Genomic DNA, 115,343 nt, shown 5'->3' with positions numbered 1-115,343 from the left:
TTATGTTGCCGAGTATCACGTAGAACGTATGATGCGAGATTCAAAAATAACTCAGATTTATGAAGGAACTTCAGAAATTCAACGTATTGTGATTTCAAGAGGTTTGGTTTCCTAGAAAGAAAATAAGAATAAAAATACACCATTAAGGGATAAGGCAAATTAAGGTATAAGATCTTAATGGAACTTATTTTCTTAATGGTGTTTTGTTTTGAAAAAATACTATATTTACTCCTATGTACGACGAATTAAAATATTGGTACCTTAGGGATCACAAGTTGTTTTGGACATTGAGTATGTCACAAATTAAGCAGTTGTGCATTATTACCGGTTTTAAAAAAGCCAAAAAAGGGGACATTATTTACTTTTCTTCTTCGGATGTACCTCGAGTTTTTTTGCTCAAAAAAGGAAATATCAAAATTGTTGCAGTCGATGAAGACGGAAATGAAACCATCAAAGACATTATTCAAAAAGGAGATTTGTTTGGCGAATTGACTTTAGAAAGTGATGCCAATTCCAATGAGTATGCAAAAGCACTGACTGACGAAATTATTATTTGTAGTTTCTTACTATCCGATTTTGAAGACTTATTACTCCAAAACCCAAGTTTGGCCTTGTCGTATACCAAGTTTGTAGGATTGAAAATGAAACGGATTAAAAACAGTTACTCCAATTTGATTTCTAAAGATGCCAAAACGAGGCTCTATCAATTCCTGAAAGATTGGGCCGATAAAGAAGGTAAACGCATCGGAAATAAAGTCGTTATTGAAAATTATCTTACCCAAAATGATATGGCTCAAGTGATTTGTACTTCCAGACAAACCGCCACTCAATTACTAAATGAAATGGAATCCAACGGCTTATTACATTACAATCGAAAAGAAATAATTATTGAAGATATTACTAAATTGTAGTTTATCTAACTTTTTCTTTTGTTGTTAAGTAGTGGGTTTTATTTTGAGGAAGGAAAATTGTCCATCACCTTGCGTTTTTTGTCCATTTTATAACTTTTAAAGCTGTCGCATCTTTGTAATGTCAATATCGACAAGCAATTTTAAAGAAAAATAAAATGACAACTACAACATTTTCAGTTCCAACAAGAGAACAAGTTTCAGAAAACAATCAAGTAATTTTTGATAATTTACAAAAAGCATTAGGATTTGTTCCAAATTTATATGCAACAATTGCCTATTCAAAAAATGGGTTGGAAAGATATTTAGCCTATCAAAATGCTAAAACTTCTTTATCCAATAAAGAAAAAGAAGCAGTAAATTTAATCGTAAGCCAAGTTAATAATTGTATTTATTGCCAAAGTGCTCATACGGTTATTGGGAAAATGAATGGTTTTACAGATGAACAATTATTAGACATCAGAAGAGGAAAAGCTACGGATGCCAAACTGAATTCTTTGGTACAATTGGCTGCTGAAATTACCAAAACAAGAGGAAATGCTAATCCAGAATTGGTCGCAGCTCTCTTTGCTCAAGGTTTTACGAATGAAAATTTGGTAGATTTAATTCTTCAGGTAAGTGATAAAACAGCGATGAACTATTTGCATAATTTAACTCAAGTGCCAGTTGATTTTCCTTTGGCACCAACTTTATAATTTATTTTTTAAAATTCAAAAAGTGCAAACTAATTCCATTGGAGTTGGTTTGCATTCTATTTAAACAAACTTAATTATCATGGAACAAAGACATCCACTTCCACCTTTTAACATGGAAACCGCTTTGCAAAAAGTGCAACTTGCCGAAGATGCTTGGAACAGCAAAGACCCAGAACGCATTGCTTTGGCCTACACCATTGACACCGAATGGCGGAACAGAACCGATTTTATCAATGGTCGCGAAGCCGTTAAAGAATTCCTGAAAGGAAAATGGGAGAAAGAGCTCGATTATAAACTCAAAAAAGAGTTATGGGGTTTCCGCGAAAACCGAATAGCAGTTCGTTTTGAATACGAATACCATAATGCCGAAGGTCAATGGTTCCGAGCCTACGGAAACGAAAACTGGGAATTTGACGAAAATGGTTTGATGCGTCAGCGTTTTGCCAGTATCAATGATTTGCCAATAGACGAGAATGACAGAAAATTTAAATAATTTCTCATGGCTAAAAATTTTGCAGCAATAGCATTTTCGGATGCTGTCAAAGCGCTACAAGAAAAGCATGGCAGTCGAAAAAGCTATGAACGAATGGAAAAATTCAATATCATTGACGGTTTATCCGAAAATGAAATGGGTTTTATTAGCAATCGAGATAGTTTCTATTTAGCATCAATTGGCGTAAAAAAGTTCCCTTACATTCAACATCGTGGTGGCCCCAAAGGCTTTGTAAAAGTCTTGGATGAAAATACAATTGGTTTTATCGATTTTTCAGGAAACAAACAATACATCTCCGTTGGGAATTTTGCAACCAATACCAATGTAGCCCTGATCATGATGGATTATCCCGCAAGAGCAAGATTGAAAATTTTTGCTAGAGCGGAGATTGTTGAATTAAAAGACAATCCAGAATTATTAAACAAACTCGATTTAGCAGAATATCAATACCGACCGGAACGCATGATTCTTTTTCATATTGAAGCGTACGATTGGAACTGTCCGCAACACATCACGCCGCGCTTTTCAGTAGAAGAAATTCAAATCGCTTTTAAACCACAACTCGATTTTATTTCAAAACTAGAAGCAGAAAATAAAATGCTGAAAGACAAACTAGAAAATGCTGGTTTAAGCTAAATTTGTTTAAAACTAAATAGTATGATTGATTCCTCCACTTTTACTTTAGTCAATCCTCAAAATGGAAATTTGGCTTTCAAACTTTTTTCTTTTCAAAATAATTCTTGTTTTGATCACATTCAGCGATTGAATTATTATTCTTTGATTTGGGTTCAAAAAGGGAGTGGCAAAGTAAAAGTTGATTTTTCAGAATATGATTTTTCAGAAAATCAATTATTGGCTTTTGCGCCTTATCAGCCTTTTATGCTGTCGTCTGATGGGTTTATAGAAGGTAAAGTGATTCATTTTCATCCTGACTTTTTCTGCATTATGAAACACCATGATGAAGTAGCTTGCAATGGGGTTTTGTTCAATAATATTTATGAACCACCGTATGTGTTGATTGATGAAGCGGCTAAAGCTACATTCAATATGGTTTTGGAACAAATGAAGATGGAAATACAAAATCCTGCTTTGGCACAATATGAATTATTAATATCCTATTTGAAAATTTTCCTCATTACTGCTTCTCGATTAAAAAAAGAACAACAGCCAAAAGAACTTGTACCAATAGAAGAAAATACGGCGCCATTTATTCTTCAAAACTTAAAAAATTTCATTGAACAAAATTTCAAAACCAAACATTCTGCCAGTGATTATGCTGATTTACTGAATATTTCACCAAAAGCTTTAGCCAAAATTACCAAAAATCACTTCAATAAAACATTGACCAATTTAATTGCAGAACGCATTATCATCGAAGCCAAAAGGGAGTTATATTTAACGAATAAACCGGTAAAAGAAATTGCCTATGAACTCGGCTATGACGATGAGCATTATTTTAGTCGTTTCTTTAAAACCAATGCGGATGTTTCTCCTCAGATGTATCGCGACAGGGTTGGTTTTGCCAAGGCAGTCAATTGATTTAGAAAAACTTTGCCTCCAATGTAAACTACCTGACATTTTGCTCTTTTTTACTGCTTTACATTTGTAATGTCAAAATAGATAAACAAAAAAAAGCTATAATGAAAAGAGTAATTATAATGTTGTTGATTGCCGTTACCTCTTCGCCATCATTTGCACAAAGTGTGAGCAAAAAATTATCCGAATATAATTTGGCGAATAAAGTCGCCATTCAAGGTTACGACCCCGTTTCTTATTTTAAACAAGGCAAAGCTATTAAAGGCAGAAAAGAAGTTTTAGCTTCATACGATGGAGTGGTATATCAATTTTCTTCGGCAACAAACAAAGAAATTTTCTTAAAAACCCCCTCTAACTTTGAGCCTCAATACGGGGGTTGGTGCGCTTATGCGATGGGTAGCGCAGCTGAAAAAGTTGAAATTAATCCCGAAACATTCAAAATTATTGACGGGAAATTGTATTTGTTTTATAATGCGTTTTTCAACAATACTTTAAAAAGCTGGAATAAAGACGAAGCTAGTCTGAAAGCAAAAGCAGATGCTAATTGGAAGAAAATAATTAAATAAAAACAGTATGAAAACATCAATCTTTATGTGGGTTTTGCGTTTAACTGCAGCCATAATTTTATTGCAAACACTGTATTTTAAATTTACAGGAGCCGAGGAAAGTGTTTATATTTTCTCGACCTTGGGAATAGAACCGTATGGAAGAATTGGCTCCGGAATAGCCGAGTTAATTGCTGCTATTTTAATCCTAATTCCCAGAACTACTTTGTTAGGTTCACTGATGGGAGCAGGAGTAATGCTTGGCGCTATTTTTTCGCATCTTTTTGTATTGGGAATCGAAGTGAAAAAGGATGGCGGGGAGTTATTTATTTTAGCAATAATTACCTTTCTTTGTTGTATTGCATTAATTTATTGGAATAAAAGTAAAATTGTCAACTACTTAAAATTGAAATTATAATATGCTAATTCCATCCATAAATAATAGTCTGGACGAATTGACTGAATTGCTTAGTCAATTGTCTGATGAGGAATATTCAGAAGTTTGTTTTGAATTGAGTGGCTCTAGTATTGGGGAACATACGCGGCATATTGTTGAAATGTTTCAGTGTTTGAACCGAAATTATGATTCAGGAATCGTGAATTATGATAAAAGAGATCGAAATAAACAGATTCAAACTGATACCCATTTTGCTATTCTAATGATTTTGGATGTCAAAAATAATATCTCGAAAGAAAACAAAAATATAGAATTACAACAGCTAATTGATGGCGAATCAATTCAAATACAAAGCAATTATTACCGAGAATTGCTATATAATTTGGAACATTGTATTCATCATCAGGCACTGATTAAAGTGGCAATTTTAAAATCTGAAAAAATAACCGTTGGTTCCAATTTTGGAGTGGCACGTTCTACAATTGAATATAGAAAACAATGTGTACAGTAAGTTTTGTTTGTGCCAATGATACAATTATCATAACCTCCAATCGTGATGAAAAAATAATCCGACCGAGTGCTATTCCTCCCAAAAATTACACATTGAACGAAAAAAACATCATTTATCCAAAAGACCCTAAAGCTGGGGGAAGTTGGTATGTGGTAGATGAAAACAGGACGGTTTTGGTTTTGCTTAATGGAGCAGATGAAAAGCACGAAGTACATTTACCCTATCGTAAAAGTCGAGGGTTGATTGTGCTTGAAATGATTAGTAGCATTTCGCCAAAGGAATTTTGGAATGAAATTGGTTTAGAAAACATCGAGCCTTTTACATTAGTTTTGTTTCAGGAAAAACACCTTTTTCAATTGCGTTGGAATGGAGTTGAAAAATCAACTATAGCTTTAGATGCGGATAAAAATTATGTTTGGTCATCATCAACTCTTTATTCAAAAGACATTCGAGAGCAACGTTCGAATTGGTTTTATTCTTTTTTAGATGCCAATCCTGAAATTACCGAAGAAAAAATGCTGTATTTTCATCGCTATACAGAAACGGATAACAACGAACATGGCTTGGTGATTAATCGAAACAATGAACTGAAAACCTTGAGTATTACACAAGCTGTAATCGAGAAAAACAAAGTGGTTCTAAAACATCTTGACTTGATTGCTAATAAGGAGTATTCCAAAACATTTATATCTATTTAATAGCTTTGTCAAAGTTTTAAACTTTGACAAAGCTCACAAACAAGCAGCAAATTGAAACTATTCATTCATAAATTGACCCACTGGGAATACTGGCCTTTCCAAATTGTTTATATCCCAATTTATTTTCTATGGGCCTATTATTCGATCAAGGCTAGATCTATTTTCTTTTTTAATGCTTCCAATCCAACCATCAAAAATGGTGGTTTTATGATGGAAAGCAAAAAACAGATTTATAATTTAATTCCACAAAATTATTACCCGAAAACTGAATTGGTAAAAGCTAGAACTTCTATTGATGCAATAAATAATGTAATAGAAAATGCTGGGATTCGATATCCTTTTATAGCCAAACCCGATATTGGATTACGCGGTTCAGCCGTAAAAAAAATTGAGACCGAAACAGATTTAAAACAGTATTCCGAAAAAGCCAATTTTGATTTTATTGTACAAGATTTGATTCCGTATGAGAAGGAAATAGGTGTTTTTTATGTACGCTATCCGCACGAAAAGGAAGGGAGAATTACAGGTATAGTCGCCAAAGAATTTCTAATCATTACTGGAAATGGAGTGGCAACAATTGAAGAATTAATAAAAGAAAATCCCAGATACGAATTGCAGTTAAAAGTACTCAAACAAGAATATGGAAGTAAATTGCAGACGGTTTTGCCTGTAGGCGAAAAAATAAATCTTGTGCCTTATGGGAATCATGCTCGTGGAGCCAAATTTATAGACGGAAGTCATTGGATAACACCAAAACTTACCGACACTTTTAACGAAATGTGTGTACAAATTCCTGGTTTTCATTTTGGAAGGTTGGATATAATGTACAACACTTTTGAGGAATTAGAACAAGGGAAAAATTTTTCGGTTGTCGAGTTAAATGGAGCAGCAAGCGAGCCAACTCATATTTATGATCCCAAACATTCCTTGATTTTTGCATGGAAAGAACTTGCACGTCATATCACGTTTATGTATGAAATAAGCGTCGCCAATTGTAAATTGGGTTTTCCGTATCTTGCACATAAAATCGGAATGAAAGAATTCAATTTACATCAAGAGCAGAACAAAAAAATCATCAATTTCTAATAAATGAAAGCCGTCAAAAATATAATAGTTGGATTTATCGTAAGCTTTGTGGGTTCACTTCCTCTTGGGTATTTGAATATTATTGGAGTTGAGGTTTTGTCAAAATTAGGGATAAACTCCTTAGTTTCTTATTTATTGGGCGTGATTGTTGTTGAAGCTGTTGTTGTTTATTTTACCGTTATTTTTTCAAACCAATTGGCAGAAAATAAAAAATTGATGAAAAGCATTGATTTCTTTGCGGTCTTTTTTCTATTATTGATTGCTTTTGCTTTTTATACTTATTCGAATCAAACGACTCAAGAACATAATTTTTTAGAAGATTATATTCAATATTCTCCCTTTTTGATAGGAATGGTTTTGTGCGGATTAAATTTTCTGCAAATTCCTTTTTGGATGGGCTGGAATTTATATTTGATGAATGCCAAATACATAACTTTATCCAAGAAACTTAAATTTCATTATATCTTAGGTACCTTGTTAGGAACCTTTTCGGGTATGCTGTCCGTAATCGTTTTGTTGGATTCGTTATCTCAAAAAATATTGGATTATTCCAAAATTATTATACCAATTGTAATTCCACTCTTTTTTATTGGTTTGGCTTGTTTTCAGGCTCGCAAAGTCTATAAAAAATATTTAAAGAAAACTATCCGATAGCCGGTTGACTCATATCATATCCCAAAATAAAATAGTTATTATTGTTGAATTCAAAATCGCCAATAACAGCCCATTTCAGTTTTTCAATATGTGCTTTTTGAGAAGGCATATTGGTTTTGTTAATGAAAGTTATACTTACTGGAAAACGTTTCATTAGGTGGATTCTCATAAAATCAAAGAAAGGATTGATCAAACCTTTTCCTCGGTATTTTTTGTCAATACAAATTGGGCCATACTGAAAAGTATTGCGGTCTGTCATCTTAAAATCCTTGAAAGAAAGACTAGGCAGCATTGGAGTCATGTGGTTAAAAATAGCCCACTGACTGAAATAATCCCAGCTTGCAGCAAAAATATAAGCAATAATTTTGTTGTTGTCTTTGGCAATAAACAAACCTTCTTGTCGGATAACTTCTTGCAATTGTTCTATCGAAAACGGAGTAGTTACAAACCCTGAAGCCTTTTCTTCTTCGGTCATATTCGAAACTAAATAAATACTTTGTAAGGCCAATACGCCTTCAATATCTGAGTTTTTTGCTACTTCAAATTGTATGTTTTCAATCATTTTAAGAATTCTAATTGGATTTGTTTTGCAAAAATATATAAAATTAAAGCGATATTTTTCAAACAAGGAATTAATATGGCAATTTGTTTTTTTGCATTTGTAAAAGTTTGTGAATATTTTTTCACTGTTTTGACTATTTTTGCCCTATGAAATCGGCGTGATTCCAAAAATAAATTAGAAGTAAAAAATAATGATAACTCTCGATAGCTATCGGGATCCATAAAAACATATATTATCCTCGAATGAAAAATATTATTATTACAGGAACTAGCAGGGGAATTGGTTTGGAGTTGGCTTTACAATTTGCCGATGCGGGACATCAGGTGCTTGCTTTGTCTAGAAAAATAAACCAACAATTACTTGCGAATAAAAATATCACCTGTCTTTCGGTTGATTTGTCCAATGAAGAAGAGTTGCAACAAGTTACTGATTTTTTGTCGGGAACTTGGAAGAACATTGATGCTATTGTTCATAATGCAGGAAGCTTATTATTAAGACCTTTTTCAGAAACAACCCAAGAGGATTTCGAAAATATTTATAGAGTTAATGTTTTTGGCGTGGCCAATCTGACGCGTATTTGTTTGCCTTTTTTACAAAAAGGGAGTCATGTTGTAACCATAAGTTCAATGGGAGGCGTGCAAGGAAGTCTTAAATTTGCAGGATTAGCTGCTTACAGTTCGAGCAAAGGAGCTGTAATTACCTTGTCTGAATTATTGGCTGAAGAGTATAAAGAACAAGGAATTTCATTTAATGTTTTGGCATTGGGTTCTGTCCAAACCGAAATGCTAAATGAAGCATTTCCAGGTTATCAAGCACCACTTTCTGCCAGTGAAATGGCCAATTATATTTTTGATTTTACGCTTACTGGAAATAAATATTTTAATGGTAAAGTATTGCCCGTTTCTTCTACGAATCCTTAATTCCTCACTACCTTAATTTTTTTTGTTTCATACAGCATATTATTTTTTATTTTTTTAAATCTAACCAAACCTACCATGAATGTAACAATGCGTGTATTTAAAATTGTATTATTTTGTTTTTTTGTATCAATACCCTTAAATGCTCAATCCTATAAAAGTGATTATCAGACTTTTTATAGTTTCGGTTTTCCTGAAAAGTATATTACAAATGAGTATCAATCTTTTTGCGTGAATTTAGATTTGTCAGCTCAGCCAACTAAAGTTATTATTGATGGTGAAGCTATGCAATCAAGATCTAGATTAGAATATAATACTTTTTTTAGAGAAGACCAGTTGATGAATGGATTATCTTCACTCGTCAATTTGCGTTATGAAAAAGATTGTAATAAAATAGAAGGTAAATTTATTGCTGAAGTAAAGATAAAAGATATTAGCTATTATGGAGAAATAAAACAAAGCAATGGTGCAGAAATGCCTTATTATTATGAAGTTTTTTATGGGTATAATGTAGTTTGCCAATTGAAAAACAGCTTGACAAATCAAATTTTTTTGGAGAAAACAATTAATGTGAAAAATGTGCATTCATCGCCTGGGGGTGATACAAATGCAGATGGAACGCGTAGAATTTATAATTTCAAAACTAAAGCTGAAGTAATAAGCTATCTAAATAAATACATAGAGGAAAATTTAATTGCTAATGAGTTAATTCATTCAATCCAAAATACAGTTGCCCCCGCATTATCTTCTTGGTTAGATGTTCAGTATTTTTCAAATACCTATTTCTTTTCTAGGATGTCTAAAGAAGATAAAAACCCATTTTATAAAAAAATTAATGAAGAGATTGATCTTTTTAAAAATTGGAAAAAAGCTAATTCAGAGAATCAAACCAATTTATTGACATTAGAAGAAAATTCAGAATTTGTAAAAAATCATAATTTGCAGATTAAAGGAGATAATGTTAATGCATTTGAAAGTAGTAAGGCTAAAGAAAGTTATAATTATGTTGTTGCAAGTAAAAATTTCTTAGGAAATTTTATTTTAAAGATGGAAGCATATTCGAAAGAATTTGATGTAAATGATAAAAAACAAAAAGAGGCGATATGGGTTTGTTATATGAATATAGCTTCTAGTTTTTTGTTTTTGAATGATTTTAAAAGTAGTTTGGAGTATGTAGAAAAATCCAAAGGATTAGATATTAGTAAGTCTAAAGTTAGAGAAATAGAAGAAAAAAATTTAAGACTTCAAAAAGATTACAATAATTTTTTTGATGCTGATGGAAATTTGAAAAAGGATTTAAATAATGGGTATTTAAAATATTTTAATATTTAAAAATTGGAATAAGTTTAAAATTCAAGCTTGCTCTAATAATTGTTGATCTATATTCAGTTTAAAAATTATCACTTGTCAAAATCTCATATAATTGTCTGATACACTTTTAAAATACCTTCCAGAACATGCCGTGAAACCAGTTTTTGAACTGATTGTTACACATCAAGTGCATCTCAAAATTGTCAATGAGAGGCAAACTCGGCATGGTGATTATCGAAAGGGTTTGAATGGTAAACATGAAATTACAGTAAATTCTAGCCTTAATAAATACAAGTTTTTGATAACGTTGATTCATGAAATTTCACATTTAGTGGCGTTTGAAAAATTTGGTAGAAATATAAAACCACACGGAGAGGAGTGGAAGCATTCTTTTCAAAGGTTGATGGTGCCTTATATTCGGCCAGAGATTTTTCCGAATCATTTATTGCCATTGTTGGCTAGGCATTTTCGCAATCCCACTGCGAGTAGTGATACAGATACTACATTGGCATTAGCCTTAAAACAGTATGATAAACCAAATGATAAAAGCTATATCTTTGACATTCCTTACGGTAGTGTTTTTAGAATATCAAATGGAAAGATATTTAAAAAGATTGCTGTACGTACCAAACGATATGAATGTTTGGAAATCAGTTCTGGACGGTTGTATTTATTTAACCCAAATGCTGAGGTGGAGTTGTTACCGGGGTAGTTAAATATAAATGAAGTTTTGCTTCAAAAGCAAACATAAAAAGCATAAAATGAATAAAAATTATTACGCAATATTAATGGCTGGTGGAATTGGTTCTCGATTTTGGCCAGTAAGTACAAGAGAATTTCCGAAGCAGTTTCATGATATGTTGGGTTCAGGAGAGACTTTAATTCAGAAAACATTTAGTAGGCTTTCTCAAATTATTCCAAAAGAGAATATTTTGATTCTAACCCACGAAAGCTACAATGATTTGATTTTGGAGCAGTTGCCAATGGTAACCCAAGAACAAATTGTATTGGAACCTGCCATGCGAAATACCGCTCCCTGTATTTTGTACGCTTCTTTGAAAATAAAAAAAATAAACCCAAATGCCGTAATGGTTGTGGCACCAAGCGACCACTGGATTGAAGATGAAATGCAGTTTGTGGCCAATTTGCAACGTTCTTTCGATTTATGCGAAAGAGAAGAATCATTGATGACTTTGGGAATTTTACCAACAGCTCCCAATACAGGTTATGGTTATATTGAATTTGATAAATTGGATAGTCGTTCGATAAAAAAAGTAATACAATTTAGAGAAAAACCAGATTCAAAAACAGCTAGACTATTTATTCAAAGCAGAAATTATTTGTGGAATGCAGGGATTTTTATTTGGAGTGTGCGTTCTATTTTGAAAGCTTTTGAAGAATTTCAACCTGAGATGTTTGCACTTTTTATGAAGGGGTATGAAGTTTACAATACCGAGAAAGAAAGTGCTTTTATACTAGAAAATTATCCTAATGCAGAAAATATTTCCATTGATTATGCAATTATGGAAAATGCGAAAAATGTATATGTACTTCCAGCTACTTTTGATTGGAATGACCTTGGTACTTGGGGTTCACTGCATGAAAAATTACCAAAAGATGACAATAACAATGCAGTAGTTAATGCCGTTGTTTTGTTGCAAAATGCTTCGAATAATATCATTAGAACTGCCGTAGGTAAACAAGTAATTGTGGATGGACTTGATGATTATATAATAGTAGATAAAGATTCTGTCTTGTTGATTTACCCTAAAAGCAAGGAACAGGAAATTAAAGGAATCGTTTCTCAGTTGAAATAGTTTAGCTTGTAAATAGAAAAGGCTAGAAATAATTTATACAATTTATTTCTAGCCTTTTTTTATTTTATTTAGTATGTTATCCTTTTAGATACGCTTCTCGTACTTTTTTGAATAATTCAGATGAATAAACAAATTCGACTATAGCCTCATTTTCGGTTAGGAAAATTTCTTCTTTGGTTCCTTCCCAAGCTTTTAAGCCATTTTTTAGGAATAAAATATGATCCCCAATTTCCATTACGGAATTCATATCATGCGTATTTACAACCGTTGTAATATTGTATTCTACTGTGATTTCCTTGATTAGATTATCAATCAAAATAGCAGTATTTGGATCTAGTCCGGAGTTGGGCTCATCACAAAACAAATATTTGGGATTGTTTACAATGGCTCTTGCAATAGCAACCCTTTTTTGCATTCCTCCCGAAATTTCAGAAGGTAGTTTTTTGTGGGCGCCTACGAGGTTTACCCTTTCTAATACAAAATCAACTCTTTTTTGAATTTTGGCATTGCTATCGTTTGTAAACATTTTTAAAGGGAACCCAACGTTTTCCGAAACAGTCATGCTGTCAAAAAGAGCACTTCCTTGAAAAAGCATGCCAATTTCGGTTCGGATTTCTCTTTTTTCATCCGAATTAAGGTTGGAATATATTCTCCCATCAAAAGAAATGGTTCCTACTTCTGGAGTATGAATTCCCAATAATGACTTTAATAAAACGGTTTTCCCAGATCCACTTTGTCCAATAATCAAATTCGTTTTTCCTGCCTCAAAAACACAAGAAATTCCTTTAAGAATTTTGACACCGCCAAATGATTTTTCTATATTTTTTATTTCTATCATTTTGTTAAAAGTAATTGGGTAATAATATAATTGAGCAAGATGATGGTAACCGATGTCCAAACAAACGAAACGGTACTTGCTTTTCCAACTTCTAGTGCTCCACCTTTCATATAATAACCGTGGAATGAAGGAATGGTTGCTAATAACATTCCAAAAATAAACGTTTTGGTGAAAGCATAAACTATGTGAAATGGAATAAAATCTCTTTGAATACCTTCGATAAAATCAATATTTGCTCCAAAACCACCATAAACCGTTGCTATATAACCACCAGTAATCCCTAGAAACATTCCAATGCCAATAAGGAAAGGGTATAAAAGTAATGCGATTATTTTGGGGAAAACCAAATAATTAAGGGAATTGACTCCCATAACTTCCAGTGCGTCGATTTGTTCGGTAACGCGCATCGATCCTATGCTTGATGTTATAAAAGAACCCATTTTTCCTGCCATAATGATAGACATGAATGTTGGAGCAAATTCTAAAATCACCGATTGACGCGTAGCATATCCGATAAGATATTTAGGTATAAATGAATTCGTTAGATTCAAAGCAGTTTGCATAGAAACCACTCCGCCAACGAAGAATGAAATAAAAGCAACTATTCCCAATGATCCAACAATTAAATCATCGACTTCCTTGAAAATAAGTCCTTTCATTACAGACCACTTTGTAGGTTTTTTAAAAATTTCAACCCACATCAATAAATATTTTCCAATCTGGGTGGTATAGCGAATGAGCATCATTTTTTAAGTATTCAGTTTACAGTTTACAGTATTCAGTAAAGAATACAAGAACGCAAAAATACTGTATTTTGTTGGAATTTCAGATTTTGTTTTTAATTTCAGAAGAGTAAAACATTAAAACAATTTATCTTTCATTTTTTGTAAACGATAATTTTGAATAAAGCGGGCTTGTTCTTTGGTTACTAATAATGGTGTTTTGGCCTTTTTAGCTTTCCAAAAACCTTTGATGTAATCTAAAAATAAAAGTGGTTTCTTTTTCATTACAGCCAATTTTATTGAGGCTATTGCTGTTATCCAGAAACCATATCCCAGTGTATAAAAAGCTTCTCCTTGCTTATAACGTGCTGTTTTACTGTAATTAGCTCCAGTTGGTTTGAGGTGTTTTACGTGTAAAGAAGCATCTGTGACTACTTTCCAATTGTAGTATTTGCAAAGCAATTCGTCAACGGTGTCCCAGCCCATTGCAGGTTTTAAACCTCCAATTTGTTGAAAGGTTTCTTTTCGATAGGCTTTTAATGCGCCTCGAATATGATCTTTGTCGGTTAGGTTTTCTAAAATCCAATCACCATTTTTTTCGATGTAACAAAATCCACCGGCCATTCCAATTGTTGAATCGGATTGAAAATGTTTAATTATGGTTTCAAAATAATTGGAAGGAAAAATTAAATCGGCATCAATTTTTACGATTAAATCGTAATCTTCGTCCAAAGTTTCGAATCCTTTCTGAAAAGCTTGAATCACTTTACTTCCGGGTAAATGAATTGCGCTGGAAGTTTTGTTTACCAAAGTAATGAACGGATTGTCTTTGGCGAAAGCTAGAACAATTTCGGCAGTTTTATCGGTAGAATTATCATTGACAACCACTACTTTTTTGGGCAAAACAGTTTGCGAAATCAAGGATTGCAAGGTCAATGCGATAAAAGCTTCTTCGTTGTAAGTCGGAATTACGATGTAATAAGCCCCCCAGCCCTCGATGGGGGAGTTTGTACTACTATTGGTGTTTTGTTGTAACTTCATAGAAATGATTCTTAATGCTGTATTTGCAGATTTGTCTATTAAAAACTAATACTAATTGTTTAGTCTTTAATTCCCCCTTCGGGGGTTAGGGGGCTTTTTTCTGCGTACACAATATAATATCTTGGAGTAAAAAATCGCAATAAAGGGCGAAAACCAATTTTTTTAACGGGATGTGTAAATTTTTGGCTGTCGATGATTTTCCATCCTGTTTTTTCCAATAACCAGTCCAATTGCCAGTCTTCAAATTCATGGTAATGTCTGTCCCACATGTCTGTTTTACTGCGATAGGCAGAAGAGAACCACAATCGCAATGGAATTGATATTACTAATTTATCCGATTTTATTTCGTTTAAAATAGTGTATGGATTGAGTAAGTGTTCGAAAATTTCAAAAGCGGTTACTACATCTTGTTTTCCTTCTGAAAAAACAGTTTGGTTTTTATCTAAATCTTCTCCAGTTGTATTTTTTACAGTGTAACCTTCTTCTTTCATGATTTTTGAAAAAGGATTTTCAACCCCTAAATCTAAAATGGTATGTGAAGTAGAGATGTGTTTTCTTAAAAATTCTAAAGTATGTTTGAATCTTTTATTGGGAAACGTTTTTTCGTACATGTTTTTACTATTTAACTATCGCTTTTGCTTTTGAGTTTGCAAATATAAAGATTCTGATTCGTATACCGTTTGTAATGGGGTTTGTAATTTAAAATTTGTTCAAACTTGTTTCATTGACTTTTCTTTAAGGCCAGTTTTGTCATTCCATCGAAGTAGGAATCGCACTCGTGTTTCGCATAATGTGATTTCTCCCTTTGGTCGAAATGACAAATGATGTGGTTTTTAGCAGTGTGAATTTTTAAGGAAAGGAGATTGAATTTTGTTTCTAAAAAGAAAGCCCACTGCACTAAATAGAAGTGAGTGGACTTGAAATAAATAAGCGTACAGCTTAGTTTAATAGCGATAGACAAAAGCATTGATGTTCATTCCAGCTCCTACAGAAGCAAAAATGACTACATCTCCTTTGTTGATTTCTTGGTCTTCGATTTGTCCTCTTATCAGTAAGTCAAAAAGGGTAGGGACAGTTGCAACACTGCTATTTCCTAGTTCATGTATGCTCATAGGCATAATGTTTTTTGGAGGCGTTTGACCATATAATTTGTAAAAACGGTGAATAATAGCTTCGTCCATTTTTTCGTTGGCTTGGTGGATGAGAATTTTTTTAACATCATCAATCCCTAAACCACTTTGATCCAGACAGCTTTTCATAGCAGCAGGAACCTTACTTAATGCAAATTCGTAAATTTTACGACCATACATTTTGATGTATTTGGTATCTGGGTCTAATTCTGGATTGTATGATTTCCCGAAGTACAGAAAGTTGGCTTCTTCAGCGGCATAAGTAGCGCTTTCATAGGATAACATTCCACTTTCATCGTCTGAGGCTTCAATAATCGAAGCTCCAGCGCCGTCAGAGTAGATCATGGAATCTCTGTCATGGGCATCGACAACTCTTGATAATGTTTCGCCGCCTATAACGAGGCATCTTTTTGCCATACCTGATTTTATGAATGCATTGGCTTGCAATACGCCTTCAATCCAACCTGGGCAACCAAAAAGAATGTCATAAGCGACACATTTAGGATTTTTTATTTGCAATTTATGTTTGACTCTAGTGGCCAAACTTGGAATAATATCCGATTGAGATGTTCCAAATTTTACATCTCCAAAATTATGAGCAAAAATAATATAGTCTAAAGTTTCTGGATCGATTCCAGCATTTTCAATGGCTTTTTCGGCTGCAAAAAACGCTAAGTCTGAAGCTGTATATTGATCCTCGGCATACCTTCTTTTTTCGATACCCGTAATGCCTTTGAATTTATTAATTACGACTTCGTTAGGATAAGCAAAAGGAGAACCATCCTCATTTAAGAAAACGTGTTCACTAAAGTCGGTGTTGCTAATCTTTTTCTCAGGAATATAGCTTCCTATACCAGTTATTTTTATTTTCATTTTGACAATTTCAAGATAAATTTTGGCTAAATTAATTATAATAAATATACAATGGGTAAATTATTTACTATGCACGCATATAATTATGAAATATTAGATATAATGCAAAATTATTGAATATTTTTTATTGATTTTTAAAAAACATTGCATTTAATTTTTGCAAATACGATAAATAACAAAGTGTTGTTTTTTTGTTATAAAGTTTTTTTATGAAATAACAAGGATAATTATCATTTGATTTTCAATATAAAGTTTGAATAATATTAGGTTTGGTTTTCATTGGAAATAGCAACATTTTTTTTTAAAATTTTCTACGAAAAACTAAATTGGTAAAATAGCCCTGATGGGAGCGGCATCTCCCGATTTAGAAAAACAAGGCTTTTCTGCCGTAGTTTTTGTTAATCGGGAATATAGCGGACAGCAGGAGTGATGGTGATGAAAAAAAGGAAGAGTTCTGCTCCTAATTTTGCTTTAGAATCTAATGAAAATGAAAAACCCTTTCAGTTGTAATACTGAAAGGGTTTTGTATAATCTAAAATCTGCGGTCTGCAACCTGCAATCTAACTCTCCATGTAAGCCTCAATTGGCGCACAGCTACACACTAGGTTTCTGTCTCCGTAAGCGTCATCGGCTCTACGAACGGTAGGCCAGAATTTGTTTTCGGCGATGTAATCCAGTGGGAAAGCCGCTTGTTCTCTGCTGTATGGGAAATCCCAAGTTTCGGCAGTAAGCATGGCCAATGTATGTGGTGAATTTTTAAGTACGTTGTTTTTGTTTTCCAATGTAGACGCTTCGATTTCTTTACGAATAGAGATCATGGCGTCACAAAAACGGTCTAATTCTTCTAGGTTTTCACTTTCGGTTGGCTCGATCATCAAGGTTCCTGCCACCGGGAAAGAAACGGTTGGTGCATGGAAACCGTAATCCATCAAACGTTTTGCGATATCGGTAACTTCGATTCCTTTTTGTTTGAAAGGACGACATTCCAAAATCATTTCGTGAGCCGCACGACCCATTTCGCCAGAATATAAAGTGTCGTAGTGACCGTTTAATTTTTCTTTGATGTAATTGGCATTCAAGATAGCGTGTTCTGTAGCTTCTTTTAATCCGTCAGCTCCTAACATTGTGATGTAACCGTAAGAGATCAAGCAAACTAGAGCCGATCCCCAAGGTGCTGCAGAAATACCAGTGATGGCGTTATCTCCACCTGTTGGAATAACTGGGTTAGAAGGTAAGAAAGGAACTAAATGTTTGGCTACACAAATTGGTCCAACTCCTGGTCCACCACCACCGTGAGGGATAGCGAATGTTTTGTGAAGGTTCAAGTGACAAACGTCAGCTCCAATAGTTGCTGGGTTGGTCAAACCAACTTGTGCATTCATATTGGCTCCGTCCATATAAACTTGACCTCCATTTTCGTGGATTAATTGTGTGATTTCGATAATAGCGCTTTCAAAAACCCCGTGAGTCGATGGATAGGTTACCATCAAACAAGAAAGGTTGTCTTTGTGAAGGATTGCTTTTTCGCGCAAATCATCTACGTCTATATTTCCGTTTTCTAATGTTTTGGTTACGACTACTTTCATACCTGCCATAGCTGCAGAAGCCGGATTGGTTCCGTGAGCCGATGATGGAATTAAAGCAATGTTTCTGTGGTGATCGCCACGAGATTGGTGGTATGCACGAATAACCATTAATCCTGCATATTCTCCTTGTGCACCTGAGTTAGGTTGCAAAGTGGTTCCTGCAAAACCAGTAATTACGTTTAATTGTTGTTCCAATTTAGATAACATTTCTTGGTATCCTTGTGCTTGGTCTAATGGCGCAAAAGGGTGAATGTTGTTCCAAAGTGCAGAGCTCAATGGCAACATCTCTGAAGCTGCATTCAGTTTCATTGTACAAGATCCTAGAGAAATCATTGAGTGATTCAATGATAAGTCTTTACGCTCCAACATTTTGATGTAACGCATCATTGCTGATTCTGAGTGGTATTGGTTGAAAACATCGTGTTGTAAGAAAGACGATGTTCTAACTAAATCTTCTGGAAAATGATTGGCTTCGGATAAAGTCTCGATAGTTGTCGCTTGAGTACCATTTGCGGAAGCGAAAATGTTAACGATTTTATTGATATCAGCAATGCTTGTCGTTTCATTCAAAGAAATAGAAACCGTATTGTTGTCGATGTAGTAAAAGTTTACTTCGTTTTGTTCTGCAATAGTGCGCACTTTTTGAGCATTGGCTTTGATAACGATAGTATCGAAGAAAGCGGTGTTGGTTTGTTGCAAACCTTGTTTTTCCAATTCGTTTGACAAAGTAGCTGTTAATGCGTGAACTTTGTTAGCGATATATTGCAAACCTTTTGGCCCGTGGTATACAGCATACATTCCAGCCATTACCGAAAGTAAAACTTGGGCGGTACAGATGTTTGAAGTTGCTTTGTCACGTTTGATATGTTGCTCGCGAGTTTGCAACGCCATACGTAGCGCACGATTCCCGTTAGTATCAACAGTTACCCCGATGATTCTTCCCGGCATAGAGCGTTTATACTCGTCTTTGGTAGCAAAGTAAGCAGCGTGTGGCCCACCATAACCCAACGGAATTCCGAAACGTTGTGTTGTTCCAACCACTACTGCAGCTCCCATTTCTCCTGGAGGCGTTAGTTTTGTTAAACTCAAAATATCGGCAGCTACGGCTACTTTTATTTCATTGGCGGCAGCTTTTGCAATAAAAGGAGTATAGTCGTTTACTTGACCGTATTTACCTGGATATTGAAGGATAGCTCCGAAAAAGTCTGATGAGAAATCAAAAGTTTCGTGGTTTCCAACAACCAATTCTATTCCGATTGGAGTAGAACGAGTTTGTAAAACCGATAAAGTTTGAGGTAATATTTCTTCGGAAACGAAGAATTTATTGGTGTTGTTTTTCTTTTGGTCACGTGATCTTACGTCGAAAAGCAAAGCCATAGCTTCGGCAGCGGCAGTCGCTTCGTCCAATAAAGAAGCATTGGCGATTTCCATTCCGGTCAATTCAACAACCATAGTTTGGAAATTCAAAATAGCTTCTAGACGACCTTGTGCAATTTCGGCTTGGTAAGGTGTGTAAGCAGTATACCATCCTGGGTTTTCAAAAATATTTCTTTGAATAACTGCTGGAACGATTGCTTGATTGTATCCTAAACCAATGTACGATTGAAACATTTTGTTTTTGCTTCCCAACTGTGCGATATGATTGGAATATTCATATTCGGTCATGGCTGGGTCTAAAGCAAGAGGCGCTTTTAGACGAATATCATCCGGAAGAGTTTCATATACCAATCGCTCGATGGAGTCAACTCCTATGGTTTTCAACATGTGTTGCAAGTCGGTTTCTCTCGGGCCAATGTGTCTTAAAGCAAAAGAATCTGTTTTCATATTATGTAGCTACTATTTATTTTTTTAAGTCTAAAGGAAAAGCGGGATTGTTCAACTATTCATTTATATTTGAAATTCAGTCGAATCCAGACTATTTAGTGTAGAAATAAAAGTGTTGTGTTTTTTTGTGGTGCAAAAATAAATATTAATCTCTTAATAAAGCCCTTTTTTAACTTGATTTTATAGGGATTTTTCAACTAATGGGCTGATTTATTAACAATTGATTAAATTTGTTTAATGAAGGTTTTAAAAAGTATTCTCCAATTTTATATAAACAGCAGCATACATGTTGGTTTGTCCTGTTTTGCATTGGTACAAATTACTCAATTGGTATTCCACATTTCACAACAAAATGAAATGGGCTATTTTGCTTTTTGGGGCACCGTTGTTGGGTATAATTTTGTGAAATATGAAGAATTGGCAAGAGCCAAGAAGATAAAAATGAGAAAGCAACTGCGATGGATTACGCTGTTTACTTTTGGGGCTTTTATAATGGTGGGTTATTACTTTTTTAAGTTGGAACGAATTACTCAAATAGTGGCTGTGGTTTTTCTAGGACTGACATTGCTGTATACGCTTCCATTTTTCCCAAATAAAAAAAACGCCCGAAATTGGGCAGGAGTAAAGATTTACATTGTATCATTTTGCTGGGTTGGAGCGACAGTGTTTTTACCTTTGTTGAATGCTGCAGTTGCGCCAACAATAAGCATCGGAATACTATCAATTCAGCGATTTATCTTGATTTTCGTTTTGATTCTTATATTCGAAATTATCGATTTGCGGCATGACAACTCCAATTTAAGAACCGTTCCTCAACAAATAGGAGTGAAGAATACCAAAATACTTGGATTTGTTTTGTTGGTTGTTTTTTGTGGATTGGAGCTTTTTAATATCAATATCAATATCAATTTCAATACAAGTATTCAATCTTTTTCATTACCATTGATTTTTGCTATTGCGATTGCCTTGGCTTTCGCCAATGAACAACGGTCTAAATACTATACTTCATTTTGGGTGGAAAGTATTCCGATAGTTTGGTGGTTGTTATTGCTTTTTATTCCATAAAAAAAACCGAAGCATTGCTACTTCGGTTTCTACTATTTCTAAAAACTAAAAGTCTATAATAACCCCGCTCTTTTCAACAAAGCATCTGGTTTTGGTTCTTGTCCTCTAAAACGTTTGTATAAAATCATCGGATGTTCTGTTCCTCCTTTTGAAAGTACATTTTCTTTGAACTTTTCGGCGACTTCTGTATTGAATATCCCTTCTTCTAAGAAATAATCAAAAGCATCTGCATCTAATACTTCGGCCCATTTGTAACTGTAATAACCTGAAGAATATCCTCCTTGAAAAATATGTGAAAAGGCAGTACTCATCGCATTTTCCTTAACATCAGGATACAATTGTGTCGAAGCAAATTGCTCGGTTTCAAACGCTTTGATATCTACAATATTGGTTGGGTCTTGTCCGTGCCAAGCCATATCCAACAATCCAAAACTCATTTGGCGCATCGTAGCTAAACCTTCTTGAAAACTAGCGCTTTCTTTGATTTTTTGAACATATTCTTGCGGTATTACTTCTCCAGTTTCATAATGGTGTGCAAACAAAGCCAAAGCTTCTGGCTCGTAACACCAGTTTTCCATAATCTGACTTGGTAGTTCCACAAAGTCCCAATATACAGATGTTCCTGAAAGATTTGGGTAGGTGGTATTGGCTAACATTCCGTGCAATCCGTGACCAAATTCGTGAAATAAAGTGGTCACTTCGTTAAATGTCAAAAGCGATGGTTTGGTTTCGGTAGGTTTTGTAAAGTTGCACACATTCGAAATGTGTGGTCTTTCGTTTATGCCATCTTTAATATATTGTGATTTGAAGGAAGTCATCCAAGCGCCATTTCGTTTTCCTTTTCTTGGGAAGAAATCGGCATAAAAAACAGCAACTAATTCGTTGTTTTTGTCTGTTACTTCATAGGTAGTTACTTCTTCATGGTATTTATCGATATCGAAAATTTCGGTAAAAGTTAATCCATATAGTTTTTCGGCAATGGTGAAAGCACCGTTCAATACTTTCTCTAATTGAAAATACGGTTTCAATTTCTCGTCATCTAAATTGAATAATTGCTGTTTCAATTTCTCTGAATAATAAGCACCGTCCCATTTTTCAAGCTGTTCGATACCATCTAATTCTTTAGCGAAAGCCGATAATTGATCAAATTCTTTTTGTGCAGCTGGTTTGGCTTTGGCCAATAAATCATTCGAAAAAGACAGCACTTTCTCAGGGCTTTCGGCCATGCGTTCTTCCAAAACAAAATGGGCGTGAGTTTTATAACCTAAAAGATTGGCTCTTTCAAAACGCAGTTTGGCAATTTTTAAAACAATTTCTTGATTGTCAAATTCGTTATTTTGAAAACATCTGGCACCAAAAGCAATAGCCATTTTTTTGCGCAATTCGCGATTATCTGCATACGTCACAAACGGAATGTAACTTGGATGATCTAAGGTAAAAATCCAGCCTTCCTTTTCTTGGGCTTTCGCCAAAGAACGAGCGGCTTCGATAGTGCCTTCCGGTAAACCCGCTAAATCATTTTCATCAGTAAGGTGCAATTCGAAAGCATTGGTTTCAGCCAAAACATTTTCACCAAACTGCAAGCTCAGTTTAGATAACTCTTTGTCAATTTCTCGTAACTGATTTTTTTTGTTTTCAGGTAAATTAGCACCATTTCTAGAAAAACTTTTATATTGTTTGTCCAAAAGCGTTATTTGCTCTGGATTTAAGTTTAAAGATTCTCTTTGGTCATAAACGGTTTTTACTTTGGCAAATAAAGCAGCGTTCAAACGAACGTCATTTCCAAACTCAGAAAGCAAAGGAGAAACGTCTTGCGCTATTTTTTGCATTTCGTCACTTGTTTCAGCAGAATTTAGATTAAAAAAAATACTTGAAATTCGATCCAAAGTATCTCCGCTAAAAGATAAAGCTTCAATTGTATTTTGAAAATTAGGGTTTTCAGGATTGTTAACAATGAAATCTATTTCGGCTTTTGCCAAAACGATACCTTCTTGAAAAGCAGGGAGGTAATCTTCGTTTCTTATTTTAGAAAATGGTGCAGTGTCTAGTTTTGTAATAAATTTTTGAAGTAATATATTCATGATTTTTATTTGTATTATTGTAAAGAACTAGCTATTAGTTAATTACGATTTTTAATTAAGAAAAAAACATTAATTTTTACGATTATAGTGCATTTAATCGATTTTTTATGTACTTTTGTCGAGTAATTAATTCACACAAAAATTAATTACTTCGAAATTAAAAGCTCTTTTTGATCCCAAATCGAAAGAAACTAAATATTAAAATTATATTGATAATACTAAATTTCCCCAGATTTAGAGTTTACAATATCAAAAAAGCTCCTTTTTTTAAGGAGCTTTTTTTATTTATTTAAGGTTGCAGAAGATTTGTAAACGGCTTCTTTTAAACTTTCTTTGTATAAAATAATTTTATCCAAAATAGTTGCGTTGGCACTTCCAATAATTTGAGCCGCTAGAATTCCAGCATTTTTGGCGCCATTTAAGGCTACAGTAGCAACGGGAACTCCTCCAGGCATTTGTAAAATAGATAACACGCTATCCCAACCATCGATAGAATTGCTAGATTTTACAGGAACTCCGATGACAGGTAGTGGAGACATCGAGGCTACCATACCTGGTAAATGCGCCGCACCTCCAGCTCCGGCAATAATTACCGAAATTCCGCGAGTATGTGCGTTTTTACTAAAATCAAATAATTTTTCAGGTGTTCTGTGTGCCGAAACAATATCGACTTCTACCGCTATATCAAATTCTTTTAAAATGTCTATGGCATCTTGCATTACAGGCATGTCCGAAATGCTTCCCATGATTATGGCTACTTTCATAATAAGCCCCCTAACCCCCGAAGGGGGAATTCCTACTAGGAGGTGGGTAGGTTTTTAGTTAAAGGTTTTTAATTTGTGAGAGTTTAAATTCCCCCTTCGGGGGTTGGGGGGCATATCACTCTTATCGTATTCTTTACATCTTCAGCTATTTTTCTAGCTATATTTATGTCTTCATTGACAATAGTTACGTGACCCATTTTTCTAAAGGGACGCGTTTGTTTCTTGCCATAAATATGTGGCGTAACACCATTCCAGCCTAATATTTTCTCTATGTTTTCGTAAACGACGTCTCCAGAAAATCCTTCTGCTCCAGAAAGATTAACCATAATTCCGGCTACTTTACTCTCTGTGTTTCCCAGGGGCAAATCCAGAATCGCACGCAAATGGTTTTCAAATTGCGAAGTATAACTGGCTTCAATCGAGTAATGACCAGAGTTATGAGGGCGAGGAGCCACTTCGTTTACTAAGATTTCATCATCTTCGGTTTGAAACATTTCTACTGCCAACAGACCAACATGATTGAATTGCTGCGAAACATTCAAAGCAATTGCTCTTGCTTTTTCGGCTACTTTATCATCAATTCGAGCAGGACAAATTACATATTCCACTTGGTTGGCCTCAGGATGAAACTCCATTTCAACAACCGGATACGTTTTTATTTCTCCTTGCGGATTGCGACAAACGATTACGGCCAATTCATTTTTGAAAGGCACCATCGTTTCTGCAATACACTCCACATTTGGTAAATTTTCTAAATCTGCTGTTTGTCTGATGACTTTTACACCATTCCCATCGTATCCAAATTCGGTACATTTCCATACAAAAGGAAGTTCAATATTCGAATCTACTAAATCAACAACCAAGTCTTTTAAAGTTGCATAACGTTTGAAAGGAGCTGTTGGTATATTATTTTGAATATAAAATTCTTTCTGAATTCCTTTGTTCTGAATCAGTTTCAGGGTTTTTGGCGAAGGATACACTTTTGTTCCTTCATTTTCCAATTTTTCTAAAGCTTCAAGATTGACCAATTCAATTTCAAAAGTCAAAACATCTACTTGCTTCCCGAAATTATAAACCGTTTCAAAATCCATCAAGTCCCCTTGAAAAAATTGATTGCACGCTATTTTGCAGGGCGCTTCATCACTAGGATCAAGGACATAAGTTTGGATATCGAATTTTCGGGTGTCAAACAAAAGCATTTTGCCTAATTGTCCGCCACCAAGGATGCCTAATTTAAAAGAAGATGAAAAATAATTCATTGTGATTGTAATTTTACTTTGTCTGTTGGGCATATTGCCTAGCGGGTACAAAGATACTTTTTCCTAATTGATTAGTAAAACGCTATTTTATTTTCTTCAAAACTTCTTTGGCGACTGCTTTATACGCCGCAGTATGATTAGAGAAATCTTTGGCGATAATGGTTTTTAATTCGGGATGAATCCAATCATAATGTTGTCCCAATAGATATAAAGTACGCATCGAATACGCTTTTGGAGCTACTTTTATGTCATTAATCAGCCAGTCAAAAGAACTTTCTATGATTTCTTCCAAATTTTTTTCAGAAAGCGGCATCTCCTTTTTTTTAAAATGAGAATTTACTAAAAGTTGACAAATTTTTGCTGCTGGTCGTATGGCACTTTCTTCTTTTATGTTTTTTAAATTGGAACAAAAAAAATCCAAATGAGTGGTAAGCCATTCCAGTTTTTGGTAACAAACAAATTCTAAAATCCAAAAGGCTTTTGATGCATTTTTGTCTGAAACTTGAAAACACAGTCGAATTAACTCAGGGAAAAGCTCGGGATTATGGAGTACTTCATCGGCATATTTTTGTCGGTTGGCCCGATGTCCTGTTACATTATTTAATTTTTTTTGGAATTCAGAGGTCATCGTAAGTGTTTTTGGTTTAAAAGTACAAATCAATTGACAATTGTCAAAAGTGAAATCCCTATCTTTGCGAAATATTTTAAAACTTAGAACTTTGATACAACTACACGATAAACAATTTGTTCCGTTTATTTCGGCCAAAGAGATAAACTTTGCTATTGAGAAAATGGTAGCGCAAATAGAAGATGATTTTTTTGATGAAACACCAATTTTTATAGGAGTCTTGAATGGTTCTTTTATGGTAGTTTCGGATTTTTTGAAATTATATAAGAAACCTTGCGAAGTTTCTTTTATTAAATTAGCTTCATACGAGGGGACATCATCCACCGAATCGGTAAAGCAGTTAATTGGATTGAACCAAGATCTAACAGGGCGTACTGTCGTAATTATTGAAGATATTGTCGACACAGGAAACACCTTGGAAGAATTAAAAAAATTATTTAAAAGCCAAAATGTAAAGCATTTTAAAATTGCAACATTGTTCTTTAAACCGGATGCTTTCAAAAAAGACTTAAAAATTGATTATATAGGCATTCGAATTCCAAATAAATTTATCGTTGGTTATGGTTTGGATTACGATGGTTTGGGCAGGAATTTACCAGAAGTATATCAATTAAAAGAGTAAAAAAGAGTAAAAATCATATATAAAAAAGAATGATCAATATAGTTTTATTTGGTAAGCCAGGAGCAGGAAAAGGAACTCAGGCAGAATTTTTAAAAGAAAAATACAAATTAACACACATTTCAACCGGAGATGTTTTTCGTTACAATTTGAAAAATGACACTCCATTAGGCAAAGAAGCAAGAGTATATATGAATGCTGGAGATTTAGTTCCAGACGAGTTGACTACCAAAATGCTTATTGATGAGGTAAACAAACATTTGGATTCTAATGGAATTTTATTTGATGGTTACCCACGAACAATTGCTCAAGCTGAAGCATTGGACGCATTTTTGCCAACAATTGGTTCAAGTGTAACAGCAACAGTAGCACTTGAAGCGGATGATAATATCTTGGTAGAAAGATTATTAGAAAGAGGGAAAACTAGCGGTAGAGTTGATGATCAAGACGAAGAAAAAATTAGAAATCGTTACCAAGAGTACAACGAAAAAACAGCTCCATTGATGGGGTATTATAAAGAACAAAATAAATTTCACGCTGTAAACGGAATCGGAACTATTCAAGAAATTACAGAAAGATTGACAGCAGTTATTGATAATTTATAAAGGATTATAATTAATTGTTTGAAAGTTTAAGGTTTAAAGTTAATGCGATGAAATGTCGTACTAACTTTAAACCTTAAACTTTAAACTTTTTAAACAAAAAATATAACATTGGAAATAGTAATAATATTTTTTCTAATACTCTTAAATGGGGTTTTCTCTATGTCTGAAATCGCATTGATTTCGGCCAGAAAAAACAGATTGGAAACCGCAGCAAAAAAAGGAAACAAAAGCGCGCAAATTGCTTTGGATTTGGCCAATTCGCCTAATAAGTTTCTTTCAACTGTACAAATTGGAATAACACTAATTGGAATACTTACCGGTATTTACAGTGGGGACAAAATTACAGCAGATGTAGAAGTATTTGTAAAAGGATTTGCCATATTAATTCCATTTGCACATTCCATTGCTGTCGGGATTGTTGTTGTTGTATTAACGTTTTTTTCCTTAGTTTTGGGAGAGTTATTGCCAAAAAGAATTGGTTTAAACCATCCAGAAGCAATTGCAAAATCAGTAGCGTTACCAATGAAAGTTGTTTCGATAATTACGGCTCCTTTTATATGGTTGCTAACTAACTCGACAGATTTTTTATTAGATATTTTGAGAATAAAACCTACTGCTGATGGAAAAGTAACCGAAGAAGAGATCAAAGCCATCATCAAAGAAGGAACCGAAGGGGGAGAAGTTCAAGAAATTGAACAAGATATAGTAGAACGTGTTTTTCATATTGGAGACCGAAAAATCAATTCATTGATGACCCATAGGAAATCCGTTATGCTTTTGCCTTTACACGCAGATAAAAATAAAGTAAAGGAATTTATGCTCAAAGAATTGCATTCTATTTATCCCGTTTATGGAGATAATCATGATGATATTGTTGGAGTTGTGAATCTAAAAAATATCTTCGCTCATTTTGAAAACGAAAGTTTTAATTTGGCCGAAATTATGACCGAAGCTCCTTTTATGATGGAGCAAACCACTGCCTATAAAGCATTGGAACAGTTTAAAAATACAGGAATTCATTATGCATTGGTTTCAGATGAATATGGCGTTTTTCAAGGAGTGATTACTTTGAATGATATTCTTGAGGCCCTTGTGGGTAATGCATCCGATTTTTATAAAGATGATTTTCAATTAATAGAAAGAGAAGATGGGACTTGGATGGTAGACGGGCATTATTCGTTACACGATTTCTTGACTTATTTCGAATTGGATGATTTGATAAATGATTACGAGGTAACCACCGTAAGCGGATTAATAATGACCGAATTATCTCGTATACCAAAAGAAGGAGAGATTTTGATTTGGCATAAATTTGAGTTAGAAGTCATCGACATGGATGGCGTGAAGATTGATAAAGTATTGGTTAAAGCCTTAAAAGGTTAAAAAAATTGGTTTAAAAGTTTGAGTGTTTAAAGTTTAATTGGAGGTCAACTAAACTTTAAACTTTTAAACTTTAAACTTTAAATAAAAAAAAATGACAGAAGGGAATTTTGTAGATTACGTAAAAATTTATGTTTCTTCAGGAAAAGGAGGAAAGGGATCTACGCATTTGCATAGAGAAAAATTTATTGAGAAAGGTGGACCAGACGGAGGTGATGGTGGACGAGGAGGACATGTTTATCTAGTAGGAAACAAAGGACTTTGGACTCTATTTCACTTGAAATTTGCACGTCATATCAAAGCGGGACACGGAGGAGATGGAGGAGGAGACCGAAGTACTGGTGCCGATGGAGAAGATAAATACATTGAAGTTCCGTTGGGGACTGTCGTGAAAGACAAAGAAACAGGTGAAACCCTTTTTGAAATTACCGAGGATGGTGAGAAACAAATTCTTTCTCGCGGAGGTAAAGGAGGATTAGGAAACTGGCACTTTAGAAGTTCCACCAATCAAACTCCAAGATACTCCCAACCGGGTTTGCCAGGGGTAGAAATGGATGTAATTTTGGAACTCAAAGTATTGGCCGATGTAGGATTGGTAGGTTTTCCTAATGCAGGGAAATCAACTTTATTGTCGGTACTAACTTCTGCAAAGCCAAAAATTGCCGATTATCCATTTACAACTTTAAAACCCAATCTAGGAATTGTAGCCTATAGAGATTTTCAATCATTTGTAATTGCCGATATTCCTGGAATTATCGAAGGTGCAGCCGAAGGAAAAGGATTAGGCCATTATTTCTTGCGTCATATTGAGCGTAATTCGACTTTGTTGTTTTTAGTTCCAGTAGATACTCCAAATATCAAAGAAGAATATGATATTTTGGTTAATGAATTGACAAAGTACAATCCAGAAATGCTTGATAAAGAACGTTTGTTGGTCATTTCAAAATGTGATATGCTCGATGATGAATTAAAAGCCGAATTAAAAACAGAATTAGACGTTGCTTTCAAAGACGTTCCTTATATGTTTATTTCATCGGTAGCCCAACAAGGTTTGACCGAATTGAAAGATAAATTATGGAAAATGTTGAACGACTAATAGTTATCATAATTAAAGATAAAAAGGTATTCTAGCAATGGAGTGCCTTTTTTTTTGTTTTGAACAATTCTTAAAATTTGGTTAATTAAGTAGTGCTTGATTGTGTTTATATTGGCAAAGTTTTAATAAGATTGTCAAAATGATTATATTCGCATTACTTAAAAAAATATTCAGATGTGAAGTGGTGTGACTCAAATTATTGAAAAAGTAATTGAAAAGACGCTACACATTTAATCAAAAAAATATATTTATGAAAAAAATTGTATTATTCTTAACCATGTGTCTAATGACTTTTCCTGTAAGAGCCGATGAAGGAATGTGGTTTTTGATGTTTATCGAAAGATTGAACCATAGAGATATGGAAAAAATGGGCTTGCAATTGACAGCCGAAGAAATTTACAGCATCAATCATCATAGTTTGAAAGATGCTGTAGTACAATTTAATGGAGGTTGTACTGCCGAAATTGTTTCAAAAGAAGGTTTAGTATTGACCAATCATCACTGCGGGTATGATGCTATTGCAGAGTTATCAACGGAAGAGCAAAATTACTTAAAAAATGGATTTTGGGCTAAAAGTAAAAGCGAAGAACTAAAACCAAAATCTTTATACGTTCGTTTCTTTGTCCGTATGGATGACGTTTCCAAAAGAATTTTATCTAAAGTAAATGATAAAATGACCGAAGCAGAACGTAATAAAACAATTCAACAAGAAATTGCTTTAATCGAAAAAGAAAATAATGAAGGAGGAAAATACACCGTTTCTGTTCGTCCTTTCTTTCAAGGAAATGAATATTACTATTTTGTATACCAAGATTATAAAGACGTTCGTTTAGTGGGGACACCAACAGAAAGTCTTGGGAAATTTGGTGGAGACACAGACAATTGGGAATGGCCTCGTCATACTGCCGATTTTTCTATGTTCAGAGTATATGCTGATAAAGATGGAAATCCAGCTGAATATTCTAAAGATAATGTGCCATTACAACCAAAACACTATTTACCTGTAAATATCAAAGGGCTAAAAGAAAATGATTATGCAATGATTCTAGGTTATCCAGGAAGAACTAATCGTTGGATGCCATCTGGAGGAATAGCTCAGAACATTGGTTATGCATATCCTGCGTGGGTTGAAGGAGCCAAAACAGGAATGGATAATATGAAAAAGTATATGAGCAAAGATGCGGGTGTAAACTTGAAATATGCTTCTAAATATGCTTCTACTGCCAATTATTGGAAAAATCGTCAAGGTATGATTGATGCTTTGACTAAAGCTCAAACTGTTGCCACAAAATCAAAAGAAGAAACCAAATTCAATACTTGGGCAAATAAGCCAGAGAATGCAGCAAAATATGGAAATGTTATTGCTACCATAAATGACTATTATGCCAAAACAAATTTGAAATCTCGCCATGATAATTATCTTTCTCAATTAATGAGAACTACTACTTATGGTGCTGGTCCAGCCGTTTTAGGAAATGCATTGATTGGGTATTATAATGAAAATGAAGCAAAAAGATCCGAATTGCTCCCAAAGATTAATAGTTTGATCGATAACTACTATGGTGAGTTTTATGCTCCTTTGGAAAAAGAAGTTTTAACGGCTCAGTTAAATTTATATGCAGCAAAAGCTTCAGAATATGGATTAGCTCCAGTTATTGAAAAAATGAAAACTACTAATAATGGTGATTTTACAATCGATGTAGATAAAGCAATCTCTGGAAGTATTTTTGCAACTAAAGAAACAGTTGAAGCCTTTATGAAAGATCCAAAACCAGGGATGATTGTTGTGGATCCTTTGTATGAGATTTCAAATGATTTGATTACAAAAATTAGAGCTAAAACAGCTGATCAATTAAAAGCGGATGATGATTTTGCTATCGCATACCGCAATTTAGTAGAAGGTTTAAGAGAATCTAAATTGAATACCATTCAATATCCTGATGCCAACTCAACATTACGATTGACATACGGAAAAGTGCGTTCTTTGCCTGCTGATAAACGCAATGATGCCAAAGTGAATAATTATACAACTATGACTGGTATGGTCAATAAGTATAAAGCAGGAGATGCTGAATTTGATTTGCCAGCACGTTTATTAGAACTGAACAAAGCCAAAGATTTTGGTCAATATGCAGACAAATCAGGATATATGCCAGTAAATTTCTTAACCGATAATGATATTACTGGTGGAAATTCAGGTTCTCCAGTATTGAATGGTAAAGGAGAATTAATCGGTGTAGCGTTTGATGGAAATATCGAAGCTATGGCGGGTGATGTTATTTTTGACAAAAAATTACAACGCACCATTAATCTTGATATTCGTTTTGTACTTTGGATTATTGACAAATATGCAGGTGCTCATAATATCATTGAAGAAATGACTATTATTAAATAATAGCAATTTTTTAGGGTTTTGGTGAAACTTTAATATTAAATCAAAAATCAAGAAAGCCATATAATTTTGTCTAGTACCTTTGTCAAAGTTTTAAACTTTGACAAAGGTTAGAGATTTAGAGAGCTTTAATAATATTTATTTTTTTTATTTAGAGCCGTCTCATTTTTGTAATGGGACGGCTCTTTATTTTTAGTTATTCGTGATACGTATCAAATAAAAACTGTAGTGTTTCATTTATGTTATTCGCTTTCATGGTTGGATATTTTATAGGTGAATCAAGCCAATTTTCGATTATTAAATCAAAATCATCGCCCACATCATACAGAACAGGAACACCTAGTTTCTTAAGTGCCGCCGCATTGCATTCTTGTTCATAATGTTTCCTGATTGGAATAGAGAGAATTTTTTTGCCAAGATATAAAGCTTCAGCAGGTGTTTCAAATCCTCCGCCAGTGATAATGCCTTCGCATTTTATAAGACTTTTATTGAAGTAGTCTTGATTTACTGGATAATACGTTACATTTTTTAGGGTATGTTTGGTTTTTACATCATTCAAAAACCAATGAAACTTTAAATTTGGGAGTTTGTTGAACGCTTTTTCGAGGCAATCCTTTTGAAAGGAGGGTAAATAAACAGTGATGTGTCCTGCATTCTTAGGTTCGGCATTTAGGATTTCATCTTTGATGATGGGAGGATAAATAAAATCATCGTATTTGTCAAAATGCAAACCAATGTTTTTTGGAGATGGTGCATAATGTTTGAGAATCATTTCGCCCATTATGCTTTTCTTGTCGGGTCTGGGTGTATTGGGAGATATAAAACTGGCTTGATGACCAAATTGTATCGAATGTACCTTTTGCAATTTGCAGGCCAATGAAGTAATTGAGTCAAAATCATTGATGACGACATCGTAGTTTTTTAGTGGCAAAGCATCGGCATCTTTATACATTTGCCTTGGTTTGATATTTTTGGCAATATCCCAATAATTCAATCCGCCACATTTACTGTAATGCAAACTGCATCCTTCACTTTTGAATTTTATAGGTAAATTAATATCTAAACTGGCATTGTTACCACTGAGAAAAAAATCAACTTCGCCAAATTTTTGCAGGTAAGGATATAATTGTACGGCTCTGCTGATGTGTCCATTACCGGTTGCTTGAATAGCATAGAATATTTTCATTTTTTCTGATTTGGTTTTTTAGGAAAGAATTTTGTTGACAATATCATTAACCACTTTTTCTTCTGGGCTATCAGTGTCTTTGTAATGTTCTTTTTTATAATGATAAAGGCTCCATTTTTGTTTTTTGTATTCTAAAGCAGTGAGATTTTCTATCCAGTCACCACTATTCAAGTATAATACTTTTCCGTGTTCATTTTCAATTTCTTTCATTTGGGGTTTGTGAATATGACCACAAACTACGTAACTGTATTTTTTTTGGATTGCAATTTCAGCAGCAGTAGTTTCAAAATTGGAGATAAAAGAAACAGCCTTCTTCACGCTGTCCTTAATCATTTTGGAGTAGCTTCTTTTTTCTTTGCCCAAAAGTTCCAAAAACCAATTAATTAGACTGTTGATTAAAATCAGTAAATCATAGCCTTTCCCTCCAAGTTTGGCTAAAATTTTGGCATAGCCTTGAGTAGAGGAATCAAAAACATCTCCGTGAAATATCCACGTTTTTTTTCCGTCTAAATCTAAAATAACTTTGTCAAGCAACTCGAAATTTCCCAATATAAAATCGGAGTATTTACGTAATGCTTCATCGTGGTTTCCTGTTATATATATGACGCGGGTACCTAGATTTGACATTTTTATGATTTGTCTCAATACATTCATGTGGGCAGCTGGGAAATAGCTTTTGGTGAAACTCCACATATCGACAATATCTCCATTTAAAACCAATGTTTGCGGATTGATTGATTTTAAATACTGCAGTAATTCTTTGGCATGGCATCCGTAAGTGCCTAAATGAACATCACTTATAACAACCAGTGGAATTTTTCTTCGTCTTTTCATTTTTAGTTTTTACGAAAGTAAGACCGTTATGTTATGTCAATGTGTTCTCAGTATTATTTATATATAAAAAAAACCGTCGACTTGTTGAGCTGTTAAAGTTGTTTTATTTTAATAAGATTGTTCATTTAGAATACTAATTTTTACTTAAAACGAAATGATACTTGCCACATTTTCTTATTTTTGGGGAATGAAAAAGGCATTGATTATATTTTTGTTATTTCCACTACTTATTTTAGGGCAAACCAATTTCGAAAAAGGCGAAAAATTGTTCCTTGATGGAAATTATAATCAAGCACAGCCCTTGTTTGAAACTTATTTAAAAAGCAATCCAAATCATCTGAAAACTATTGAGTATTTAGGAGATATTGCAGGTCAGGAAAAATCTTGGGACAAAAGTATTGGGTATTATAAAAAACTAAAAACATTAAAGCCTACAGAAGCCAATTATTATTACAAATATGGAGGCGCATTGGGAATGAAATCTTTGGAAGTTAGTAAATTTAAGGCATTGGGAATGATTAGCGAAGTTCGTTCTTCTTTTGAAAAAGCCATAATACTAAACCCAAAACATTTAGAAGCACGATGGGCATTAATTGAACTGAATCTGCAATTGCCAGGAATTGTTGGCGGAAGCGAATCCAAAGCCATAAAATATTCAACAGAGTTGCGCGAATTGTCTCCTGTTGATGGGTATTTATCCCGAGGCCATATTGAGGAATATTTTAAAAGATATGGACAAGCCGAACAACAATACAAAAGAGCTGTCTTAATTGGTGGGTCTAAATTGTGTTACCAAAAGTTGGCCGATTTGTATAAAAACAAAATGAAACAACCCGAAAAGTCCAATGCCCTTTGGGAAGAATATAAAAATAGAAAACAATAAATCAGTCTAGCCCCCCTAACCCCCGAAGGGGGAATTCTTAGCTTAATAAATAAAAAAACTATACAAAAATTTTATAAATCATATGGAATCTACAAATACAAAATCTACAAACTTAGGAGTTCCCCCTTCGGGGGCTAGGGGGCTAGTACATTTCATTGCCATAGGCGGAAGCGCAATGCACAACCTAGCATTGGCATTACACAACAAAGGATATCAAGTTACGGGAAGTGATGATGCTATATTCGAACCGTCAAAATCGAGATTGGATAAAAAGGGCATTCTACCAGCCGAGTTGGGATGGTTTCCTGGAAAAATAACTGCTGATATTGAAGCCGTTATCTTGGGGATGCACGCCAAAGCAGACAATCCAGAACTCTTAAAAGCGCAAGAATTGGGTCTTAAAATTTACTCCTATCCAGAGTTTTTATACGAACAATCAAAAAATAAAACGCGTGTGGTTATTGGTGGTTCTCACGGTAAAACGACCATAACTTCGATGATTTTGCACGTGATGCATTATCACAATATCGAAGTCGATTATATGGTAGGAGCACAGCTAGAAGGTTTTGATACAATGGTACATCTTACCGAAGAAAATGACTTTATGGTTCTAGAAGGTGATGAATATTTGTCTTCACCAATAGACAGAAGACCAAAATTTCATTTGTACCAACCTAATATCGCTTTGATCTCTGGTATTGCATGGGATCACATAAATGTTTTTCCAACCTATGATTTTTACGTAGAGCAGTTTGAAATTTTTATTGATAAAATTACAAACGGAGGGATTCTAGTTTACAATGAAGACGATGCTGAAGTAAAACGTGTGGCTGAAAAAGCGACTAATCCAATACGTAAATTAGCCTATCATACACCAAAATATTCAGTAAGTGATGGTGTAACATTACTGGAAACTCCAGAAGGCCCTATGCCTATTGAAGTATTTGGAGCTCATAACCTTAATAATTTGGCTGGAGCCAAATGGATTTGTCAAAATATGGGTGTCGATGAGGCCGAATTTTATGAAGCGATTGCCAGTTTCAAAGGGGCGTCCAAACGTTTGGAAAAAATTGCCGAAAGCAAAACCAAAGTAGCTTACAAAGATTTTGCCCATTCACCAAGTAAAGTGGCCGCGACTACCAAAGCGGTGAAAGAACAGTATCCAAATCGTACTGTTGTAGCTTGTTTGGAATTGCACACCTACAGCAGTTTGAATGCCGAGTTTTTAAAAGAATACGAAGGCGCATTGGAATACGCAGATGTTGCCGTTGTTTTCTATTCGCCAGATGCGGTTAAAATCAAACAATTGGAAGAAGTTACCTATGAGCAAATTTCAAAAGCATTCAATAGAGAAGATTTAATCATTTATACCAATCCCAAAGATTTCAAAGACTATTTGTTTAATCTAAATCTAGAAAATTCAGCTTTATTATTGATGAGTTCCGGTAATTATGGGGGATTGAATTTTGATGAGGTGAAAGGATTGATAGCATAAGGAATTGTTATATAGAATGTATAATGTGCCAATAACGAAATCGTAATTGGCACTTTTTTATTTTACATATTTAAAATGGCCAACAATTTTATACCTAAACAAACAATCTTCTAATACCTGCCCGTTTCCAATATTATGGACAATTAGGTTTCGCTTTCCATCGTTTGATTTTTTGTTAGTAATGATGCCAATGTGAGGTAGCTTTCCGTTAATTATCCAAGTCACTATTTCTCCACTTTTATAATCTTTTGCATTTTCTGAAATCGCTAATTTTATCCCTTTTCTTTCAAAGAAAACTTCTAAATTGGGAACTCTTCTATGGTCGATATTGGTGTCTGTTTTTGTCATTCCCCATTTTTTTAAATTTGGATATATAGAAAAATTTGCTTTCATATCTTCGTGGACGTCCTTTTGTAAATCAATTTCAAGTTTTCGATAGGCACGAATAATTACATCGGTACAAACCCCTTTGTTTTTTGGAATATCACCATTCGGGTACTTTATCGAAAAATAAGACGGATCATAATCTATTGTTGGATCAACTATTGAGATTGCTGCTGCAGCTAATTTGTCTTCAAAAGTTTTAGCTATTGTAGCGGTATTCTCTACTAGAATTGTATTTTTTTCTTTTTGGCTACAAGCCAAAAATGAAATTGCGATTAATATTATAGATATTGATTTCATCTTTTTTGATTTAAATTTAATCATTATCAAAATAAGAATTGAATTTTATTGTATGATTTTTCTCTTTTTTTAAATATATTAGCCTAACAAAGATTATAGATTATATGGATTCAAAAATAAAAATTGTAAAAACGACCAGTGAAAACCCTGATTTTTTATCGTTGATAAAGACATTTGATGCGTATTTGTGGGATCGTTACCCTGAATTGAAGACCAATTATTGGGGAAACAATATCATAGAGTTGAACAAGAATGTAGTAGTAATTTATTTGGACGAAAAACCGGTTGCTTGTGGTTGTTTCAAGAAATATGACCATAACACAATTGAAATAAAAAGGATGTTTGTTGCTTCCGAAGCTCGTGGATTGGGTTTAGCTCAAAAAGTATTGCAGAAATTAGAGCTCTGGGCAAAGCAATTAGACTTTTCAGTTTCAATTTTAGAAACCTTGTATAAACAGCAAGAAGCTATTAGTTTGTATCAAAAAGTTGGATACACAATTGTTGATAATTATGAACCTTATGTGGGTTTAGAGAATAGTATTTGCATGAGAAAACAAATTTAGAAAATAAGCCTATGTCCGAAACTTTATTTTTCCCGATTACTAACTGGTCAGAAGACGATAAACCTAGAGAAAAACTAATGCTCAAAGGCAAAAGTGTTTTGAGTGATGCTGAATTAATTGCAATATTAATTGGATCTGGCAGTCGGAACGAATCGGCTGTGGATTTGAGTAAACGTATTTTGGCAAGTGTTGATCATAATTTGAATGCTTTAGGCAAATTATCTATTGCACAGTTAATGAATTTTAAAGGTATTGGTGAGGCCAAAGCCATCTCGATAATTGCAGCAATGGAATTGGGAAGACGTAGAAGAAATGAAGATGTTATCGAGTTGACGAAAATAACGTCCAGTAAAACAGTTTTCGATCTCATGCAGCCCATAATAGGGGAGTTGCCTCATGAAGAATTTTGGGTTTTGTTTTTGAATAATTCTAATAAAATACTTTTTAAGACGCAATTGAGCAAAGGCGGAATGACTGGGACAATGGTTGATATTCGAATTGTTTTTAAATTGGCATTTGAACAAAATGCGACTGCGATCATTTTGGTACACAATCACCCTTCCGGAAAATTGCAAGCTAGTGATGCCGATATTCAAATAACCAAAAAGATTAAAACTGCCGGACAACAATTAGACATTCCTGTTTTAGACCATATAATCATTACAGAAACGGGTTATTATAGTTTTGTAGATGAAGGAATATTTTAAAGAATTTGTCTAATGCAGACATTTGTCTTATATTTGTAGACAAATGTATTTTTTATGGAAGCGATAAAGTTAAAACCAAGAGGAGCAATTGATAAAGCTGTTAGAGTGTTAGTCAATAGAGTAGAGCAGGAGAGAGGGTATAAGCTTCTGAATAAGAATATTACTTACGATGAATTTTTGAAGAATAGAATGTTAATTATTCATGCTATTCGCGAAGGAATTCCGTATGAACTTTTTAATTTAATTAAGGAAATAACTCCTTTTAACGAAGAGGATTGGGCTTCTTTTTTAGGAATTTCAACAAAATCACTTCAAAGAAATAAAATCAAAGAAGATTTTATTTTCAAACCGTTACAATCCGAAAAAATATTAGAATTGGCTGAAGTAACTTCTTTAGGAAATGCCGTTTTTGATACCGAAACACAGTTTTATTTATGGCTTAATACGCCGTCCTTCGCTCTTGGAAATCTACAACCTATAGAATTGCTCAGAGATTCTTATGGTAAAGAAATGGTGGTGAATGAATTGAATAAAATTGATCAAGGGATTTTTGTGTAATGGAAGTCTTTCGATTAGCACGCAAAAAATATCCTATTGAATTGTCCGGAAAGGGAGCTTCAATTTCGGGAGCACGCTGGAATTCAAAAGGGACAGAGATCATTTATTGTGCCCAAAATAGGGCTTTGGCTATGGCAGAAGTTTTAGTTCATCTTTCATTGGCAACTTTACCAAATGATTTTGTAATGTTGACAATTGATATTCCAGATGCTATTTTCATTGAAATTTTAGATCTTGATAAAGTAAATATAGATTGGAATGTTTTTCCTTGTACCTTTGAAACACCTCTTTTGGGTGATGATTTTATAAAGAGAAATGAGGCTTGTGTCCTGAAAGTACCTTCAGCAGTAGTCAAAGGAGATTTTAATTTTTTGATTAATCCCTATCATACAGATTTTTATAAAATTAAAATTACGGAACAAGCTGATTTTCCTTTTGATAAACGAATTTTTAAATAATTTAGATTACATGTTTTCTACTAAAATAACGGATATATTTTTTGACTTAGATCATACACTTTGGGATTTTGATGTCAATTCAGAATTAGCTTTTGAGACAATTTTCAAGAAAGACCATCCCACAATTCAAATAACCGATTTTATAGAGAAATACGTTCCTATCAACCAAGCCTGTTGGAAATTATACCAGTATGATAAAATAACTCATGCCGAATTAAGGTATAATCGTCTCAAACATACTTTTGACGCTTTGGAATATTTTGTTTCTGATGAACAAATAGAAAACATTGCTCATGATTATATTCAGTTATTGCCCGAGAATAATCGCTTGTTTGATGGTACAATTGAAGTGCTGGAATATCTTGAAAAAAAATATAAATTGCATATCATTACCAATGGTTTTGCCGATGTGCAATACAAAAAAATCAACAATTCAAATATTGCAGGTTTTTTCAAAACGATAACCAATTCAGAGATGGCTGGTGTTAAGAAACCAAATCCTATTATTTTTGAATATGCTCTTAATTTGGCTCAAGCCAAAAAAGAAAATAGTATTATGATTGGAGATTGTCTGGAAGCCGATGTTCAAGGAGCGCTAGATTCAGGATTGGACGCCATTTTTTTTAATGACAAAAAAATTAAAGTAGAAAAAAATATCAAACAAGTAACACATTTATTAGAACTAAAAAAATATTTATAAATTATGAAAACTAAAATCCTATTATTGTTAATATTCGTTTCAAGTTTTTCTTTTTCTCAATCGGTAAATGATTATGCAGCAGTTATTATTCCAGTAAGATATGATTTTCTTAAAATAGAAAATCAGTATCGACTCCAAACATTGACCAAATTCGATTTGCAAAAAGCTGGTTTTGTTGCTTTTTATTCCAATGAAGTTATTCCAGATCAGTATAACGACAGATGTAGTCTTTTGTATATTGATGTATCTAAAGATAGCGGATTTATGGTAACTAAGCTTTTTGTTACTTTTAAAGATTGTAGCGGAAAAGTTGTCTTCAAATCTGAAATGGGAAAAAGTAGAGAGAAAGATTTTGAATTAGCTTATAAAGAAGCTTTAAATCAAGCATTTGAATCTATTTATGCTTTGCAATATAAATATAATGAAGCAAGTGAAAAAAGCAAAAATGCTGTTATCGCTTCTCCTGCAATTGCACCAATTTCAACAATTCCTTTAACAACTGCTGTAGCTGTAAATGTGCCAAATACTAGTGCGGAACCAGACGGGACAGTATTATTTGCACAGCCTATCAAAAACGGATTTCAATTAGTGGATACTACTCCAAAAGTAGTTATGAAAGCCTATAAAACCACAAACCCATCGATTTATATAGCTTCCAAAGAAAATACACAAGGAGTTATGATTCTTAAAGATAATCAATGGTTTTTTGAATATTATGAAAAAGATACTTTAATGTCAGAGAAAATTACCGTGAAGTTTTAATTGATTTTGTAATTAATATTTTAAAATATAAAAGCTAGTACCCGTATTTATCTTTCCAACGATTTTTTAAGAATTCACGAGTTGTGTTTTCTCTAGAATTAGTCCCGGGAATATAAATAGGGGTATTGCTCAAAGCTTCTGGTAAAAATTCTTGCTCGGCAAAATTATTGGCATAATCATGAGAGTATTTATAGTCTTCGCCATATCCCAATTCCTTCATTAACTTGGTTGGAGCATTGCGCAAATGAATAGGTACAGGTAAATCTCCAGTTTGTTTTACTAATTGTTGAGCCATTCCAATCGCCAAATACGAAGCATTGCTTTTGGGAGATGTGGCAAGATAAATAGCGCACTGACTCAAAATAATTCGGCTTTCGGGATAACCAATAGTAGAAACGGCCTGAAAAGCATTATTGGCCATGATAAAAGCAGTTGGATTGGCATTCCCAATATCTTCACTAGATAAAATCAGCATTCTTCGGGCAATAAATTTTACATCCTCGCCACCTTCAATCATTCGTGCCAACCAATAAACTGCACCATTGGGATCACTTCCTCGAATCGATTTTATAAAAGCCGAAACAATGTCATAATGTTGTTCGCCACTTTTGTCATACAAAACGGTATTTTGTTGAACCAATTCAAAAACACGATCATTGGTAATCAAAACTTCGTCTTCAGCCGAAGCGTTTACGACTAGTTCAAAAATATTCAATAGCTTACGCCCATCACCTCCCGAAAGTCGCAATAATGCTTCCGTTTCTCGCAATTCAATCTTTTTTGAAGCCAAATGAGCATCTGTTTTTATCGCTCTTTGCAGTAAATGTTCGAGATCTGCTTTGGTAAATGCATTTAGAATATATACCTGACAGCGAGACAACAAAGCGGGGATCACTTCAAAACTGGGATTTTCGGTAGTAGCGCCTATAAGCGTAATCCAGCCTTTCTCGACAGCAGCCAACAATGAATCTTGTTGTGATTTGCTAAAACGATGAATTTCATCAATAAACAAAATAGGGTTTTTGGTTGTAAATAAGCCGCCACTTTGTTTTGCTTTTTCAATTACATCCCGAATGTCTTTAACCCCCGAATTAATAGCACTTAAGATATAAAAAGGACGTTTAGACTCCTGAGCAATAATCTGTGCCAAAGTAGTTTTGCCCGTTCCAGGAGGTCCCCAGAAAATTAACGACGGAATGATCCCTTTTGCTATTTGTTGTGTCAACGAGCCGTTGGGTCCTACTAAATGCGATTGACTGATATAATCTTCTAGTTTTTGTGGGCGTATGCGTTCTGCGAGTGGTGCTTCCATGTTGCAAAATTACACAATTTTCAGTTTTTATAAGTATATTTTTCAGGAGCTATTTCCAGCTGTACACTGTATCTTTTCTTAAGGTGAAGAAAAATCACCTTAAGAAAAGGATGCCGTTTCCATCTGGGCTAGGGCAGCCGTTTTCATAATAAATTTTATTTTATATGACAAAATAGCACTAAATTGCTTTTGGATACATTTTTGCTTTATTTTTTAAAAATCAATTGTTTAAGAGAATAGCAATCTGTAGGGTCTAATAATCCAAGAAATGCAACAATCCAAGAGGTCTAAATAATGGAAGAGAATCATTTTAAATTTACCAATGCTGTAATAGGAGTGCCACTTTTTTTTGTGTTATTCCTGTGGTTTATTTACTGGTTGGAAATTCGTTTTGGTTTTGATTTCGACGATAACGGAATTTTACCAAGGACTTTTTCGGGAATGCAAGGGATTGTTTTCAGTCCATTTATTCATTCCAATATTGAACACCTTTATAATAATTCGATTCCATTACTAGTGCTATTGGCTGCTTTGTTCTTTTTTTATAGTCAAGAAGCATTAGGAATAATAGTATATGGAATTTTAATTTCAGGAACACTGACTTGGATTATCGGAAGAGAAAATTACCATATTGGCGCCAGTAGTTTAATTTATGTATTGGTTTCTTTTATTTTTTTCAAAGGGATCCAAACCCAATATTATCGATTGGTAGCTTTGTCTCTCACTGTTGTAGTACTTTATGGTGGAACGGTTTGGTATGTTTTTCCTAAAGTTGATGAAACCATTTCTTGGGAAGGGCATTTGTCCGGTTTAATTGCAGGCTTTGTACTCACTTTTTTATACAAAAAGCCAGAATTCAAAAAAGTAATAAAATACGATTGGGAGCGCTCAGATTATGATCCGTCAGAAGATAAATTCATGCAGCGCTTTGATGAAAATGGCAATTTTGTCAATCCGCCAAAACCTGAGATTATTGATGAAACTCCCTCTGAAATCAATCCTTTTTTTCTGTCGAATTCAAATGTAGTTTATGATTTTATTGAAAACAAAGAAGATATAAACGAAAAAAATGAATCAAAACTGGAGTCTTGATTCATTTTTTTTAATCTAAAAATCTAAGAAGTCTATGATCTCTGACGAACTGCTTCGTATAAAAACGCGCCACAAGCCACTGAAACGTTTAGAGAGCCTATTGTTCCAAACATTGGTAATTTAGCCTTCTCGTCAACTATTTTTAGTACTGAGGGATTTACACCTCGATCTTCAGATCCCATAATAATTGCTACAGGTTCATTCAATGAAATGTCGTATATATTTTGATCTGTTTTTTCGGTAGCAGCAACAGTTTTGATTCCACTGGCTTGCAAAAGGAAAATAGCATCTTTTATGTGTTCTACTTTACAAATTGGAATATTAAATACCGCACCTGCCGAAGTCTTTACAGTATCTCCATTCACTGGAGCCGATCCTGCTTTCTGAACAATAATTCCATTTACACCCGTACATTCTGCTGTTCTGATAATAGCACCAAAATTACGCGCATCTGATATTTGATCTAAAATTAAAAACAACGGTTTCTTACCGTTATCAATAACAGTTTCAATTAAGCTTTCCAAATCAAAAAAGGAAATAGGAGAGATAGTCGCAACTGCGCCTTGGTGATTATTGGGAGTCAGTCGGTTTAGTTTTTCAACAGGAACATAAGAAAAATTGATATTACCACGTTTCATCACTTTCATCAAGTCTTTCATCAGTTCGCTACTCGCTTCCTTCTGAATATAGACTTTATCTACTGTTGCGCCCGCTTGTATGGCTTCAATTATTGCTCTAATCCCAAATATTTGATGTTCTTTTTCCATGGCGCAAAGTTAAGTAAAAGGTTTGTATAAAAAAAACCACCAGCTGGGCTGGTGGTTTTGAAATATAATTATAGTAATTATTAGTTTTTATCCCAAAATAATTTAGTTTTTAATTTGTCTCCACCAATAGCAGTTGCAGCTGTACTATAGTTTGCTTTGTTTAAAGTTTGTTCGTTTACAGGATATGTAAAACGTCTTGGAACTACTCCTTCAGCTGCAGTTGCAGCATTTGCAGGAGCATCCAATACAGGGAAATCTAATTTTCTGTATGAAGTCCATGCTTCAAACCCTCGATTATAGAACGCAATAGATGCTTGAGTTCCAATTTCTTTTTTCCAGTTAACACCACCCGTATAAGGAGCGTCATTTGTTAAGTAAGTTGTAGCATCAGATACGGTACCTCCCCAATAAACAATTGACGAAGTAACTGCATTGTCATAAAATGATTTAGCAGTTCCACCTGTTGTGTATCCTCTTTCAGTAGCTTCGGCCAAGTAAAATTGTACTTCAGTATAATCTAAAAGTATTCCTTCTAAAGTTGGTTCAAGTAGTCTTGTAGTTGGTCCGCCTGTTGGGTCTCCTGCTGATGAGAAATTCTCAAAATCACCTCCTTCTGCATAAGGACAACCAATATAAACTCCCTCAATATCAATATAGAAATATTGTCTCCTTGGATCGTTTAAAGTATTTAGTCTATCAACAAAAGTATCTGCAGCTACGAAATCGTATCTACCGCTGATAACTAAATCTTCATACAAAGGATTTGTATTTGGACTTGTTTCTAAATATTGTAATGTAGCATTGTCTGTACTTGCTGTAAATACACCTGCGGCAATAGCGGCTTCTGCTTTTGATTTTGGATTTAATTCAGCAACATCTGCAACTGTAATTGCCATTTTTAATTTAAGAGAATTAGCAAATTTTTCCCATTTGGCAACATTTCCTTGGTAAATAAAATCTTGATCGCCAAAACTTTTATTAGCAGAATCTAATTTAAGAAGAGCAGCGTCTAACCTAATGAATAAGTCGGCATAAATAGTTTGTGCATCATCATAAGTTGGTGATGGAAACTTATCTGATTGTAATGCTTGTGTATATGGAATGTTTCCAAAAGTATCAACTAAAACGCTATAAGTGTAAACGTTTAAAAGTTCAATTATAGCTAGTTTGTTGTTTTTTACTTTTAGTTCTATTGCCGCTTTCAAAGGGTCTGCGTTTAAAGGTTCTGCACTAACAATTGCTGAAGCTTCTTTAAGGTCTCTCAATACATCTCTGTAAAGTGTTCTCCAGTGATTGTCTGGTACATTTCTTTGTAATATGTCATATCTAGATTCGTCTAGGTAAGTTGTTTCGGTCCATTGTTGAACAAATAGTCTAAAGACGTTGCTGTTAACATTTGTATTTACCATTTGATCAATCAGGTTTTTTTCTGCATTACCAAGTAGTGCACCTGCGGGAACAGCGGTTGGATTTTTAGTGTCCACGTTCATGCTTGTAAGGTTGTCATCCGTACATCCAAAAGTGATAGACAATATTCCTATTAATATTAGTATCTTTTTCATTTGTTTTTTTTTAAAATTTAGCTTTTAAGTTGAAAGCAAAGTTACGAGTTGTAGGTAAAACCCCTGATTGGTAACCTTGCATGTTACCTGAGCTTAATCCAGCCTCTGGGTCAGCATCTGGTAAATTCTTGTCGATTATCCATAGGTTTGACCCTGAAAACCCAAAGTATAATTCTTGGAATACTTTTCCTATCATTTTTTTAGGAAAGTTGTAGCCTAAAGTTATCTCACGCAGTTTTACATAAGAAGCGTCATACACATAATCTTTGGTTGCAGAACCTAAATAACCAAAAGAACCATCTGTTCCATCATTTACACTCAAACGAGTAGTGTTTACTGTTCCGTCAGAGTAAACACCAGGAAGAATTAATCCACCACCATCAGCAATTGTATTTCTTACAGGATTTCCTAAGTCGTTTGTGAAAACAGTGTTCGAATATAATCCTGAACCTTCACCGTACCATCTGTCTAATGAGAATATACTTCCTCCATTTTGCACGTCAATTAAGAAGCTAAAAGTGAAGTTTTTATATGAAAATTTATTATTGATTCCACCATTCCAATCAGGAACGAATGAACCTAAAACATTATCATTAGTAGATGTAATTTGATATTTGCCGGTTGCTGCATCTACGATTCTTTGGCCATTTAAATAAACATAGTCTGTACCTTGTATTGTTCCATAGGTTTGTCCAACGGTTGCATTTATAGAAACACCACCTTGGAAGCTTCCCAATTGATAATTACTGATTCCTTCATCTAGTGCTATGACTTTATTTTTGTTTTTAGACCAGTTTACCGTTATGTCCCATTTGAAATCCTCGGTTTGAACGGGTAACAAGTCCAAAGTTAGTTCCATTCCTTTGTTCTCAATATTTCCAACATTTTTATAAAGTTTTGAATAACCAGTGGCCTCGGATACTGGTAAATCTACAATTTGGTCCAAAGTATTTGTTTTGTATAATGACAAATCAAATCCAACTCTTCTATTAAAAAATTGCATTTCTAGTCCTGCTTCCCAACTATTTGTTCTTTCGGGCTTAAGATTAGTATTGTTTTTAGTTGAATTAACTGAATATAGAGGTGTTCCAAAAGGTGATTCTGCTATGTAGTAATCCTGAGTTTTTGCAAAAGGGGCATCATTTCCTACTTCAGCATAACCAATTCTTATTTTTCCTGAATTAATCCAATCTACTTTCATCAAGTTAGAAAATAAGAAACTAGACGATACAGATGGGTAGTAATAAGAGTTATTTGTGTCTGGTAATGTAGATGACACGTCTCTTCTTAAAGTAGCATCCAAGAATAAATAATCATCATATCCTAATGAAGCACTAATATAGTACCCATTTACACCTCTGTTAATTTCTGTTTCTAAAGGTTTTTGAATGGTATTTACTGAATTTGTAAGCGCGAAAAGATTTGGAACATATAAACCTCCTGCAGTTGATGCTACAATAGTGTTTTCTTTTTGCTTTCTGATGTTAGTGCCAAGAACTCCTTTTAATACTAATTTTTCAGTTAGGTTTTTATTAAAATTTAACATTAAGTCATAATTGAATTCCGAAAAATCCTTATTAAATCTTTGGTATCCTGAACCTACACTTTCTTGTGTTACACCAAATTCATCACCTGCGTATGAACCGTTTGCTCTTTTTTCTTCTTGAATTTCAGAATATGTGTCTGCTGATACCCTAGCTGTTGCATCTAGCCAAGTTGTTAGTTTGTAGTTCAATCCAGCATTACCTAAAAATCTATTTCTGCTGTCATTTTGAGCATTCTCATATCTTTCAAAATATGGATTATTCCAATATGCAGGTGTTATATTTGTTGAGCTATTTGGATTCCAAGTATAATTCTTTCCAGTAGCTAGATAAATATCCTTTTGTTCTTTTAAGTCAGTACTTGTTGCCCACCATTGTCTGAATCCTGTAATAATGTTTGCTCCATAACCAGTGTTATTTCTTCCAATAGTTTTAGTGTTGATATAATTAGCTAAGAAGTTTACACTTAACTTATCATTTAGTTTGTAACTTGCATTCCCTAAGAAAGAGTTTTTGTTTTGATGGCTATTCGGTAAGATACCCGTCGCAGCTAAGTTTGTATACGAAATATTAAAATTACCATTGTCATTACCTCCGCTGAAAGAAAGTGTATTTGTATTTGCAATAGGGTTTTCAAAAAAAGTAATTGGTCCATTTTCTGCTTTTTTCCATACTTTTGCCGTTTTGTAATAAGGAGATTCAGGTACGAATGAGTCCCAACCATAAACTAATTTAGTTGAATCATAAGCAGGTCCATAAGATGCATCATGATTTGTTCTAACAATTGAACCAGCATCGCTAATTCCATCTCCATTTATGTCACCACCACCTCTAAAACTAGGGAAATATCCTTGTCCATATTGGTTTTGATATTTTACAAAAGTTGATTTGTCAATTGTTCCAATGCTTACACTCGAATCAAAAGATACTCCTAATCCTTTTTGGTTGTTTTTACCTTTTTTAGTTGTAATCATAATAGCACCATTGGCGGCTCTTGAGCCATATAATGCAGTAGCTGCAGCTCCTTTAAGTACGTTTATGGATTCAACGTCGGCAGGGTTTATATCTGCTGCAGCGTTACCATAATCATATCCGCCACGTGCAGTTTGTTGTGAACTACTATTTGTATTCGAATTGTCAACAGGAATTCCGTCGATAACGAATAAGGCTTGATTGTTCCCGTTGATAGATTTAAAACCTCTAATCACGACGTTTGTAGAACCTCCCATGTTTCCGCTAACTTTTACTTGTAAACCAGCCACTTTGCCTGAGAGACTGTTGGCAAAGTTTGTTGTAGGTGTTTTGATTAGTTCGCTTCCGTCAACTTTTTGAGTAGAGTATCCAAGAGATTTTTTTTCTCTTTTAATACCCATTGCTGTTACAACTACGCTTTCTAATTGTGTTGCATCACTAGAAAGTTTTGCATTTACTAATGAAGTACTTGCGCTTTTTTCTGTAGACCTCATACCTACATAGCTAAACACTAAGATATCACTTGGTGTTGCTTTGATAGAATATTTTCCATCAAAATCTGATTGTGTTCCGTTCTTTGTTCCTTTTACTAATACACTCACACCTGGTAATGGCATACCTGCATTGTCGGAAACAATTCCTGAAACAGATCTCTCTTGCGCAAAGGTTAGTTGCGTCACTAGTACTACTAAGAGTACTAAGAATCCATTGAATTTTAGTTTCATTTTAAAAAATTTTGAATTAGTTGTTTCAAAAATACTATTAATTTTTTATTAAATTTAACTTTTGATAGTTATTTTGTTTATTTTGGTGTTAAATAACGTGATATATAATAAAAACACTATTGTTAATCAATATTATTGTGCTAAAGCTTTTTTAGGCTAGCTGTTAAATATTAATTAATTCAAGTTGCTAGTTATCATGTTATAAAAACAAAACAGGGGTTTGGTAAATTTGTTTTCGTACAATTAAATAGAATCGATGCTTTGTAAAGACAAAATTATATCAGTTTTTTTTAATAGATGATATTTTACATAGAATTGAACATCAAGAAGATATTATAAGATAAATTAACGATAGTGAAATTATCCTAACAGCGATTGTTCCATCAACAAGTTTTTATGGTAATCATTGCTCGGTAATAAAATTCATGAAGCAATATGGATTTATTCCCAATATGTTTGACAAGAGATGATTCAATAGGTGTTTACATAAAGTCGGCAAGCTTTTATATAAGTTATTTGAGATAATAAGTTAGTGCTTCAAATATTTTTATTGTGAAATGCATTCTATCATAGATTTTTTTCCTGTTGCTATATGCAATAATAAGTGCATAGCAAATTACAAAATTGTTATCGAAAAAAATTGAGATGCTACACCGCCAATATGTGAAGTTGTTTTTATGGAGTTAAAGTGCTGTTATTGAAAGTAAAAGATGGAATTTCAATAGCTTTACATTTTACACCAGATAAAATGGATTATGCAAAAGCAATAGGGGAAATGATTGATAAATTACTTTTAGAAGCATCATTGTATGGGGATAGTGGCTATATAGATTATTGACTCGAATACATTGCATCAGAGAGAAAATGCATCTTATTAAAGATTCAGCGCTGGTCAAATGCATGAAAGGTTGATACTCTTGAACAAAAATAGTAGAAACAACAATAAGCTATTTAAAGAAAATGTACAAGTACAATAAATGTAGTTACATTAGAAGACTTTCTAATAAAACTACGCTATTTGTATTCCTATTACAATTAAATAAAGCGATTAACCAGTAACTTAAATTAATAATTATGTTCTTATGAAATATTCTAAGGTTCTATTTGTTTTGGAATATTGGTGATGTATATTGTTTATTAATAGTTAATTCAAAATAAGTTACTGATTATTAAATAATAGTAAATATTAAACAGATGAAATAACGTCTTTGTTATGTATGATTGCAAGTTGTAAAAAAAAACCATCACTATGTATAGTGATGGTTTTTTAAGTAATTTGTTGAAAATCTAGTATTCGTCTTCCGAAAATCCTGTTCTTTTAACTCCGTTAAAACTAATGATTGTTCCCGGATCATAACTGAACTCAGCTTTAAAGGCGATCGAGTCTACTACATGTCCTCCTTTTGATTTACCACCATTATGAATGATTTTACCTTCTGTAATAGTAACAAAAGTTCCCTTGTTATCAATAATGTTTGCGGCATCTTTAGAACTAAATGTTCCGTTTTCAAGGTTTGTTATGATTTTACTTTTTAACTCATAGTAGTTTGCTTTATCGTCAATCCACATAGTGTTGTCGTTGGCAGCTGTGTTATAAGTTGAATGTAAAACATGAGCTTTAAGTAAACCACTAGCATCGCTAACGTCAATATACCATTCGCCTGCATATTTTTGAGTAGTAGTACCTCCAGCATCCGGATTCCCACCTTCATCACATGAAGTAAATAAGGTTGAACTCAACACAACCATTAATAGGCTTATTTTTTTTATAATTTTCATTTTGTTTTTTTTTAAATTATCTAGCAAAATTTCTTTGAGAAGTACCAAATACGCCTGAAGCAAAAATTACCCAGTTCCATTTATCTTTAGAGATAATATTTCCAACATTACTTTCCGCATCTAGGCCAGAAGCTGAAGTTTTTTCTTGGAAAGGGGCGTATATTTTTTTATCGTCTAAGTTGTAGAAAGTTAATGTGATTTTATCTGCTGCTACATTGTAGCCAGTTGCATTGTCACACTTGTATACTCTATCACTAATTCTTGTCACATTGTTAGCGTTTCCATTTCTAAAAAATGTTCCAGAAATATCAATTGCACTAGGAGCTTTACTCATAACAACTACAGCTCTCGTTTTGATTGCGTCATAACCATCAGTATTCTTTGCAGAATAGCTTATTTTGTATACTCCAATAGTGTTAGTGTCAACATTACCTGTTATAGTAGTTGTCAAAACGTCTGAACCTGCCGTCGATACAGCTCCTTTTTCAGTATAGGTGTCGCCTTGAAATATAATTTCAGTACGTTCCCCATTTAACGTAATTGTTGGGTAATGTGTAACAGTTGACACATTTCCCGAGTCCTCAGATTCACAACTTACAAAAAGTAAACTTGTAAAAAAGAACATTGCTATAAATATTTTTTTCATTTTTTCTATTTTTAGTTCCACCAAACTGGAGTTGTTATTGGTAACAAAGCAGGTGTATTAGTATTTGTGTTTTTCTCACGTTGAGGGTATACTATTCTTTTAGGAAACAATCCACCGGTAGATCCGTTTATGGAGTAAGTTATTTGTCCAGGGATATATAGTGGATTGGACTGTTTAACTGCAGATGTTTTAGGATAACCTGTTCTGTTTTTTTCAAAAAATGCTTCAAAACCATTTCCAGGAAAACATGAGATCCACTTTTGAGTGATTATTGCTTCAATCTTCTCGTCAAGAGTTCCTGAAGTAGGATATTCATAAACGCCTCCTGTTGCTATAAAAGAACTTCCGTCTAATGTATATTTAGAGAAATTTTCTAATACTGCAGCATCATAAAGTGCTTTGTCGCCACTACCGTATCTTGCTTGCGCTTCAGCCTGTAAAAACAAGCTCTCTTCTCTGGACATTAAATAAGCAGGAGTTGTTGGGTGTAATTCTACAATTGCTATAGTAGTTGAAGGTATTGAGGCATTTGTAAAGTCTCCCTGATCTAATGGGCCTCCAGCTCCGTAATATTTAGCTTTTCTTGTGTCGGCTTTTAAATCAAAATACGACGACAAGGTTTTACTCATTCTTAAATTTGTTGCAGTATTTAATTGTCTTCTGTCAGATTCATATAAAGGGTTGCTTAAATTTGGATTGTCTTCAAAAGAGCTCATTGCTGCATCATCATCTAAAAATTTCGCACCGCTTGTAAGTAGTGATTTTATTCCTGCAATTGCAACTGCAGAGTTAGAGCTGTTAATTTGTCTCATGAAAATTTTAAGTTTCAAAGTATTAGCAAATTTAATCCAATTGTCCATGTCGCCTGCAAAAATCAAATCATCAGCTCCTGGTGCTTTACCTACAGAAGATGCTAATGGTTTTGATAATGCAAGATCTAAATCTTTTATCATTGCTGTATATACTTCCTCACCTTTATCAAATTTTGGATTTAATATGCTTCTGTTATTTGCTTCGCTGTAAGGGATTGATCCGTAGAAATCTGTTAAAACTTGAGATCCTTGCGCTTCTAAAACAGTTGCAACTAGAAAATAGTTCCAGTTTGATTCTTTTTCAGAATTTATTTTAACGGCTCTTACGTCGCCTAGGGCATCGTACATATCTCTCCAACCAGCATTATATGATTCGGTTCCTATTACATATCCATCAATATCTCTATACTGATTTGCCACATTGCTTTGTGTCCAATATTGTGACCAAAACCCTCCTATAAGTGCATAGTATGACCCTTCTGCTCCTATCAAACCTGCAATACCAGCAGGTAGTTGTGAAGATAATGGAACTGATGTTAGTGAATCTGGATCTCTATTTATATCTAAATTATTGTCACAAGCTGTAAGTAGCAGTGATAATGTTAAAAAACTTATTATTAATTTTTTCATTTTCATTTTATTTAAAAGGTTAATTTTATGGAAGTTCCATAAGATCTTTGTGAAGGTGATCCGTAAGATTCACCAAACTCACTCTTTACTCCATCTCCAAAGGTTGTGATTTCTGGATCTAAATAAGGATTGGCGTCAGGTGTCCATAAAAATAAATTTTTTCCGTAAACTGCTATGGAAGCATTTGTAAGACCAATTTGTTTCGCAATTTTCATCGGTACGTTAAAAGTTAAAGAAAGATCTCTCATTCTTACGAATGTTTTGTCAAATATAAAATCTTTAACTATTGTTTGATTTCCTACTGAGCTATAGAAAGGTGTTACTCGACCATTAGATGTCCCAGATGCAGGGAAAGCAGTGATTTCGGTGGTGTTTTCAACATAAGTTATAACACCTCCAGTGTTAACTTCATTTACTGAATTGGGTAATATAAACCCGTTTCTGTCATTGTATGTTGTTTCGATACCGTTTCCAGTAAAGTAAGCTAAATACTTGCTTTCAGAAAACATTTCGCCACCTTGTTTCCAATCAAATCCAAATGATAATGTGAAGTTTTTATAGTTGAATTTGTTTTGAATTCCTATAACAAAATCTCTTTGAGAAGTACCGATTTCTTGTTGTTCGGTTGAAGGTACATAATATCCTGTTGCAGGATTTACAATATATTTGTCTCCTACCATTTGTGGTGTTTTTGACATATATATTCCTAGTGGTCTTCCTTCAACGGCATTAAACGTAACGTTTCTTGAGTTTGTAAGTTCAATTGTGTTTGAATCACCGTACACTTTATCCACGTTGCTTAAATTTTTAGTAAATGTTCCGTTTAGATTCCAAGAAAAGTTTTCAGTTTGTAGAGGTGTAGTGTTTAAAGCTATTTCGATACCTTTATTAGTAACGTCTAATATGTTTCCGGTTTGTCGAGTAAAACCTGTACTTGGAGCGACATCTCTTAGATATAATAGATCAGTGGTTTTTTTATTGTACAATGCCAAATCTAGGTTTACTCTTTTTGAAAATAAACTTGTCTCAAAACCTAGTTCTATTTCAGTTGTTGTTTCAGGTTTTAGTTCGTTGTTACCTAAAGTAGTTGCAAATTCATATGCATTAACTCCTCCGATTGGGAAATTGATATTTCCGAAGTTCGCTCCAGCTATAGCTTGGATGTAACTTGATTCGGTTTGGTATGGATCCGTATCTTTTGCTACTTTTGCCCAACCTCCTCTAAGTTTTAAGAAAGTCTCGTTATTATCAATCACAATACCGCTTAAAGATGCGGAAGGGTAAAAATAGGAGTTATTCTTTACAGGTAAAGTAGAACTCCAGTCATTTCTTCCTGTAACGGTAAAAAATATTTTATCTAAGTAAGAAGTTTCTATGGAAGTGTAAACGCCATAATTTCTTCTTAAACTATTAGATTGAGTAAGGATGGGTTTTGACGCTGAATTTGATAGTTCGTAATAATTAGGTAAGTCAAGTTGGGTAATTTGACCTTCTAAGAAATCAGTTGCTCTTTCATTAGAAGCGGCACCTAGCATTACATTAATTTTAAAATCATCATTAATTTTTGATGCATAATTAAAGTTAAGATATTGATCTAATTCTGTTCTTTCTGTCGTGCTTTCAGTTACGCCACCTACTGTTGCAATGGTGTGGTTAATGTCTTGAGCTGAACCTGGTTCAAATCTCACGACTGCACCGTAGCTTTTTATCTTTTCATTTCTATAGTCTCCACCAATTTGATACAAAGCAGTCAATTTTGGAGTTATTTTGTATGTGAAGTTTGTGTTTCCAAAGATACGATTTCCTTTAATTTTTGTTGAATTTTCATTTAACAAGAAGTAAGGATTTGATGTATATGGTGAAAAGTAATTACTTGGCGTATTGAATGGATTGTTTTTGTAGTCTTTTAAGTCAATAACACTTATGTCTGAGGGGATTTGATATAGTTCTTGTACTAGGGTAGCACCTTCTCCAGAATCATCTCCTGAACCAGTATTTACTACTTTTTGATCTTTTTTAACATAATTAAAGTTGATTTTAACATCGAATTTATCGCCTTTAATTCCTCCGCTGAAATTTAAATTTCTTCTCAAATATGAGTCTGAATCTGTTGGTACAATACCATCTGAATCGACATTTGAAAAACCAAGTGAAAAAGTAGATGTTTCATTTCCTCCTGCTACTCTTATATTATTAGTAGTAGTGAAACCAGTATCGTAAAAGTCTTTAATGTTGTTGTTAAGTGCTTTATATGATTTCAATTGTTGAGAATTATCTACAATTGCTCCCCAAGGTCTTACTTCGTTATTAAATGCAGGTCCCCAAGACCCATTTTCAGCACTAGCAACTCCATGTGTAGCTAGTCCTGAATAGCCTAAACCATCCCAACCTTGTCCAAATTTATATTGTAAATGAGGAACTCTGGCTACTTCGGCTAGTTCAACTGAAGTTGAAAACTCTACTTTTATACCAGAGTTTAGTTTTGCTGTTTTTGTTGTGACAATAATTGCTCCTCCAGCTGCTCTAGAACCATAAAGTGCAGTTGCAGCTGCTCCTTTTAGTACAGTCATGCTTTCAATGTTATTAGGATCTAAATCACTTATTCCATTTCCAGCATCAAATGTTCTTCTACTCGAAGTTGTTCCATTCGTTCCGTTTCCACTATTGTTAATTGGGGTTCCGTCTATTACGTATAACGGACCGTTTCCAGTTAAGCTACTAAATCCACGAATTACAACTTTAGTTGAAGCACCTACTTGTGCAGGAGCGGAGACGTCAACTCCAGCCAGTTTTCCTGATAGAGAACCGAATACGTTAGTGTTTATAACCTCTGTTAGATCTTTTCCGCTAACCGTTACAGTTGCGTAACCTAACGATTTTTTTTGCTTTTTAATACCCAACGCTGTTACAACTACATTTTCTAACTGAGTTGCATCACTTGAAAGTTTTACATTTACATTTGTTGAACTTGCTGATTTCTCTGATGATCTCATCCCGACATAGCTAAATACCAATACATCACTTGGTGCTGCTTTAATGGTATACTTACCATCGAAATCTGATTGTGTTCCAGTTTTTGTTCCTTTTATTAATACACTTACACCTGGTAATGGCATTCCTGCATTGTCGGAAACAATTCCTGAAACAGATCTTTCTTGCGCAAAAGTTAGTTGCGCCATTAGTACTACTAGAAGTACTAAGAATCCATTGAACTTTAGTTTCATTTTTAAATATTTTGAATTAGTGAGGCAAAAATCATAATAAATTGTTAAGTATCCTAATAACTTAAACTCTTTTTTTTGTTAAAGCTAAAATTTAACATTATAACTTATGGTTATGTTTGTGTTATATAATTTTATTTCTTCTTTTTTTGTTTTGCCATTTGTTATGGAGAATTTCATTAAGCCATTATCGGTTAATATGCCAAAACCAAGCCCAATGCCTATAAGGTTCTTATTTTTGTTTTCTGTTTTTATGGTTGTTGGATCATTGTAAAAACAGTAATCTAGTACTGAATTAAGGTATATTTTGGGAGAAAGTAAATATCGATATTCTGTCATTAGTCCGGTCATAAAATTACTTTGCAGACTATTTTCTGTAAATCCTCTTATTGAATTTGTACCTCCAAAACGATACAATTCGTTTGTTAAATAAGTTTTGCTTTTTAATATGAAACTTTGAAAGTTAAAATATATAAAGTTATTCTTATTAAGATGCAAATTATTCATTATGTTAAAATTTACAAAATTTTGTTTTGTAGATGTGTTTTGTGTGTTTGTTCTTTTTCCGGTTCCTATAGTCAATTTTATATAATTTTTTATTGGAAATAAGTTGTTCTTAAAATCATTTTTATTCAATTCAAAGTTCGATGTTAAAAAAGTGCTGTTGTAATCATTTAAATTAATTGTATTTGAATTTTGTATATCGCTTGATTCGGTTGATTCAAATCCTAAGTATATTCGTTTGTTGTAGTTTATTAAATAACCAAGTTGAATTGTTGTTTTTGTGTTTTGAAAAATACTGTCTTGTTTAAATATGTTGATTTGTCCCTTAATTCCTAAACGACTATTAAGGATATATGGTATTTCGATCTTTAGGTTGAATATTTTTTGATTATTACCATTTTCTTTCCAGTATACTGATAATTCTTCTCCGTTTTTTATTGCATTAATTAGTGTTAGATCTAAAAACCCGTTAAATTTTATTTTTTTATTTTCGGAATTATTGAATCCTAAATATCCATCAAAATTATTAGCTTTTCTTTTTTCTAAATAGACAAATACTTTAGTGCTGTCTTTTGAAAAAAGAATTTCAGGGTATTTAGTTTGATTTATAAATCCAAATTTTTCAAAATCATTATGAATGTTTTCTACGATTTCATTATTGAATATTGTGTCTTTGTATTTTTTATTTATTTGAATTTCGGCGCCTTTTGGGAAAATATTTTTTTGGGTTTGTGTACTGTATTTTAGTTCAATTTTTTTTAATTTTCTTTTGCTTCCCGGTTTTATAATTAATGTGGTATATAATATTTGTTTTTTTTCTGTAAAGTTGATTAGTTTTACTTTTGCGAATGAATAACCTTTTTTTTCTAATTTTTGTGAAGTTTGTTTTAAAAACGATTCTATTTGAGAATATGGTAAAAAGATGGAGTCTTGTTTTAGATCTAATATTTCTAATATTTTTATTTCGTTTTTTATACCTATATATATATGTAATTCTTTTATTTTATTTTCAAGAGATATTTTCGCGATATAACTACTGTCTTTTTCTTTAATGATATGTGATATTTTGTTGTAGATATAGCCTGCTGTGGCTAGTTTTTGTGTTATTGTTTTGATTTCATCGTTTGCTTGTTTTGTGTTTAAGAGTTTGGATGTGTATCCAATAGAATCTATTGTTTTAGTTTCTGCAATAGAATTTCCGATAATTTTTATTTGTATCTCTTGACTTTTTATAGTTAAACTATAAAAAATGGCAATTAAACATAATATGATTTCGTGTTTCAATTTTGATTTATTTATATGAATGTCATTGTGCAAATATCTATTGTTTGTTTGAAATTTCATAATTTTTTAAAATTGTTAAATATTACCATTTTTAATTGAGTGTGTTTTTGTATTGTATTTAAAATAATAAAAGTGTATTGGTTTAATTGACAATAGTCTGCTTCTGTTGAAAATAAATCGAATATGGTTTGTAGAGTGAAAAATATTTTATACATTTGCAACCCCGTAAAAAGCGGGAATTTAATATAATAAGAAATTTTTAGTATTAATTATGCCAACAATTCAACAATTAGTAAGAACAGGAAGAACTCAGATAACTAAGAAGAGTAAATCGGTTGCTTTAGATTCTTGTCCTCAAAGAAGAGGGGTTTGTACGCGTGTTTACACTACAACACCAAAAAAACCAAACTCTGCAATGCGTAAAGTAGCGCGTGTACGTTTGACAAATGGTAATGAAGTGAATGCCTACATCCCTGGAGAAGGACACAATTTACAAGAGCACTCGATAGTATTAGTTAGGGGTGGAAGGGTAAAAGATTTGCCAGGAGTAAGATATCACATCGTTCGTGGTGCACTTGATACGTCAGGAGTAGCAGGAAGAACGCAAAGAAGATCTAAGTACGGAGCAAAACGCCCAAAAGAAGCAAAAAAGTAATTTAAAACGTTATTCTTGTAGAGACGCGATTTATCGTGCCTAGATGAGTATGAAATTTTAGTAAAAAAAAGACATGAGAAAAAGAGCGGCAAAGAAAAGACCACTTTTACCAGATCCAAGGTTTAATGACCAATTGGTAACACGTTTTGTGAATAACTTAATGTGGGATGGTAAGAAATCAACAGCTTTTAAAGTTTTTTATGATGCAATTGACATTATAGAGACTAAAAAGCAAGATGCAGAGAAACCTTCATTAGAAATTTGGAAAGATGCTTTAACAAATGTTATGCCTCACGTAGAAGTACGTAGTCGTAGAGTAGGTGGGGCTACATTTCAAATTCCAATGCAAATCAGACCAGATAGAAAAATTTCTATGGCTATGAAATGGTTGATTCTTTATTCAAGAAGAAGAAACGAAAAATCAATGGCACAAAGATTAGCTTCAGAATGTTTAGCTGCTGCTAAAGAAGAAGGGGCAGCTGTTAAGAAAAGAATGGATACTCACAAAATGGCAGAGGCTAACAAAGCATTCTCTCACTTTAGATTTTAATTCTTAAGAAATGGCTAGAGATCTTAAATATACAAGAAATATAGGAATTGCTGCTCACATTGATGCTGGTAAAACAACAACAACAGAGCGTATATTATTCTATACTGGAAAATCACACAAAATTGGTGAAGTACACGATGGTGCTGCAACAATGGACTGGATGGCACAAGAGCAAGAAAGAGGTATTACAATTACTTCTGCTGCTACTACTTGTGAATGGAATTTTCCAACTACACAAGGTAAAATTTTACCTGAAACATTACCTTATCACTTTAATATTATCGATACCCCGGGACACGTTGACTTTACAGTTGAAGTAAACCGTTCTTTGCGTGTACTTGATGGTTTGGTTTTCTTATTTAGCGCGGTTGATGGTGTTGAGCCACAATCAGAAACTAACTGGAGATTAGCAGATCAATACAGAGTACCGCGTATTGGATTTGTTAATAAAATGGATAGACAAGGATCTAACTTTTTGATGGTATGTCAACAAGTAAGAGATATGTTAAAATCAAATGCTGTTGCAATCACTTTGCCAATTGGTGAGGAAAATGATTTTAAAGGCGTTGTTGATTTGGTAAAGAATCAAGCTATAGTTTGGCATGAAGAAGGTTTAGGGGCTACTTATGATATTGTGCCTATTCCTGAAGATATGCTTGAAGAAGTAAAAGAATACAGATCAATTCTTATTGAAGCAGTTGCTGATTATGATGAGAATTTGCTTGAAAAATTCATGGAAGATGAAAACTCTATAACAGAGGAAGAAATCAACATTGCTTTAAGAGCTGCTGTAATGGATATGGCTATCATTCCTATGATTGCTGGTTCTTCTTTTAAAAACAAAGGGGTTCAATTCATGTTGGATGCAGTGTGTAAATACTTGCCGTCTCCAATGGATAAAGAAGGTATTACTGGTATTCATCCAGATGATGCTGAATTGCTTGAAGAAGATCAAACTAAAATATTGCGTAAGCCAGATGTTAAAGAGCCATTCGCTGCTTTAGCTTTTAAAATTGCTACTGACCCATTCGTAGGTCGTTTGGCTTTCTTCCGTGCTTACTCAGGACGTTTAGATGCAGGTTCTTATGTCTTGAACACTCGTTCTGGAAACAAAGAAAGAATTTCTCGTATCTACCAAATGCATGCTAACAAACAAAATCCAATCGAATATATCGAGGCGGGTGATATTGGGGCGGCTGTTGGATTTAAAGATATTAAAACTGGAGATACATTGTGTGATGAAAAACACCCTATTATTCTTGAGTCAATGAAATTTCCAGCGCCAGTAATTGGTATTGCTATTGAGCCTAAAACTAAGGCTGACGTAGATAAAATGGGTATGGCTTTGGCTAAATTAGCTGAAGAAGATCCAACATTTACAGTTAGAACTGATGAAGCTTCTGGTCAAACTATTATTTCTGGTATGGGTGAGCTTCACTTGGATATCTTGGTTGATAGGATGAGACGTGAATTTAAAGTTGAAGTAAACCAAGGTGAGCCTCAAGTTGAATACAAAGAAGCGTTTACTAAAAAAGCTCAACATAGAGAAACTTATAAGAAACAATCTGGAGGTCGTGGTAAATTCGGTGATATCGTATTTATTTTAGAGCCTGCTGATGAAGTTGATGGTAAAACTCCAGTTGGATTACAGTTTGTGAATTCTGTAAAAGGTGGTAACGTGCCAAAAGAGTATATTCCTTCTGTTGAAAAAGGTTTCCGTGAAGCTATGAAAACGGGTCCTTTAGCAGGATATCAAGTAGATAGTTTAAAAGTAACTTTATTAGACGGATCTTTTCACCCAGTCGATTCTGATGCTCTTTCGTTTGAATTAGCTGCTAGAATGGGTTATAGAGAAGTGGCTAAAGCTGCTGGAGCTGTAATACTTGAGCCAATCATGAAAATGGAAGTGATTACACCAGAAGAAAACATGGGAGATATCGTTGGTGATATTAACCGTCGTAGAGGTCAGGTGAATGATATGGGAGACAGAGCCGGTGCTAAAACTATTAAAGCTGATGTGCCTTTATCAGAAATGTTTGGATATGTTACTACATTAAGAACATTATCTTCTGGTAGAGCAACTTCAACAATGGAATTTTCACACTACGCTGAAACGCCTTCTAATATTTCGGAAGCAGTTATCAAAAAAGCAAAAGGAAACGCATAATCTTTAAGAAAATGAGTCAAAAAATCAGAATAAAATTAAAATCTTACGATCACATGTTGGTAGATAAGTCTGCTGAAAAGATTGTAAAAACGGTAAAAAGTACAGGTGCTGTTGTAACTGGTCCAATTCCATTACCTACACACAAAAAACTTTTTACAGTTCTACGTTCTCCACACGTTAACAAAAAAGCGAGAGAGCAATTTGAAGTAATGTCATATAAAAGATTAATTGACATTTATTCTTCTTCATCTAAAACTATTGATGCTTTAATGAAACTTGAATTGCCAAGTGGAGTTGAAGTTGAAATCAAAGTTTAAGTACTTTAAGAGTAAAAAGGAACGCTGTTTTTAAGCAAAAAATATTTTTTTGGTTTGTATGTAAATAAGTTATACATTTGCACCCATTAAAAAAATAGGATTTGCTTAAAAGCTGCGTTCTATATTTATATTTAATAATTAATAATTAATATTTATGTCTGGGTTAATTGGTAGAAAAATCGGCATGACTAGTATTTTCGACGAAAACGGGAAGAATATTCCTTGTACAGTAATCGAAGCTGGACCATGCGTTGTTACCCAAGTCAGAACCAAAGGTGTTGACGGGTACGAAGCGTTGCAACTTGGTTTCGATGACAAAAACGAGAAACATTCCACAAAAGCGGCTTTAGGTCACTTTAAAAAAGCGGGAACTGTAGCTAAGAAAAAAGTCGTTGAATTCCAAGATTTTGCAACAGAACAAAAATTAGGAGATCTTATTGATGTTTCTATTTTTTCTGAAGGAGAATTTGTAGATGTACAAGGTGTATCTAAAGGTAAAGGTTTTCAAGGGGTTGTAAAACGTCACGGTTTTGGTGGTGTTGGTCAAGCAACTCACGGTCAACATAACCGTTTAAGAGCGCCAGGTTCTGTAGGAGCTTCTTCTTATCCATCTAGAGTATTCAAAGGAATGCGTATGGCTGGAAGAATGGGAGGAGATAATGTAAAAGTTCAAAACCTTAGAGTTTTAAAAGTAGTTGCTGAAAAGAACCTACTTGTTATAAAAGGATGTGTTCCTGGATGTAACAACTCTTATGTAATCATTCAGAAGTAATGGAAGTAAAAGTATTAGATTTCAACGGAAAAGATACTGGAAGAAAAGTTCAACTTTCTGATTCAGTATATGCAATTGAGCCAAACAATCACGCAGTATATCTTGATGTTAAGCAATATCTTGCTAATCAAAGACAAGGAACGCACAAAGCGAAAGAAAGAGCTGAAGTAGCGGGAAGTACTCGTAAAATTAAAAAACAAAAAGGAACTGGTACTGCTCGTGCGGGTAGTGCAAAGAATCCATTGTTTAAAGGTGGTGGAACAGTTTTTGGACCAAGACCAAGAAGTTATTCATTCAAATTGAATAAAAGCTTAAAACGTCTTGCTAGAAAATCTGCTTTCTCTATTAAAGCAAAAGAGTCAAATATAATTGTACTTGAAGATTTTAATTTTGAAACGCCAAACACTAAAAATTTCATTAATGTTTTGAAAGCTTTAGAGTTAGAAAACAAAAAATCACTGTTCGTGTTGGGTGATACAAATAAAAATGTATATTTGTCCTCACGTAATTTAAAGGCGGCTAATGTTGTAAGTAGCTATGAATTAAGTACTTACGCTATTTTAAATGCTAATAATTTAGTGCTTTTAGAGAGTTCTTTGGAAGTAATTGAAGAAAATTTAAGTAAATAATAGGATATGAGCATCATAATTAAACCTATAGTAACGGAAAAAGTAACCAAAGAAAGTGAAGTTTTAAACCGTTTTGGATTCGTTGTTAACAAAAAAGCAAACAAAGTGCAAATTAAGAAAGCTATTGAAGCTGCTTATGGAGTTACTATTTTGAGTGTTAACACAATGAATGTAAGACCAGACAGAACTACAAAATACACTAAAAGTGGTTTAATCAGTGGAAAGACAAATGCTATTAAAAAAGCAATTGTACAAGTACAAGAAGGAGAAACAATTGATTTTTACAACAATATCTAAGATAAAATGTCAGTAAGAAAATTAAAACCTATTACCCCAGGTCAGCGATTTAGAGTTGTGAATGGTTATGACGCCATTACAACTGATAAGCCGGAACGCTCTTTGATAGCGCCGATAAAAAACTCTGGAGGTAGAAATAGTCAAGGAAAGATGACCATGCGTTATACGGGTGGTGGTCACAAGCAGAGATATCGTATTATTGATTTCAAACGTACAAAAGAAGGAATTCCAGCTACAGTGAAATCAATCGAATATGATCCAAATCGTACTGCCTTTATCGCTTTATTAGCTTATGCTGATGGTGAAAAAACTTATGTTATTGCTCAAAATGGATTGAAAGTTGGTCAGAAATTAGTTTCTGGTCCAGAATCTCAACCAGAAATTGGTAATACATTACCTTTAAGTAGAGTTCCACTTGGAACTGTTATTTCTTGTATCGAATTGAGACCAGGGCAAGGAGCTGTAATCGCTCGTTCTGCTGGAACATTTGCTCAATTAATGGCAAGAGATGGAAAATATGCAACAATTAAAATGCCTTCTGGAGAAACAAGATTAATCTTGTTAACTTGTTCGGCTACAATTGGAGCGGTTTCTAATTCAGATCACCAATTAGTTGTATCAGGAAAAGCTGGTAGAACAAGATGGTTAGGAAGAAGACCTAGAACAAGACCTGTTGCAATGAACCCTGTCGATCACCCAATGGGTGGTGGTGAAGGACGTTCTTCTGGTGGACATCCACGTTCAAGAAATGGAATACCAGCTAAAGGTTATAGAACTCGTTCTAAGAAAAACCCGAGTAACAAGTATATCGTAGAACGTAGAAAGAAATAATAAGATATGGCACGTTCATTAAAAAAAGGACCTTTCGTTCATTATAAGTTAGACAAGAAAGTTCAAGAAAACATTGCAGGTGGAAATAAAGGAGTTGTTAAGACATGGTCTAGAGCTTCTATGATTACTCCAGACTTTGTTGGACAAACTATCGCAGTTCATAACGGTCGTCAATTTGTACCAGTTTACGTAACAGAAAACATGGTAGGTCACAAATTAGGAGAATTTTCACCAACTAGATCTTTTAGAGGTCATGCTGGAGCAAAAAATAAAGGTAAAAAATAAGAAGCAATGGGAGTTCGTAAAAGAGAAACAGCAGATGCGAGAAAAGAGGCTAATAAGTCTTTAGCTTTCGCAAAATTGAATAACTGCCCTACTTCACCTAGAAAAATGCGCTTAGTAGCGGACTTGGTAAGAGGTCAGAAGGTAGAAAGAGCACTAAACATCTTGAGATTTAGTTCTAAAGAAGCTTCAAGAAAATTAGAGAAATTGGTTTTATCTGTTATTGCCAACTGGCAAGCAAAAAACCCTGAAGCTAATATGGAAGAAGCTGGTTTATTTGTTAAGGAAATCCGTGTAGATGGTGGAATGATGTTAAAAAGACTTCGTCCAGCTCCACAAGGAAGAGCACACAGAATAAGAAAACGTTCAAATCACGTAACAATCGTGTTAGGAGCTATCAATAACACACAAAGCAATTCTTAAGCAGCATGGGACAAAAGACAAATCCAATTGGAAATAGACTTGGTATCATCAGAGGATGGGACTCAAACTGGTATGGTGGAAATGATTATGGTGATAAACTTGCCGAAGATCATAAAATCAGAAAGTATATCCATGCTCGTTTATCAAAAGCAAGTGTATCAAAAGTGATTATTGAGAGAACTTTAAAACTTGTAACCGTTACTATCACTACTGCTAGACCTGGTATTATTATCGGAAAAGGTGGGCAAGAGGTAGACAAGTTGAAAGAAGAACTTAAAAAAATTACTGACAAAGAGGTTCAAATCAACATCTTTGAAATAAAAAGACCTGAACTTGACGCGTATCTAGTTGCTACAAGCATCTGTCGTCAAATCGAAAGCAGAATTTCTTACAGACGTGCAATCAAAATGGCTATTGCTGCTTCTATGCGTATGAATGCAGAAGGTATCAAAGTTTTGATTTCTGGACGTTTGAATGGTGCTGAGATGGCTCGTTCAGAAGGTTTCAAAGAAGGTAGAATTCCTCTATCAACTTTCAGAGCAGATATTGATTATGCGCTTGCAGAAGCTCACACTACTTATGGTAGAATGGGAATTAAAGTGTGGATCATGAAAGGTGAAGTTTATGGAAAGAGAGATCTTTCTCCGCTAGCAGGAATGGATAAAAAACAATCTGGTGGTGGTAAAGGTGGAGATTCTCCTAGAGGAGATAGAAAGCCTTTTAATAAAGGTGGTAAACCAGACGCTCGTAAACGAAAGTAAATTTTTAAACTAAAAAAAAATGTTACAGCCTAAAAGAACAAAATACCGTAAGGTACAAAAAGGTAAAATGAAAGGAAATTCTCAAAGAGGACATGAACTTTCTAATGGAATGTTTGGTATTAAATCTGTACATGAAGATGGAATGTTCTTAACCTCTCGTCAAATCGAAGCTGCGCGTATTGCTGCAACTCGTTTTATGAAAAGAGAAGGACAATTATGGATCAAAATATTTCCAGACAAACCTATCACTAAGAAGCCTCTTGAGGTACGTATGGGTAAAGGTAAAGGTGCAGTTGAGTATTGGGCTGCCGTTGTTAAACCCGGAAGAATAATGTTTGAAGTTGGAGGAGTACCTTTGTCAGTTGCAAAAGAGGCGTTACGTCTTGCGGCTCAAAAACTTCCAGTAAAAACTAAATTCGTTGTTGCTAGAGATTTCGAAGCATAATCTATATTATATTATGAAACAATCAGAAATAAAAGATCTTTCTGCAGCAGAGTTGCAAGAAAAACTTAGCCAGACTAAGAAGGCATATGCCGACCTAAAAATGGCTCACGCTATTTCACCAATTGAGAATCCGCTTCAAATTAGAGGTGTAAGAAGAACAGTTGCAAGATTAGCTACGGAACTTACTAAAAGAGAATTACAATAATTCTGCTGAAAGATGGAAGAAAAAAGAAATTTAAGAAAAGAAAGAGTTGGGGTTGTTACTTCAAACAAAATGGATAAATCCATTGTTGTTGCTCAAGTAACAAAAGTAAAACACCCATTATACGGTAAGTTTGTGTTGAAAACAAAGAAATTTGTAGCACATGACGAAACAAACGACTGTAACATTGGAGATACTGTAAGAATTAGCGAAACGCGTCCTTTGAGTAAATCAAAATGTTGGAGATTAGTTGAAATCCTAGAAAGAGCTAAATAATTATGGTACAACAAGAATCAAGACTAAAAGTAGCAGATAACACGGGAGCAAAAGAAGTTTTAACTATTCGTGTTTTAGGAGGTACCAAAAGAAGGTATGCCTCTGTTGGAGACAAGATTGTAGTATCTATAAAAGACGCAACACCTAACGGAAACGTTAAAAAAGGTGCTGTTTCAACTGCAGTTGTTGTACGTACCAAAAAAGAAGTGAGAAGAGCTGATGGTTCTTATATCCGTTTCGATGATAATGCATGTGTTCTTTTGAATGCTGCAGGTGAAATGAGAGGAACTCGTGTTTTTGGTCCGGTAGCAAGAGAACTTCGTGAAAAACAATTCATGAAAATTGTATCATTAGCACCAGAAGTGCTTTAATTCGTTTTAAGATGATAAAGCTAAAAATAAAATCAGGAGACATCGTAAGAGTAATTGCTGGAGACCATAAAGGAGCTGAAGGTAAAGTTTTACGTGTTTACCGTGAGAAAAACAAAGCAATTGTTGAAGGTGTAAACATGGTTTCTAAACATACGAAACCTAGTGCAAAAAGCCCTCAAGGTGGTATTGTAAAGAAAGAAGCTTCTATTCAAATCTCTAACATCTCTTTAATAGATCCTAAAACTAAGGAAACAACAAGAGTAGGTATTAGAGTTGAAGGAGATAAGAAAGTAAGATTTTCAAAAAAATCTAATCAAGTACTATAGTAATGGCATATATACCTAGACTAAAAGAAGAATATAAGAGTAGAGTTATCTCTGCTCTTAAAGAAGAATTCGGTTACACAAACGTAATGCAAGTTCCTAAATTGGAAAAAATCGTTTTGAGTAAGGGAGTTGGTGCAGCAGTATCTGATAAAAAATTGATTGACTATGCAGTTGATGAATTGACAAAGATAACTGGACAAAAAGCAGTATCTACAATCTCAAAGAAAGACGTTGCGTCATTCAAATTGAGAAAAGGAATGCCTATTGGAGCAAAAGTTACTTTGCGCGGTGAAAGAATGTATGAGTTTTTAGATAGACTTATAACTTCAGCGTTACCACGTGTTAGAGATTTCAGTGGTATTAAAGCAACTGGTTTTGATGGTAGAGGAAATTATAATTTAGGTGTTTTAGAGCAAATCATTTTCCCGGAAATTGATATTGACAAAGTAAATAAAATATCTGGAATGGATATTTCTTTTGTAACCACTGCAAAAACAGACAAAGAAGCAAAGTCATTGTTGGCTGAATTAGGTTTACCTTTTAAAAAGAATTAAGATATGGCTAAAGAATCAATGAAAGCCCGTGAGGTTAAGAGAGAAAAAACGGTTGTTAAGTATGCTGAGAAAAGAAAAGCTTTGTTAGAAGCTGGAGATTTCGTAGGTTTGCAGAAATTACCGAAAAATGCTTCACCAGTACGTTTGCACAATCGTTGCAAATTGACAGGTAGACCAAGAGGGTATATGCGTCAATTCGGTATTTCACGTGTAACATTTCGTGAAATGGCTAATAATGGACTAATACCAGGTGTTAAAAAAGCATCTTGGTAGAAAAATATTCAGACGTGAGTAATCACGTCTGTTTTTCACATTTATAAACTGGTTTCAGGTTCAATTACGTTTAATTGAAAACCGTTACCGCAAATCAATACATATGTATACAGATCCTATTGCAGATTATTTGACGAGAGTTAGAAACGCTGTGGCTGCAAACCACAAAGTTGTCGAAATTCCAGCATCTAATTTAAAAAAAGAAATAACAAAGATCTTATTTGATCAAGGTTATATCTTAAGTTACAAATTTGAAGACAACTCTGTACAGGGTTCAATCAAAATTGCTTTGAAGTATGATAAAGATACCAAAGAGCCTGTAATTAAAGATATCCAAAGAATTAGTAAACCAGGTTTACGTAAGTACGCAGGTGCTTCTAAAATACCAAGAATCCTTAATGGATTAGGAATTGCTATTGTTTCAACTTCAAAAGGGTTGATGACAGGAAAACAAGCCAAGCAATTAAATGTAGGAGGAGAAGTAATTTGTTACGTATACTAATTTTAAAGACTATATAAGATGTCAAGAATAGGTAAAAGCCCAGTAACAATACCTGCTGGAGTAACTGTTACAGTTGCAGATGGTATTATTACAGTAAAAGGAAAAAACGGTCAGCTTACACAGGAGTTCTCGGACGTAACTGTTACAGTTGAAGGAGATCAAGTTCAAGTTGAAAGATCTTCTGATCATAAAGACCAAAGAGCAAAACACGGATTGTATAGATCTTTGATTAATAACATGGTTATTGGTGTTACAGAAGGTTTTACAAAATCTTTAGAATTGGTAGGAGTTGGTTATAGAGCTTCAAATCAAGGTCAAAAGTTAGATTTGGCACTTGGGTTCTCTCACAATATTATTTTAGAAGTAGCTCCAGAGGTAACACTTGAAACTATTTCTGAAAAAGGAAAAAACCCAATTGTAAAATTAACATCATTAGATAAACAACTTTTAGGTCAAATTGCGGCTAAAATTAGAGGTTTCCGTAAACCAGAACCATATAAAGGAAAAGGTGTTAAATTTGTAGGTGAAGTATTAAGAAGAAAAGCAGGTAAATCAGCTTAAAAAATAAGATTATGTCATTAACAAAACCTGAAAGAAGACAACGAATTAGATTCAGAATTAGAAAAACGATTAGTGGTACTGCTACTAATCCAAGACTATCTGTATTTAGAAGTAACAAGGAAATTTACGCTCAATTAATTGATGATGTAAACGGAGTTACTTTATTGGCTGCTTCTTCAAGAGAAAAAGAAATAGGAAAAGGTACGAATATTGAAGTAGCAACTGCAGTTGGGAAACTAGTAGCAGAAAAAGCTTTAAAAGCTGGTATAGATGTAGTAACATTCGATAGAGGAGGTTATTTATATCACGGTCGTATTAAATCATTAGCGGAAGGCGCGAGAGCGGCTGGACTTAAATTCTAATATAGTATGTCTAATAGTAAATACAAGAATGTAGAGCTAGTAAAACCAAGTGGTCTTGAATTAAAAGATCGTTTGGTAAGTGTAAATCGTGTTACTAAAGTTACAAAAGGTGGTAGAGCTTTCGGTTTTTCTGCAATTGTAGTCGTAGGTGATGAAAATGGAGTAGTTGGACATGGATTAGGAAAATCTAAAGATGTTTCTGAAGCAATTGCGAAAGCAGTGGAAGATGCAAAGAAAAATTTAGTAAAAATTCCTTTGAATGGACAATCTGTTCCTCACGAACAAAAAGGTAAATTTGGTGGTGCACGTGTATTCTTAATTCCTGCTTCTCATGGTACAGGAGTTATTGCTGGTGGAGCTGTTCGTTCAGTTCTTGAATCAGTTGGGATTCATGATGTATTATCTAAATCACAAGGATCTTCAAATCCTCACAACGTGGTAAAAGCAACTTTTGATGCTTTATTACAAATGAGAAGTGCTTATACAGTTGCAAAACAAAGAGGCGTTTCTTTAGAAAAAGTTTTTAAAGGTTAATTCAAGGAAATTATGGCTAAATTATTAGTAAAACAAGTTAGAAGCAAAATTAACTGTCCTCTTACTCAAAAAAGAGGTTTGGAAGCTTTAGGTCTACGTAAAATGGGACAAGTTGTAGAGCATGATTCAAATCCTACAATCCTTGGGATGATAAATAAAGTTAAACACTTAGTTTCTGTTGAAGAAGCTAAATAACAAATACTGTTATGAATTTAAGTAACTTACAACCTGCTGAGGGTTCTACACACAATCAAAATAAAAGATTAGGTAGAGGTGAAGGTTCTGGTAAAGGTGGTACTTCTGCAAGAGGTCACAAAGGAGCAAAATCTCGTTCTGGTTATTCTAAAAAGATTGGTTTTGAAGGTGGTCAAATGCCACTTCAAAGACGTGTACCTAAGTTTGGTTTCACTAACATCAATCGTAAAGAATACGAAGGTGTTAATCTTGATACTCTTCAATTATTAGTTGATAATGGAGTAATTACAGATACTGTTGATATGACAGTTTATGTAGCTAATCGTCTTGCTACCAAAAATGAAATCGTTAAGATTTTAGGTAGAGGAGAATTGACAGCAAAATTAAAAGTAACTGCTCACAAATTTACTGCTACTGCAAAAGCTGCTATTGAAGCTGCTGGTGGAGAGGCTGTAATCATGTAATTTTTCAATTAAGATGAAGAAATTTATTGAATCAATAAGTAATGTTTGGAAAATAGAAGAACTAAAAAATAGAATTCTTATTACTTTAGGTCTACTTCTTGTTTATCGTTTTGGTGCCCATGTTACACTTCCTGGAATTGACGCAACTCAATTGACTGGATTAGCTGGACAGACAAAAAATGGATTAGGATCTATTCTAGACATGTTTACCGGAGGTGCATTTTCTAAAGCTTCAGTTTTTGCTTTGGGTATTATGCCTTATATTTCTGCATCTATTGTTGTGCAACTTATGGGAATTGCTATTCCTTATTTGCAAAAACTTCAAAGCGATGGAGAGAGTGGTAGAAAAAAAATCAATCAAATTACCCGTTGGTTAACTATTGTTATTACTTTAGTACAAGGACCAACTTATATCTACAATCTTTATAGAACTTTACCTAGTTCAGCATTTTTATTAGGGTTTAATTCTTTTGAATTTTTGTTTTCTTCAGTTGTTATTCTAGTTACTGGTACAATTTTTGCCATGTGGTTAGGAGAAAAAATTACTGATAAGGGAATTGGAAATGGTATCTCCCTTTTAATTATGGTTGGTATTTTAGCTAGATTGCCACAAGCTTTTATGCAAGAGTTTACAACAAGAGTTACTAATAACAACGGAGGGCCAATGTTATTGGTTATCGAAATTATTATTTGGTTACTTGTTATTATTTCTTGTGTGTTATTAGTAATGGCAATAAGAAAGATCCCAGTACAGTATGCGCGTCGTACAACATCTGGTGATTTTGAGCAAGATATGATGGGTGGTAACAGACAATGGATACCATTAAAGCTTAATGCATCTGGTGTAATGCCAATTATATTTGCACAAGCTATTATGTTTATACCTGCAGCTGTTGCTGGTTTGTCTAAATCAGATGCATCTCAAACTATTGTTGGTGCTTTTAGTAATATGTTTGGATTTTGGTATAATTTAGTTTTTGCGACTTTAATTGTTGTTTTTACTTTCTTTTATACTGCAATTACAGTACCTACTAACAAAATGTCTGATGATTTAAAGAGAAGCGGTGGTTTTATTCCTGGTGTTAGACCTGGGGCTGAAACTTCTGATTATCTTGATAAAGTGATGTCTTTGATAACTTTTCCAGGATCTTTATTTCTTGCTTTGATAGCTGTGTTCCCAGCAATTGTTGTAAGTCTTATGGATGTTCAACAATCTTGGGCTATGTTTTTTGGAGGGACTTCATTGATAATTATGGTTGGAGTTGCAATTGATACAATTCAACAAATCAATTCATACTTGTTGAATAAACATTATGATGGTTTGATGAAAAGTGGTAAAAATAGAAAAGCAGTAGCTTAACTTATGGCAAAACAATCAGCAATAGAACAAGACGGATCTATCATCGAAGCATTATCAAATGCGATGTTCCGTGTAGAGTTAGAAAATGGACATATTGTAATTGCTCATATTTCTGGAAAAATGCGAATGCATTATATCAAGTTATTACCTGGTGATAAAGTGAAACTAGAAATGAGTCCTTATGATTTGTCAAAAGCAAGAATTACTTATAGATATTAAAGGATATTCACTATGAAAGTTAGAGCATCAGTAAAAAAGAGAAGTCCCGAGTGCAAAATTGTACGTAGAAAAGGGAGATTGTACGTAATAAACAAAAAGAATCCTAGATTTAAACAAAGACAAGGATAATTATGGCAAGAATAGCAGGGGTAGATATCCCAAAAAATAAGAGAGGTGTTATAGCACTTACCTACATCTTTGGATTAGGAAAAAGTAGAGCTATTGAGATTTTAGAAAAAGCTCAAGTTAGCCAAGACAAAAAAGTTCAAGATTGGAATGATGACGAAATCGGAGCAATTCGTGAAGCGGTATCAACTTTCAAAATTGAAGGAGAATTACGTTCAGAAGTTTCTTTAAACATCAAACGTTTAATGGATATTGGTTGTTATAGAGGTATCCGTCATAGATCTGGTCTACCATTAAGAGGACAAAGAACTAAAAACAACTCTAGAACAAGAAAAGGTAAAAGAAAAACTGTTGCGAACAAGAAAAAAGCAACTAAATAATAAGTAATATGGCTAAAGCAACTGCAAAAAAACGTAAAGTTATCGTTGAATCAACGGGAGAAGCTCATATTTCTGCTACCTTCAATAACATCATTATTTCTTTGACAAACAAAAAAGGTGAAGTTATTTCTTGGTCTTCAGCTGGTAAAATGGGTTTTAGAGGTTCTAAAAAGAATACTCCATACGCAGCTCAAATGGCAGCAGAAGATTGTAGTAAAGTAGCTCTTGAGGCTGGACTTAAAAAAGTAAAAGTATATGTAAAAGGACCAGGAAATGGACGTGAGTCTGCAATCCGTTCTTTGCATAATGGTGGGATTGAAGTGACTGAGATTATCGATGTTACTCCTATGCCGCATAATGGTTGTCGTCCTCCAAAAAGACGTAGAGTTTAATACTCAAATTTAATAATAGTATAACCTAGATTGAAAATAGATTATCGAAGGATAAGACCTGAATTCATAATCTCAATCTTAAACAATTTAAAATGGCAAGATATACTGGTCCTAGTACAAGAATCGCTCGTAAATTTGGCGAAGCGATTTTCGGAGACGATAAAGCTTTCGAAAAAAGAAATTATCCACCTGGTCAACACGGGATGGCTAAAAAAAGAGGAAAAAAATCTGAATATGCTGTTCAATTAATGGAAAAGCAAAAAGCTAAATATTCTTATGGAATTTTAGAAAAACAATTCAGAAATTTATTCGAAAAAGCATCAGCTACAAAAGGTGTAACTGGTGAAGTTTTGTTACAATTGTGTGAAGCAAGATTAGACAATGTGGTTTTTAGAATGGGAATTGCTCCAACTAGAAGAGGTGCTCGTCAAATCGTTTCTCACCGTCACATTACTGTAAACGGAGAAAATGTAAATATTCCTTCTTATCACTTGAAACCAGGTGATGTAGTAGGTGTTCGTGAAAAATCTAAATCTATAGAGGCTATCGAACGTTCTTTATCAAATTCTAGTCATGTTTATGAGTGGATTACTTGGAATAATGAAACTAAATCAGGTACTTTTGTAACTGTTCCTGCAAGACTTCAAATTCCAGAAAACATCAAAGAACAATTAATCGTAGAGTTGTACAACAAATAATAATTGACTTAGTCGAAATTTATGGCAATATTTAATTTTCAGAAGCCCGATAAAGTTATCATGATCGATTCAACCGATTTTGAAGGTAAGTTTGAATTCAGACCTTTAGAACCAGGTTACGGATTGACCGTTGGTAATGCACTTAGAAGAGTTTTGCTTTCAGCATTAGAAGGTTATGCAATTACATCTGTTCGTATAGAAGGTGTAGATCATGAGTTTTCTACTATTTCAGGAGTTGTTGAAGACGTTACCGAAATTATCCTTAATCTTAAACAAGTGCGTTTCAAACGTCAAATTGAAGATATCGATAATGAAGCAGTTACAATATCTGTTTCCGGTAAAGATCAATTAACAGCTGGTGATTTTCAAAAATTTATTTCCGGTTTCCAAGTTTTGAATCCAGAACTTGTTATCTGTAATTTAGATAGTAAAATTAAACTGAATTTCGATTTAACAATCGAAAAAGGTAGAGGATATGTTCCTGCTGAAGAGAACAAAAAACAGAATGCTGCAATAGGAACTATTTTTACTGACTCAATTTTTACTCCTGTGAAAAATGTGAAGTATGCAATTGAAAACTTCCGTGTAGAGCAAAAAACAGATTATGAAAAATTGGTTTTTGAAATAAAAACTGATGGTTCAATTAATCCAAAGGATGCTCTTACTGAAGCTGCAAAAGTTTTAATTCATCATTTCATGTTGTTTTCTGATGAAAGAATTACACTAGAGGCTGACGAAATTGCACAAACAGAATCTTATGACGAAGAGTCATTGCATATGAGACAACTGCTTAAAACTAAGCTTGTTGATATGGATCTTTCTGTTAGAGCATTAAATTGTTTGAAAGCGGCTGAAGTTGATACACTTGGTGATTTAGTATCGTTCAATAAAAATGACCTAATGAAATTTCGTAATTTCGGAAAAAAATCTTTAACGGAGCTAGATGAATTAGTTGCGATTAAGAATTTGACCTTCGGAATGGATTTAGCAAAATACAAACTAGATAAAGAATAATCTAATCCCGCTTGCGGGGTTAAATTTCATAAAGCAATGAGACACGGAAAAAAATTCAATCACTTAAGCAGACAGACAGCTCATAGAAGTTCTATGTTAGCTAATATGGCTTGTTCTCTTATTGAGCACAAACGTATTAATACTACTGTTGCTAAAGCTAAAGCGCTTAAACAATTTGTTGAGCCGCTTATAACAAAATCAAAATCAGATACTACTCACAATCGTCGTATCGTTTTTGCTTACTTACGTAGTAAATATGCAGTAACTGACTTGTTCAGAGATGTAGCAGCTAAAGTAGGTGACCGCCCAGGAGGATACACTCGTATCATTAAAGTTGGAAATCGTTTAGGAGATAATGCTGATATGGCAATGATCGAATTAGTTGATTTCAATGAACTTTATAATGGAGGTAAAAAAGAAGTTAAAAAAGCAAAAAGCCGTCGTGGTGGAAAAGCTAAAAAAGCAGATGAGGCTACTGAGGCTCCTGCTGCTGAGGCTGAATCAACTGATACTGCTGAATAATTATGAGAATAATTATTTGATAATAATTAAGGATAAACTATTTATAGTTTATCCTTTTTTTTTGATTTTATTTTTAGTTAAAATTGTAGATTCTCTTTTTTTTTGTTTTACTGTTTAAAATGGTTTTTTCTTTTTTTAAACATTTTATTAATTTTTTGTTAAGCTACTCTGTAGAGTATTAATTTGTATTAATTATTACTAAAAAACGTTGCATCCACTGTTTTAAACAATTAAATTTGCACAATATTTAAAATACACATGAAATATACAACACGAAAACGCGCTATTCTTCTATTAAGTGACGGAACCATATTCCACGGTAAATCTATCGGAATTAATGGAAAAACATTTGGTGAAGTTTGTTTTAATACTGGTATGACAGGATATCAAGAGATTTTTACAGATCCTTCTTATTTTGGTCAATTGATGGTAGCTACAAATGCCCATATAGGAAATTATGGTGTTAATGATAAGGAAGTTGAATCTAGTAGTATAAAAATTGCTGGTTTAGTTTGTAAAAATTTTAGTTTTAGTTATTCTAGGGTAGATTCCTCAGGAAGTTTAGAAGATTATTTTATAAAACAAAATTTAATTTGCATTTCAGATGTTGATACACGAGCATTAGTTAGTTACATTCGTGAGCATGGAGCTATGAATGCTGTTATCTGTACTGATGAGACGCCTGTTAATGAGTTGAAAGAGTTGTTATCTAAAGTGCCAGATATGAAGGGTTTGGAGTTGGCATCAAAGGTGTCTACATTAGAGCCTTATTATTATGGTGATGAAAAATCTACCTATAAAATTGCAGCTTTAGATTTAGGAATTAAAGAGAATATACTTCGTAATTTTGCTAAAAGAGATTGTTACATTAAAGTTTTCCCTTACAATTCTTCTTATCGAGAATTAGCAGCTTTTAATCCAGATGGTTTTTTCTTGTCTAACGGGCCTGGTGATCCTGATCCTTTGGATAGTGCAATACAGGTAGCAAAGGAAATTCTTCAAAATAATAAGCCATTATTTGGTATTTGTTTAGGGCATCAAGTAATAGCTTTAGCTAATGGAGTTTCTACATTCAAAATGTTTAACGGTCATAGAGGAATAAATCATCCTGTACAGAATATTATTACAGGAAAAGGAGAGATTACTTCTCAAAATCATGGTTTTGCAGTAAATAAAGAAGAGTTAATTAATCATCCAGATTTAGAAATAACACATTTACATTTAAATGATGGAACTGTAGCAGGGATGAAAATGAAAAATATGAATTGTTTTTCAGTGCAATATCACCCAGAAGCGAGTCCAGGTCCGCACGATTCTTCTTATCTTTTTGATCAGTTTATCGAAAACATGAAAACAGTATAAGACTAAAACGTTATCGTTAATAAAAAAATATATATTAACGTTTTCAGAATAAAGACTTGTGAATTATTTTGCTTAATTTTGAGTAAAATACAAATTAATAACATAAAAAATAAGAATAATGAGTATTATTATTAAAATTCACGCAAGACAAATTTTTGATTCTAGAGGTAATCCTACAGTAGAAGTTGATGTAATTACTGAAAATGGTGTCTTAGGACGTGCTGCTGTTCCTTCAGGGGCTTCTACGGGAGAACACGAAGCACATGAACTTCGTGATGGAGGGAAAGCTTTTCTAGGAAAAGGAGTTTTGAAAGCGGTTGAAAATGTAAATACTAAAATTGCTGAAGAATTAGTTGGAACTTCTGTTTTCGAACAAAATCTTATAGATCAAATGATGATTGACTTGGATGGTACTGCAACTAAATCTAATTTGGGAGCAAATGCTATCTTAGGAGTTTCTTTGGCAGTTGCTAAAGCAGCAGCAGAAGAGTTAGGATTGCCTTTGTATAGATATGTAGGTGGTGTTTCTGCTAATACATTGCCTTTACCGATGATGAATATCATCAATGGAGGATCTCATTCTGATGCCCCTATCGCTTTTCAAGAATTTATGATTATGCCAGTAAAAGCGACTTCTTTTGCACAGGCTTTACAAATGGGTACTGAAATTTTCCATAACCTTAAAAAAGTGTTACACGATAGAAATCTTTCTACTGCTGTAGGTGATGAAGGTGGATTTGCTCCAACTTTGGCTGGAGGAACAGAGGATGCTTTAGATACTATAAAAAAAGCTGTTGAAATGGCAGGATATACTTTCGGAGACGAAATTATGATTGCTTTAGATTGTGCTTCTGCGGAATTCTATGTAAATGGTAAATATGATTATTCTAAGTTTGAAGGGCCAACTGGTAAAGTTAGAACATCTGCTGAACAAGTTGAGTATTTGTCAGAACTAGTTTCTAAATATCCAATTATTTCTATCGAAGATGGAATGGATGAAAATGACTGGGATGGTTGGAAAATGTTGACTGATAAAATCGGTCACAAAGTACAATTAGTAGGTGATGATTTGTTTGTTACTAATGTAAATCGTTTGTCAACAGGTATAGAAAAAGGTATTGCTAATTCTATTTTAGTAAAAGTAAACCAAATTGGTACTTTGTCTGAAACAATTGCAGCAGTAAATATGGCTAAAAATGCTGGTTATACATCTGTAATGTCTCACCGTTCAGGAGAAACTGAAGATTATACTATTGCTGATTTAGCAGTTGCTTTAAACTGTGGGCAAATTAAAACAGGTTCTGCTTCTCGTTCTGATCGTATGGCAAAATACAATCAATTACTAAGAATTGAAGAAGAATTAGGTAATTCAGCTTATTTTCCTGGAAAAAAAGCTTTTAAAATAAAGTAATTTTAATAGTTTTATAATAATTAAGCCATTCGTCTTTGATGAATGGCTTTTTTTTTAATATTTAACAAATTCGATGATCAATTAGTTTTTAAATTAATGGGAATTCCTTAGATTTGATAAATTATAAATTAAATTTTATTTCATTAAAAAATATGTCAAAAATAGCAATATTAGAAATAGATGGTAATAAGTTTGAGCTTCCAGTAATAATTGGAAGTGAAAATGAAGCTGCCGTTGATATTAGTAAATTACGGGATATGTCTGGTGTGATTACTCTTGATCCTGGTTATAAGAATTCTGGTGCATGTAAAAGTGAAATTACCTTTTTGGATGGAGAACTTGGGATTTTACGTTACAGAGGGTATTCAATTGAGGAATTAGCCGAAAAATCACATTTTTTAGAAGTTTCTTATTTAATTATTTTTGGAGAATTACCTTCTGCTGAACGATTGGAACAGTTTGAAAATGATATTAGAAAATTCACATTGGTTAGTGAAGAGATGAAGATTATTTTAGACGGTTTTCCAAGAACTGCTCACCCAATGGGAGTTTTGTCTGCTTTGACTAGTGCATTGACAGCTTTTAATCCTAAATCTGTAGATGCAGATAATGCAAAAGACATGTATGATGCAGTTTGTAAAACGATTGCCAAATTCTTAGTTATTGCTACTTGGACATATAGAAAAAGCATGGGGTATCCATTGAATTATTATGATAATACAATAGGATATGTTGAAAACTTTATGAATTTAATGTTTAAATTGCCTACGGGGCCTTACACAGCAAATCCTGTTGTTATTGATGCATTAGATAAATTATTTATTCTTCATGCTGATCATGAACAAAACTGTTCGACTTCGACGGTAAGGATGGTAGGTTCTTCACACGCTGGACTTTTTGCTTCTATTTCTGCTGGAGTATCTGCATTATGGGGACCACTTCATGGTGGTGCAAATCAAGCTGTACTTGAGATGTTGGAAGAAATTCATGCTAATGGAGGAGATGCTGATAAGTATTTGGCAAAAGCAAAAGATAAAAATGATCCTTTTAGATTGATGGGATTTGGTCATAGAGTTTACAAAAACTTTGACCCAAGAGCAAAAATAATCAAAAAAGCGGCAGATGAAGTGCTTTCAACTTTGGGAGTAAACGATCCTATTTTAGACATTGCAAAAAAATTAGAAGTTGCAGCATTAGAAGATGAGTATTTCAAATCAAGAAATTTATATCCAAATGTAGATTTTTATTCTGGAATTATTTATAGAGCTTTAGGAATTCCAACAGATATGTTTACTGTATTGTTTGCAATTGGTAGATTGCCAGGTTGGATTGCACAATGGAAAGAGATGAGAGAAAATAAAGAACCAATAGGAAGACCAAGACAGATATATACTGGTTATCCTTTAAGAGAATATGTTAAATCATAAAACTTAAATAGTTTATCAAAGCTTCACTTTACGGTGGAGCTTTTTTTTTTATCTTTGGCAAAAGTTTAAAAAAAATGCTAGAATTAAACATAAAAAATGAAACTTCAAGATTGAAGGCAGTAGTGTTGGGTTCTGCTATAAATAATGGGCCAACACCGAAAGCTGAAGAAGCTTACGACCCTAAATCTTTAGAGCATATTTTAGCCAATACATATCCTATTGAAGCAGATATGGTTGTTGAAATGGAGGCTTTTAACTCGGTATTTCAAAAATATGGTGTAACAGTTTTACGTCCAGAGATGATTGAAAATTACAATCAAATTTTCACAAGGGATATTGGCTTTGTCATAGATGATATTTTTATTAAATCAAATATTTTACCGGATCGAGAACGAGAATTAGATGCCATTCAATATGTAATTGATCAAATTGATCCTTCAAAAGTAGTTCGTCCACCGGATGAAGTTCATATTGAAGGTGGAGATGTTATGCTTTGGAATGATTATATTTTTGTAGGAACATACAAAGGCAGTGATTATGCGAGTTATGTTACTGCAAGAACCAATTGGCAAGGAGTTGATTTTTTAAAAGAGCTATTCCCAAATAAAATTGTCAAAGAATTTGATTTGGTGAAATCAAAAATAGAAGCTCGTGATAATGCTTTGCATCTGGATTGCTGTTTTCAACCAGTTGGAAAAGATAAAGGTATTATTTATAAAAGTGGATTTAGAGAAGAAGCAGATTATATGTTTTTGGTAGATCTTTTTGGAAAAGAAAATTTATTCCATATTACACGAGACGAAATGTATAATATGAACTCGAATGTGTTTTCTATTGATGCAAATGTTGTTGTTTCTGAAAAGAATTTTACAAGATTAAATAATTGGCTGCGATCAAATGGTTTTGTAGTAGAAGAGATTCCATATTCTGAAATTGCTAAGCAAGAAGGTTTGCTCCGTTGTTCTACTTTGCCATTAATAAGAGATTAAAATTTTTGTTTTAGGTTTAAAGTCTTAATTCTTGAGCTTTAAACTTTAAATCTGAAGCTTTTAACTTAAAAAAAATAACATGAAACAAACAACAAACTCCATTTTGATGATTCGGCCAGTAGCATTCCGTATGAATGAGCAAACGGCAGTAAATAATTATTATCAAAAAGTTTTAGATGGTCTTATGCCAGCCACTGTAAATGCAAAAGCGCAACAGGAATTTGATGTTTTTGTTGAAAAGCTTCGAGCAGTTGGTGTTGATGTAACTGTAGTTGATGATCGAGAAAATTCGGATACACCAGACAGTATTTTTCCTAATAATTGGATTTCATTTCATGAGAATGGAGACGTAGCTCTATATCCTATGTTTGCAGAGAATCGCCGACTAGAGCGACGTGAAGATATTTTAGACATTTTGGAAGAGAAAGGGTTTGTGATCGAAAATATTATGGATTATACTTCTGCGGAAGAAGATGGTTTTTTCTTAGAAGGAACAGGAAGTGTTGTACTAGATAGAGAAAATGGTAAAGCTTATTGTGCGCTATCCCCTCGAGCCGATGAAGAATTGTTTATTGAATTTTGTGAAGACTTTGAATTTACTCCTGTAATTTTTGAGGCTTTTCAAACGGTTGATAAGGAACGAAAACTGATTTACCATACTAATGTGATGATGTGTTTGGGAGAAACATTTGCTGTTATTTGTGCTGATTGTATTGACGACAAAAAAGAACGAAAAATGGTTTTGGACAGTCTAAAAGGAGATGAAAAAGAAGTGATTCTTATTACCGAAGACCAAGTAAATAATTTTGCTGGAAATATGCTTGAAGTCAAAGGAACTGACGAAAGAAGGTATCTAGTAATGAGTGCATCTGCTCATCAAAGTTTGACTAAAAAACAAATCGCTCAATTAGAAGAGCATGTAACAATTTTAAGTTCAAGTCTTGATACTATTGAGGCATGTGGTGGAGGAAGTGCTCGCTGTATGATGGCAGAGATTTTCTTACCGAGAGAATAAAAAATTGATTCTAAAGAATAATCCAAATTCCAAATGTTATATAACCTGGAATTTGGATTTTTTTGTTTTTTAATAACATCAAAAATTTCCTTTGATAATATTGATAAGTGCACTAACGATGTATTGAATTCCAATTGCAATTACTATAAAACCAACAATTCTAGATATGGCTACGATACCAGAAGCCCCTAGTATTTGCGCCAAAAAGTTTGCACTCCTAAGAATAATAAAAATAGCAATTGCAATAGCTAATATTGCACACGAAGCAATAATGAGCTCATTGGTTTCATGGTGTTCTTGATAAAATGCAATTAATAAAGATATTGATCCTGGTCCAGCAAGCATTGGCATTGCCAAAGGTGTTAATGCAATGTCATTTCGTTGTTGGGCATCTGATTCTATTTTTTTGTTGATACCTCGTTTTTTGTTGAACTTTCCAGACAATAGGGAGAATCCAGAACTGACAATAATCAATCCACCTGCAATTCGAAGTGAATCTATATTAATCCCAAAAAAACTAAGTACATATTTACCGGCAAAAAAAGAGATTATGAGGATAAGAAATACATTTATGGCAGTCCATAATGAAATTCTAGAACACTCTTTTTTGGAATCACTACTAGTTAATCCAACAAAAATTGGAACTGTTCCGATGGGATTTAGTACAGAAAATAATGCAGCAAATAGGTAAATAAACAAATCCATTAATTTTTATTTTTACTGTAAAAGTAAACATTTTACAAGAATTTAAATTACCTATTTGTTAGGATTTCGTTCACTTATTGTCATTTTATTCGCAAATCCATAAAAATATTTATTTTGAGGTGGAATTATAATCAAAAATGCAAAGGGTATGTTCTAATAAATAGCAAGTGCTAAATCCATTTTGATTACTTTTGTAACTTATATTGATTTAAAATGATAAAAAATAAAAAAACATTAGTTATTGGAGCGACTACAAAACCAGAAAGAGCTGCTTTTAAAGCTATTGAAATGCTTGTAGCAAAAGGAAATTCCGTTCTTGCTTTGGGTCAAAATACTGGAGAAATTGCAGGAATTAAGATAAATACTAAAGCAATTCCGGTAAAAAACATTGATACCATCTCTTTGTATATCAATCCTTCACGTCAAAAAGAGTACTACAATTATATAATTGAAGCTAAACCTAAACGAGTCTTGTTTAATCCAGGAACCGAAAATCCTCAGTTTTACCAATTGTTAGAATTGAATAATATCAAGTATGAAGTAGCGTGTACTTTGGTTTTACTCACTTTAAATAAGTATTAATTTTTTTAGGATCTATTTCCAGCTGTACACTATATCTTTTTTGGCCTCTAAAAAAAAGAGCCCAAAAAAGGATGCCGTTTCCATCTGGGATAAGCTACTTGGAAGTGATGTTTTTTAGATTGAAATAATAATGATTTTTTGGCAACTTTTAGAATTGGCATAAACTCAAAATAGATTTTGAAAAAAAAACAGGTTGTCTTGTAAGTTAAAATAGATTTAATTTTCTAAAAAGCAGTTTGTCGAATTGCTTACTTTTGTAAATATGGAATTTTCTTCAAAATTAATTGAAAAAGCAGTTAATGAAATGGCTCAATTACCAGGAATTGGTAAAAGAACCGCTTTGAGATTGGTCTTGCATTTATTAAAACAACCCAAAGATCAAGCTGTTTTTTTAGCACAAGCTTTGGTTACCATGCGAGAAGAAATAAAGTATTGTAAAAGTTGTCATAATATTTCGGATAGTGAAATTTGTGAAATTTGTGCCAATGCTAATAGGAATCATCATATTATCTGTGTTGTAGAGGATATTCGTGATGTAATGGCAATTGAAAATACAGGACAATTTAAAGGAATTTACCATGTTTTGGGGGGCAAAATTTCTCCAATAGATGGCGTAGGTCCCAGTCAACTGACTATTTCTACATTGGTAGAAAAAGCTAAGTTAGGTCAAATAAGTGAAATTATATTTGCTTTAAGCTCTACAATGGAAGGGGATACCACCAATTTTTATATTTACAAACAAATATCCGATTTGAAAATAATTGTTTCAACAATTGCAAGAGGTATTGCTGTTGGAGACGAATTGGAGTATGCAGACGAAGTTACACTTGGGAGAAGTATACTACAAAGAGTTCCATTTGAGAAATCATTGAAAATCAATTGATCAGCTAGTTGAGAATCTAGCTTTTTAAATCGTAAGCGAAAAACTATCTTTGCTATCAAAATTATACTAATGAACAAACGTTTAGCCTTTATATTTTTAATTTTCAGTGTTGTATTTACATCTTGTATTCCTGTAAAAGATTTGGTTTATCTTCAAAAAAAAGGTAATTCGTCTAGCGAGGATCCAATTGCAATGGTAGAATCTAAACCTTATCGTTTGCAAACCCATGATGTGTTAAGCGTCACTATCAAAGCATCGGATCCCAAATTGGTCACTATATTTAATCCAACGGTCAGTGGAACTGAATCGGAACAATCTGAATCAGGTTTGTATTTTAATGGCTTTACCGTTGATGATCATGGCAATATACGAATTCCAGTATTGGGAGAAATGAATGTAATGGGATTTACGCTAGAGGAAGTTCGTGTTAGTATCGAAAAACAATTATTAGCTGAATATTTTAAGGATAACGCAAGTATTTTTGTTGTGGTAAAATTAGCGGGCTTTCGATATACAATCAATGGAGAAGTAGGAAGTACAGGAACAAAGACTTTATTTCAAGAAAAAGTAAATGTTATGGAGGCTATTGCCAATGCAGGTGATATAACAACTACTGGAGATAGAAAGGCAGTAACTATCATTAGACAAACACCAAATGGGACCGAGATGAAAGACTTAGATCTTACCAATATTAATGTGATGAATTCGCCTTATTATTTCTTGCAACCCAATGATTACATTTATGTCAAACCACTGAAGCAAAAAACGTGGGGAACTGGAAGTACCGGAATTCAATCATTGACAACCATAATTACATTGTTGTCCTTATTTACAACAACTTATTTGTTGCTTAAAAATTAAAACTATTTCAAAAGATGTTAGATATTAAAGATTTTACGGTTTTTGAAAATCATCCTAGTTTTGATTTTAAAGGTTTTTTAATAAAGATATTGAGTTATTGGAAATGGTTTTTGCTATCTGTTTTTGTAGCATTAATGATAGCGTATCAAGTCAATATACGAAAGGAAAAGATTTATGGAGTCGAAACCTTGATTTCGGTAAAAGAAGAAACCAATCCACTCTTTACCTCAAGCACTAACTTAGTGTTTAATTGGGGTGGTGCATCCGATCAAATTCAGACTATTTCAACTACTTTACAATCCCGTTCCCATAATGAATTGGTGGTTGATAAATTGCAGTTTTATATTGATTATTTGGTACAAGGGGAATACAATATTTTAGACGCTTATGGAGCAGTCCCTTTTTATGTGGATATAGATAAAAAACAAGGGCAGTTAGTTGGAAATCTTATTGGAGTTAAATTTATTACCGAAAATGTGTATGAATTGAGAATTCCATTTGAAGGAACTAGCGCATCATTGATTCATTATTTGGATAATAGTTATACCAATACTTCCGTTGTAGAAGGAGAATTTGTAAAGAAATATAAAGTAGGCGAACTGGTTTCATTGCCTTTTTTGAATTGGAAATTGAGGATAAAAGACAGTCCTGGTTTGTATAAAGGCAATGAATATTTTGTCAGATTTAATGATTTTGACGGAACAGTTTCTAACTACCGTAATGTTAATGTCAAATCGGATGATAAAGGTGGATCAATAATTACTTTAGGAATGCAAGGGGCCAATAAAGCACGTATGGTTGAATATTTGAATTCGACTGTAAAAATGTTGATAAAAAGACAGTTGGATGGTAAAAATCAATTTGCTACCAATACAATTAATTTTATAGACAGTACGCTTATTGCCATGGAATCCCAATTAAAAGAAACGGGAGATGAGTTGAAATCTTTTAGAAAAGATAAAAACATTTATGATGTTGAAGAAGGTGGTGGTGCTAAGTTCTCGGATAAAGTGTTGAATTTTGATGTTGAAAAAGATGCAATTAATCGTAAAATTCAGTATTACAACTCCCTGAAAGCCTATTTGAAAAACAGCGTCGATTACTCTAAGTTACCAGCACCTTCAGTAGCAGGTATCGAGGATCCTAATATTGTTGTGAATGTTTCCAAACTAATTGCACTTTCTACTCAAAGATCAGAAATGGCTTACGCTGTAAAGAGTGAGAAAATTTTTAGAGATTTTGATAATCAAATGGAAGCAGTAAAGAATGTATTATTAGAAAATATAACTACAGCAAAATCTTCCTTGCAATATGATTTGGCAACTGTTGAAAGTAAAATCAATCAGACGGAAAGCAAGATTAAGAGACTTCCAGATGACCAACAGGAATTGATAAAGATCAAAAGAAAATATGATTTAAGTGATAATATTTACAATACTTTTTTGCAAAAGCGTAGTGAGGCAGATATTGTTAAAGCCGCTAATTTGTCAGATATTCATTTTATTGATCCTGCAAAAGATATAGGAGGAGGTCTAATCGGGCCAAAAACAGGAGTAAATTATGTTTTAGCCTTATTTCTTGGTTTGTTACTTCCTTTACTTGTTATTGTTGTTATGTTTTTCATCAATAATACGATTCATAATCCAGAAGACATCCAGAAACTAACAAGCATACCATTAATAGGAGTGGTTGGAATCAATATGGATAATATAAATTTAGCGGTTTTTGAAAAACCAAAATCTGCATTATCTGAATCATTTAGAGCAATCCGATCATCTCTTCAATTTTTGTATAAAAAAAATAACGTAGCGGGAGCCAAAACCTTAATGATTACTTCATCGGTAAGTGGCGAAGGAAAAACATTTTGTTCGATTAACATTGCTACAGTATTTGCTTTGAGCGAAAAAAAGACAGTGATTGTTGGTTTGGATTTGAGAAAACCAAAACTATTTGAAGAATTTAATTTACAAAATACGGTAGGGGTAGTCAATTATTTAATCGATCAAAAAAGTTTGGATGAGATTGTAAATCCTACTTCTATTCCTTTTTTGGATGTGATACTTTCTGGGCCAATTCCTCCGAATCCTTCTGAATTGATTATGAGTGATGGAATGAAAGAATTGATAGAAGAGCTAAAAACAAAATACGATTATATTATTTTGGATACACCTCCAGTTGGTCTGGTTGCTGATTCACTTGAATTGTCCCAATATTGCGATGTAACTTTATATATGGTGCGACAAAATTTCACTAAAAAAGAGATGATTACATTATTGAACAATAGGGTTAATCGAGGGGAGTTACACAATACTAGTATTATTCTAAATGGTTTTGAAAACAAAGCTAAGTATGGTGGTGGGTATGGTTATGGATATGGGTATGGAAATGGTAATTATTCTAGCGGTTATCATGAAGAGGAAAAGAAGAAAACTATATTGGATAAATTTAAAAGAAAGAATTAAAAATGTAATTCATTTAAAAAATGATTGAAAACAGTAACAAAAAAATATTAATTACAGGCGGAGCAGGATTTATCGGTTCCAATTTGTGTGACTATTTTTTGTCTAAAAATTACAAAGTAGTTTGTTTGGATAATTTTGCAACTGGGCATCGACATAATTTGAAAGATTTTTTGAATAATAAAAATTTTAAATTAATTGAAGGTGATATTCGGAATTTAGAAACCTGTCAACAAGCCGTTATAGGAGTTGATTATATCTTGCATCAGGCAGCTTTGGGTTCTGTTCCAAGATCTATTAACGACCCTATCACTTCAAATGATGTCAATGTTTCCGGCTTTTTGAATATGTTAGTAGCGGCGAGAGATGCTAAGGTAAAACGTTTTGTATATGCTGCTAGTTCTTCAACTTATGGAGATTCAATTGGATTGCCAAAAGTAGAAGATGTAATTGGTAAACCTTTGTCACCATATGCTATAACCAAATATGTAAATGAGTTGTATGCTGAAATTTTTAGTAGAACCTATGGATTGGAGACTATTGGATTGCGTTATTTTAATGTATTTGGCAGAAAACAAGATCCCAATGGAGCTTATGCAGCAGTTATTCCAAAATTTGTGATGCAATTGATGCAACATGAAAGTCCTAAAATAAATGGTGACGGAAATTATTCGCGTGATTTTACATATATTGACAATGTGATTCAGATGAATGAATTGGCAATGACTACGGAAAATCCAGAGGCTGTTAATACGGTTTATAATACTGCTTATGGGGATCGGAATACATTAAATGACTTGGTGGGTTATTTAAAAAACTATTTATCTGTATACGATCCCAAAATTGCTCAAGTTGCAATTGAATATGGTCCCAATAGAGCAGGAGATATTCCGCATTCATTAGCCAGTATTGATAAAGCAAAATCGATTTTGGGTTATGATCCTAAATTTTCTTTGCAAGAAGGATTGAAGGAAGCTGTGGGTTGGTATTGGGAGAATTTGAGCAGCTAGTAGATTTTAGACTACAGATTTCAGGTTTTAGAATTTAGAGAATAGAATATTGAGAAAAATGAATAGTGATATGAAAATTACAAAAATTTGTTGCATCGGAGCAGGATATGTCGGAGGACCAACCATGGCTGTTATTGCACAAAAATGCCCAGACATTCAAGTTACCGTTGTCGATTTGAATGTAGAAAGAATTGCCGCATGGAATGATGAAAATACAGATAATATTCCAATTTATGAACCAGGTTTAGCCACCATTGTAGTAGAAGCCAGAGGAAGAAACTTGTTTTTTTCTACCGAAGTAGACAAAGCAATTGACGAAGCCCAAATCATTTTTATTTCGGTAAATACTCCAACAAAAACCTATGGAAAAGGTAAGGGAATGGCTGCTGATTTGAAATACATTGAATTGTGTGCAAGACAGATAGCAAGAGTTGCTAAAAGTAATAAAATAGTTGTCGAGAAATCTACTTTGCCAGTACGAACCGCAGAGGCTATCAAAAGCATTCTTGACACTACTGGAAACGGTGTTCAGTTTCAAATTTTGTCGAACCCTGAGTTTTTAGCTGAAGGTACTGCTGTGCAAGATTTATTGAATCCAGATCGAATTTTGATTGGAGGAGACACTTCAATAGAGGGACAAAAAGCAATTCAGTCATTGGTTGATGTTTATTCGAATTGGGTAAGTTCAGAGAAAATATTGACGACGAATGTTTGGTCTTCTGAATTGTCAAAGTTAACAGCGAATGCTTTTTTGGCTCAAAGAATATCGTCTATCAATGCGATGTCAGAACTTTGTGAAAAAACAGGTGCTGATGTCAATGAAGTTGCCAGAGCTATTGGAATGGATAGCCGTATAGGTCCAAAATTTTTAAAGGCATCGGTTGGGTTTGGAGGCTCTTGTTTTCAAAAAGACATTTTAAACTTAGTTTATATTGCAAAATCATACGGACTGAATGAAGTAGCAGATTATTGGGAACAAGTTATTATTATGAATGACCATCAAAAGCGTCGTTTCTCTAATACAATAGTACAAACACTTTATAATACAGTTGCAGATAAAAAAATCACATTTTTGGGTTGGGCGTTCAAGAAAGATACTAATGATACTAGAGAGTCTGCTGCGATTTATGTAGCAAACGATTTGATTAATGAACAAGCCAAAATTGCAGTTTATGATCCCAAAGTTTCTCGCAAAAAGATGTTAGCCGACTTGGATTATTTGGAAAGCAGAACAGCTGAAGAAAACGCAAAAGGGATTGATACTTTTGATGATCCCTATTTATGCTGTAAAAATGCCCATGCTATCGCTATACTCACAGAATGGGATGAATTTGCAACTTATGATTGGAAAAAGATATATGAAGGAATGCAAAAACCCGCTTTTGTATTTGATGGTAGAAATATATTGAGTAAATCAGAATTAGAAGCGATTGGCTTTATATATCAGGCTATTGGTTCTTGATTTTTTAATACTATAAAAAAGGTTTAGAGGCAGTGTCTTACTGATGGCTTAAAATCTTCAAAATCAAAAGGGCTATTTTTTGAATTTAGCTCTTTTTTTTATGTTTTGTTTTTATTGTTTCATCAAAGTAAAAAATAATATCTTTTGTATTGGCTTCTCTACTTATTGTAGTTTATGATCCCAACGTTTCTCGTAAAAAGATGTTAGCCGACTTGGATTATTTGGAAAGCAGAACAGCTGAAGAAAACGCAAAAGGTCTTGATATTTTTATTTCACCACCACTATTTAGTACTAGTGGTACAAAGAAAGGGATTTTTAATACTTGATGCGCATTGTTTATTCCTCTGCAATTATGGTTTTTTATGAACTTCTCGATGAATTAGTGTTGCTTTATTATATAAGAGTGATAGACCTTTAATTCTTATTAATCTTATCCGATTATACAACGTAAAACAAGTTCGATCTGAAGACCTGAATATGCACAAAATTCATCAATTGAAATTAATTGATGTGGTTCTTTATTTCAGTTGTCTTTAATTTTATTTAAATACAATCTTGCCTTTCTGTATGTTTTACCGGTAATGCATTATTCCACTTTTGGTTAAATACATACCCTGATGTTCCCTGCTATCAAACTACTAGTTTTAATACATTATCCATACTTAGGCTACGCCTTTGAGTAGCTCTATCCGTATGTAGCAAAACACTACAATTATTTTGTTTTTAAGTGATCAAAAGAGGTTGTTATAGCCTTTTTACTACCTTTTTTGACCATTGCCTTTTGAAATGTGAATTAAATGATGAAATATTTGCTTCAATCATTCCAGATTTAGTTGCAACGAATATTCAGGATGAAAGAGTAGATCAATCATTATTAAATTTAAATTTTAAACTATTATGGCAAAACAGAGAGGCATAATTAAATTGAAAGGTACTATCGGGGATATTACTTTTTACAAATCAAAAGATGGATATATTGCTCGTGAGAAAGGTGGTATAGATGGTAATCGAATTGCCAACGATCCTGCGTTTCAGCGCACCCGTGAGAATGGGTCTGAATTTGGGAGGGCAGGCAAAGCAGGTAAAACATTGCGTTTGGCCTTGCGTACTTTGCTCCTTAATTCGTCGGATAGCAGAATGGTTAGCCGACTTACCCAAGTGATGGTTAAAGTAATTCAAGCCGATATGACCAATGAGCGAGGGCTTAGAAACGTAATTGATGGTGAGGCCGAGTTGCTAAGCGGATTTGATTTTAACATTAGCGGGAAATTGGGAACTACATTGTTTGCTCCATTTGTTGGGGGTATTGACCGAGTTACTGGTGCTATTACTGTTGATTTAGAGCCTTTTGTACCTATTAATATGATTGCAGCTCCAGGTGGTACAACCCATTATAAAATCATTTCAGCAGGCGCTGCTATTGATTTTGAAGCAGAAACTTTTGTTGTTTCAAGTTCAGAAACTGCTGTCTTGCCATGGGATTCTTCGACTACCGTTGCTATTAATCATACGAATACGGTAACGCCAAACAGCACTAAACCTTTGTTTTTGGCTTTGGGGGTTGAGTTTTATCAGGGAGTAAACGGTAAGATGTATCCTTTGAAAAATGGTTCTTATAATCCATTGGCATTGGTGCAAGTAAGCGGACTTTAAGATGGTACTCTTATTGATCAGAACTTATTTCCCTGATGGAACTAATGGAAAACTCGAAAGCGAAGGCAGATTCATTTGTTATACCATTGAATTGCCATGGCATGATAATGGCAAAGGGGTTTCTTGTATTCCAGAAGGGGAATATTTATTAAGAAGGCGATACAGTGTTAAATTTCAATGGCACATTGAGGTGGTTGATGTGGAAAACAGAAGTTCTATTTTGTTTCATCCTGCTAATAATGCCCAAAAGGAATTGAGAGGTTGTATTGCTCCTGTGACGAAAGTTTCCGGTGCTGGTTTGGGTTTCCAATCCAGACAGGCTTTTTTTAAAGTTAAACATTTGGTTTATAAAGCTTTGGAAAGAAAGGAAACGGTTTCATTAATTATTCAATCTAATCCTTCGACTCCGCTCAATGACGACAAGGTTGAAAAATAAGTAAATAAATTATGAATATAGTAAAAAGAGCAAAAGCTCCCACTCCGAAATTTTTCAAAGTGCTTCGAAATATTGGATTGGCATTGGCCGCTGTTGGTGGAACTATTTTGGCGGCACCAGTTGCTTTGCCTATAGTTGTCAGTACTGTTGGAGGTTATCTGACTGTTGCTGGCGGTGTACTGTCGGCAGTGAGTCAGCTTACGACCATCAGCAAAGGAGACTTTCACAATGTTGATGATGACGAGCAGTAATCCAACATTAATTGGTACTGCTGGCGGTACTTTTTTGAGTGTGTTACCGAATTTGCATTCGGAGGATATTTTGAAAACTGTTTTATTGGCTGCGATTGGAGCGATAGTCAGTTTTGTATTGTCCTTGACACTTAAGTTTATCGTTAAGAAGCACAAGAAGTAGTTTTATTTGGGTTATAATGACTCAATGTTGTAATAGATCAAGCCCAAACCGAAAGGAATGGGCTTTTTTGTTGAAGAGTATTTCACTTAATTTTTGTTATAAGTGGTGTTTTCTGAATCTTCGATTTGCCTTGATGCAAAAAAAAACAAAAAAATATTCATGGTTTATCATTGTTTTTGTTATTCATGAATCTTTGATTTCAAGCCTGAATAGTTGCATAACAAAAATCATCGGATGGATTTATCTCACTAATCCCTTAATGTATTGGTGTTCGATGAGCCTCACTTCGTTTCGGTTTTCCCTATCGTGACCCCAGCCACTCGTGCAATGTAATTAAGTTAAGAGAAAAAGGCCGATTTTATTATGACTGTCGAGCTAATTATGTGATCTTTCTCTTGTCCCAAAAGTCGAGACGAGATGACAAACTTGCGTGATATTGCATATCTAAATTTACTTTGATTGTGGAGCTACTTGCGGAGATTGCTTTGCCAATTCGCTGTCGCTCGTGTCTTCGTGCCTCGAGAAGACAAACTGCCTTGGATTATTTATAACTAAAATGTATTGACAAAGAATGAGATTATCGTTTGTCACCGCTATAGGTAGTAGGCCTATTTAAACTACCTACTGAAGAGGTATTGTTACATTATGGAAGAGTGGCAGCTCTTTTAATCATTGAAGCCTATCCTATTATACAACGTAAGACATGTTCTAACTGGAGACCTGAATAACTACAAAATTCCTCGATGGAAATTAATTGATGTGGTTCTTTATTCAAGTTGGTTTTAATTTTATTTAAATACAACCTTGCCTGTCTATATGTTTTACCGGTAATACGTTGTATATCTTTTGGATAAATACATGCTCTGATGTTTCCTGTTATCATACTTTTGTTTTTAATACAAACACCAGATCTTCTGTAGTGATAATTGTGGCTACCATTTGATTGTGTTTTTTAGTGAGATACAAAATTGATTGCTTTTATTTGTTTTCTATCCCTATGCGAACCGGACTACCGAAGAAATTTAACATTTTACCCCAACCCTAAAGGGAGCCGAAAAGTGGAGAGGTGGGTTTTCGTTTTGCCCCAACCCTAAAGGGAGCCGAAAATGGAGAGGTGGATTTTCGTAGTTCGGATTGGGTTCCGATTTTTTATCATTCGTCTTCTTTATGAATTTTTTGCTGTAGATTGAGCATCAGTTCTTCAAGAAATTTTGTCTTGCTGCTCTTTCTGTCTTTAATTTCAGTGTAGGTTTTGTAGATGTTGTCTATTTTGATATTGAAGAAATCTTCAAAGGATGACGCTATTGTATTTATGTCGGCTGCACCATGGTTTAATGCACCATTGGAGTAAAGGGCATAGATTAATTCGGTAAGTGCTGTTTTTGGCGCTGTCCATAGTAATACTTTGTGTTTTTTTTCTTCAAATAGTGTGTTGTTTCCAGCATTGAGTTTTTGCATTGCTTCCCGGATATAATGTATGAAACGGTGCATTGCTTTAACTTTTGCCCAAAGCATGTCGTGTGAGGAAGAGAATTCGGGATATTGGTAATAATCTGTCATCGGAGTGAAAGGAAAACTATTGCCAGGGTTTCTTGTAAAAAATTGATGATCGATATAAGTGTATCCTTGCTCCATGTAATTGACAAAATCTAAATTACGAGAAAAGAACTTATTGATTTTTCGCATTTCTTTTTCCAAAAACTCTATTTGATAAGATGTTCCTGCTTTAGGTTTGCGGAGTTCACAAGAACGCAGTTCCGTAAAATAGATCAGATAACTCATCGGGATCGGTTTGGTGTTTTTGAAAAAATCAATTTCGTTTGATGTCGTTTCGAAATCGTTTTGCTCCACCTTCTCTTTCAGGTATGCTAAGGTTTTGTTGCATAAATTAATACCATCAGTTGCTTTTTTGAGATGGTTATCTTCGGAATTAATAATCGAGTTGATTTTGGCATTAAAATCTTCAATAGTGTTTTTGAACATAGTTTTTTGGTTTAGACCTCATGCCCAACCCCTCTCCAAAAGGAGAGGGGGAGCTAAGAGTGGATTGATTTATACTTTCTGTTTAATTAGTTTTTCGGCAACGTTGCTGGGTAAAATTCTGTATAAAAACAATTAGTCTTGTATCTAATTGTACGAAAATCCCAATATGATAACTGATACTCCCGATTTGACAACTTTCATATGTAGCTAATATTTGTTTTTTTAATGGAATATGGTATCGCCATTCTTCATTCAGTTTGTGATTTGGAATCATGGCGATTTCATATGTAGCTAATATTTGTTTTTTAATGGAATATGAAATTGCTTCGCCTGTTTGCTATCGCTCGAGGCGCATATCATCATGGATGTTTACTTCACTAAACTTTTATTTTTATAGGTGTTCAGTGATTGCAGTTGCAACCCAATTTCAATCATGCTCATTTCATTTTATTTTATGAAAATTGTTTTATTTTGACATTATTTGTAATACTTTTGTTATTTTATTTGTTTAAAAAGTACTATTTTATATAAAATACTATGGAATTCACCACTAATTACTATGAGAATGAGTATGCCCAATTCTGGATTACCGATGGTATTCTTTATTTTAAATACCGACCAAATGTTGTTATTGATTTGACCGTAGCCCATCGAATTGTAGCCGATCGAATACAAATGCAAAATGAGAAATCGTATCCTATATTATGTGATATTAGAGGTGTTGTAGATTCAGATAAAGCTGCCAGAGATTATTTAGCGCAATCCGGTTCTGTTTTGGCCAAAGCGGTTGGCATTGTTACGAATCAGAGTGTTTCCTTCATTATGACTTCTTTTTATCTGAAAATTTGTAAGCCCAGTGTTCCCACAATCATTTTCACGGATGAATCATTGGCCTTAGCTTTTTTGGAAACCTATAAATAATAAAACTAACTTTTTTAAGACTAGACAGTGTATCAATTATGAAAGAAGAAATCGATCAACAGCGTATACAAAGAATGTATCAAATGCTTCTTGAAATGGCGGGCGGTAATTTTACAAATCGGATTCAACGATCCGAAAAGGATGATGAACTGGAAGCCTTGGTTGTATTGATTAACATGGTAGCGGAAGAAATGAAGGAATCTGTTTTTCATACGGGTCTTATCAATCCGCATTACACGTACAGCAATCTTGTTCAAACCACTTTTATTTTGGATGACCACTTTATTGTTCGAAGTTATAATTCAACTGTTCCTACCGTACTAGGGTTTATGCCTAACAATCTCTATGGTATTCCTTTCCGTAATTTACTGACAAAGGAATCTGTAGCCGTATGGAATTCTATTGCAGCAGCATTACTTGATGATACCAACTATAATAGTACTACGCCACTTTTTTATATTAGCCAAGATCAATTACTAGTCCCTTGTTTATGTACTATTTCTCGTCTGATGCACAGTACGAACATTTTAATTAGTTCGGTTATTACTGTCATTACGGAACCGATAAAAACTGTAGTTTCAGCTGAAAACACTACTTTGCCAATTGGAGCTACTAGCTATTCTGATGTGCAATTGATACAACAGGTCTATGATTATATTTTGGGTAATTTGAATTCTCCCTTACCTTCTACAAAAGAACTTTCTCGAATTTTTGGATCTAATGATTACAAATTAAAATCTGGATTTAAACATTTATTTAAAACGAGTATCTACCAGTTTTACACTAATGAACGGATGAAAAGAGCCCAACTTTTAATTCAGCAAACAAGGATTCCTTTAAAAACGGTAGCCCATATGGGTGGATTTTCTACCTACCCCAATTTTTCAAAGAGTTTCAAAAAGCATTTTGGTTATACACCAAAGGATATTGTGAGGGTGTGAGTTATCGGTTATCTGTTTTGGGTTGTCTGTTATTAGTTGTCTGTTTTGGGTTGTCGGTTATACCCCTCGACTACGCTCAGGGTGACAGTTTTTGAAAGTTCGTTTTTTGGACAATGTTATTTCGAGGTACCTTAAACCCAGATTCCGCATTAGAAATCTACTGCATCTAAATTACTTCACAAAAAAATATTTTTATAAGATTTCAGTGAATATATTTCTTCTTCAAAACCAAGAGCTTACTCCTGTTTTTAAAATCGAAAGACAATGTATTAACTCATTGGTTTTTATTTGTTTTGGTATTCGTTGAACTTCGTTTCCTTCTTTAAAAATAGTCCGTGAGCTCTTGCTTTTATTGAATGATTCATCTTCGTTACGAAGTCTAATGCGGATTCTGGGTTAAAAAAATCCCGAATTGATAAGTTTTAATCCTGAATTGATAAGTTTAATCCTAGTTGATTTTTTATTATTGCGTTTTCCATTATTAAGCATGCATTATTCAAAAATATTGGAAATTTTAGTCTGAAAATAAAAAATTAATTCTTTAATTATCAAACGATGAATCAGGAAATGAATAAACAGCGAATAAAAAATATTGGGCAAATGCTTATGGAGATGGCGGCAGGAAATTTTGGGTACCGTATCCCCAGAACCGGTATTGACGATGAACTGGAAGGGTTGACTGTTCTCGTGAATTGGGTGGCCGAAGAAATGCAGGAATCCATTTTTCACGAAGGTTATGTCAATCCTCATTATAGTTACCGCTATGTCGTTCAAAGCACCTATATTTTAGATTCTAATTTTACAATATCAGACTTTAGTGCAGATGTTCCCGGCCTTCTTGGATTTGAACCCGACGATCTTTTGGGAAAAGACTTTACTGGAATCCTTACAAAAAAATCAGCACATATATGGGAGACTGTGCAGCGAGAAATTGTGCAGCATGAAACCTATCAAATTACTGTACCTCTCGAGTTCTTTACTTTTGAGAAATTGCTTATTCCGGTCTATTGCAACCTTTCAAGTCTTTGGCCAAGAAAAGATATTATAATTAGTTCGTTTTCGGTCGTTGTAGATGACTTAATTGGAATAAAACCCATATTGAAGGAGACGGTTACTGCCGAGGAACAGAAAATTCCTAATTATTTGGATGTAAAATCAACACAGGCTGTGTATGATTATGTATTGGCAAATATGGATTCAGCTATGCCCACTTTAAAAGAACTCTCGCAGATTTTTGGCACTAATGAGTACAAATTAAAAAATGGTTTTAGGCAATTGTTTAAAATAACCATTCAGCAATTTTATAATAATGAAAGGCTTAAGCGGTCTCAACTTCTGATAAAGGAGACAAAAATTCCATTAAAAACCATTGCGGACATGGCAGGATTCTCTACCTATCCCAATTTTTCAAGGGCTTTCAAGATTAAATTTGGTTATTCTCCAACTGAGATGGCTAGGCGGTGATCTTTATTTTTTATTGGAAATGCAATGTAAAACCACCCCGCCCTGCGGAGAGGGCACTGAAAAAGTCTCTCGAATAAGGAAAATGAAAATAACTGAAAAGGAGCGAAAACACTATGGTTTCGCTCCTTTTAGTTATTATAAGCCCCTTGTAATCTAAGAAGATTAAATTTGACTAAAAAAAGACGATTAAATAAAATCAAAGCCTTATTTAATCGCTTTTTTTAATGATTTTTGAAAATTGGGACTTTTTCAGTGCCCTCCCCTGCGAGCACCTCCCGTTTTTAGAACCTATCGTGTGGACAAAAGTCTAAAATTTGAATATTGATTAAATCAAATTTAGTTAGTTAATCCCCATTGAGCTCGTTTTGATTATACCATAGCCTACGGTTTCAACCGTTGGAGACAATATAAGCGAAATTCAATGTCGAAAAAAAATGTTTATCGATACGTTACCCACGGTTAAAACCTCGGGCTATGGTAGAAATACTGATAAAACTGGATCCTAATCATATTTATTTATTAAAAATACCTAAAAAAAGAGCTAATATTTGTGTTCACACGATAGGTTTTTAGAATGGGACAGGCCCTCCAGAGGAGGGGAATAAGCTTGGATTTAAAATAATCCTGATTTGATAAGCTATTATCCTGATTTGATAACACTTATGTTGTGCTGTTTTTGGAATTTTACACCAACAAATATAAACAACTAAGAGAAATGAAACGTAATTTCCAAATAAGAAACCATATTGTAAGCATCATTTGCTGTCTTTATGCATTACTATTTGCGTATGCAGCCACAAGCAAAGTTCTAGATTTTGAAAACTTCCAGATTCAATTGGGTCAATCTCCCTTATTGAGCTCTTTTGCCAGTTTGATCTTGTTTGCGGTTCCCGCCGCTGAAATAATCATTGCTATACTATTACTGATTGAAAAGTATAGATTGATAGGCCTTTTTTCTGCCTATACACTGATGGTTTTGTTTACGGCTTATATCTACATCCTATTACACTACAGTGCTTTTGTCCCCTGTTCTTGTGGCGGAATAATCCAAAAATTGTCTTGGAGTCAACATATCATCTTCAATATTTGTTTTATTGTAATGGCTGGAATTGCTGTAGTACTCTTACCCGGTAGCATTACTTTACATAATCCTGAAACCTCTAAGTCATGGCATTAAAAGCAAAAATAATAGTCCTCATAATCTGTGGAATCTTCGGTGTCGGTATAATGGTTTTGCTGTTTGCGATTTCCGAAAATATCACCCATTATCACAACCGTTTTATTCGTCGTTTCCCACAGCATGTTGCCGAGGAAGTACACCAAATGGATTTAACTTATAACTCTTATTATTTTGCGGGAAGTGGAAACGGGAAAATTTATTTAGGCAATTACACAGCCCCTTTACAGGTAATGGTTTTGGATACCGCATTGCAAACCAAAACAATTTATCATATTAAGTTGAAGCAAATAAATTTACCATTCCGTGGACCTCAAATCAGAGTGAATGGGAAAGACTTTTATGTATTTGAGGGAATGGTTCCTTATGTGTTCAAAGGTGCTATATCCGATTGGAGCGCTTCTTTACGGATAAACAGCGGTAATCATTTTTCGCAGCTTACGCCAATCGATTCTGTAAATATGTCAGTTCGTTTTTTGTCACCCAAAAATGGTGAAAACAGGATAGGTATCTTAAACCTTACTGATACCTCAAAAGCAAAATACAACGCATCCTTATTGCAAAGACAATTTGACGGGAAGTTCGATACCGACGGTAACCTCTTATATAATAGTAGTCTCAACCGAATTGTTTATGTTTATCTGTATCGAAACCAATATATCGTTGCGCAGCCTAATTTGAAATTAGACTATCGCGGTAAAACAATTGATACGGTCAGTCATGCTGATATACAGTTAATTCAACTTAAGAACAGTAATCAAAAAACGTTTGCCGTTCCGCCGCTGGTTGTCAATAAACTGAGTGCTGTTGCCGGAAAGTTATTGTTTGTCAATTCAGAATTACCAGGGATGTATGAATCTGAGGATATTTGGAAAAGAGCCAGTATAATAGATGTATATGATCTGACGGACCAAACCTACCGTTCCAGTTTTCCAGTCTATAAAATTACAGGTAAGAAGATGAAAGCGATGTTCGTGTATGAAAATAAATTGTATGCGCTGATTGACCAGAAAATAGTTTGCTATAAGTTAAGGAAATATATCACGCAAAGTTATCCTGTAAGAGATTAAAAAAATAAAGATTGTGGCTGAAAGGTTGTAATATTTATTTGCCACAAATTACACAAATTAATTTGTAAAAAATCTTGTAATTACTTCGTCAGTTTGAGTGATTCGTGAAAAACGGGTATCTAATAGTCACGGTTAGTAGATGAGGCACATTGGATTTAGTATTAAAAACTGGTTCTCGATGCAATTTTCTGAAAAAGCTATTCGCATTTTCTGAAAATTTACTCGAACAGACGGGAGATCATAATGTCATATTATATTGCTTTTTTTGAATAAAAATTATACCTGGAACTGACGTTTTTAAAAATTTTATATAACGAGTTAAAAGTATATCGGCCGATGTCAGGGATACGATCGAAAACCTGTATCAGAGTAGATCATAAACATTAAATTTTGATATTATGAAAACAAATTTTTTCAGAAGACTAATGATGCCGTTGGCAGTCATGGTCTTGGGTATTGCCGGTGCTTTTGTCACTACTGCCATGAGCAGTACCAAAACACTTGCCAATGTACAAGGATACAGATTTGTATCACAAGCCGATCCGTGTCACGCTGATGCTATGTGTAGCAATGTATTTAATGCGAATATTTGTACCTCTAGCGGCACACAGCTAAAGGGTAAAGTGTCGCAAAATGCTCCATGTGATGTCACTTTGTATAAAATACAAAACTAAATAGTGGCCGTATTTTAAAAGGCAATGCAGTTCGGCGAAAGCTGGAACTGCATTGTTTTTTGTTTTATACGCAATACTTTATTGCGGTTCAAGCCACTCCGGTTTCTTTTCCCCTTTCAAATAATATCCAAACCACTCTGAAAATTTATTTGTTAAATCTATTTGATTTTCTCGTCCCAGTATTGTGTGATTTTCTTTGGGATAAAGCACCATAACATGTTCTTTTTTGAGCCTTCTAAGTGCGAGATAAAACTCCATGGTTTGATACGGATTGACATTTGTGTCTTCTGCTCCTGTATAGGTTAATAATGGGGTAATAACATTAGATACAAAATTGACAGGCGAATTTCTTTGATAGCCTTCATAATCTTCAAAAAGTGTTTTACCCATACGCATTTGCTGAAATTCATAACGCCAACCGTTAGTGTTTTTGGCGCCCCAATTCACTGACAAATAGCCACTGGTAAAATCCGACAAACCAGAACCGGCTATCGCAGCCGCAAACAAATCCGTTTGAGTAATGATAAAATTAGTTTCGTAACCTCCAAACGAATGCCCAGTCAATCCAATTTTGCTTTTATCTATTGGTGCCATTGCCATTGCCGCTGTAGTTGCCGCCATTACACAATCAGTGGCTGAAAAACCCGGACTTCCTATGGTATAGACAATATCGGGATACAACACAAAATAGCCTTGACTTGCGAAAAGACTGGCATTCGGTATTGATTCGTTCAATAAAGTAGGGTTGCTAAAACGATGCCGTATTGCCGTTTGTTTTTCATAAATGCAAACGATCATTGGGTAATGTTTTGCTGGATTGTAATCAAACGGATAGACCAATACCCCTTTTAAGGCAACTCCTTTGGCATTTTTGTAATCGACATATTTTGAAGTGCTCCAACCGTACTGATCGTATTGCGGATTACTTTGAAAAATATTTTTTTGGGGACTGTTCTTGTACTTTACATTTAATGATGGTGGTGCATTAAAATCTTCGCTCAAATACATATAGCAATCATTCCCCTTTGCTTTATGAATGGCACTGATGTACTTGTCGGTATAAACAATGGGTTGAACTTTTTGTCTATTTTCTAATGTGTAATATCCCGAAAAACTATGGTCAAGGGCATTTGATCTTAGGATTAATAGTGAATCATCAATTTCATTTGCTTTTGAAACAATGCCATCAGCAAATCCATTAGCATTTTCAATAATGCGGAACATTTGATTTTGTTCCCGACCAGTAGTGCATCGGGCTGCATTGCCGTTGTCGGGGTTTATTTGCCAAAGGTCAAAGTGGTCATAAAGCAGTACTGTTCCATCATTGGCCGACCAACCTGCTACACCGTAAGGCTGTATTTCGGCCATGTCCACGGAATCATCATAAAATGCAATTCCCGTTTTTTTGGTAATGTTTGTATGCGTCTGCTTCGCAATAGAATAAACCCACCAGTCCCGATCTCTAAAATAAGCAATATATTTTCCATCGGGAGACAGGCTTAGATTGACAAAGCAGCCCGATTGTTGTTTTAGAAATACTATTTTGCTACCCGTATTTAAATCTACCAGAAAATAATCCCGATCAGCGTCTTGTTTCCATGATGGTTTATTATCGTTCGAATCATAAACTATTGCATAGCGTTGATTGCCATTGAGTATTGCAGTTGAGTATACGCTGTCTCCAACAGCCCTAAACTGACCGTTTTTGGGAGACCATGAGGCGAGACGAGGCAGACTTTCTTTGTTTACTATATTGCGTAAAGGAAACAAATCTTTATCGGCTGCATTCCATACCTGGATTCCTGAATGATTTTGTACTGTAGCTTCATCGTTTTTCTTCATCATAAAAAATACCCGTTCCCCATCATCCGAAATTCCAAGGGTCGAAATAAAACTAGCATTTAAAACCATATCCTTTGGCCAGTTTGTCGCTGTTGTTGTATCATATTGGAATAATTTTTGGTCGTCAATTTCATAGTACATAACAGTATCGGCGGTAAAGGGTTTGGCCGAATCGGGACGTCCAACAAAAGCAATGGATGGACCGTCTCTTTTCCAGACTATATTTTCAAACTGGTTTGTCGAACTCTGGGTAACAATGGTTTTGCCAACCTTTTTACCAAAGTGGAGCAATCCAACGACATTCTCCGTTTGTTCAGCTACGCAATACCCAAGCGCATCACCTTTAGGACTCATGGTAAACGAAGTCACATTATCAATTTTTTCAATGGTATCTCCTTTTAAGTTCTGGATGATAATGTTGGTTTTGTCGTCTATTCCATTGCAATACAGCATCAGGTAATCGCTATCGCCTACAAATGCAAAGTCTTGCACATTTTCAATATACTGTACTTTCCCGTTGACCAGATTCATCAATTGGAATTTATTCTCCCGTAGCAAACATCCAAACCAGCAATCACCAACAAATTTTCCGCTATGTCCTTTGTCAAAGGCTATCGTTTTGGTAGTAGCGGTATTTTTGACAAATAAAGTATCCAGACCCGATTCATACGATAGCGTATAACTCACCCATTTGCCTTGATCCGAAATGTTGTTGGGGGTAAGTGTACTCCATAAATGATAGTCCTTTTGAGTAAGAGGCCGTATTTTTTTGACCTGTCCGTTTACCAGACAGGTCATCAAAAACAAAATAAAACTAATCCAAATTATTTTGCAGTTGTATGTTATTGTATTCATTAGTATCCAGGATTTTGAGGTTTTAAATTTGGGTTGAGGTTCAATTCTGCTTCGGGAATCGGAAATAGATCGTCATGCACATCCCATCCTAGTTTTACGGCAGACAAAACAGGCTGTATTTTGTTGAACCGTTTCAGGTCAAAAAAGCGATGACCAAATTCGGTGAACAATTCCAGTCGGCGTTCTTGCAGTATCGCATCAAGGATTTCTTCCTGCGTAACAGCTAAAGTGTCTGCCAATCCAGCGTTATGCCGAATGGTATTCAAATCTTCTTTGGCACCAATTAGATCACCCGAATGCGCCCGTGCTTCGGCGCGTATGAGATACATTTCGCCAAGGCGCAGTATGATGGAATATTCCAAGGAAGTTCCGCTATCTCCAAATTTGTATTTAAAAGGATGATACCAAGTCGAAGTTCCATCGGTAATCGCTTGTGTCCAATGCGCTTTGCGCTGGTCATCTGGCGTAAAAGCGGACATAAAATCATTGGTTAAGGCTGAAATAGGGGGTGGCCCTTCATTAAAATTAAATGTGGGCGCTTCTAGCGCATTGCTGTTTGAAAATCCGGGAGCGAGTTGCCAGATGGTCGAAGTAGATTCTTTTAGAAAAATTTTATCAAGATCTTGCTCGTACACATATATCCCCGTATTGTCTAGTACCGCCGAAGCTTCATTTGAAGCTTCATTCCAAGAACCGGCATACAAATTTACCCGTGCCAGCAGTGCATGAGCGGCATATTTATTAGGACGTACCCGATCTGAGGTAAGATACTCTACGGGTAAAAAAATTATTGCCTGTTCTAAATCAGCCCTCGCATTGTCATAAACCTCCGCCACAGGAATTCTAACTGCCACACGATTTGCAGCATAATCCGTCGTAGTGATATAAGGCACATCACCATATATATTAGCCAGATAAAAATGAAGCAGTGCACGAACAAATAGCGCTTCGCCAGTGAGTTGATTGCAGTCTGCGGCAGAAAGTTTGGACGAATGAGCTACGCCTTCAATTACAGCATTGGCGGCATAAATTTGGTTGTAGGTGTTGTTCCATAATTCTTTCACATCTGGATTGGAAGCAATTAATGAATTGTTGTAAAATGCGGGACCACTTGGTAACACACCATAAAAATCCAGTTCATCACCATAAATTCCCAGTAGATGTGAGAGTCCACTTGGCGAACCCGTCAGTAATCCAGTATCTCGGATTTTTGAATAAATGTCTGTCATCGCTGCGTTTGCCGTTGCTTTTTCTTCAAAAGCGGTATTCGCAGTCAATTGTGAGTTCGGTAGATCCACATCCACAAAATTATCACAGGCACTCATAACTGTTGCAAGTGCCAGTATCCACAAAGCGTCGAATGCCATTCCCCAGAGCGAATTTTTAGCATTCCAGAAGTATATGTTTGTATTGAAATTTTTCATAATGAATATATTATTTGTTTTTTTTACTATCGATCAGTGTGGCGGTTTTATTAAAATGCGTATTAACCACCCCGCCCTACGGGCACTCCTCCAAAGGAGGGGAATTCTTGACCTGTTGCTATTTAATCTTTAATTGTTTTTTAAGTAAATAGATTTTTAAATTAAAAACTAAACTGCACTCCAGCGGAAAGAATGCGCAAAGGCGGAAGATAACCCGCGGATTTAAACTCGGGGTCTGCACCATTGTAATGGGTGAGCGTCCATACATTTTGTCCTTCAAAGAACAGTTTGCATTGGAGGTCTTTTAAGGGTACATCGTAGTAGAGTGAAATGTTTTTCAATCGCAAATACGAGGCATCACTGATGGTACCATCACTTTCATAATACTTATAAGAAGCTTCAACTGCAGCGCTGTTGGCGCCCGTTGTATAGATTTGATACGATGCACTATCACCGGGCTGTTGCCAATGGTTCAGCACCGTGGTGGGCTGATTGCTTGATGAACCCGGATAACTAAAGTACGTTGATGCGTTATAATTGATTTGCTTGACAAACTGAAATAGAAAATCCAGTTGCCAGTGTTTGTATTTCAAAGTGTTTTGAAAACCACCGTAATATTTAGGGTTAAAATCTTTGATTGTGGTTTTGTCTTCCTTGCTTGTCAACATGCCATCGCCGTTTACATCTTGAAAAGTATACAAACCTGTTTGCGGGTCAACACCCGTAAAATGGTATACTTTTTGGATGTTGAGCGGTTGGCCGATTACAAATTGATTGGCGTAGCTTGAACTTTCCAAATTGGGGAATTCCAAAAGCTTATTCTTTGCCAAAGTCAGATTGATATTGGTTGTCCAAGAGAAATCTTTGGACTGAATGTTCACGGTACGCAAGGTAAATTCTACACCACGGTTTTGCACTGTTGCTTCAAGGTTGGCTTGCAAAGAAGTAAATCCTGTAGTTCCGGGTAGCGGTATTCCTGTCAATTGATTGGAAGATCGATTGTCGTACCAAGCTGCGGTAAAAAAGATACGGTCTTCCAGAAAACCTGTTTCCAGTGCCACTTCAAACTTTTTATTGGTTTCCCATCCAAATTCGGGGTTGAACAAACGAGAGGGTTGCAGCCCGACAATGCCACTATAATTAACTCCCGAAGAACTGTAGGCATCGAGGTATTGGTAATCGCCAATTTGGTCGTTACCCGTAAGACCGTAACTGGTTCTGAGTTTACCAAAACTTAAAACGCTACTGTCTTTGAAAATTCCTTCTTTGGAAAATAACCAAGCAAGTCCAACGGCTCCAAAAGTCGCAAATTGCTTGCCTGGGCCAAAACGACTGGATCCATCACGGCGAGCCGTTGCGTTCACAATGTATTTGTCGTTCCAATTGTAATTGACACGCCCAAAAAAAGCTTGGTACTTGTACTGGGATTCGTCACTTACCAACGTAAAGATATTGGAAGCTGAGGCCAGATTATAAATAAGACTGTTGTTGGAAAAACCAAAGGCGTATTGTGCCAGTTGGCTGCTGTTTTGTGTTTGAAAAGTGCTTCCCACCAGCGCATCCAGTTTTCCTTGACCGATGATTTTATTCCAGTTTACTTGCGGTTCGACAATCCACGATTTACGGTCGGCATTGCTTGCTATTAAAGTGGATAGTTCTGGGCCTAAACCGTAAGCGGGATTGTATCGAGTTGATGGGTTTGCCGTAATTTCGGCATTGTTAAGGGCGGTATATCCCAAATTGGCTTTCAGTTGGAAGGCATCGCTCAACTGATACGACATCATGGCATTTGCAATTAGATCATTGGTGTTGGCGGTGTATTCCCCTTCGAGATTTGCCAAAGGATTGTTGAACGTATTATTTTCCCAATTCAATGAACCGTCAGGGTTATGGAGTGCTGGAGCATTAGGGGCTATGGTTACTGCTTCTCGCATCAAGTCTCCACGGGCTTGGTTGTTGTCCTGTATCGTATAGCCAATTGATGAGCTAATCTTGAATTTTTTATTATCCGATTCATGGTTTATATTCAGACGTACATTTCCTTTTTTATAGACAAAATCAGACGGTAAAACGGAGGTTTGTTTATTGAAATTCCCGCTTAGTAAAAATTGCGTTTGGGAAGAACCTCCCGAAAGCGAGGCTTGAATATCGGTGATTAAAGATGTACCACCCATTAATTCTTTCTGCCAATCGGTATAGCGGGTTTGATCCCATGTTCCGTTTACATCGTATGCATAATCGGGAATTGGATTGATGCCGTCATTTGCAAAGGTCTCTTTTCGCATCGCAACATATTGCTCGGTATTCATCAAGTCCATGAATCGGGTTACCGTTCCTGTACCTGTTAAAAGTTTAGCTGTGAACTGTGTTTTTCCTGCCTTGCCTTTTTTGGTGGTAATCAATACCACACCATTGGCAGCGCGGGAGCCATAAATTGCCGTGGCATCGGCATCTTTTAATACTTCGATGCTTTCGATCTGGTCGGGATTGATGCTGTTGAGTGGACTGGGTTGCGTTGGCAATACGGCAGAATTGATTCCGGTTCCAATAGGATCCGTGGAATAGGGAACTCCGTCAATAATATAGAGCGGATTATTTCCATTGACCCGCAGACTGTTTTGCCCACGTATCTGAACATCAAATCCACCGCCTGGCGTTCCTGTTGTTTGTGTGATATTGACACCCGCCATTCGACCCTGGATCGTGGCCAATACATTTGTGACGGGTTGTTTATCAATATTTTTTGATGTGATTTTAGCAATACTTCCAGTATTTAAGCTATTTTTTACCGAATAATAGCCTGCATTGATTTTGACTTCTTGAAGCGCAGTTGCGTCTTCCTGTAATTGTATGTTTATGACTGACCGACCATCAATGGGGATACTTCTGGTTTTGTAGCCCATGAAGGAATACAGCAGTATATCTTCTGGGTCAGCCAACAAAGAGTATTTGCCGTCAAAATCAGTAATTGTTCTGGTAGTTGTTCCTTTTATGGTGATTGTGACTCCTGGTAATGGGGCTTTTCCATCTGAAACGGTGCCACTTACTTTTACTTGTTTGAAGTGGTTTTGGTTAGCCTGAAAAATCCGGATAGGATTTCTTGCTTGTACGGCGGGACTGTATTGGTAGATACCGAAAATAAATAGATACCAAAGTACAGGCCAACCCTTGTAGAATGAAAAATTTTTCATAATATTGGATTAGTTAAATGAAACAATAGTTTTATTGGCTTTGGTCCTCTAGTATAGCTTGCCGGCGTCTTAGGGGACCTTTTTTTTTATACATCAAGTCAAGAGGCTAGATGTTTAAAAGGAGGTGTTTTTGATTTCGTTTTTTTTTATAGCATAGGCAGACGGGTTTTAAAGGATTAAACCATTGCGAGACTATGAAAAATGAAGAAGCGATGCTAAGAATGTAAGCGGAGAATATGACCAAAAGTTTAAAAAAAATGGCATGGAACTCATCTTACTGCCCTAGAGGTACTGGTATACCGTGCAACAATAAGTGAGCCCACGCCATGGGACGTGAGCATCTAACTTATTATCTCGTTGCAAAATTACCAGTTTCCTAAGGCGAGATTCTAAGCGAATGCTTCAAATATTTTATATGAAGAAACGCAAATGTATGTAATTGAAAACAAATATAGTAAAATATCTTATAACGCGCCTCTTCGACCGCATTTATTTTTTGTTAATCATTTTACTTTGTTTAAATGGAGGATATAGACGACATAATATGTGATTACATATATATTAATTGGGTTAAACCTTATAAGTCCCAACGCTCTTTTGGTTTGGATCATAATATTGACGAAAGCACAGTAAGAAAAATAAAAGAAAAGAATTATAATATTCCCGTTAAAACTCTCCATAAAATTTGTGAGGCTAGAAATATAAAGATTGCGGAGTTTTTTAAGTTATTGGATTTATAAAGTGAAACTAAATTATATAGAAAAAGATGCTGAGATGCATCTTTTTTTTATTTTCAAGCAATACAGAAGTCTTATCAATTCGGGATTAAAACTTATCAATTCAGGATTATTTGACTTTATGATAAAAGAGTAGCTCTCTATGCGTTCTATATTTGAGTTATGGAATGGTATAAAATTATAGGACTAGTTGTTATATGGTTTGTGGGGCTTTACCTGAGAGGGAAGTTTTATGAGTGGTTGAGGAATAGGGTTTATAATGGGAGTTGGAGGGATAGGAGGAAATAAGGCACTGATGAGGTGTCTTTTTTTTGTTTTTTAAGAAATACAGACGACTGGTTTTCGATACAATTTTCAGTAAAAGCTAAACGCATTTCCTAAAAATTTACTCGAACTGACGTGGAAGTTATAACGTCATTTTATATTGCGTTTTTTATTGCAGTAAAATCAAAAATTTGGTAGTACTAGTTGCAATTTCAGTTCGAAATAATGAACTATTTTCATATATGTAAAAGTTATTTGTTATTGGTCATATATGTTATCGCCTTTTATTTATGGTTGTTTGCTTGAGCAAACTTGTTAATAATGGCGATTTCATATTTAGATAAGATTTGTTTTTTGTAGGAATATGTAATTGCTTCGCCTGTTCACTATCAATAGAGTTGCATATCTTAAATGGTGTTTATCTCATTGGTTACTATTTTGTTTTGGTATTCGATGATTTTCAATTGCGACAACTGTTGCCATGGCGATTTCTTACTGTATCGGCATTATAATACTTGCCATTGGACTATTTAATTAATTATGGATGTTATAAAATAATAATTTTTTATCGTTTTTGGTATCACCAAAAACAGTGATTTTTTATATAACCCTAACATTTTGAATTAAAGATTTTTATTGACTATGAGTTGTTTACAATTGTAGTTTATAAAAATCTTTTTTTTGCTTTTTGGAGGCCCTTTTTTGATCCCATTGGATTCTTATTTTTTGTACATTTGTGAGCTTAATTCAGAGTAGATTTGTAACCAATTATAGAAGTGTATCTCTAATTGCTCTGTTTTTTACGAAAACACTTTTAAAACCAACAATAGTTTAAGAAATTGAATAAAGACATAAAAATTGCAGTAATAGGTTTGGGATATGTTGGTTTGCCTTTGGCTCGATTGTTTGCTACCCAATTTTCGGTTGTAGGATTTGATATTAATGTATCGAGAGTTGAAGCTTTGCAATCAGGCACAGATAGTACTCTAGAGGTGGATGATGCAACATTGCAAAAGGTATTGGTTTCAAAACCAAGTAATGAAAAAGGTTTGTATTGTACCTCCCAAAAATCAGATATAGCCAACTGTACTTATTTTATTGTAACGGTTCCTACTCCGGTTGACAAAAATAACCGTCCTGATTTGACTCCTTTGTTTAAATCCAGTGAAACTGTTGGTTCCGTTTTGAAAAAAGGAGATATCGTTATTTACGAGTCTACCGTATATCCAGGAGTTACAGAAGAAGAATGTGTGCCTGTTTTAGAAAAAATATCCGGATTAAAATTCAACATCGATTTTTTTGCAGGCTATTCCCCAGAACGAATCAATCCAGGAGATAAAGAACATACTGTTGAAAAAATATTAAAAATAACCTCAGGATCCACTCCTGAAATTGGTCATAAAGTAAATGAATTGTATCAATCGGTTATTACTGCAGGAACGCATTTAGCCCCCTCTATAAAAGTGGCTGAAGCTGCAAAAGTCATCGAGAATTCCCAACGCGATATCAATATTGCTTTTGTAAACGAATTGGCCAAAATTTTTAATCTTTTGGATATTGATACTGCTGCTGTACTTAAAGCCGCGGGAACCAAATGGAATTTTTTGCCTTTCAAACCGGGCTTGGTTGGCGGGCATTGTATAGGGGTTGATCCCTATTATTTGGCGCAAAAAGCGCAAGAGAAAGGCTATCATCCTGAAATTATATTGGCCGGTCGTCGATTGAATGACAGTATGGGCGATTATGTAGCCTCACAAGTAGTGAAGTTAATGATTAAAAAAGGGGTGACTATCAATGGTGCCCGCTTGTTAATGCTCGGTATTACTTTTAAAGAAAATTGTCCTGATGTTCGCAATACCAAAATTGTAGATGTGATCCAAGCACTGGAAGATTACGGAATCGAAGTGACTATTTTTGATCCTTGGGCTAATCCTTCTGAGGTGCAACACGAATATGGTTTAACAATGGTGAATGAGGTGCCAAAAGCTACTTATGATGCGATAGTTCTTGGTGTGGCGCATACTGAATTTTTGAATTTGGATATTAATTCGTTAAGAGAAACATGCAGTATATTGTATGATGTTAAGGGCGTTTTGACGGACGGGGTTGATGGGAAATTGTGAGTAGTGAATTGTGAGTAGTGAATGGTGAGGAGTGAATAGTTAGAGGTTAGAAGTGAGTGGTGAGAAGTGAAAAGTGAGTTGTGGGTTTTTGAGTTGTGGGTTGTGGGTTGTTGGTTGTGGGTTTTGGGTTGCCAGAGAATAGAAACACATAAAACGTAGAACATAGAACATAGAACAGATAACTGAAAACAGAAAGTCAACATATCGAATTAAAATCGAGCTTCAATGATGAGGTAATTATTACTTTGGTGGCTTTTGCCAATGCCGAAGGAGGAAGTGTTTATGTAGGAGTGGATGATAATGGTGTGGCAATTTCTTCTTTTAAAATAGGAAAAGAAAGTGTTCAACAATGGACAAACGAAATAAAAAATAAAACCATTCCGTCCATTATACCGGATGTTGCTGTTGAGGAAATGGATGGTTTATCAGTGTTAGTTTTCAGTATTCAAGAATTTCCGATTAAGCCTGTGGCTTTCAAAGGACGCTATTACAAAAGGGTAAAAAATGCCAATTATCAAATGAATTTACAAGAGATATCCGATTTGCATTTGAAGACTTTCAATAGCAGTTGGGATTATTATCCTTCTCCACATTATGATTTGGGGTCTATTGACTTAGATAAAGTAAATCGTTTTATTGAATCGTCTAATGGAATTCGGGAGACTCAAATACAAGATGATCCGCTTACGGTACTTCGGAAGTTTGAAATGTTGAAAGAAAATGGACAAATTGCCAATGCCTGTCATTTGTTGTTTTCCAAAAATGAAGTTTTTGATGCCACAATTTCAATTGGCCGGTTTTCTACAGAGACGAGCATCAAAGACAGTATTGTTTTGCGATCGGATTTGTTTACAGAAGTAGAAGCTACACTAGCATTTGTTCGGAAACACATGAATAAAAATTATATTATAACGGGAGATCCCAAAAGGGAAGAACGTTGGGAATACCCTTTGGACGCTTTGCGCGAAATTGTTGTCAATATGATTGTACATCGCGATTATCAAAATACAGGGGATTCCATTATTAAAATTTTTGACCATAAAATTGAGTTTTACAATCCCGGAGGATTAGGAAACGGGATGACTTTTGATGAATTGTGTGCTGGGACATATACCTCTTATGCTCGAAACAGAAAAATTGCCGACCTGTTTAGGGAAGCAGGGATTATAGAAAAATACGGATCGGGTATCAAGCGCATCACCAATGCATTTGTGCATTACGGTTTGACAGCTCCAACTTTCGAAGCTTTTCAAAATGGTTTTCGTGTAACGGTTTATGCCAATGGAACTGAAACAAACGATGGCGGTGTAAATGGCGGTGTACGTGGCGGTGTAAATGGCGGTGTAAATTTAGAAAAAGTAGATGCAGCAATTTTAGATTCAAATTCAAATTCAATTTTTAGTTTTATTGCAAAAAATCCTGGAGTAAATATTTTGTCATTGATAAATCATTTCAGTGTTCCGAAACGTACCGTAGAACGTTGGGTAAAGCAATTAAAGGATGATCGTAAAATTGAATTCAGAGGTGCTCCAAAAACGGGAGGGTATTGGGTGATTGGAAGTTAGAAGTCAGATTTTAGAGGGTAGAATAGAGAAAATAGAAAACATAAAGAAATAGTTAAGTCAAAATAAAAATATTAAAATGAAAAAAATACTTATTACAGGAGGAGCGGGGTTTATTGGTTCACATGTCGTAAGACGATTTGTGCAAAATTATCCAGATTATCAAATTTTTAATTTGGATGCGTTGACCTATGCTGGGAATTTAGAAAATATCAAGGATATTGAAAAAGAACCGAATTATACTTTTGTAAAAGGAGATATAACTGATGAAAATTTCATAGATGCTTTGTTTCAAAACCAACAGTTTGATGGAGTGATTCACTTAGCTGCCGAATCACATGTGGATCGTTCGATTGAAGATCCTTTGGCTTTTGTGAAAACCAATGTGATTGGAACGATGAATTTATTGAATGCGGCCAAAAAACAATGGTTGGGGAACTTTGAAGGCAAACGTTTTTATCACGTGAGTACCGATGAGGTTTATGGTTCTCTAGGGGCCGAGGGTTTATTTACAGAGACTACTGCCTATGACCCGAATTCTCCGTATTCCGCTTCCAAAGCCAGTTCGGATCATTTTGTTCGGGCTTATGGCGAAACGTACGGATTACCTTATGTGATAACCAATTGCTCTAATAATTACGGGCCTTTTCATTTTCCAGAGAAATTGATTCCGTTGTTTATTAATAATATTATCAATAATAAACCATTGCCGGTTTATGGGGACGGAAATTATACCAGAGATTGGCTTTTTGTAAAAGACCATGCTGTGGCTATTGATTTGGTTTTTCATGATGGAAAAAATCATGAAACCTATAATCTTGGAGGTTTTAATGAGTGGAAAAATATCGATTTGGTCAAAGTGTTGTGCCAAATTATGGATCAAAAACTAGGAAGAACTACTGGAGAATCAGCTCAATTGATCACTTACGTGAAAGACAGACCGGGACATGATTTGCGTTATGCTATTGATGCCTCCAAAATTAATACGCAGTTGGGTTGGAAACCATCTGTTACTTTTGAACAAGGATTAGAAATCACTATCGATTGGTATTTGAATAACCAAGATTGGTTGAACAATGTGACTTCGGGAGCGTATGCTTCGTATTATGAAAAACAGTATTCGTAGGATGTAGTGAATGGTGAATAGTTTTAAGTGAGAAGTGGATAGTGAGAAGTGCCTCTCGACTGCGCTCGAGGTGACAAGTGAGGTGTGAGAATATTGATTTGAATAAAGCTTGATTACGTATAAAGGAATTAATAAGATAAGAAAACATGAACTGGTACGTAGTTTACACCAAACCCAAGTGGGAAAAGAAAGTTGCGGAGCGGCTAAGTGAGATAGGAGTAATTTCCTATTGTCCTTTGATAACCAAAATCAGTCAATGGTCGGATCGTAAAAAGAAAATAGAAGTTCCACTTTTTAATTCCTATATTTTTGTTCAAGTGAATGAAAAGGAACGGAATGTTATTTTTGAAATTCCTGGTGCGATTCGCTATTTATTTTGGCTAGGAAAACCTGCTATTGTAAAGGAAAATGAGATTCAAGCTATACAAGATTGGCTGAATGTACCCGACACTTTTGAAGTGATGGTGGATACTTGGCAAAAAGGGGATAAAATCGTTTTGGAATCTGGGCCATTTGTCTCACAATCGGCCATAGTTCAAGAGGTAAAACTGAATCATTATGTACTCGTCTTGGAGTCTTTGGGATGTATTCTTAAAGTAGAAAAGAAAATAAAATAATTTTTTGTTTTTTTAAAAAGTTGAAATAAAGAGTATTAGTATTTTATGTAATTGCTTACAAATATAATTGTAAAAATATAGCTTAAAAAGTACAGGAAAATCTTTATTTTTAGTTTAATTTCGCAAATTCTTAGAAATAGTGAACCATTATGGGACTCACAGTGGCGAAGCCGTGGAGTGATTTTATCGGTTTTCTGTTTTGAGTTGTGGGTTTTGAGTTAAGAGTTTTGCCACACTGCAGTATTTTAACTTGGCACAGCCTAAACGGCTTTACTTGAAAAAATTACTTGAATAACAATATTAGATAAAAGTAACCTCTAGGGTTTCATCGTTTTTTACCAGTTATAAGTATAGAATTTTATAACTATGTCAATGTCATTTCCTTAAGGAACTGTCAGGCCAAATTCGTTTAGTTTGTCATTTCGACCAGCGGGAGAAATCACATTACAAGAACACCTAATGTGATTCCTCCTTCGTCGGAAGTACAAAACCCACAATTAAGGAAACGACATTGATTACTGTGCGGTAAAAAATGTTTTAATGGTCAAAAAAAAAATAATAATATGAGAAAAATAATTACAGCAATTGTCCTTTTTATAGCCCTTTTTCAGTCTTCCTCTTTGATGGCTCAAGATATTTTGAAGGGCAGTGATCTGAGTACCGTAAGAGTAGATTATTTATCGGATGGAGATATATCCAAGATAAAATCGCAACTGCAAAGTAATAATGTTTCGATAGATCAAGCGGAGTCTTTGGCGCTTTCTAAAGGTATGAGTGCTACGGAATTTGCTAAATTGAAAAAGAGGTTAGCTGTACCAACCAAAACGATATCCAAACAAAAGAAAAATGATTTGGATGCGGACCAAAATAATAGTGAAGAAAGTGAGCGTAAGCAAGAAAAAATAGAAAACATTAAAGTAAAAGACAGTTTAAATTCACTTGTTTTTGGCTCTGAGTTGTTTGACAATCCCACTTTGAATTTTCAACCTAACTTAAAATTGGCTACTCCTGTAAATTATGTTTTAGGCCCTGGTGATGAATTGCAAGTAAGTGTAAATGGCGTGCAAGAATTTGATGATACCGTACCTGTAACTGTTGAAGGAAAAGTCAATATTCAATATGTTGGACAGATCGCAGTGTCTGGAATGACCATTGAAGCTGCCACTCAAAAAATTAAAGGAGCTATTTCTAGAATTTACAGTACCGTTCGTTCGGGGCAATCACAAGTTAGCATAAGTTTGAGTCGTATTCGTACTATTAAGGTGACTATTATCGGTAGTAAACAACCAGGGAATTATTCTATTTCATCCCTTGCAACTGTTTATAATGCCTTGTTTTTGGGAGGAGGTCCGAGCAAAAACGGAAGTTACCGAAACATAGAATTGATTCGTAATAATAAGGTGTTTAAAAATATTGACATCTATCGCTTTTTAGTCAGTGGAAACCAGTCGGATAATGTGGGTTTAAAAGACAATGACGTTATACGGATTCCAGCTTACACCAATAGGGTGACTGTTGAAGGAGAAGTAA

118 protein-coding genes (2 of these 118 running past the window's edge) are annotated in these 115,343 nt (G+C 34.4%); 90 read left to right on the top strand and 28 right to left on the bottom strand.

The window, feature by feature from the left end; genetic code table 11:
* The 12 genes from OZP06_RS04685 to OZP06_RS04630 all read left to right on the top strand — a co-directional run.
* Window positions 1-115, top strand: the 3' end of a protein-coding gene (locus tag OZP06_RS04685) for an acyl-CoA dehydrogenase family protein (protein WP_269223874.1). Its footprint begins 1,025 nt before the window's first position; the window shows 115 of its 1,140 coding nt (coding positions 1,026-1,140); the start codon falls outside the window, past its left edge; its stop codon occupies window positions 113-115.
* 118 nt (window positions 116-233) lie between these two features.
* The gene (locus tag OZP06_RS04680; RefSeq protein WP_281238777.1) at window positions 234-911 is read left to right on the top strand and encodes a Crp/Fnr family transcriptional regulator; all 678 of its coding nucleotides are present in this window, start codon (window positions 234-236) and stop codon (window positions 909-911) included.
* Window positions 912-1,066: 155 nt separating this feature from the next.
* Window positions 1,067-1,603: a carboxymuconolactone decarboxylase family protein gene (locus tag OZP06_RS04675; protein ID WP_269223872.1), complete on the top strand. Its 537-nt coding sequence runs from the start codon at window positions 1,067-1,069 to the stop codon at window positions 1,601-1,603.
* Window positions 1,604-1,682: 79 nt separating this feature from the next.
* Window positions 1,683-2,096 (top strand): nuclear transport factor 2 family protein, encoded by a 414-nt coding sequence (locus tag OZP06_RS04670; RefSeq protein ID WP_269223871.1) that lies wholly within the window; start codon window positions 1,683-1,685, stop codon window positions 2,094-2,096.
* A 6-nt stretch (window positions 2,097-2,102) separates the two neighbouring features.
* Window positions 2,103-2,732, top strand: a complete 630-nt coding sequence (locus OZP06_RS04665; RefSeq protein ID WP_269223870.1) for a pyridoxamine 5'-phosphate oxidase family protein — start codon at window positions 2,103-2,105, stop codon at window positions 2,730-2,732.
* A gap of 21 nt (window positions 2,733-2,753) precedes the next feature.
* Complete coding sequence (locus OZP06_RS04660) at window positions 2,754-3,635, top strand: helix-turn-helix domain-containing protein (protein ID WP_269223869.1); 882 nt, start codon at window positions 2,754-2,756, stop codon at window positions 3,633-3,635.
* Window positions 3,636-3,736: 101 nt separating this feature from the next.
* Window positions 3,737-4,198 carry a YHS domain-containing (seleno)protein gene (locus OZP06_RS04655; protein ID WP_281324295.1) on the top strand — a complete coding sequence of 154 codons (462 nt, stop codon included), beginning with the start codon at window positions 3,737-3,739 and terminating at the stop codon, window positions 4,196-4,198.
* A 7-nt stretch (window positions 4,199-4,205) separates the two neighbouring features.
* Entirely contained in the window at window positions 4,206-4,595 is a 390-nt protein-coding gene (locus OZP06_RS04650) for a DoxX family protein (protein ID WP_269223868.1), read from the top strand.
* Between the two features lies 1 nt (window position 4,596).
* A complete protein-coding gene (locus tag OZP06_RS04645) occupies window positions 4,597-5,085 on the top strand; it encodes a DinB family protein (RefSeq protein ID WP_269223867.1) in 489 nt (162 codons plus the stop codon).
* A complete protein-coding gene (locus OZP06_RS04640) occupies window positions 5,073-5,783 on the top strand; it encodes an NRDE family protein (protein WP_269223866.1) in 711 nt (236 codons plus the stop codon). The genes OZP06_RS04645 and OZP06_RS04640 overlap by 13 nt, the downstream gene beginning before the upstream one ends.
* Before the next feature lie 51 nt (window positions 5,784-5,834).
* Window positions 5,835-6,869, top strand: coding sequence for a D-alanine--D-alanine ligase (locus OZP06_RS04635; protein ID WP_269223865.1), 1,035 nt, complete (start codon window positions 5,835-5,837; stop codon window positions 6,867-6,869).
* A 3-nt stretch (window positions 6,870-6,872) separates the two neighbouring features.
* Entirely contained in the window at window positions 6,873-7,523 is a 651-nt protein-coding gene (locus OZP06_RS04630) for a hypothetical protein (RefSeq protein ID WP_269223864.1), read from the top strand.
* Here the strand turns inward: OZP06_RS04630 and OZP06_RS04625 are convergent.
* Window positions 7,513-8,085 (bottom strand): GNAT family acetyltransferase, encoded by a 573-nt coding sequence (locus tag OZP06_RS04625; RefSeq protein WP_269223863.1) that lies wholly within the window; start codon window positions 8,083-8,085, stop codon window positions 7,513-7,515. The genes OZP06_RS04630 and OZP06_RS04625 overlap by 11 nt on opposite strands.
* 242 nt (window positions 8,086-8,327) lie before the next feature.
* Here OZP06_RS04625 and OZP06_RS04620 point away from each other — a divergent pair, with 242 nt between their 5' ends.
* From OZP06_RS04620 to OZP06_RS04605, 4 genes are all read left to right on the top strand, one after another.
* Window positions 8,328-9,005 carry an SDR family oxidoreductase gene (locus OZP06_RS04620; RefSeq protein WP_269223862.1) on the top strand — a complete coding sequence of 226 codons (678 nt, stop codon included), beginning with the start codon at window positions 8,328-8,330 and terminating at the stop codon, window positions 9,003-9,005.
* A gap of 75 nt (window positions 9,006-9,080) precedes the next feature.
* The gene (locus OZP06_RS04615) at window positions 9,081-10,334 is read left to right on the top strand and encodes a hypothetical protein (RefSeq protein WP_281238784.1); all 1,254 of its coding nucleotides are present in this window, start codon (window positions 9,081-9,083) and stop codon (window positions 10,332-10,334) included.
* A 91-nt stretch (window positions 10,335-10,425) separates the two neighbouring features.
* Window positions 10,426-11,025 (top strand): SprT-like domain-containing protein, encoded by a 600-nt coding sequence (locus OZP06_RS04610; protein WP_269223858.1) that lies wholly within the window; start codon window positions 10,426-10,428, stop codon window positions 11,023-11,025.
* A 49-nt stretch (window positions 11,026-11,074) separates the two neighbouring features.
* Window positions 11,075-12,130: a mannose-1-phosphate guanylyltransferase gene (locus OZP06_RS04605; protein WP_281324294.1), complete on the top strand. Its 1,056-nt coding sequence runs from the start codon at window positions 11,075-11,077 to the stop codon at window positions 12,128-12,130.
* A gap of 76 nt (window positions 12,131-12,206) precedes the next feature.
* On the opposite strand, the gene OZP06_RS04600 is transcribed toward OZP06_RS04605, so the two are convergent.
* The 6 genes from OZP06_RS04600 to gcvP all read right to left on the bottom strand — a co-directional run bounded on the left by OZP06_RS04600 (window position 12,207) and on the right by gcvP (window position 20,144).
* A complete protein-coding gene (locus OZP06_RS04600) occupies window positions 12,207-12,968 on the bottom strand; it encodes an ATP-binding cassette domain-containing protein (protein ID WP_269223857.1) in 762 nt (253 codons plus the stop codon).
* Window positions 12,965-13,714 carry an ABC transporter permease gene (locus OZP06_RS04595; RefSeq protein ID WP_269223856.1) on the bottom strand — a complete coding sequence of 250 codons (750 nt, stop codon included), beginning with the start codon at window positions 13,712-13,714 and terminating at the stop codon, window positions 12,965-12,967. The genes OZP06_RS04600 and OZP06_RS04595 overlap by 4 nt, the downstream gene beginning before the upstream one ends.
* Window positions 13,715-13,828: 114 nt before the next feature.
* A complete protein-coding gene (locus OZP06_RS04590; protein ID WP_281324293.1) occupies window positions 13,829-14,731 on the bottom strand; it encodes a glycosyltransferase family 2 protein in 903 nt (300 codons plus the stop codon).
* A gap of 59 nt (window positions 14,732-14,790) precedes the next feature.
* Window positions 14,791-15,342 carry a methyltransferase domain-containing protein gene (locus OZP06_RS04585; protein WP_269223855.1) on the bottom strand — a complete coding sequence of 184 codons (552 nt, stop codon included), beginning with the start codon at window positions 15,340-15,342 and terminating at the stop codon, window positions 14,791-14,793.
* A 333-nt stretch (window positions 15,343-15,675) separates the two neighbouring features.
* Window positions 15,676-16,734, bottom strand: coding sequence for a ketoacyl-ACP synthase III (locus tag OZP06_RS04580; RefSeq protein ID WP_269223854.1), 1,059 nt, complete (start codon window positions 16,732-16,734; stop codon window positions 15,676-15,678).
* A gap of 560 nt (window positions 16,735-17,294) precedes the next feature.
* Window positions 17,295-20,144 carry an aminomethyl-transferring glycine dehydrogenase gene (gene gcvP, locus OZP06_RS04575; protein ID WP_269223853.1) on the bottom strand — a complete coding sequence of 950 codons (2,850 nt, stop codon included), beginning with the start codon at window positions 20,142-20,144 and terminating at the stop codon, window positions 17,295-17,297.
* A gap of 237 nt (window positions 20,145-20,381) precedes the next feature.
* Here gcvP and OZP06_RS04570 point away from each other — a divergent pair, with 237 nt between their 5' ends.
* Entirely contained in the window at window positions 20,382-21,209 is an 828-nt protein-coding gene (locus tag OZP06_RS04570) for a hypothetical protein (protein WP_269223852.1), read from the top strand.
* 53 nt (window positions 21,210-21,262) lie between these two features.
* On the opposite strand, the gene OZP06_RS04565 is transcribed toward OZP06_RS04570, so the two are convergent.
* The 4 genes from OZP06_RS04565 to OZP06_RS04550 form a co-directional block, all read right to left on the bottom strand.
* Window positions 21,263-23,290, bottom strand: a complete 2,028-nt coding sequence (locus tag OZP06_RS04565; RefSeq protein WP_281324292.1) for a M3 family metallopeptidase — start codon at window positions 23,288-23,290, stop codon at window positions 21,263-21,265.
* Window positions 23,291-23,571: 281 nt separating this feature from the next.
* Window positions 23,572-24,057, bottom strand: a complete 486-nt coding sequence (gene purE / locus OZP06_RS04560; RefSeq protein WP_269224549.1) for a 5-(carboxyamino)imidazole ribonucleotide mutase — start codon at window positions 24,055-24,057, stop codon at window positions 23,572-23,574.
* 80 nt (window positions 24,058-24,137) lie between these two features.
* On the bottom strand, window positions 24,138-25,313 hold the full coding sequence (locus OZP06_RS04555; RefSeq protein WP_269223851.1) for a 5-(carboxyamino)imidazole ribonucleotide synthase: 1,176 nt from the start codon (window positions 25,311-25,313) through the stop codon (window positions 24,138-24,140).
* An 82-nt stretch (window positions 25,314-25,395) separates the two neighbouring features.
* Window positions 25,396-25,941 carry a hypothetical protein gene (locus OZP06_RS04550; protein ID WP_281238796.1) on the bottom strand — a complete coding sequence of 182 codons (546 nt, stop codon included), beginning with the start codon at window positions 25,939-25,941 and terminating at the stop codon, window positions 25,396-25,398.
* Window positions 25,942-26,032: 91 nt separating this feature from the next.
* Between OZP06_RS04550 and hpt the strand changes: the two genes are divergently transcribed.
* From hpt to OZP06_RS04525, 5 genes are all read left to right on the top strand, one after another.
* On the top strand, window positions 26,033-26,563 hold the full coding sequence (gene hpt / locus OZP06_RS04545) for a hypoxanthine phosphoribosyltransferase (RefSeq protein ID WP_269223849.1): 531 nt from the start codon (window positions 26,033-26,035) through the stop codon (window positions 26,561-26,563).
* A gap of 29 nt (window positions 26,564-26,592) precedes the next feature.
* Complete coding sequence (locus OZP06_RS04540; RefSeq protein ID WP_269223848.1) at window positions 26,593-27,165, top strand: adenylate kinase; 573 nt, start codon at window positions 26,593-26,595, stop codon at window positions 27,163-27,165.
* A 159-nt stretch (window positions 27,166-27,324) separates the two neighbouring features.
* The gene (locus OZP06_RS04535) at window positions 27,325-28,548 is read left to right on the top strand and encodes a hemolysin family protein (protein WP_281324291.1); all 1,224 of its coding nucleotides are present in this window, start codon (window positions 27,325-27,327) and stop codon (window positions 28,546-28,548) included.
* Between the two features lie 91 nt (window positions 28,549-28,639).
* The gene (obgE, locus tag OZP06_RS04530; protein WP_269223846.1) at window positions 28,640-29,641 is read left to right on the top strand and encodes a GTPase ObgE; all 1,002 of its coding nucleotides are present in this window, start codon (window positions 28,640-28,642) and stop codon (window positions 29,639-29,641) included.
* A gap of 250 nt (window positions 29,642-29,891) precedes the next feature.
* Complete coding sequence (locus tag OZP06_RS04525; RefSeq protein WP_269223845.1) at window positions 29,892-32,036, top strand: S46 family peptidase; 2,145 nt, start codon at window positions 29,892-29,894, stop codon at window positions 32,034-32,036.
* Window positions 32,037-32,229: 193 nt separating this feature from the next.
* Here the strand turns inward: OZP06_RS04525 and OZP06_RS04520 are convergent, their stop codons facing one another.
* Both OZP06_RS04520 and OZP06_RS04515 read right to left on the bottom strand, forming a co-directional pair.
* The gene (locus OZP06_RS04520) at window positions 32,230-33,219 is read right to left on the bottom strand and encodes a glycosyltransferase family protein (protein ID WP_269223844.1); all 990 of its coding nucleotides are present in this window, start codon (window positions 33,217-33,219) and stop codon (window positions 32,230-32,232) included.
* Between the two features lie 18 nt (window positions 33,220-33,237).
* Window positions 33,238-34,053 (bottom strand): UDP-2,3-diacylglucosamine diphosphatase, encoded by an 816-nt coding sequence (locus tag OZP06_RS04515; protein WP_281324290.1) that lies wholly within the window; start codon window positions 34,051-34,053, stop codon window positions 33,238-33,240.
* Window positions 34,054-34,207: 154 nt separating this feature from the next.
* Between OZP06_RS04515 and OZP06_RS04510 the strand changes: the two genes are divergently transcribed.
* Together OZP06_RS04510 and OZP06_RS04505 are read left to right on the top strand one after the other, a co-directional pair.
* Window positions 34,208-34,936, top strand: a complete 729-nt coding sequence (locus OZP06_RS04510) for a hypothetical protein (RefSeq protein ID WP_269223843.1) — start codon at window positions 34,208-34,210, stop codon at window positions 34,934-34,936.
* A 175-nt stretch (window positions 34,937-35,111) separates the two neighbouring features.
* The gene (locus tag OZP06_RS04505) at window positions 35,112-36,431 is read left to right on the top strand and encodes a Mur ligase family protein (RefSeq protein ID WP_281324506.1); all 1,320 of its coding nucleotides are present in this window, start codon (window positions 35,112-35,114) and stop codon (window positions 36,429-36,431) included.
* A gap of 57 nt (window positions 36,432-36,488) precedes the next feature.
* Here the strand turns inward: OZP06_RS04505 and OZP06_RS04500 are convergent, their stop codons facing one another.
* Complete coding sequence (locus OZP06_RS04500) at window positions 36,489-37,115, bottom strand: DUF1287 domain-containing protein (protein ID WP_281324289.1); 627 nt, start codon at window positions 37,113-37,115, stop codon at window positions 36,489-36,491.
* Window positions 37,116-37,219: 104 nt separating this feature from the next.
* Here OZP06_RS04500 and OZP06_RS04495 point away from each other — a divergent pair, with 104 nt between their 5' ends.
* Genes OZP06_RS04495 through OZP06_RS04470 form a run of 6 tightly spaced genes read left to right on the top strand, consistent with a single transcriptional unit; the run spans window position 37,220 to window position 40,863 of the window.
* On the top strand, window positions 37,220-37,678 hold the full coding sequence (locus tag OZP06_RS04495) for a GNAT family N-acetyltransferase (protein ID WP_269223842.1): 459 nt from the start codon (window positions 37,220-37,222) through the stop codon (window positions 37,676-37,678).
* A gap of 11 nt (window positions 37,679-37,689) precedes the next feature.
* Entirely contained in the window at window positions 37,690-38,385 is a 696-nt protein-coding gene (radC, locus tag OZP06_RS04490) for a DNA repair protein RadC (protein ID WP_269223841.1), read from the top strand.
* Window positions 38,386-38,439: 54 nt separating this feature from the next.
* On the top strand, window positions 38,440-38,943 hold the full coding sequence (locus tag OZP06_RS04485) for an antitoxin Xre-like helix-turn-helix domain-containing protein (RefSeq protein WP_269223840.1): 504 nt from the start codon (window positions 38,440-38,442) through the stop codon (window positions 38,941-38,943).
* Complete coding sequence (locus tag OZP06_RS04480; RefSeq protein ID WP_269223839.1) at window positions 38,943-39,401, top strand: RES family NAD+ phosphorylase; 459 nt, start codon at window positions 38,943-38,945, stop codon at window positions 39,399-39,401. The genes OZP06_RS04485 and OZP06_RS04480 overlap by 1 nt, the downstream gene beginning before the upstream one ends.
* 10 nt (window positions 39,402-39,411) lie before the next feature.
* Complete coding sequence (locus tag OZP06_RS04475) at window positions 39,412-40,101, top strand: YjjG family noncanonical pyrimidine nucleotidase (RefSeq protein WP_281324288.1); 690 nt, start codon at window positions 39,412-39,414, stop codon at window positions 40,099-40,101.
* A gap of 3 nt (window positions 40,102-40,104) precedes the next feature.
* Window positions 40,105-40,863 (top strand): hypothetical protein, encoded by a 759-nt coding sequence (locus tag OZP06_RS04470; protein WP_269223838.1) that lies wholly within the window; start codon window positions 40,105-40,107, stop codon window positions 40,861-40,863.
* Between the two features lie 34 nt (window positions 40,864-40,897).
* Here OZP06_RS04470 and OZP06_RS04465 read toward each other — a convergent pair whose 3' ends face one another.
* Window positions 40,898-42,175, bottom strand: coding sequence for a replication-associated recombination protein A (locus OZP06_RS04465; protein WP_281324287.1), 1,278 nt, complete (start codon window positions 42,173-42,175; stop codon window positions 40,898-40,900).
* A 294-nt stretch (window positions 42,176-42,469) separates the two neighbouring features.
* Here OZP06_RS04465 and OZP06_RS04460 point away from each other — a divergent pair, with 294 nt between their 5' ends.
* On the top strand, window positions 42,470-43,267 hold the full coding sequence (locus tag OZP06_RS04460) for a rhomboid family intramembrane serine protease (protein ID WP_269223837.1): 798 nt from the start codon (window positions 42,470-42,472) through the stop codon (window positions 43,265-43,267).
* Between the two features lie 32 nt (window positions 43,268-43,299).
* On the opposite strand, the gene rlmB is transcribed toward OZP06_RS04460, so the two are convergent.
* The 3 genes from rlmB to OZP06_RS04445 all read right to left on the bottom strand — a co-directional run bounded on the left by rlmB (window position 43,300) and on the right by OZP06_RS04445 (window position 48,837).
* A complete protein-coding gene (gene rlmB, locus OZP06_RS04455) occupies window positions 43,300-44,034 on the bottom strand; it encodes a 23S rRNA (guanosine(2251)-2'-O)-methyltransferase RlmB (RefSeq protein ID WP_269223836.1) in 735 nt (244 codons plus the stop codon).
* Between the two features lie 80 nt (window positions 44,035-44,114).
* A complete protein-coding gene (locus OZP06_RS04450) occupies window positions 44,115-45,596 on the bottom strand; it encodes a SusD/RagB family nutrient-binding outer membrane lipoprotein (protein WP_269223835.1) in 1,482 nt (493 codons plus the stop codon).
* A 10-nt stretch (window positions 45,597-45,606) separates the two neighbouring features.
* Window positions 45,607-48,837 (bottom strand): SusC/RagA family TonB-linked outer membrane protein, encoded by a 3,231-nt coding sequence (locus OZP06_RS04445; protein WP_281324286.1) that lies wholly within the window; start codon window positions 48,835-48,837, stop codon window positions 45,607-45,609.
* 697 nt (window positions 48,838-49,534) lie between these two features.
* Here OZP06_RS04445 and OZP06_RS04440 point away from each other — a divergent pair.
* Window positions 49,535-49,675, top strand: a complete 141-nt coding sequence (locus OZP06_RS04440) for a hypothetical protein (protein ID WP_281238814.1) — start codon at window positions 49,535-49,537, stop codon at window positions 49,673-49,675.
* A 449-nt stretch (window positions 49,676-50,124) separates the two neighbouring features.
* On the opposite strand, the gene OZP06_RS04435 is transcribed toward OZP06_RS04440, so the two are convergent.
* From OZP06_RS04435 to OZP06_RS04415, 5 genes are all read right to left on the bottom strand, one after another.
* A complete protein-coding gene (locus OZP06_RS04435) occupies window positions 50,125-50,616 on the bottom strand; it encodes a lipid-binding protein (protein WP_281238815.1) in 492 nt (163 codons plus the stop codon).
* Between the two features lie 16 nt (window positions 50,617-50,632).
* Window positions 50,633-51,262, bottom strand: a complete 630-nt coding sequence (locus tag OZP06_RS04430) for a DUF5011 domain-containing protein (protein WP_269223832.1) — start codon at window positions 51,260-51,262, stop codon at window positions 50,633-50,635.
* 11 nt (window positions 51,263-51,273) lie between these two features.
* Window positions 51,274-52,704 carry a SusD/RagB family nutrient-binding outer membrane lipoprotein gene (locus OZP06_RS04425; protein WP_269223831.1) on the bottom strand — a complete coding sequence of 477 codons (1,431 nt, stop codon included), beginning with the start codon at window positions 52,702-52,704 and terminating at the stop codon, window positions 51,274-51,276.
* Between the two features lie 11 nt (window positions 52,705-52,715).
* Window positions 52,716-55,928, bottom strand: coding sequence for a SusC/RagA family TonB-linked outer membrane protein (locus tag OZP06_RS04420; RefSeq protein WP_281238817.1), 3,213 nt, complete (start codon window positions 55,926-55,928; stop codon window positions 52,716-52,718).
* Between the two features lie 84 nt (window positions 55,929-56,012).
* Window positions 56,013-57,773, bottom strand: coding sequence for a hypothetical protein (locus OZP06_RS04415; protein ID WP_281238818.1), 1,761 nt, complete (start codon window positions 57,771-57,773; stop codon window positions 56,013-56,015).
* 211 nt (window positions 57,774-57,984) lie between these two features.
* On the opposite strand from OZP06_RS04415, the gene rpsL reads away from it, so the two are divergent.
* The 37 genes from rpsL (at window position 57,985) to OZP06_RS04230 (ending at window position 81,377) form a co-directional block, all read left to right on the top strand.
* Window positions 57,985-58,368, top strand: a complete 384-nt coding sequence (rpsL, locus tag OZP06_RS04410) for a 30S ribosomal protein S12 (RefSeq protein WP_007136570.1) — start codon at window positions 57,985-57,987, stop codon at window positions 58,366-58,368.
* A gap of 73 nt (window positions 58,369-58,441) precedes the next feature.
* Complete coding sequence (gene rpsG, locus OZP06_RS04405; RefSeq protein WP_143391055.1) at window positions 58,442-58,918, top strand: 30S ribosomal protein S7; 477 nt, start codon at window positions 58,442-58,444, stop codon at window positions 58,916-58,918.
* A gap of 10 nt (window positions 58,919-58,928) precedes the next feature.
* Window positions 58,929-61,085: an elongation factor G gene (gene fusA / locus OZP06_RS04400; protein WP_281238819.1), complete on the top strand. Its 2,157-nt coding sequence runs from the start codon at window positions 58,929-58,931 to the stop codon at window positions 61,083-61,085.
* 11 nt (window positions 61,086-61,096) lie between these two features.
* A complete protein-coding gene (gene rpsJ / locus OZP06_RS04395; protein ID WP_011963470.1) occupies window positions 61,097-61,402 on the top strand; it encodes a 30S ribosomal protein S10 in 306 nt (101 codons plus the stop codon).
* A gap of 154 nt (window positions 61,403-61,556) precedes the next feature.
* On the top strand, window positions 61,557-62,174 hold the full coding sequence (gene rplC, locus OZP06_RS04390; RefSeq protein ID WP_132065672.1) for a 50S ribosomal protein L3: 618 nt from the start codon (window positions 61,557-61,559) through the stop codon (window positions 62,172-62,174).
* Window positions 62,174-62,803 (top strand): 50S ribosomal protein L4, encoded by a 630-nt coding sequence (gene rplD / locus OZP06_RS04385; protein WP_116761843.1) that lies wholly within the window; start codon window positions 62,174-62,176, stop codon window positions 62,801-62,803. The genes rplC and rplD overlap by 1 nt, the downstream gene beginning before the upstream one ends.
* A gap of 6 nt (window positions 62,804-62,809) precedes the next feature.
* A complete protein-coding gene (rplW, locus tag OZP06_RS04380) occupies window positions 62,810-63,100 on the top strand; it encodes a 50S ribosomal protein L23 (RefSeq protein ID WP_269223826.1) in 291 nt (96 codons plus the stop codon).
* Window positions 63,101-63,106: 6 nt separating this feature from the next.
* Window positions 63,107-63,931, top strand: a complete 825-nt coding sequence (gene rplB / locus OZP06_RS04375; RefSeq protein WP_035668122.1) for a 50S ribosomal protein L2 — start codon at window positions 63,107-63,109, stop codon at window positions 63,929-63,931.
* Between the two features lie 6 nt (window positions 63,932-63,937).
* Entirely contained in the window at window positions 63,938-64,216 is a 279-nt protein-coding gene (gene rpsS / locus OZP06_RS04370; RefSeq protein WP_007136562.1) for a 30S ribosomal protein S19, read from the top strand.
* Window positions 64,217-64,222: 6 nt separating this feature from the next.
* Window positions 64,223-64,636 (top strand): 50S ribosomal protein L22, encoded by a 414-nt coding sequence (gene rplV, locus OZP06_RS04365; protein ID WP_035668120.1) that lies wholly within the window; start codon window positions 64,223-64,225, stop codon window positions 64,634-64,636.
* Window positions 64,637-64,641: 5 nt separating this feature from the next.
* Window positions 64,642-65,397 carry a 30S ribosomal protein S3 gene (rpsC, locus tag OZP06_RS04360; RefSeq protein WP_269223825.1) on the top strand — a complete coding sequence of 252 codons (756 nt, stop codon included), beginning with the start codon at window positions 64,642-64,644 and terminating at the stop codon, window positions 65,395-65,397.
* Window positions 65,398-65,416: 19 nt separating this feature from the next.
* Window positions 65,417-65,842: a 50S ribosomal protein L16 gene (rplP, locus tag OZP06_RS04355; protein ID WP_007803637.1), complete on the top strand. Its 426-nt coding sequence runs from the start codon at window positions 65,417-65,419 to the stop codon at window positions 65,840-65,842.
* Window positions 65,843-65,855: 13 nt separating this feature from the next.
* Complete coding sequence (gene rpmC / locus OZP06_RS04350; RefSeq protein ID WP_026707011.1) at window positions 65,856-66,047, top strand: 50S ribosomal protein L29; 192 nt, start codon at window positions 65,856-65,858, stop codon at window positions 66,045-66,047.
* Window positions 66,048-66,059: 12 nt separating this feature from the next.
* The gene (gene rpsQ / locus OZP06_RS04345; protein WP_026707010.1) at window positions 66,060-66,320 is read left to right on the top strand and encodes a 30S ribosomal protein S17; all 261 of its coding nucleotides are present in this window, start codon (window positions 66,060-66,062) and stop codon (window positions 66,318-66,320) included.
* 2 nt (window positions 66,321-66,322) lie between these two features.
* Entirely contained in the window at window positions 66,323-66,691 is a 369-nt protein-coding gene (rplN, locus tag OZP06_RS04340; protein WP_007803649.1) for a 50S ribosomal protein L14, read from the top strand.
* 11 nt (window positions 66,692-66,702) lie between these two features.
* The gene (gene rplX / locus OZP06_RS04335) at window positions 66,703-67,017 is read left to right on the top strand and encodes a 50S ribosomal protein L24 (RefSeq protein ID WP_035668111.1); all 315 of its coding nucleotides are present in this window, start codon (window positions 66,703-66,705) and stop codon (window positions 67,015-67,017) included.
* A 2-nt stretch (window positions 67,018-67,019) separates the two neighbouring features.
* A complete protein-coding gene (gene rplE, locus OZP06_RS04330) occupies window positions 67,020-67,571 on the top strand; it encodes a 50S ribosomal protein L5 (RefSeq protein WP_077377755.1) in 552 nt (183 codons plus the stop codon).
* 3 nt (window positions 67,572-67,574) lie between these two features.
* Window positions 67,575-67,844 carry a 30S ribosomal protein S14 gene (gene rpsN / locus OZP06_RS04325; RefSeq protein WP_116761851.1) on the top strand — a complete coding sequence of 90 codons (270 nt, stop codon included), beginning with the start codon at window positions 67,575-67,577 and terminating at the stop codon, window positions 67,842-67,844.
* Window positions 67,845-67,947: 103 nt separating this feature from the next.
* Entirely contained in the window at window positions 67,948-68,346 is a 399-nt protein-coding gene (gene rpsH / locus OZP06_RS04320) for a 30S ribosomal protein S8 (RefSeq protein ID WP_100433328.1), read from the top strand.
* An 18-nt stretch (window positions 68,347-68,364) separates the two neighbouring features.
* On the top strand, window positions 68,365-68,907 hold the full coding sequence (gene rplF / locus OZP06_RS04315; protein ID WP_269223824.1) for a 50S ribosomal protein L6: 543 nt from the start codon (window positions 68,365-68,367) through the stop codon (window positions 68,905-68,907).
* An 11-nt stretch (window positions 68,908-68,918) separates the two neighbouring features.
* Entirely contained in the window at window positions 68,919-69,269 is a 351-nt protein-coding gene (rplR, locus tag OZP06_RS04310) for a 50S ribosomal protein L18 (RefSeq protein ID WP_116761858.1), read from the top strand.
* Window positions 69,270-69,275: 6 nt separating this feature from the next.
* Window positions 69,276-69,803, top strand: a complete 528-nt coding sequence (gene rpsE, locus OZP06_RS04305; protein WP_035668102.1) for a 30S ribosomal protein S5 — start codon at window positions 69,276-69,278, stop codon at window positions 69,801-69,803.
* 12 nt (window positions 69,804-69,815) lie between these two features.
* Entirely contained in the window at window positions 69,816-69,998 is a 183-nt protein-coding gene (rpmD, locus tag OZP06_RS04300) for a 50S ribosomal protein L30 (protein WP_027310825.1), read from the top strand.
* 11 nt (window positions 69,999-70,009) lie between these two features.
* On the top strand, window positions 70,010-70,462 hold the full coding sequence (gene rplO / locus OZP06_RS04295) for a 50S ribosomal protein L15 (RefSeq protein ID WP_264566657.1): 453 nt from the start codon (window positions 70,010-70,012) through the stop codon (window positions 70,460-70,462).
* A gap of 13 nt (window positions 70,463-70,475) precedes the next feature.
* Window positions 70,476-71,822 (top strand): preprotein translocase subunit SecY, encoded by a 1,347-nt coding sequence (secY, locus tag OZP06_RS04290; RefSeq protein ID WP_281238821.1) that lies wholly within the window; start codon window positions 70,476-70,478, stop codon window positions 71,820-71,822.
* Window positions 71,823-71,825: 3 nt separating this feature from the next.
* The gene (gene infA, locus OZP06_RS04285; RefSeq protein ID WP_007136545.1) at window positions 71,826-72,041 is read left to right on the top strand and encodes a translation initiation factor IF-1; all 216 of its coding nucleotides are present in this window, start codon (window positions 71,826-71,828) and stop codon (window positions 72,039-72,041) included.
* Between the two features lie 12 nt (window positions 72,042-72,053).
* Window positions 72,054-72,170 carry a type B 50S ribosomal protein L36 gene (gene ykgO, locus OZP06_RS04280; protein ID WP_008992256.1) on the top strand — a complete coding sequence of 39 codons (117 nt, stop codon included), beginning with the start codon at window positions 72,054-72,056 and terminating at the stop codon, window positions 72,168-72,170.
* Window positions 72,171-72,172: 2 nt separating this feature from the next.
* Complete coding sequence (rpsM, locus tag OZP06_RS04275) at window positions 72,173-72,547, top strand: 30S ribosomal protein S13 (protein ID WP_073018962.1); 375 nt, start codon at window positions 72,173-72,175, stop codon at window positions 72,545-72,547.
* Between the two features lie 8 nt (window positions 72,548-72,555).
* Complete coding sequence (rpsK, locus tag OZP06_RS04270) at window positions 72,556-72,939, top strand: 30S ribosomal protein S11 (RefSeq protein ID WP_024981527.1); 384 nt, start codon at window positions 72,556-72,558, stop codon at window positions 72,937-72,939.
* A gap of 92 nt (window positions 72,940-73,031) precedes the next feature.
* Window positions 73,032-73,637, top strand: coding sequence for a 30S ribosomal protein S4 (gene rpsD / locus OZP06_RS04265; RefSeq protein ID WP_281238822.1), 606 nt, complete (start codon window positions 73,032-73,034; stop codon window positions 73,635-73,637).
* A gap of 21 nt (window positions 73,638-73,658) precedes the next feature.
* A complete protein-coding gene (locus OZP06_RS04260; protein ID WP_269223822.1) occupies window positions 73,659-74,651 on the top strand; it encodes a DNA-directed RNA polymerase subunit alpha in 993 nt (330 codons plus the stop codon).
* A gap of 36 nt (window positions 74,652-74,687) precedes the next feature.
* Window positions 74,688-75,173 carry a 50S ribosomal protein L17 gene (gene rplQ, locus OZP06_RS04255; protein ID WP_269223821.1) on the top strand — a complete coding sequence of 162 codons (486 nt, stop codon included), beginning with the start codon at window positions 74,688-74,690 and terminating at the stop codon, window positions 75,171-75,173.
* A 258-nt stretch (window positions 75,174-75,431) separates the two neighbouring features.
* On the top strand, window positions 75,432-76,535 hold the full coding sequence (carA, locus tag OZP06_RS04250; RefSeq protein ID WP_269223820.1) for a glutamine-hydrolyzing carbamoyl-phosphate synthase small subunit: 1,104 nt from the start codon (window positions 75,432-75,434) through the stop codon (window positions 76,533-76,535).
* Between the two features lie 118 nt (window positions 76,536-76,653).
* A complete protein-coding gene (gene eno, locus OZP06_RS04245) occupies window positions 76,654-77,946 on the top strand; it encodes a phosphopyruvate hydratase (RefSeq protein ID WP_281238824.1) in 1,293 nt (430 codons plus the stop codon).
* Window positions 77,947-78,098: 152 nt separating this feature from the next.
* Window positions 78,099-79,373, top strand: coding sequence for a citrate synthase (locus OZP06_RS04240; protein WP_269223818.1), 1,275 nt, complete (start codon window positions 78,099-78,101; stop codon window positions 79,371-79,373).
* 74 nt (window positions 79,374-79,447) lie between these two features.
* Window positions 79,448-80,362 (top strand): arginine deiminase family protein, encoded by a 915-nt coding sequence (locus OZP06_RS04235; RefSeq protein WP_269223817.1) that lies wholly within the window; start codon window positions 79,448-79,450, stop codon window positions 80,360-80,362.
* 79 nt (window positions 80,363-80,441) lie between these two features.
* Window positions 80,442-81,377: an arginine deiminase-related protein gene (locus OZP06_RS04230; protein WP_269223816.1), complete on the top strand. Its 936-nt coding sequence runs from the start codon at window positions 80,442-80,444 to the stop codon at window positions 81,375-81,377.
* A 78-nt stretch (window positions 81,378-81,455) separates the two neighbouring features.
* Here OZP06_RS04230 and OZP06_RS04225 read toward each other — a convergent pair whose 3' ends face one another.
* Window positions 81,456-82,082: a MarC family protein gene (locus OZP06_RS04225; protein ID WP_281238826.1), complete on the bottom strand. Its 627-nt coding sequence runs from the start codon at window positions 82,080-82,082 to the stop codon at window positions 81,456-81,458.
* A gap of 216 nt (window positions 82,083-82,298) precedes the next feature.
* Here OZP06_RS04225 and OZP06_RS04220 point away from each other — a divergent pair, with 216 nt between their 5' ends.
* From OZP06_RS04220 to OZP06_RS04175, 10 genes are all read left to right on the top strand, one after another.
* Complete coding sequence (locus OZP06_RS04220) at window positions 82,299-82,664, top strand: CoA-binding protein (protein WP_269224545.1); 366 nt, start codon at window positions 82,299-82,301, stop codon at window positions 82,662-82,664.
* A gap of 262 nt (window positions 82,665-82,926) precedes the next feature.
* Window positions 82,927-83,547, top strand: coding sequence for a recombination mediator RecR (recR, locus tag OZP06_RS04215; RefSeq protein ID WP_269223815.1), 621 nt, complete (start codon window positions 82,927-82,929; stop codon window positions 83,545-83,547).
* Between the two features lie 69 nt (window positions 83,548-83,616).
* Window positions 83,617-84,408, top strand: coding sequence for a polysaccharide biosynthesis/export family protein (locus tag OZP06_RS04210; RefSeq protein WP_281324285.1), 792 nt, complete (start codon window positions 83,617-83,619; stop codon window positions 84,406-84,408).
* A 14-nt stretch (window positions 84,409-84,422) separates the two neighbouring features.
* Window positions 84,423-86,870, top strand: coding sequence for a polysaccharide biosynthesis tyrosine autokinase (locus OZP06_RS04205; protein WP_269223814.1), 2,448 nt, complete (start codon window positions 84,423-84,425; stop codon window positions 86,868-86,870).
* A 20-nt stretch (window positions 86,871-86,890) separates the two neighbouring features.
* On the top strand, window positions 86,891-87,877 hold the full coding sequence (locus OZP06_RS04200; RefSeq protein WP_269223813.1) for an SDR family oxidoreductase: 987 nt from the start codon (window positions 86,891-86,893) through the stop codon (window positions 87,875-87,877).
* Window positions 87,878-87,947: 70 nt separating this feature from the next.
* Entirely contained in the window at window positions 87,948-89,339 is a 1,392-nt protein-coding gene (locus tag OZP06_RS04195) for a UDP-glucose 6-dehydrogenase (protein WP_269223812.1), read from the top strand.
* Between the two features lie 149 nt (window positions 89,340-89,488).
* Complete coding sequence (locus tag OZP06_RS04190) at window positions 89,489-89,665, top strand: hypothetical protein (protein WP_269223811.1); 177 nt, start codon at window positions 89,489-89,491, stop codon at window positions 89,663-89,665.
* A gap of 571 nt (window positions 89,666-90,236) precedes the next feature.
* Window positions 90,237-90,992, top strand: a complete 756-nt coding sequence (locus OZP06_RS04185; RefSeq protein WP_269223810.1) for a hypothetical protein — start codon at window positions 90,237-90,239, stop codon at window positions 90,990-90,992.
* Window position 90,993: 1 nt separating this feature from the next.
* Window positions 90,994-91,428, top strand: a complete 435-nt coding sequence (locus OZP06_RS04180) for a DUF5675 family protein (RefSeq protein ID WP_281324284.1) — start codon at window positions 90,994-90,996, stop codon at window positions 91,426-91,428.
* Window positions 91,429-91,439: 11 nt separating this feature from the next.
* On the top strand, window positions 91,440-91,679 hold the full coding sequence (locus OZP06_RS04175) for a hypothetical protein (protein ID WP_269223809.1): 240 nt from the start codon (window positions 91,440-91,442) through the stop codon (window positions 91,677-91,679).
* Between the two features lie 1,315 nt (window positions 91,680-92,994).
* Here the strand turns inward: OZP06_RS04175 and OZP06_RS04165 are convergent.
* Window positions 92,995-93,825 carry an RteC domain-containing protein gene (locus tag OZP06_RS04165; RefSeq protein ID WP_281324282.1) on the bottom strand — a complete coding sequence of 277 codons (831 nt, stop codon included), beginning with the start codon at window positions 93,823-93,825 and terminating at the stop codon, window positions 92,995-92,997.
* A gap of 537 nt (window positions 93,826-94,362) precedes the next feature.
* Here OZP06_RS04165 and OZP06_RS04160 point away from each other — a divergent pair.
* The 6 genes from OZP06_RS04160 to OZP06_RS04135 all read left to right on the top strand — a co-directional run bounded on the left by OZP06_RS04160 (window position 94,363) and on the right by OZP06_RS04135 (window position 100,072).
* Window positions 94,363-94,746 carry a hypothetical protein gene (locus OZP06_RS04160; RefSeq protein ID WP_269223808.1) on the top strand — a complete coding sequence of 128 codons (384 nt, stop codon included), beginning with the start codon at window positions 94,363-94,365 and terminating at the stop codon, window positions 94,744-94,746.
* A gap of 38 nt (window positions 94,747-94,784) precedes the next feature.
* Complete coding sequence (locus tag OZP06_RS04155; RefSeq protein ID WP_269223807.1) at window positions 94,785-95,687, top strand: AraC family transcriptional regulator; 903 nt, start codon at window positions 94,785-94,787, stop codon at window positions 95,685-95,687.
* Window positions 95,688-96,242: 555 nt separating this feature from the next.
* A complete protein-coding gene (locus OZP06_RS04150) occupies window positions 96,243-97,151 on the top strand; it encodes an AraC family transcriptional regulator (protein ID WP_281324281.1) in 909 nt (302 codons plus the stop codon).
* Between the two features lie 715 nt (window positions 97,152-97,866).
* Window positions 97,867-98,328, top strand: a complete 462-nt coding sequence (locus tag OZP06_RS04145) for a MauE/DoxX family redox-associated membrane protein (RefSeq protein ID WP_269223805.1) — start codon at window positions 97,867-97,869, stop codon at window positions 98,326-98,328.
* Window positions 98,319-99,398, top strand: a complete 1,080-nt coding sequence (locus OZP06_RS04140; RefSeq protein ID WP_269223804.1) for a hypothetical protein — start codon at window positions 98,319-98,321, stop codon at window positions 99,396-99,398. The genes OZP06_RS04145 and OZP06_RS04140 overlap by 10 nt, the downstream gene beginning before the upstream one ends.
* Window positions 99,399-99,796: 398 nt before the next feature.
* Window positions 99,797-100,072, top strand: coding sequence for a hypothetical protein (locus OZP06_RS04135; protein WP_281324280.1), 276 nt, complete (start codon window positions 99,797-99,799; stop codon window positions 100,070-100,072).
* Window positions 100,073-100,150: 78 nt separating this feature from the next.
* Here OZP06_RS04135 and OZP06_RS04130 read toward each other — a convergent pair whose 3' ends face one another.
* The 3 genes from OZP06_RS04130 to OZP06_RS04120 form a co-directional block, all read right to left on the bottom strand.
* Window positions 100,151-102,769, bottom strand: coding sequence for a prolyl oligopeptidase family serine peptidase (locus OZP06_RS04130; protein ID WP_281324279.1), 2,619 nt, complete (start codon window positions 102,767-102,769; stop codon window positions 100,151-100,153).
* Window positions 102,769-104,193, bottom strand: coding sequence for a RagB/SusD family nutrient uptake outer membrane protein (locus OZP06_RS04125; RefSeq protein ID WP_281324278.1), 1,425 nt, complete (start codon window positions 104,191-104,193; stop codon window positions 102,769-102,771). Before OZP06_RS04125 ends, OZP06_RS04130 begins: the two co-directional genes overlap by 1 nt.
* A gap of 161 nt (window positions 104,194-104,354) precedes the next feature.
* Window positions 104,355-107,384 carry a SusC/RagA family TonB-linked outer membrane protein gene (locus OZP06_RS04120; protein WP_281324277.1) on the bottom strand — a complete coding sequence of 1,010 codons (3,030 nt, stop codon included), beginning with the start codon at window positions 107,382-107,384 and terminating at the stop codon, window positions 104,355-104,357.
* A gap of 1,840 nt (window positions 107,385-109,224) precedes the next feature.
* Here OZP06_RS04120 and OZP06_RS04115 point away from each other — a divergent pair.
* The 5 genes from OZP06_RS04115 to OZP06_RS04095 form a co-directional block, all read left to right on the top strand.
* On the top strand, window positions 109,225-110,508 hold the full coding sequence (locus tag OZP06_RS04115; RefSeq protein ID WP_269223798.1) for a nucleotide sugar dehydrogenase: 1,284 nt from the start codon (window positions 109,225-109,227) through the stop codon (window positions 110,506-110,508).
* 248 nt (window positions 110,509-110,756) lie between these two features.
* Window positions 110,757-112,073: an ATP-binding protein gene (locus OZP06_RS04110; RefSeq protein WP_281324276.1), complete on the top strand. Its 1,317-nt coding sequence runs from the start codon at window positions 110,757-110,759 to the stop codon at window positions 112,071-112,073.
* Window positions 112,074-112,149: 76 nt separating this feature from the next.
* On the top strand, window positions 112,150-113,196 hold the full coding sequence (gene rfbB, locus OZP06_RS04105) for a dTDP-glucose 4,6-dehydratase (protein WP_269223796.1): 1,047 nt from the start codon (window positions 112,150-112,152) through the stop codon (window positions 113,194-113,196).
* A 146-nt stretch (window positions 113,197-113,342) separates the two neighbouring features.
* On the top strand, window positions 113,343-113,813 hold the full coding sequence (locus OZP06_RS04100; RefSeq protein WP_269223795.1) for a UpxY family transcription antiterminator: 471 nt from the start codon (window positions 113,343-113,345) through the stop codon (window positions 113,811-113,813).
* A gap of 563 nt (window positions 113,814-114,376) precedes the next feature.
* A protein-coding gene (locus OZP06_RS04095; RefSeq protein ID WP_269223794.1) for an SLBB domain-containing protein crosses the window boundary here: on the top strand, window positions 114,377-115,343 show its start. 1,466 nt of this gene lie beyond the right edge of the window; 967 of the gene's 2,433 nt are visible here — the first part of the coding sequence; its start codon is at window positions 114,377-114,379; its stop codon lies beyond the right edge, outside the window.

It is taken from the genome of Flavobacterium sp. IMCC34518, assembly GCF_027111095.2.
Lineage (GTDB): Bacteria > Bacteroidota > Bacteroidia > Flavobacteriales > Flavobacteriaceae > Flavobacterium > Flavobacterium praedii.
The sequence above is the reverse complement of the archived record's forward strand: the minus strand, read 5'-3'. Positions and strand labels throughout refer to the sequence as shown.

What these genes read in the sequence shown, in the direction of transcription:
- OZP06_RS04680 (WP_281238777.1), top strand. Translation starts at nt 234, where the DNA reads ATGTACGACGAATTAAAATATTGGTACCTTAGGGATCACAAGTTGTTT.
- OZP06_RS04675 (WP_269223872.1), top strand. Translation starts at nt 1,067, where the DNA reads ATGACAACTACAACATTTTCAGTTCCAACAAGAGAACAAGTTTCAGAA.
- OZP06_RS04670 (WP_269223871.1), top strand. Translation starts at nt 1,683, where the DNA reads ATGGAACAAAGACATCCACTTCCACCTTTTAACATGGAAACCGCTTTG.
- OZP06_RS04665 (WP_269223870.1), top strand. Translation starts at nt 2,103, where the DNA reads ATGGCTAAAAATTTTGCAGCAATAGCATTTTCGGATGCTGTCAAAGCG.
- OZP06_RS04660 (WP_269223869.1), top strand. Translation starts at nt 2,754, where the DNA reads ATGATTGATTCCTCCACTTTTACTTTAGTCAATCCTCAAAATGGAAAT.
- OZP06_RS04655 (WP_281324295.1), top strand. Translation starts at nt 3,737, where the DNA reads ATGAAAAGAGTAATTATAATGTTGTTGATTGCCGTTACCTCTTCGCCA.
- OZP06_RS04650 (WP_269223868.1), top strand. Translation starts at nt 4,206, where the DNA reads ATGAAAACATCAATCTTTATGTGGGTTTTGCGTTTAACTGCAGCCATA.
- OZP06_RS04645 (WP_269223867.1), top strand. Translation starts at nt 4,597, where the DNA reads ATGCTAATTCCATCCATAAATAATAGTCTGGACGAATTGACTGAATTG.
- OZP06_RS04640 (WP_269223866.1), top strand. Translation starts at nt 5,073, where the DNA reads ATGTGTACAGTAAGTTTTGTTTGTGCCAATGATACAATTATCATAACC.
- OZP06_RS04630 (WP_269223864.1), top strand. Translation starts at nt 6,873, where the DNA reads ATGAAAGCCGTCAAAAATATAATAGTTGGATTTATCGTAAGCTTTGTG.
- OZP06_RS04625 (WP_269223863.1), bottom strand. Translation starts at nt 8,085, where the DNA reads ATGATTGAAAACATACAATTTGAAGTAGCAAAAAACTCAGATATTGAA.
- OZP06_RS04620 (WP_269223862.1), top strand. Translation starts at nt 8,328, where the DNA reads ATGAAAAATATTATTATTACAGGAACTAGCAGGGGAATTGGTTTGGAG.
- OZP06_RS04615 (WP_281238784.1), top strand. Translation starts at nt 9,081, where the DNA reads ATGAATGTAACAATGCGTGTATTTAAAATTGTATTATTTTGTTTTTTT.
- OZP06_RS04605 (WP_281324294.1), top strand. Translation starts at nt 11,075, where the DNA reads ATGAATAAAAATTATTACGCAATATTAATGGCTGGTGGAATTGGTTCT.
- OZP06_RS04600 (WP_269223857.1), bottom strand. Translation starts at nt 12,968, where the DNA reads ATGATAGAAATAAAAAATATAGAAAAATCATTTGGCGGTGTCAAAATT.
- OZP06_RS04595 (WP_269223856.1), bottom strand. Translation starts at nt 13,714, where the DNA reads ATGATGCTCATTCGCTATACCACCCAGATTGGAAAATATTTATTGATG.
- OZP06_RS04590 (WP_281324293.1), bottom strand. Translation starts at nt 14,731, where the DNA reads ATGAAGTTACAACAAAACACCAATAGTAGTACAAACTCCCCCATCGAG.
- OZP06_RS04585 (WP_269223855.1), bottom strand. Translation starts at nt 15,342, where the DNA reads ATGTACGAAAAAACGTTTCCCAATAAAAGATTCAAACATACTTTAGAA.
- OZP06_RS04580 (WP_269223854.1), bottom strand. Translation starts at nt 16,734, where the DNA reads ATGAAAATAAAAATAACTGGTATAGGAAGCTATATTCCTGAGAAAAAG.
- gcvP (WP_269223853.1), bottom strand. Translation starts at nt 20,144, where the DNA reads ATGAAAACAGATTCTTTTGCTTTAAGACACATTGGCCCGAGAGAAACC.
- OZP06_RS04570 (WP_269223852.1), top strand. Translation starts at nt 20,382, where the DNA reads ATGAAGGTTTTAAAAAGTATTCTCCAATTTTATATAAACAGCAGCATA.
- OZP06_RS04565 (WP_281324292.1), bottom strand. Translation starts at nt 23,290, where the DNA reads ATGAATATATTACTTCAAAAATTTATTACAAAACTAGACACTGCACCA.
- OZP06_RS04555 (WP_269223851.1), bottom strand. Translation starts at nt 25,313, where the DNA reads ATGAATTATTTTTCATCTTCTTTTAAATTAGGCATCCTTGGTGGCGGA.
- OZP06_RS04550 (WP_281238796.1), bottom strand. Translation starts at nt 25,941, where the DNA reads ATGACCTCTGAATTCCAAAAAAAATTAAATAATGTAACAGGACATCGG.
- OZP06_RS04540 (WP_269223848.1), top strand. Translation starts at nt 26,593, where the DNA reads ATGATCAATATAGTTTTATTTGGTAAGCCAGGAGCAGGAAAAGGAACT.
- OZP06_RS04535 (WP_281324291.1), top strand. Translation starts at nt 27,325, where the DNA reads ATGTCTGAAATCGCATTGATTTCGGCCAGAAAAAACAGATTGGAAACC.
- obgE (WP_269223846.1), top strand. Translation starts at nt 28,640, where the DNA reads ATGACAGAAGGGAATTTTGTAGATTACGTAAAAATTTATGTTTCTTCA.
- OZP06_RS04525 (WP_269223845.1), top strand. Translation starts at nt 29,892, where the DNA reads ATGAAAAAAATTGTATTATTCTTAACCATGTGTCTAATGACTTTTCCT.
- OZP06_RS04520 (WP_269223844.1), bottom strand. Translation starts at nt 33,219, where the DNA reads ATGAAAATATTCTATGCTATTCAAGCAACCGGTAATGGACACATCAGC.
- OZP06_RS04515 (WP_281324290.1), bottom strand. Translation starts at nt 34,053, where the DNA reads ATGAAAAGACGAAGAAAAATTCCACTGGTTGTTATAAGTGATGTTCAT.
- OZP06_RS04510 (WP_269223843.1), top strand. Translation starts at nt 34,208, where the DNA reads ATGATACTTGCCACATTTTCTTATTTTTGGGGAATGAAAAAGGCATTG.
- OZP06_RS04505 (WP_281324506.1), top strand. Translation starts at nt 35,112, where the DNA reads ATGCACAACCTAGCATTGGCATTACACAACAAAGGATATCAAGTTACG.
- OZP06_RS04500 (WP_281324289.1), bottom strand. Translation starts at nt 37,115, where the DNA reads ATGAAATCAATATCTATAATATTAATCGCAATTTCATTTTTGGCTTGT.
- OZP06_RS04495 (WP_269223842.1), top strand. Translation starts at nt 37,220, where the DNA reads ATGGATTCAAAAATAAAAATTGTAAAAACGACCAGTGAAAACCCTGAT.
- radC (WP_269223841.1), top strand. Translation starts at nt 37,690, where the DNA reads ATGTCCGAAACTTTATTTTTCCCGATTACTAACTGGTCAGAAGACGAT.
- OZP06_RS04485 (WP_269223840.1), top strand. Translation starts at nt 38,440, where the DNA reads ATGGAAGCGATAAAGTTAAAACCAAGAGGAGCAATTGATAAAGCTGTT.
- OZP06_RS04480 (WP_269223839.1), top strand. Translation starts at nt 38,943, where the DNA reads ATGGAAGTCTTTCGATTAGCACGCAAAAAATATCCTATTGAATTGTCC.
- OZP06_RS04475 (WP_281324288.1), top strand. Translation starts at nt 39,412, where the DNA reads ATGTTTTCTACTAAAATAACGGATATATTTTTTGACTTAGATCATACA.
- OZP06_RS04470 (WP_269223838.1), top strand. Translation starts at nt 40,105, where the DNA reads ATGAAAACTAAAATCCTATTATTGTTAATATTCGTTTCAAGTTTTTCT.
- OZP06_RS04465 (WP_281324287.1), bottom strand. Translation starts at nt 42,175, where the DNA reads ATGGAAGCACCACTCGCAGAACGCATACGCCCACAAAAACTAGAAGAT.
- OZP06_RS04460 (WP_269223837.1), top strand. Translation starts at nt 42,470, where the DNA reads ATGGAAGAGAATCATTTTAAATTTACCAATGCTGTAATAGGAGTGCCA.
- rlmB (WP_269223836.1), bottom strand. Translation starts at nt 44,034, where the DNA reads ATGGAAAAAGAACATCAAATATTTGGGATTAGAGCAATAATTGAAGCC.
- OZP06_RS04450 (WP_269223835.1), bottom strand. Translation starts at nt 45,596, where the DNA reads ATGAAAAAGATACTAATATTAATAGGAATATTGTCTATCACTTTTGGA.
- OZP06_RS04445 (WP_281324286.1), bottom strand. Translation starts at nt 48,837, where the DNA reads ATGAAACTAAAATTCAATGGATTCTTAGTACTCTTAGTAGTACTAGTG.
- OZP06_RS04435 (WP_281238815.1), bottom strand. Translation starts at nt 50,616, where the DNA reads ATGAAAATTATAAAAAAAATAAGCCTATTAATGGTTGTGTTGAGTTCA.
- OZP06_RS04430 (WP_269223832.1), bottom strand. Translation starts at nt 51,262, where the DNA reads ATGAAAAAAATATTTATAGCAATGTTCTTTTTTACAAGTTTACTTTTT.
- OZP06_RS04425 (WP_269223831.1), bottom strand. Translation starts at nt 52,704, where the DNA reads ATGAAAAAATTAATAATAAGTTTTTTAACATTATCACTGCTACTTACA.
- OZP06_RS04420 (WP_281238817.1), bottom strand. Translation starts at nt 55,928, where the DNA reads ATGAAACTAAAGTTCAATGGATTCTTAGTACTTCTAGTAGTACTAATG.
- OZP06_RS04415 (WP_281238818.1), bottom strand. Translation starts at nt 57,773, where the DNA reads ATGAAATTTCAAACAAACAATAGATATTTGCACAATGACATTCATATA.
- rpsL (WP_007136570.1), top strand. Translation starts at nt 57,985, where the DNA reads ATGCCAACAATTCAACAATTAGTAAGAACAGGAAGAACTCAGATAACT.
- rpsG (WP_143391055.1), top strand. Translation starts at nt 58,442, where the DNA reads ATGAGAAAAAGAGCGGCAAAGAAAAGACCACTTTTACCAGATCCAAGG.
- fusA (WP_281238819.1), top strand. Translation starts at nt 58,929, where the DNA reads ATGGCTAGAGATCTTAAATATACAAGAAATATAGGAATTGCTGCTCAC.
- rpsJ (WP_011963470.1), top strand. Translation starts at nt 61,097, where the DNA reads ATGAGTCAAAAAATCAGAATAAAATTAAAATCTTACGATCACATGTTG.
- rplC (WP_132065672.1), top strand. Translation starts at nt 61,557, where the DNA reads ATGTCTGGGTTAATTGGTAGAAAAATCGGCATGACTAGTATTTTCGAC.
- rplD (WP_116761843.1), top strand. Translation starts at nt 62,174, where the DNA reads ATGGAAGTAAAAGTATTAGATTTCAACGGAAAAGATACTGGAAGAAAA.
- rplW (WP_269223826.1), top strand. Translation starts at nt 62,810, where the DNA reads ATGAGCATCATAATTAAACCTATAGTAACGGAAAAAGTAACCAAAGAA.
- rplB (WP_035668122.1), top strand. Translation starts at nt 63,107, where the DNA reads ATGTCAGTAAGAAAATTAAAACCTATTACCCCAGGTCAGCGATTTAGA.
- rpsS (WP_007136562.1), top strand. Translation starts at nt 63,938, where the DNA reads ATGGCACGTTCATTAAAAAAAGGACCTTTCGTTCATTATAAGTTAGAC.
- rplV (WP_035668120.1), top strand. Translation starts at nt 64,223, where the DNA reads ATGGGAGTTCGTAAAAGAGAAACAGCAGATGCGAGAAAAGAGGCTAAT.
- rpsC (WP_269223825.1), top strand. Translation starts at nt 64,642, where the DNA reads ATGGGACAAAAGACAAATCCAATTGGAAATAGACTTGGTATCATCAGA.
- rplP (WP_007803637.1), top strand. Translation starts at nt 65,417, where the DNA reads ATGTTACAGCCTAAAAGAACAAAATACCGTAAGGTACAAAAAGGTAAA.
- rpmC (WP_026707011.1), top strand. Translation starts at nt 65,856, where the DNA reads ATGAAACAATCAGAAATAAAAGATCTTTCTGCAGCAGAGTTGCAAGAA.
- rpsQ (WP_026707010.1), top strand. Translation starts at nt 66,060, where the DNA reads ATGGAAGAAAAAAGAAATTTAAGAAAAGAAAGAGTTGGGGTTGTTACT.
- rplN (WP_007803649.1), top strand. Translation starts at nt 66,323, where the DNA reads ATGGTACAACAAGAATCAAGACTAAAAGTAGCAGATAACACGGGAGCA.
- rplX (WP_035668111.1), top strand. Translation starts at nt 66,703, where the DNA reads ATGATAAAGCTAAAAATAAAATCAGGAGACATCGTAAGAGTAATTGCT.
- rplE (WP_077377755.1), top strand. Translation starts at nt 67,020, where the DNA reads ATGGCATATATACCTAGACTAAAAGAAGAATATAAGAGTAGAGTTATC.
- rpsN (WP_116761851.1), top strand. Translation starts at nt 67,575, where the DNA reads ATGGCTAAAGAATCAATGAAAGCCCGTGAGGTTAAGAGAGAAAAAACG.
- rpsH (WP_100433328.1), top strand. Translation starts at nt 67,948, where the DNA reads ATGTATACAGATCCTATTGCAGATTATTTGACGAGAGTTAGAAACGCT.
- rplF (WP_269223824.1), top strand. Translation starts at nt 68,365, where the DNA reads ATGTCAAGAATAGGTAAAAGCCCAGTAACAATACCTGCTGGAGTAACT.
- rplR (WP_116761858.1), top strand. Translation starts at nt 68,919, where the DNA reads ATGTCATTAACAAAACCTGAAAGAAGACAACGAATTAGATTCAGAATT.
- rpsE (WP_035668102.1), top strand. Translation starts at nt 69,276, where the DNA reads ATGTCTAATAGTAAATACAAGAATGTAGAGCTAGTAAAACCAAGTGGT.
- rpmD (WP_027310825.1), top strand. Translation starts at nt 69,816, where the DNA reads ATGGCTAAATTATTAGTAAAACAAGTTAGAAGCAAAATTAACTGTCCT.
- rplO (WP_264566657.1), top strand. Translation starts at nt 70,010, where the DNA reads ATGAATTTAAGTAACTTACAACCTGCTGAGGGTTCTACACACAATCAA.
- secY (WP_281238821.1), top strand. Translation starts at nt 70,476, where the DNA reads ATGAAGAAATTTATTGAATCAATAAGTAATGTTTGGAAAATAGAAGAA.
- infA (WP_007136545.1), top strand. Translation starts at nt 71,826, where the DNA reads ATGGCAAAACAATCAGCAATAGAACAAGACGGATCTATCATCGAAGCA.
- ykgO (WP_008992256.1), top strand. Translation starts at nt 72,054, where the DNA reads ATGAAAGTTAGAGCATCAGTAAAAAAGAGAAGTCCCGAGTGCAAAATT.
- rpsM (WP_073018962.1), top strand. Translation starts at nt 72,173, where the DNA reads ATGGCAAGAATAGCAGGGGTAGATATCCCAAAAAATAAGAGAGGTGTT.
- rpsK (WP_024981527.1), top strand. Translation starts at nt 72,556, where the DNA reads ATGGCTAAAGCAACTGCAAAAAAACGTAAAGTTATCGTTGAATCAACG.
- rpsD (WP_281238822.1), top strand. Translation starts at nt 73,032, where the DNA reads ATGGCAAGATATACTGGTCCTAGTACAAGAATCGCTCGTAAATTTGGC.
- OZP06_RS04260 (WP_269223822.1), top strand. Translation starts at nt 73,659, where the DNA reads ATGGCAATATTTAATTTTCAGAAGCCCGATAAAGTTATCATGATCGAT.
- rplQ (WP_269223821.1), top strand. Translation starts at nt 74,688, where the DNA reads ATGAGACACGGAAAAAAATTCAATCACTTAAGCAGACAGACAGCTCAT.
- carA (WP_269223820.1), top strand. Translation starts at nt 75,432, where the DNA reads ATGAAATATACAACACGAAAACGCGCTATTCTTCTATTAAGTGACGGA.
- eno (WP_281238824.1), top strand. Translation starts at nt 76,654, where the DNA reads ATGAGTATTATTATTAAAATTCACGCAAGACAAATTTTTGATTCTAGA.
- OZP06_RS04240 (WP_269223818.1), top strand. Translation starts at nt 78,099, where the DNA reads ATGTCAAAAATAGCAATATTAGAAATAGATGGTAATAAGTTTGAGCTT.
- OZP06_RS04235 (WP_269223817.1), top strand. Translation starts at nt 79,448, where the DNA reads ATGCTAGAATTAAACATAAAAAATGAAACTTCAAGATTGAAGGCAGTA.
- OZP06_RS04230 (WP_269223816.1), top strand. Translation starts at nt 80,442, where the DNA reads ATGAAACAAACAACAAACTCCATTTTGATGATTCGGCCAGTAGCATTC.
- OZP06_RS04225 (WP_281238826.1), bottom strand. Translation starts at nt 82,082, where the DNA reads ATGGATTTGTTTATTTACCTATTTGCTGCATTATTTTCTGTACTAAAT.
- recR (WP_269223815.1), top strand. Translation starts at nt 82,927, where the DNA reads ATGGAATTTTCTTCAAAATTAATTGAAAAAGCAGTTAATGAAATGGCT.
- OZP06_RS04210 (WP_281324285.1), top strand. Translation starts at nt 83,617, where the DNA reads ATGAACAAACGTTTAGCCTTTATATTTTTAATTTTCAGTGTTGTATTT.
- OZP06_RS04205 (WP_269223814.1), top strand. Translation starts at nt 84,423, where the DNA reads ATGTTAGATATTAAAGATTTTACGGTTTTTGAAAATCATCCTAGTTTT.
- OZP06_RS04200 (WP_269223813.1), top strand. Translation starts at nt 86,891, where the DNA reads ATGATTGAAAACAGTAACAAAAAAATATTAATTACAGGCGGAGCAGGA.
- OZP06_RS04195 (WP_269223812.1), top strand. Translation starts at nt 87,948, where the DNA reads ATGAAAATTACAAAAATTTGTTGCATCGGAGCAGGATATGTCGGAGGA.
- OZP06_RS04185 (WP_269223810.1), top strand. Translation starts at nt 90,237, where the DNA reads ATGGCAAAACAGAGAGGCATAATTAAATTGAAAGGTACTATCGGGGAT.
- OZP06_RS04180 (WP_281324284.1), top strand. Translation starts at nt 90,994, where the DNA reads ATGGTACTCTTATTGATCAGAACTTATTTCCCTGATGGAACTAATGGA.
- OZP06_RS04175 (WP_269223809.1), top strand. Translation starts at nt 91,440, where the DNA reads ATGAATATAGTAAAAAGAGCAAAAGCTCCCACTCCGAAATTTTTCAAA.
- OZP06_RS04165 (WP_281324282.1), bottom strand. Translation starts at nt 93,825, where the DNA reads ATGTTCAAAAACACTATTGAAGATTTTAATGCCAAAATCAACTCGATT.
- OZP06_RS04160 (WP_269223808.1), top strand. Translation starts at nt 94,363, where the DNA reads ATGGAATTCACCACTAATTACTATGAGAATGAGTATGCCCAATTCTGG.
- OZP06_RS04155 (WP_269223807.1), top strand. Translation starts at nt 94,785, where the DNA reads ATGAAAGAAGAAATCGATCAACAGCGTATACAAAGAATGTATCAAATG.
- OZP06_RS04150 (WP_281324281.1), top strand. Translation starts at nt 96,243, where the DNA reads ATGAATCAGGAAATGAATAAACAGCGAATAAAAAATATTGGGCAAATG.
- OZP06_RS04145 (WP_269223805.1), top strand. Translation starts at nt 97,867, where the DNA reads ATGAAACGTAATTTCCAAATAAGAAACCATATTGTAAGCATCATTTGC.
- OZP06_RS04140 (WP_269223804.1), top strand. Translation starts at nt 98,319, where the DNA reads ATGGCATTAAAAGCAAAAATAATAGTCCTCATAATCTGTGGAATCTTC.
- OZP06_RS04135 (WP_281324280.1), top strand. Translation starts at nt 99,797, where the DNA reads ATGAAAACAAATTTTTTCAGAAGACTAATGATGCCGTTGGCAGTCATG.
- OZP06_RS04130 (WP_281324279.1), bottom strand. Translation starts at nt 102,769, where the DNA reads ATGAATACAATAACATACAACTGCAAAATAATTTGGATTAGTTTTATT.
- OZP06_RS04125 (WP_281324278.1), bottom strand. Translation starts at nt 104,193, where the DNA reads ATGAAAAATTTCAATACAAACATATACTTCTGGAATGCTAAAAATTCG.
- OZP06_RS04120 (WP_281324277.1), bottom strand. Translation starts at nt 107,384, where the DNA reads ATGAAAAATTTTTCATTCTACAAGGGTTGGCCTGTACTTTGGTATCTA.
- rfbB (WP_269223796.1), top strand. Translation starts at nt 112,150, where the DNA reads ATGAAAAAAATACTTATTACAGGAGGAGCGGGGTTTATTGGTTCACAT.
- OZP06_RS04100 (WP_269223795.1), top strand. Translation starts at nt 113,343, where the DNA reads ATGAACTGGTACGTAGTTTACACCAAACCCAAGTGGGAAAAGAAAGTT.